Annotated in this window: 95 protein-coding genes, 1 tRNA gene and 1 pseudogene (1 of these 97 running past the window's edge); 32 read left to right on the top strand and 65 right to left on the bottom strand. The window is 73.9% G+C overall.

Annotation, left to right across the window (positions count from 1 at the left end; all coding sequences use genetic code 11):
• Positions 1-835 carry the 3' portion of an MFS transporter gene (locus ACPYN7_RS00745; RefSeq protein ID WP_424346403.1) on the top strand. The gene continues 551 nt to the left of window position 1, outside the view, so 835 of the gene's 1,386 nt are visible here — the last part of the coding sequence; its start codon lies off the left edge, out of view; its stop codon occupies positions 833-835.
• 111 nt (positions 836-946) lie between these two features.
• On the opposite strand, the gene menD is transcribed toward ACPYN7_RS00745, so the two are convergent.
• Entirely contained in the window at positions 947-2,722 is a 1,776-nt protein-coding gene (gene menD, locus ACPYN7_RS00740) for a 2-succinyl-5-enolpyruvyl-6-hydroxy-3-cyclohexene-1-carboxylic-acid synthase (protein WP_424346402.1), read from the bottom strand.
• 120 nt (positions 2,723-2,842) lie between these two features.
• Positions 2,843-5,041 carry a PhoX family protein gene (locus ACPYN7_RS00735; protein WP_424346401.1) on the bottom strand — a complete coding sequence of 733 codons (2,199 nt, stop codon included), beginning with the start codon at positions 5,039-5,041 and terminating at the stop codon, positions 2,843-2,845.
• A 444-nt stretch (positions 5,042-5,485) separates the two neighbouring features.
• Here ACPYN7_RS00735 and ACPYN7_RS00730 point away from each other — a divergent pair, with 444 nt between their 5' ends.
• Positions 5,486-5,890: a hypothetical protein gene (locus ACPYN7_RS00730; RefSeq protein ID WP_368824813.1), complete on the top strand. Its 405-nt coding sequence runs from the start codon at positions 5,486-5,488 to the stop codon at positions 5,888-5,890.
• On the opposite strand, the gene ACPYN7_RS00725 is transcribed toward ACPYN7_RS00730, so the two are convergent.
• Positions 5,881-6,888: an o-succinylbenzoate synthase gene (locus ACPYN7_RS00725; protein ID WP_424346400.1), complete on the bottom strand. Its 1,008-nt coding sequence runs from the start codon at positions 6,886-6,888 to the stop codon at positions 5,881-5,883. The genes ACPYN7_RS00730 and ACPYN7_RS00725 overlap by 10 nt on opposite strands.
• Positions 6,889-7,017: 129 nt before the next feature.
• Here ACPYN7_RS00725 and ACPYN7_RS00720 point away from each other — a divergent pair, with 129 nt between their 5' ends.
• Complete coding sequence (locus tag ACPYN7_RS00720; protein ID WP_424346399.1) at positions 7,018-7,866, top strand: phosphatase PAP2 family protein; 849 nt, start codon at positions 7,018-7,020, stop codon at positions 7,864-7,866.
• Here ACPYN7_RS00720 and ACPYN7_RS00715 read toward each other — a convergent pair.
• A complete protein-coding gene (locus ACPYN7_RS00715) occupies positions 7,799-8,692 on the bottom strand; it encodes an MBL fold metallo-hydrolase (protein ID WP_424346398.1) in 894 nt (297 codons plus the stop codon). The genes ACPYN7_RS00720 and ACPYN7_RS00715 overlap by 68 nt on opposite strands.
• Positions 8,693-8,732: 40 nt before the next feature.
• Here ACPYN7_RS00715 and gluQRS point away from each other — a divergent pair, with 40 nt between their 5' ends.
• Entirely contained in the window at positions 8,733-9,734 is a 1,002-nt protein-coding gene (gluQRS, locus tag ACPYN7_RS00710) for a tRNA glutamyl-Q(34) synthetase GluQRS (protein WP_424346397.1), read from the top strand.
• Here gluQRS and aceB read toward each other — a convergent pair.
• Positions 9,656-11,329 (bottom strand): malate synthase A, encoded by a 1,674-nt coding sequence (gene aceB / locus ACPYN7_RS00705; protein WP_424346458.1) that lies wholly within the window; start codon positions 11,327-11,329, stop codon positions 9,656-9,658. The genes gluQRS and aceB overlap by 79 nt on opposite strands.
• A gap of 138 nt (positions 11,330-11,467) precedes the next feature.
• Complete coding sequence (gene aceA, locus ACPYN7_RS00700) at positions 11,468-12,751, bottom strand: isocitrate lyase (RefSeq protein ID WP_058872445.1); 1,284 nt, start codon at positions 12,749-12,751, stop codon at positions 11,468-11,470.
• Between the two features lie 163 nt (positions 12,752-12,914).
• Between aceA and ACPYN7_RS00695 the strand changes: the two genes are divergently transcribed.
• The gene (locus ACPYN7_RS00695) at positions 12,915-14,396 is read left to right on the top strand and encodes a helix-turn-helix domain-containing protein (RefSeq protein WP_058872444.1); all 1,482 of its coding nucleotides are present in this window, start codon (positions 12,915-12,917) and stop codon (positions 14,394-14,396) included.
• Between the two features lie 152 nt (positions 14,397-14,548).
• The gene (putP, locus tag ACPYN7_RS00690) at positions 14,549-16,045 is read left to right on the top strand and encodes a sodium/proline symporter PutP (protein WP_424346396.1); all 1,497 of its coding nucleotides are present in this window, start codon (positions 14,549-14,551) and stop codon (positions 16,043-16,045) included.
• 102 nt (positions 16,046-16,147) lie between these two features.
• Here the strand turns inward: putP and ACPYN7_RS00685 are convergent, their stop codons facing one another.
• The 5 genes from ACPYN7_RS00685 to ACPYN7_RS00665 all read right to left on the bottom strand — a co-directional run bounded on the left by ACPYN7_RS00685 (position 16,148) and on the right by ACPYN7_RS00665 (position 24,040).
• Positions 16,148-17,116, bottom strand: a complete 969-nt coding sequence (locus ACPYN7_RS00685; RefSeq protein WP_058872442.1) for an L-lactate dehydrogenase — start codon at positions 17,114-17,116, stop codon at positions 16,148-16,150.
• A gap of 110 nt (positions 17,117-17,226) precedes the next feature.
• On the bottom strand, positions 17,227-19,275 hold the full coding sequence (locus ACPYN7_RS00680; protein ID WP_424346395.1) for a penicillin-binding transpeptidase domain-containing protein: 2,049 nt from the start codon (positions 19,273-19,275) through the stop codon (positions 17,227-17,229).
• Positions 19,276-19,444: 169 nt separating this feature from the next.
• Positions 19,445-20,407: an HpcH/HpaI aldolase/citrate lyase family protein gene (locus ACPYN7_RS00675; RefSeq protein WP_424346394.1), complete on the bottom strand. Its 963-nt coding sequence runs from the start codon at positions 20,405-20,407 to the stop codon at positions 19,445-19,447.
• Between the two features lie 282 nt (positions 20,408-20,689).
• The gene (locus ACPYN7_RS00670) at positions 20,690-23,152 is read right to left on the bottom strand and encodes an ATP-dependent RNA helicase (RefSeq protein WP_424346393.1); all 2,463 of its coding nucleotides are present in this window, start codon (positions 23,150-23,152) and stop codon (positions 20,690-20,692) included.
• Positions 23,153-23,230: 78 nt separating this feature from the next.
• Positions 23,231-24,040, bottom strand: coding sequence for an alpha/beta fold hydrolase (locus ACPYN7_RS00665; protein ID WP_424346392.1), 810 nt, complete (start codon positions 24,038-24,040; stop codon positions 23,231-23,233).
• A 100-nt stretch (positions 24,041-24,140) separates the two neighbouring features.
• Between ACPYN7_RS00665 and ACPYN7_RS00660 the strand changes: the two genes are divergently transcribed.
• From ACPYN7_RS00660 to ACPYN7_RS00650, 3 genes are all read left to right on the top strand, one after another.
• Positions 24,141-25,115: a 1,4-dihydroxy-2-naphthoyl-CoA synthase gene (locus tag ACPYN7_RS00660; RefSeq protein WP_058872438.1), complete on the top strand. Its 975-nt coding sequence runs from the start codon at positions 24,141-24,143 to the stop codon at positions 25,113-25,115.
• A gap of 70 nt (positions 25,116-25,185) precedes the next feature.
• Positions 25,186-26,349, top strand: coding sequence for an AMP-binding protein (locus ACPYN7_RS00655; RefSeq protein WP_424346391.1), 1,164 nt, complete (start codon positions 25,186-25,188; stop codon positions 26,347-26,349).
• A 137-nt stretch (positions 26,350-26,486) separates the two neighbouring features.
• On the top strand, positions 26,487-27,365 hold the full coding sequence (locus ACPYN7_RS00650; RefSeq protein WP_424346390.1) for a 1,4-dihydroxy-2-naphthoate polyprenyltransferase: 879 nt from the start codon (positions 26,487-26,489) through the stop codon (positions 27,363-27,365).
• Between the two features lie 28 nt (positions 27,366-27,393).
• Here ACPYN7_RS00650 and ACPYN7_RS00645 read toward each other — a convergent pair whose 3' ends face one another.
• Positions 27,394-27,681, bottom strand: coding sequence for a DUF4229 domain-containing protein (locus tag ACPYN7_RS00645; protein ID WP_058872435.1), 288 nt, complete (start codon positions 27,679-27,681; stop codon positions 27,394-27,396).
• A gap of 91 nt (positions 27,682-27,772) precedes the next feature.
• On the opposite strand from ACPYN7_RS00645, the gene ACPYN7_RS00640 reads away from it, so the two are divergent.
• Complete coding sequence (locus tag ACPYN7_RS00640) at positions 27,773-28,246, top strand: PLDc N-terminal domain-containing protein (RefSeq protein WP_424346389.1); 474 nt, start codon at positions 27,773-27,775, stop codon at positions 28,244-28,246.
• Positions 28,247-28,395: 149 nt separating this feature from the next.
• On the opposite strand, the gene ccsB is transcribed toward ACPYN7_RS00640, so the two are convergent.
• The 11 genes from ccsB to ACPYN7_RS00585 all read right to left on the bottom strand — a co-directional run bounded on the left by ccsB (position 28,396) and on the right by ACPYN7_RS00585 (position 38,390).
• The gene (gene ccsB, locus ACPYN7_RS00635; RefSeq protein ID WP_424346388.1) at positions 28,396-29,469 is read right to left on the bottom strand and encodes a c-type cytochrome biogenesis protein CcsB; all 1,074 of its coding nucleotides are present in this window, start codon (positions 29,467-29,469) and stop codon (positions 28,396-28,398) included.
• Between the two features lie 13 nt (positions 29,470-29,482).
• The gene (resB, locus tag ACPYN7_RS00630) at positions 29,483-31,348 is read right to left on the bottom strand and encodes a cytochrome c biogenesis protein ResB (RefSeq protein WP_424346387.1); all 1,866 of its coding nucleotides are present in this window, start codon (positions 31,346-31,348) and stop codon (positions 29,483-29,485) included.
• Positions 31,349-31,392: 44 nt separating this feature from the next.
• Positions 31,393-32,154: a cytochrome c biogenesis CcdA family protein gene (locus ACPYN7_RS00625; protein ID WP_058872432.1), complete on the bottom strand. Its 762-nt coding sequence runs from the start codon at positions 32,152-32,154 to the stop codon at positions 31,393-31,395.
• The gene (locus tag ACPYN7_RS00620) at positions 32,151-32,771 is read right to left on the bottom strand and encodes a TlpA family protein disulfide reductase (protein WP_424346386.1); all 621 of its coding nucleotides are present in this window, start codon (positions 32,769-32,771) and stop codon (positions 32,151-32,153) included. Before ACPYN7_RS00620 ends, ACPYN7_RS00625 begins: the two co-directional genes overlap by 4 nt.
• 54 nt (positions 32,772-32,825) lie before the next feature.
• Entirely contained in the window at positions 32,826-33,497 is a 672-nt protein-coding gene (locus tag ACPYN7_RS00615; protein WP_424346385.1) for a histidine phosphatase family protein, read from the bottom strand.
• Between the two features lie 49 nt (positions 33,498-33,546).
• Complete coding sequence (locus ACPYN7_RS00610; RefSeq protein WP_058872429.1) at positions 33,547-33,810, bottom strand: glutaredoxin family protein; 264 nt, start codon at positions 33,808-33,810, stop codon at positions 33,547-33,549.
• Between the two features lie 96 nt (positions 33,811-33,906).
• On the bottom strand, positions 33,907-34,005 hold the full coding sequence (locus ACPYN7_RS00605; protein ID WP_005504750.1) for a 30S ribosomal protein bS22: 99 nt from the start codon (positions 34,003-34,005) through the stop codon (positions 33,907-33,909).
• 164 nt (positions 34,006-34,169) lie between these two features.
• On the bottom strand, positions 34,170-34,991 hold the full coding sequence (locus ACPYN7_RS00600; RefSeq protein ID WP_424346384.1) for a FadR/GntR family transcriptional regulator: 822 nt from the start codon (positions 34,989-34,991) through the stop codon (positions 34,170-34,172).
• Positions 34,992-35,104: 113 nt separating this feature from the next.
• Entirely contained in the window at positions 35,105-36,445 is a 1,341-nt protein-coding gene (gene gdhA, locus ACPYN7_RS00595; RefSeq protein ID WP_058872427.1) for an NADP-specific glutamate dehydrogenase, read from the bottom strand.
• Positions 36,446-36,480: 35 nt separating this feature from the next.
• Positions 36,481-37,059: an ArsR/SmtB family transcription factor gene (locus ACPYN7_RS00590; RefSeq protein ID WP_424346383.1), complete on the bottom strand. Its 579-nt coding sequence runs from the start codon at positions 37,057-37,059 to the stop codon at positions 36,481-36,483.
• Positions 37,060-37,169: 110 nt separating this feature from the next.
• Complete coding sequence (locus tag ACPYN7_RS00585) at positions 37,170-38,390, bottom strand: acetoin utilization protein AcuC (protein ID WP_424346382.1); 1,221 nt, start codon at positions 38,388-38,390, stop codon at positions 37,170-37,172.
• 161 nt (positions 38,391-38,551) lie between these two features.
• Between ACPYN7_RS00585 and ACPYN7_RS00580 the strand changes: the two genes are divergently transcribed.
• Together ACPYN7_RS00580 and ACPYN7_RS00575 are read left to right on the top strand one after the other, a co-directional pair.
• Positions 38,552-39,964, top strand: coding sequence for a TrkH family potassium uptake protein (locus ACPYN7_RS00580; protein ID WP_424346381.1), 1,413 nt, complete (start codon positions 38,552-38,554; stop codon positions 39,962-39,964).
• A complete protein-coding gene (locus tag ACPYN7_RS00575; protein ID WP_017832491.1) occupies positions 39,957-40,625 on the top strand; it encodes a potassium channel family protein in 669 nt (222 codons plus the stop codon). The genes ACPYN7_RS00580 and ACPYN7_RS00575 overlap by 8 nt, the downstream gene beginning before the upstream one ends.
• A 24-nt stretch (positions 40,626-40,649) precedes the next feature.
• On the opposite strand, the gene proC is transcribed toward ACPYN7_RS00575, so the two are convergent.
• The 11 genes and pseudogenes from proC to ACPYN7_RS00520 all read right to left on the bottom strand — a co-directional run bounded on the left by proC (position 40,650) and on the right by ACPYN7_RS00520 (position 53,751).
• Positions 40,650-41,483: a pyrroline-5-carboxylate reductase gene (proC, locus tag ACPYN7_RS00570; RefSeq protein ID WP_424346380.1), complete on the bottom strand. Its 834-nt coding sequence runs from the start codon at positions 41,481-41,483 to the stop codon at positions 40,650-40,652.
• A 371-nt stretch (positions 41,484-41,854) separates the two neighbouring features.
• Positions 41,855-42,664: pseudogene (locus tag ACPYN7_RS00565) on the bottom strand (sugar phosphate isomerase/epimerase family protein); the annotation flags it as partial.
• The gene (locus ACPYN7_RS00560) at positions 42,661-43,638 is read right to left on the bottom strand and encodes a Ppx/GppA family phosphatase (RefSeq protein WP_424346379.1); all 978 of its coding nucleotides are present in this window, start codon (positions 43,636-43,638) and stop codon (positions 42,661-42,663) included. The pseudogene ACPYN7_RS00565 and the gene ACPYN7_RS00560, both read right to left, overlap by 4 nt.
• 48 nt (positions 43,639-43,686) lie before the next feature.
• Entirely contained in the window at positions 43,687-46,512 is a 2,826-nt protein-coding gene (gene topA, locus ACPYN7_RS00555) for a type I DNA topoisomerase (RefSeq protein ID WP_424346378.1), read from the bottom strand.
• Positions 46,513-46,734: 222 nt separating this feature from the next.
• Positions 46,735-47,172, bottom strand: coding sequence for a pyridoxamine 5'-phosphate oxidase family protein (locus ACPYN7_RS00550; protein WP_058872421.1), 438 nt, complete (start codon positions 47,170-47,172; stop codon positions 46,735-46,737).
• Between the two features lie 183 nt (positions 47,173-47,355).
• Positions 47,356-49,011 (bottom strand): DUF7059 domain-containing protein, encoded by a 1,656-nt coding sequence (locus tag ACPYN7_RS00545; RefSeq protein WP_424346377.1) that lies wholly within the window; start codon positions 49,009-49,011, stop codon positions 47,356-47,358.
• Positions 49,008-49,970 carry a rhodanese-related sulfurtransferase gene (locus ACPYN7_RS00540; RefSeq protein ID WP_424346376.1) on the bottom strand — a complete coding sequence of 321 codons (963 nt, stop codon included), beginning with the start codon at positions 49,968-49,970 and terminating at the stop codon, positions 49,008-49,010. The genes ACPYN7_RS00545 and ACPYN7_RS00540 overlap by 4 nt, the downstream gene beginning before the upstream one ends.
• A gap of 65 nt (positions 49,971-50,035) precedes the next feature.
• Complete coding sequence (locus ACPYN7_RS00535) at positions 50,036-50,488, bottom strand: pyridoxamine 5'-phosphate oxidase family protein (protein ID WP_231738225.1); 453 nt, start codon at positions 50,486-50,488, stop codon at positions 50,036-50,038.
• A gap of 76 nt (positions 50,489-50,564) precedes the next feature.
• Complete coding sequence (locus ACPYN7_RS00530) at positions 50,565-51,836, bottom strand: galactokinase (RefSeq protein WP_424346375.1); 1,272 nt, start codon at positions 51,834-51,836, stop codon at positions 50,565-50,567.
• Entirely contained in the window at positions 51,833-52,969 is a 1,137-nt protein-coding gene (galT, locus tag ACPYN7_RS00525) for a galactose-1-phosphate uridylyltransferase (protein ID WP_424346374.1), read from the bottom strand. Before galT ends, ACPYN7_RS00530 begins: the two co-directional genes overlap by 4 nt.
• On the bottom strand, positions 52,966-53,751 hold the full coding sequence (locus ACPYN7_RS00520) for a DeoR/GlpR family DNA-binding transcription regulator (protein ID WP_082696869.1): 786 nt from the start codon (positions 53,749-53,751) through the stop codon (positions 52,966-52,968). The genes galT and ACPYN7_RS00520 overlap by 4 nt, the downstream gene beginning before the upstream one ends.
• Before the next feature lie 194 nt (positions 53,752-53,945).
• Between ACPYN7_RS00520 and ACPYN7_RS00515 the strand changes: the two genes are divergently transcribed.
• The 9 genes from ACPYN7_RS00515 to ACPYN7_RS00475 all read left to right on the top strand — a co-directional run bounded on the left by ACPYN7_RS00515 (position 53,946) and on the right by ACPYN7_RS00475 (position 68,968).
• On the top strand, positions 53,946-56,189 hold the full coding sequence (locus tag ACPYN7_RS00515; RefSeq protein WP_424346373.1) for an alpha-galactosidase: 2,244 nt from the start codon (positions 53,946-53,948) through the stop codon (positions 56,187-56,189).
• 8 nt (positions 56,190-56,197) lie between these two features.
• The gene (locus tag ACPYN7_RS00510; protein WP_424346372.1) at positions 56,198-57,130 is read left to right on the top strand and encodes a carbohydrate ABC transporter permease; all 933 of its coding nucleotides are present in this window, start codon (positions 56,198-56,200) and stop codon (positions 57,128-57,130) included.
• Positions 57,131-57,145: 15 nt separating this feature from the next.
• Positions 57,146-58,141 carry a carbohydrate ABC transporter permease gene (locus ACPYN7_RS00505; protein ID WP_424346371.1) on the top strand — a complete coding sequence of 332 codons (996 nt, stop codon included), beginning with the start codon at positions 57,146-57,148 and terminating at the stop codon, positions 58,139-58,141.
• A 9-nt stretch (positions 58,142-58,150) separates the two neighbouring features.
• Positions 58,151-59,563, top strand: coding sequence for an ABC transporter substrate-binding protein (locus ACPYN7_RS00500; RefSeq protein WP_424346370.1), 1,413 nt, complete (start codon positions 58,151-58,153; stop codon positions 59,561-59,563).
• A gap of 112 nt (positions 59,564-59,675) precedes the next feature.
• Entirely contained in the window at positions 59,676-60,812 is a 1,137-nt protein-coding gene (locus tag ACPYN7_RS00495) for an ABC transporter ATP-binding protein (RefSeq protein WP_424346369.1), read from the top strand.
• 72 nt (positions 60,813-60,884) lie between these two features.
• Complete coding sequence (locus ACPYN7_RS00490) at positions 60,885-63,953, top strand: glycoside hydrolase family 2 TIM barrel-domain containing protein (RefSeq protein ID WP_424346368.1); 3,069 nt, start codon at positions 60,885-60,887, stop codon at positions 63,951-63,953.
• 442 nt (positions 63,954-64,395) lie between these two features.
• Positions 64,396-64,746: a hypothetical protein gene (locus ACPYN7_RS00485; protein ID WP_424346367.1), complete on the top strand. Its 351-nt coding sequence runs from the start codon at positions 64,396-64,398 to the stop codon at positions 64,744-64,746.
• Positions 64,743-66,542: a glycoside hydrolase family 13 protein gene (locus ACPYN7_RS00480; protein ID WP_424346366.1), complete on the top strand. Its 1,800-nt coding sequence runs from the start codon at positions 64,743-64,745 to the stop codon at positions 66,540-66,542. Before ACPYN7_RS00485 ends, ACPYN7_RS00480 begins: the two co-directional genes overlap by 4 nt.
• Before the next feature lie 47 nt (positions 66,543-66,589).
• Complete coding sequence (locus ACPYN7_RS00475) at positions 66,590-68,968, top strand: DEAD/DEAH box helicase (protein ID WP_424346457.1); 2,379 nt, start codon at positions 66,590-66,592, stop codon at positions 68,966-68,968.
• A 4-nt stretch (positions 68,969-68,972) separates the two neighbouring features.
• On the opposite strand, the gene ACPYN7_RS00470 is transcribed toward ACPYN7_RS00475, so the two are convergent.
• From ACPYN7_RS00470 to ssd, 7 genes are all read right to left on the bottom strand, one after another.
• Positions 68,973-69,398 carry an Rv3654c family TadE-like protein gene (locus ACPYN7_RS00470; protein WP_424346365.1) on the bottom strand — a complete coding sequence of 142 codons (426 nt, stop codon included), beginning with the start codon at positions 69,396-69,398 and terminating at the stop codon, positions 68,973-68,975.
• A gap of 22 nt (positions 69,399-69,420) precedes the next feature.
• Positions 69,421-69,822, bottom strand: coding sequence for a TadE family type IV pilus minor pilin (locus ACPYN7_RS00465; RefSeq protein ID WP_058872623.1), 402 nt, complete (start codon positions 69,820-69,822; stop codon positions 69,421-69,423).
• 252 nt (positions 69,823-70,074) lie between these two features.
• Complete coding sequence (locus ACPYN7_RS00460) at positions 70,075-70,374, bottom strand: DUF4244 domain-containing protein (RefSeq protein WP_082696864.1); 300 nt, start codon at positions 70,372-70,374, stop codon at positions 70,075-70,077.
• 278 nt (positions 70,375-70,652) lie between these two features.
• A complete protein-coding gene (locus tag ACPYN7_RS00455; protein ID WP_058872405.1) occupies positions 70,653-71,213 on the bottom strand; it encodes a type II secretion system F family protein in 561 nt (186 codons plus the stop codon).
• The gene (locus ACPYN7_RS00450) at positions 71,210-71,974 is read right to left on the bottom strand and encodes a type II secretion system F family protein (protein WP_058872404.1); all 765 of its coding nucleotides are present in this window, start codon (positions 71,972-71,974) and stop codon (positions 71,210-71,212) included. The genes ACPYN7_RS00455 and ACPYN7_RS00450 overlap by 4 nt, the downstream gene beginning before the upstream one ends.
• Positions 71,971-73,176, bottom strand: a complete 1,206-nt coding sequence (locus ACPYN7_RS00445) for a TadA family conjugal transfer-associated ATPase (protein WP_424346364.1) — start codon at positions 73,174-73,176, stop codon at positions 71,971-71,973. Before ACPYN7_RS00445 ends, ACPYN7_RS00450 begins: the two co-directional genes overlap by 4 nt.
• Positions 73,173-74,258, bottom strand: coding sequence for a septum site-determining protein Ssd (gene ssd, locus ACPYN7_RS00440; protein ID WP_058872402.1), 1,086 nt, complete (start codon positions 74,256-74,258; stop codon positions 73,173-73,175). The genes ACPYN7_RS00445 and ssd overlap by 4 nt, the downstream gene beginning before the upstream one ends.
• A gap of 144 nt (positions 74,259-74,402) precedes the next feature.
• Between ssd and ACPYN7_RS00435 the strand changes: the two genes are divergently transcribed.
• On the top strand, positions 74,403-76,151 hold the full coding sequence (locus ACPYN7_RS00435; RefSeq protein WP_058872401.1) for a bifunctional 3'-5' exonuclease/DNA polymerase: 1,749 nt from the start codon (positions 74,403-74,405) through the stop codon (positions 76,149-76,151).
• Positions 76,152-76,230: 79 nt separating this feature from the next.
• Here the strand turns inward: ACPYN7_RS00435 and ACPYN7_RS00430 are convergent, their stop codons facing one another.
• From ACPYN7_RS00430 to nth, 3 genes are all read right to left on the bottom strand, one after another.
• Positions 76,231-79,938 (bottom strand): helix-turn-helix domain-containing protein, encoded by a 3,708-nt coding sequence (locus tag ACPYN7_RS00430; protein WP_424346363.1) that lies wholly within the window; start codon positions 79,936-79,938, stop codon positions 76,231-76,233.
• Positions 79,939-80,046: 108 nt separating this feature from the next.
• Entirely contained in the window at positions 80,047-80,736 is a 690-nt protein-coding gene (locus tag ACPYN7_RS00425) for an NUDIX hydrolase (RefSeq protein ID WP_157571242.1), read from the bottom strand.
• 86 nt (positions 80,737-80,822) lie between these two features.
• Positions 80,823-81,698, bottom strand: a complete 876-nt coding sequence (nth, locus tag ACPYN7_RS00420; RefSeq protein ID WP_368824847.1) for an endonuclease III — start codon at positions 81,696-81,698, stop codon at positions 80,823-80,825.
• A 174-nt stretch (positions 81,699-81,872) separates the two neighbouring features.
• On the opposite strand from nth, the gene acs reads away from it, so the two are divergent.
• On the top strand, positions 81,873-83,822 hold the full coding sequence (gene acs / locus ACPYN7_RS00415) for an acetate--CoA ligase (protein ID WP_424346362.1): 1,950 nt from the start codon (positions 81,873-81,875) through the stop codon (positions 83,820-83,822).
• Positions 83,823-83,923: 101 nt separating this feature from the next.
• Complete coding sequence (gene aroQ, locus ACPYN7_RS00410; RefSeq protein WP_058872396.1) at positions 83,924-84,373, top strand: type II 3-dehydroquinate dehydratase; 450 nt, start codon at positions 83,924-83,926, stop codon at positions 84,371-84,373.
• 4 nt (positions 84,374-84,377) lie between these two features.
• Here aroQ and ACPYN7_RS00405 read toward each other — a convergent pair whose 3' ends face one another.
• On the bottom strand, positions 84,378-85,541 hold the full coding sequence (locus tag ACPYN7_RS00405; protein WP_058872395.1) for a MarP family serine protease: 1,164 nt from the start codon (positions 85,539-85,541) through the stop codon (positions 84,378-84,380).
• A gap of 254 nt (positions 85,542-85,795) precedes the next feature.
• Here ACPYN7_RS00405 and ACPYN7_RS00400 point away from each other — a divergent pair, with 254 nt between their 5' ends.
• Positions 85,796-86,473 carry a Crp/Fnr family transcriptional regulator gene (locus ACPYN7_RS00400; RefSeq protein ID WP_017832519.1) on the top strand — a complete coding sequence of 226 codons (678 nt, stop codon included), beginning with the start codon at positions 85,796-85,798 and terminating at the stop codon, positions 86,471-86,473.
• Between the two features lie 104 nt (positions 86,474-86,577).
• Here ACPYN7_RS00400 and ACPYN7_RS00395 read toward each other — a convergent pair whose 3' ends face one another.
• The 3 genes from ACPYN7_RS00395 to ACPYN7_RS00385 are packed head-to-tail and all read right to left on the bottom strand — an operon-like array spanning position 86,578 to position 88,209.
• Positions 86,578-87,504, bottom strand: coding sequence for an NUDIX hydrolase (locus ACPYN7_RS00395; protein ID WP_424346361.1), 927 nt, complete (start codon positions 87,502-87,504; stop codon positions 86,578-86,580).
• Positions 87,488-87,973, bottom strand: coding sequence for a RidA family protein (locus tag ACPYN7_RS00390; RefSeq protein ID WP_058872394.1), 486 nt, complete (start codon positions 87,971-87,973; stop codon positions 87,488-87,490). Before ACPYN7_RS00390 ends, ACPYN7_RS00395 begins: the two co-directional genes overlap by 17 nt.
• Before the next feature lie 41 nt (positions 87,974-88,014).
• Positions 88,015-88,209 (bottom strand): hypothetical protein, encoded by a 195-nt coding sequence (locus ACPYN7_RS00385; protein ID WP_031282517.1) that lies wholly within the window; start codon positions 88,207-88,209, stop codon positions 88,015-88,017.
• A gap of 91 nt (positions 88,210-88,300) precedes the next feature.
• Here ACPYN7_RS00385 and ACPYN7_RS00380 point away from each other — a divergent pair, with 91 nt between their 5' ends.
• A complete protein-coding gene (locus tag ACPYN7_RS00380; RefSeq protein ID WP_058872393.1) occupies positions 88,301-90,457 on the top strand; it encodes a transglycosylase domain-containing protein in 2,157 nt (718 codons plus the stop codon).
• Between the two features lie 14 nt (positions 90,458-90,471).
• Positions 90,472-91,395, top strand: a complete 924-nt coding sequence (locus ACPYN7_RS00375; RefSeq protein WP_058872392.1) for a metallophosphoesterase — start codon at positions 90,472-90,474, stop codon at positions 91,393-91,395.
• Here ACPYN7_RS00375 and ACPYN7_RS00370 read toward each other — a convergent pair.
• Positions 91,385-92,008 carry an RBBP9/YdeN family alpha/beta hydrolase gene (locus ACPYN7_RS00370; protein ID WP_424346360.1) on the bottom strand — a complete coding sequence of 208 codons (624 nt, stop codon included), beginning with the start codon at positions 92,006-92,008 and terminating at the stop codon, positions 91,385-91,387. The two genes, ACPYN7_RS00375 and ACPYN7_RS00370, sit on opposite strands and share 11 nt — an antisense overlap.
• Positions 92,005-92,163, bottom strand: a complete 159-nt coding sequence (locus ACPYN7_RS00365) for a hypothetical protein (protein WP_197412603.1) — start codon at positions 92,161-92,163, stop codon at positions 92,005-92,007. The genes ACPYN7_RS00370 and ACPYN7_RS00365 overlap by 4 nt, the downstream gene beginning before the upstream one ends.
• Positions 92,164-92,379: 216 nt before the next feature.
• Between ACPYN7_RS00365 and ACPYN7_RS00360 the strand changes: the two genes are divergently transcribed.
• The 4 genes from ACPYN7_RS00360 (at position 92,380) to ACPYN7_RS00345 (ending at position 97,268) form a co-directional block, all read left to right on the top strand.
• Positions 92,380-95,241, top strand: coding sequence for an FAD-binding and (Fe-S)-binding domain-containing protein (locus ACPYN7_RS00360; protein ID WP_424346359.1), 2,862 nt, complete (start codon positions 92,380-92,382; stop codon positions 95,239-95,241).
• A 67-nt stretch (positions 95,242-95,308) separates the two neighbouring features.
• The gene (locus tag ACPYN7_RS00355; RefSeq protein WP_058872389.1) at positions 95,309-95,782 is read left to right on the top strand and encodes a MarR family winged helix-turn-helix transcriptional regulator; all 474 of its coding nucleotides are present in this window, start codon (positions 95,309-95,311) and stop codon (positions 95,780-95,782) included.
• Between the two features lie 5 nt (positions 95,783-95,787).
• Entirely contained in the window at positions 95,788-96,210 is a 423-nt protein-coding gene (locus tag ACPYN7_RS00350) for an organic hydroperoxide resistance protein (protein WP_058872388.1), read from the top strand.
• A 50-nt stretch (positions 96,211-96,260) separates the two neighbouring features.
• A complete protein-coding gene (locus tag ACPYN7_RS00345) occupies positions 96,261-97,268 on the top strand; it encodes an NADP-dependent oxidoreductase (RefSeq protein ID WP_058872387.1) in 1,008 nt (335 codons plus the stop codon).
• 13 nt (positions 97,269-97,281) lie between these two features.
• On the opposite strand, the gene ACPYN7_RS00340 is transcribed toward ACPYN7_RS00345, so the two are convergent.
• The 7 genes from ACPYN7_RS00340 to ACPYN7_RS00310 form a co-directional block, all read right to left on the bottom strand.
• On the bottom strand, positions 97,282-97,992 hold the full coding sequence (locus ACPYN7_RS00340; protein ID WP_424346358.1) for an HAD family hydrolase: 711 nt from the start codon (positions 97,990-97,992) through the stop codon (positions 97,282-97,284).
• Positions 97,993-98,023: 31 nt separating this feature from the next.
• Positions 98,024-99,493 carry a PQQ-binding-like beta-propeller repeat protein gene (locus ACPYN7_RS00335; RefSeq protein ID WP_424346357.1) on the bottom strand — a complete coding sequence of 490 codons (1,470 nt, stop codon included), beginning with the start codon at positions 99,491-99,493 and terminating at the stop codon, positions 98,024-98,026.
• A gap of 73 nt (positions 99,494-99,566) precedes the next feature.
• Entirely contained in the window at positions 99,567-101,165 is a 1,599-nt protein-coding gene (locus ACPYN7_RS00330; RefSeq protein WP_424346356.1) for a M28 family peptidase, read from the bottom strand.
• A gap of 250 nt (positions 101,166-101,415) precedes the next feature.
• Positions 101,416-102,861 (bottom strand): M28 family peptidase, encoded by a 1,446-nt coding sequence (locus ACPYN7_RS00325; protein ID WP_424346355.1) that lies wholly within the window; start codon positions 102,859-102,861, stop codon positions 101,416-101,418.
• The gene (locus tag ACPYN7_RS00320) at positions 102,858-103,019 is read right to left on the bottom strand and encodes a hypothetical protein (protein WP_424346354.1); all 162 of its coding nucleotides are present in this window, start codon (positions 103,017-103,019) and stop codon (positions 102,858-102,860) included. Before ACPYN7_RS00320 ends, ACPYN7_RS00325 begins: the two co-directional genes overlap by 4 nt.
• Before the next feature lie 196 nt (positions 103,020-103,215).
• The gene (locus ACPYN7_RS00315; RefSeq protein WP_424346353.1) at positions 103,216-104,811 is read right to left on the bottom strand and encodes a M20/M25/M40 family metallo-hydrolase; all 1,596 of its coding nucleotides are present in this window, start codon (positions 104,809-104,811) and stop codon (positions 103,216-103,218) included.
• 157 nt (positions 104,812-104,968) lie between these two features.
• The gene (locus tag ACPYN7_RS00310) at positions 104,969-106,210 is read right to left on the bottom strand and encodes a M28 family peptidase (protein WP_424346352.1); all 1,242 of its coding nucleotides are present in this window, start codon (positions 106,208-106,210) and stop codon (positions 104,969-104,971) included.
• A 233-nt stretch (positions 106,211-106,443) separates the two neighbouring features.
• On the opposite strand from ACPYN7_RS00310, the gene ACPYN7_RS00305 reads away from it, so the two are divergent.
• A tRNA-Pro gene (locus tag ACPYN7_RS00305) sits at positions 106,444-106,520 on the top strand.
• Positions 106,521-107,175: 655 nt separating this feature from the next.
• Here ACPYN7_RS00305 and ACPYN7_RS00300 read toward each other — a convergent pair.
• The 8 genes from ACPYN7_RS00300 to ACPYN7_RS00265 form a co-directional block, all read right to left on the bottom strand.
• Positions 107,176-108,006 carry a type II secretion system F family protein gene (locus ACPYN7_RS00300; RefSeq protein ID WP_424346456.1) on the bottom strand — a complete coding sequence of 277 codons (831 nt, stop codon included), beginning with the start codon at positions 108,004-108,006 and terminating at the stop codon, positions 107,176-107,178.
• 82 nt (positions 108,007-108,088) lie between these two features.
• Positions 108,089-109,030 (bottom strand): type II secretion system F family protein, encoded by a 942-nt coding sequence (locus ACPYN7_RS00295; protein WP_424346351.1) that lies wholly within the window; start codon positions 109,028-109,030, stop codon positions 108,089-108,091.
• Complete coding sequence (locus tag ACPYN7_RS00290; RefSeq protein WP_424346350.1) at positions 109,027-110,481, bottom strand: CpaF family protein; 1,455 nt, start codon at positions 110,479-110,481, stop codon at positions 109,027-109,029. Before ACPYN7_RS00290 ends, ACPYN7_RS00295 begins: the two co-directional genes overlap by 4 nt.
• On the bottom strand, positions 110,478-111,689 hold the full coding sequence (locus ACPYN7_RS00285) for an AAA family ATPase (protein WP_424346349.1): 1,212 nt from the start codon (positions 111,687-111,689) through the stop codon (positions 110,478-110,480). Before ACPYN7_RS00285 ends, ACPYN7_RS00290 begins: the two co-directional genes overlap by 4 nt.
• Entirely contained in the window at positions 111,686-112,423 is a 738-nt protein-coding gene (cpaB, locus tag ACPYN7_RS00280; protein WP_424346348.1) for a Flp pilus assembly protein CpaB, read from the bottom strand. Before cpaB ends, ACPYN7_RS00285 begins: the two co-directional genes overlap by 4 nt.
• A 13-nt stretch (positions 112,424-112,436) precedes the next feature.
• On the bottom strand, positions 112,437-113,378 hold the full coding sequence (locus tag ACPYN7_RS00275) for a pilus assembly protein TadG-related protein (protein ID WP_424346347.1): 942 nt from the start codon (positions 113,376-113,378) through the stop codon (positions 112,437-112,439).
• Positions 113,379-113,389: 11 nt separating this feature from the next.
• Positions 113,390-113,740, bottom strand: a complete 351-nt coding sequence (locus tag ACPYN7_RS00270; RefSeq protein ID WP_424346346.1) for a TadE/TadG family type IV pilus assembly protein — start codon at positions 113,738-113,740, stop codon at positions 113,390-113,392.
• 115 nt (positions 113,741-113,855) lie between these two features.
• Positions 113,856-114,053: a Flp family type IVb pilin gene (locus ACPYN7_RS00265; protein ID WP_424346345.1), complete on the bottom strand. Its 198-nt coding sequence runs from the start codon at positions 114,051-114,053 to the stop codon at positions 113,856-113,858.
• Between the last annotated feature and the right edge of the window lie 180 nt (positions 114,054-114,233).

Below are 114,233 nucleotides of genomic sequence, written 5' to 3'. Positions count from 1 at the left end.
CGGCGCCCTCCCCCTCGTCCTGCTGGTCCCGCTCATGCTGTGGAAGCTCCCCGAGTCCCCGCGCTGGCTGCTGGCCCGCGGCCACACCGAGCGGGCCGAGGCCGTCGCCCTCCGGACCGGCGTCCCGCTGATCGAGGAGCAGGTCATCCGGAAGGTCGGCGCGGCACCGCGCCGGACCGGCTACGCGGCCGTGTTCTCCAAGCAGTTCGCCCTGGCCTCGATCCTGCTGGGCTTCATGTCCTTCTGCGGCCTGCTGCTCACCTACGGGCTCAACACCTGGCTCGCCGTCATCATGAACGGCTACGGGCACAGCCTCAGCCCGCTGTACTTCGTCCTGGTGCTCAACGGGTCCGCCCTGGTCGGCGGTCTCCTGGCCTCCCGCTTCGCGGACCGCACCGGTCCGCAGCGGATGATCGCCACCACGTTCGCCCTGGCCGCGGTGGCCCTGATCCTCATGACGTTCAGCTTCCCGCTGCCGCTGCTGCTCGTCTTCATCGGCGTGGCCGGCGTGGGCACCATCGGCACCCAGGTCCTGGTCTACGGGTTCCAGTCGAACTACTACACCACCAACGCCCGGGCCGCCGGCGTGGCCTTCTGCGCCAGCATGGGCCGGTTCGGCGGGATCTTCGGCCCGATCATCGGCGGCTGGCTCGCCGCGGCCGGCTTCGGCGGCCCCCAGGCGTTCTACGTCTTCGCCGGTGTCGCCCTGCTCGGTGCGGTCGTCACTCTCGTGGTGCCCCACCAGCGCAAGCTGGAGGAGGCCGAGCACCAGGTGGAGGAGCTCGTCGAGCACCACGTCCCCGCCGGGCACCAGTCGCCCACCGTCCGCGGCTGAGCCGTACCCCCGCCTCCGGGCCCCGTCCCCCTCCCCGGGGGACGGGGCCCGTCCGCGTCCCGGGTCCGGGACGCGCTCCTCCGGATTCGGCACCGGCCCGGCGCGAGCCCCTCAGCGCTCGCCGGCGGGCCGTGCGGCGGCCTGTGCGACGGCCTGCCCGGCGGCCTGCCCGGCGGCCTGCGCAATGGCCTGCGCGACGGCGGCGCGGATCCCGGCGTGCAGGTCCCGCAGGCCGCTCCGGTCCACCACGATCTCCAGGACCGATCGCCCGCGCACGGGCGCGGTGAGCGCCCGGTCGAGCTCGGCGAGGCTCTCCGCGCGCCGGTGGGCCACGCCGTAGCCGGCGCACAGGGCGTCGAGGCGGGCCTCGTGCGGGGTGCCGAAGAACCGCTCCACGACCGCCCGGTACTCCTCCTGCTCCCCCAGGGCCCCGTGCTCGAGGGTCGTGAAGATCCCTCCGCCGCCGTCGTTGACGACCACCAGCTGCAGGTCGGGCTCGCGCTCGCCCCGGCCCAGCAGCAGGGAGGAGACGTCGTGCAGGAACGTCAGGTCGCCCAGGAGGGTGCGGACCGGCCGGCCGGTGCCGAGGGCCGCGCCGGTGGCGGTGGCCACCGTCCCGTCGATCCCGGCGAGCCCGCGGTTGGCGAGCACGAGCGGGGACCCGGGGCCGGGCCGGGCGGCGAGGTCCAGGTCGCGCACCGGGTTGGAGGAGCCCGCCACCAGCACGGCCCCGTCCCGCCGGCAGGCCTCCCACACGGCGGCGGCCACGGCCGGGCCCGTGGCCGGAGTCCCGGCGGAGAGCAGCCGCACGACGGCCTCGTCCGCGGCAGCACCCGCCTGCCGCCAGGCGTCCGCCCAGCCGGGGGCGCCGCGGCCCGTGAAGGCCGCCGCCTCGGTCCAGCTCGTGAGCTCCCGCTCGCGGCGCCGCCCGGGCTCGAACCAGGCCACGGGCGCCGGCCGCACGGCCGCCGTGACGACGTCCTCCCGGGCGAGCAGGGCCCCGACCGGACGGGAGAGCGTGGGCCGGCCCACCAGCAGGACGCGCTCGATCCGCCGGCCCAGCGGGGAGTCCAGGAGCAGCCGGTAGGCCCCCACGGCGTGCGGGCCGCACCGCGCGTTCGACGACGGCTCCGCGAGCAGCGGCAGCCCGCACGCCGCGGCGAAGCGGGCCGCGGCGGGACCGGCGCCGTCCCCGGCGACCACCACGGAGCACGCCGTTCCCGCATCCGGCCGCGGCGCGCGGACGGGCCCGGCGGCCACGGCGGCCGGGCCCGGGTCCGGCCGGGCTCCCCTCCGGGAGGCCAGCCGGGCCGCCCGGGCGGCGAGCTCGGGGCCGTCCTCCGGCCCCGGGTGCAGCGGCTCGCGCAGGGCCACGTTGAGCTGGACCGGCCCCGTGGGCCGGGGTCCCTCCGGCCCGCGGCCGGCCAGGGCGTCGAGGACCCCCGCGAGACGGGCGGGCACGTCGTCCTCCGGGAGGAGGTCCACGGCGGCACGCACGTGGTCGCCGAAGATCCCCGGCTGGCGGGTGGTCTGGTTGGCACCGGTGCCCCGCAGCTCCGGCGGGCGGTCCGCGGAGAGCACCACGAGCGGCACCTCGGCGTGGTCGGCCTCCAGCACCGCGGGCAGCAGGTTGCCCACGGCCGTGCCGGAGGTGGTGAGCACCCCGGCGGGCCGGCCGGTGGCCCGGGCGATGCCGAGGGCGGTGAACGCCGCGCCCCGCTCGTCCACCCGCACGTGGACCTCGAGCGCCCCGGCGGCCTGGGCGGCCGCCGCGGCGTAGGCCAGCGGCGCGGACCGGGAGCCGGGGGCGACGACGAGGTGCCGCATCCCGGCGTCGACGAGCTCCTCCAGGACGGTGCGGGCGGTGTCGAGGGACGGTGTGGTCACAGGAGACCAGGGTAGTCCGGCCGGGCACCGCTCCCCGGCACGCCGCGGGGCGCACCGGGGAGCGGTGGGCCCCGCGGCGCCTCCGGAAGAACACCGGAGACAGGGCCCGGGAGGCAGGGCTCAGTAGGAGCGGGCCGCCGTCCTCGCCGCCGTCCTCGTCTCCGGGGTGGCCTTGCCCCGGTAGCCGCGGTAGCGGGGCCCGCGCTCGCCGTTCTTGCGGCGCTTGTGCTGGTTGCGGCCCCGGCCCGGCCCGTCGTGGATGGCACCGGGGAACTCGGGCTCCCCACCCCGGCCCACGGCGAAGACCTGGGCCACGGACGGCCGCGGCAGGGACCACTCGCCCTCGCCCTGGCGGGTCTCCACGACGTAGTCCGGGAAGTAGGAGCGGGGCTCCTCGAAGGAGCCGTCCTCCCCCGGGTGCTGGACGTTGACGTAGACCATCCGGTCGTCGTCGTGGACGACGGGACCGCAGGTCTCCGCGTCCTGGGGCACCGCCAGGAACTGCTCGACGTTGCCGCGCTCGCGTCCGGACAGGCCTACCTTGAACAGCCCGTCGTTGTAGCCGATGGTCCCGGGGGCGCCGTCGGTGGAGACCCACAGATTGCCCGCGGAGTCGAAGGCCAGGTTGTCCGGGCAGGAGATCGGGGACACCCGGTCCGCGGGGAACCCGGCGAAGTACGCCGAGGCGTTCTTCGAGGGGTCCCCGGCCACGATCAGCAGGTTCCAGTCGAACTCCAGCGCGGCGGCGGAGCCGTTCCGCTCCGTGAGCTCGAGCACGTGGCCGTCGCGGTTCTGGGTGCGCGGGTTGGCCTCGTCCGGGCCCGCCTTGCCCGGGGTGCCGCGGTCGGTGTTGTTGGTCAGCGCCACGTAGAGCTTGCCGGTGTGCGGGGAGGGCTCGACGTCCTCGGGGCGGTCCATCTTGGTGGCGCCGGCCCGGTCCGCGGCCAGGCGGGTGAACACCAGGACCTCCTCGGGGGACATGCCGTCCACGGCCGACTCCCCGTCCACGAGGAGCGGCAGCCACCGCCCGGAGCCGTCGAACGCGCCGTCGGAGGGCAGCCGCCCGGAGCCGTCGATCTCGGCCGCAGTGTCCCCGGTGAACTGCGCCACGTAGAGGCTGCCCTCGGAGAGCAGCGTCATGTTGTGGGCGCGGTCGCCCTCGACGTACTTCTGGGCCGAGACGAACTTGTAGAGGTAGTCGAAGCGCTCGTCGTCGCCGGAGTAGGCCACCACGGTCCCGTCCCCGGCCACGCGCACGTTGGCGCCCTCGTGCTTGAAGCGGCCCAGGGCCGTGTGCTTGACGGGGGTGGAGGCCGGGTCCTGCGGGTCGATCTCCACGACCCAGCCGAAGCGGTGGGGCTCGTTCTCGTAGCCCGGCAGGGTCGAGTCGAAGCGGGGGTCGACCTCGTGCCAGCGGCGGCTCGGGGCCTCGGCGGAGATCCCGTAGCGCTGCTGCTCGGGCGAGCCGTTGCCCTTGAAGTACTGGTTGAAGTTCTCCTCGCCGGACAGGACCGTGCCCCACGGGGTGGTGCCGCCGGCGCAGTTGTTGAGGGTGCCCAGCACCAGCTCCCCGGTGGGATCGGCCTGGGTCCTCAGCAGGTCGGAGCCCGCCGCGGGCCCGTCCACCCGGAAGGGGGTGCTCATCGTGATGCGCCGGTTCCGGGCGCCGCCGCGGACGTAGGACCAGGGCTTTCCCGCTCCGGCGCGGGTCAGGTCGACCACGGACATGCCGTGCGCGGCCAGGGCCACCCCGGCCACGCGCTGGAGGTCGTCCTGCTGCTCGGCCGGGAACATGAGGTTCTCGTTGGTGTACTCGTGGTTGCTCACGAGCACGGCCGTGCGCCCACCCCGGTCGCGGAGGATGTCGAGGTAGTCGCAGTTGTAGCCGAACTGGCGCGCCTGGGCCTCGGGCGTCTGCGCATAGGGGTCGAACTCGGGGGAGTCGGCGAACAGCGGGTCGCCCCAGCGGATGATCGGGGACCAGTCGAAGCCCTCGGGGACCGTGAGGTCGTCCACGGTGTTCGGCACGGGGGAGATCGGGGCGAAGGACAGCCCGGTGCGGCCGCGGCCGTGGGCCTGGGCGGCCTCGGGGACGGCCCCGGCGACGCCGACGGTCACGGCCGCTGCGGCGCCCAGGCCCAGAGCGGACCGGCGGGTCAGGGCGGCGCTCGCGATGTCGCGGAAATAGCCGTTGCCGGAGGTGTTGCACTCCGGGCCGGCGCAGGCGCTGCCGCACTTCAGCTGACAGGTGAGGGGGCTGCGCTTGCCACGGGTGTGGCCCAGCAGCGGGAGGAAGGTGCGCTTGGCGGTGTCGGTCATGGCTCCCCCAGGGAGGGTCGGGGCCGCGGGCGTCCGCGGCCGCAGATGTCGGATGCGAGTCCACTGCACCACCGCCGTGTGGGGCCCGGGGGGCGCCGAGGTGAAGCACACATTAACGGGCGGTGACCGGGCGGGGAGTGGAACGCGCCGCGCGGCTCCGGAGCCGCTCGCAGATGACGGCCGGCGGCGCTCGGCCCGCGGCGGGCCCCGGACGCCGAGCACCCGGGATCGGTGGGTGTTCACTCGAAGAAACATTGGGCCGGCCGATTCCGTCCCCGCGCCGGTTCTGGGATGCTCGTGCCGTCAGGCCGTCCCCATCCGTCCAGCGCCCCGGACCGTGACCGGGAACTCCGGAAGACCCCCCTCCTTCTGCCCCACCCGCCCACGGGCCGTGCCACCGTGGACGGACGCGGGCGGGCCGGACGCCGTCGAGGGAGGCGCGGAATGCACACGGAACCGGGGCCGGCACCGATCACCCCGCATGACCACTGGGAACCCGCTCACCGCCACGCGCACGGGCACCGGCGCGCGGCCGTGGACTGCCGGCACGTCCACCGCGCCTGGGACCTGCACCCGGGGGACTGCCTGCACGGGCGCGTCATCGCCTCCGTCCGCGGGGTGGTGGGCCTCGCCTGCAGTCCCGTGGCGGTCTTCTCCTTCACGGGCGACGACCCCGAGCACCCGGCCCAGACGCGGATCGGCGCCGCCCACCCCGACGTGGAGCTCGGCTGCGACGACGTCTGGCGCGCCGCCCGGGCGTGGGTCCGCCGCCACGGGCTGCGCGAGGGCGAGCCCGTGGACCTGGACCGGCTGCGGGCCGAGGTCCTGGGAGGCGCCGCTCAGCCCTGAGCCGCGACCAGGGCGTGCACCCGGCGCACCCGCTCCAGCCACCACCGGCGCCGGTCGGCGGGCACCGCGTGGCGCTCCAGCAGCGCGGGGTCCGGGACCGCGTCCCGCAGCTCGAGCATCCCGCCCACCGGCCGCAGCGGATCCCGCAGGACGTCCGCCCGCATGAGGGACACGGTCCCGAGCCCGCACGCGTACGGCAGCTCGGGCAGGGCGGCGGCGAGCGCGAGACCCGCCCGGATGCCCACCGAGGAGTCCAGGGCGGAGCTGACCACCGCGGGCAGCCCGGCCTGCGCGACCACCTCCAGGGCCCGGCGCACCCCGCCGAGCGGGGCCGCCTTGACCACGAGCAGGTCGGCGGCGCCCGCCCGGGCCACCGCCAGGGGATCGCTCTCCTTGCGCACGGACTCGTCCGCGGCCACCAGCACCGGCACGCCCCGGTCGGCGAGGCCCGCCCGGACGGCCGCGAGACCCTCGATCGTGGGCACCGGCTGCTCCGCGTACGCGAGCCCGTGCCGCCCCAGCCGCTCCAGGGCCTCGAGCGCCGTGGGCACGTCCCAGCCGCCGTTCGCGTCCACCCGCAGCTCCGCCTCCGGCAGCAGGGCCCGCACCGCCGCGACCCGGGCGTCGTCGTCCTCCGGGCCCTGGCCCCGCTCGGCGACCTTGACCTTGACCGCGCGCACACCGCCGCCGAAGCCGGCGAGAACGTCCGGGACCCGGACCGCCGGCACGGCGGGCACGGTCGCGTTGACGGGCACGTGCGTGCGCCGGGGCGCCGGGAAGCCGTGCCACGCGGCGTCGGCGGCGGCGCGCAGCCACGCGCCGGACTCGGCGTCGCCGTACTCCGGGAACGGGCCGAACTCCCCCCACCCCGCGGGGCCGCGCAGGAGCACCGTCTCGCGCACGTCGATGCCGCGGAAGCGCACGCGCATCGGGAGGGCGACGACGTGCGCGTCCGCGAGCAGGTCGTCGAGCGGGGGCAGGTCCGCGGCGGAGAGCATGCCCCCAGCCTAGGGGTCGCTTCTCAGCCTGCTCCGATGCGTGCGTGGAAGAATGAGGGTTCCGCGGGTGCCAGCACGGCCGTGGCCGTGCCGGCACCCGCACGCCCCGCCCCACCGCCCAGGAGCTCGATGACCACCACCACCCGTCGCCCCGTCCCCACCGTCCTGCAGGTCCTGGGCCACCTGTTCGGTGCCGCCGCCGCGTGGGCGGGGGCGGCCCTGGTCGGGGTCGTGGCCCTGACCACGGCGACCGGGCAGTGGCTCGACGAGCTGGCCCTGCGCCAGGCGAACCACGCCTTCCCGGACCTGTCCGACCGTGTCGGCCAGCTGCTCGACGCGGTCCCGTGGGCGGTGGGCGCGGTCTCGGCCCTGTGCCTCGCGGTCCTGGCCGTGCGCTCCCGGCGCCTCGCCCCGGCCGTGGTCGGGGCGGCGGTGGTCCTGCTCTCCAACCTGACGGTCCAGCTGCTCAAGCGGGTGCTGCTGGAGAAGCCCGACCTCGGGATCCAGGAGGCCGCCGTCAACTCCTTCCCGTCCGGGCACACGGCCGCCGCGGCCGCCGCCGTGGCGGTGGTGCTGCTCGCGGCGCCCGCCCCGTCCCGGCCGTTCGTCGCGCTCCTCGGGGCGGGCGCCATGACCGCGACCGGGGTGGCCACGCTGCTGAACGGCTGGCACCGGCCCTCGGACGTGGTGGCGTCGCTGCTGGTCGTGGCGGGCTGGGCGGCCCTGGGCGGCCTGGTGCTGCGGCTGACCGGGCCCGTGGAGCGCCCGGCGCCGGGCGGGGGCCTGACCGCCCTCCTGGCCGTCCTCGGCGCGGGGGCGATCCTCACCGGTCTGCTGCCGCTCTGGGCGGCCCTGCGCGTCCCGGGCGGCGGCTGGGCCGCGGTCGCGGCGTGCGCGGCGATCCTGGGCGTCAGTCTGCTGGCGGCTGCGGCACTGACAGCGCTGCAAGCTCCTCGGTCGCGGCGTCCTCGGCCCTGATCCGCTCGAGCCGGTCCAGCAGGATCCGCGCCGCCCCCGCGTTGTAGGGCAGGCGGAACATCGAGGCGGTCACGGGGCGCATCCCGTCGGGCTGCGCCGCCGCGGCCTCGCTCGCGTCCACCCGGTCGATCGCCGTGCGCATGAGCCGGGCCTGCTGGAGCACGTAGCCGCGCTCCACGGGGTTGCCGTGGCCCGGGACGAAGACCTGGTACCGGTCGAGGGCGGCCAGGTTCTCGAGGGCCGAGGCCCAGCCCCGCGGATAGGAGTCGTCGAAGCTGGGGTCGGCGCCCTGCTCCACGAGGTCCCCGGTGAACACGACGTCGTCGACGCCCACGCAGAGGTCGTTGTCGGTGTGGCCCGGCCCGAAGGAGAAGAGCACGGCCGCGCGCTCCCCCAGGTCCACCCGGGTGAGCGCGGGGCGCCGGCCCGTGCCCGGCAGGTGCCGGTTGGGCACGACGAGACGGGTGTCCGGTCCCTCGGCGGCGGCCATCTCGGGCTCGTGGATGCCCACGAACGAGCGCTGGAAGTCCCCGTGCGCCTCGATCGCCGCCGCGCAGCCGCGGTGGGCCCAGAAGTCCTCGGCCCCGGCGCGCTGGAACACGGCGTTGCCCAGGAAGTGGTCGTAGTGGGCGTGGGTGTTCACGACCGTCAGCGGCAGGCCCGTGAGCGAGCGGACGGCGCCCAGGATCTCCCGGGCCTGGCGCGGGCCCGCTCCCGTGTCGATCACGAGGGCGCGCCGGGTCCCGAGCACGACACCGGAGTTGAGCCTCCAGTTGTCCGTGCTCACGGCGAAGACGCCGTCGCGGATTTCGTTGATGCGCGCCACTCGACCAGGGTACCGACCGCCGCTGGCTATCCTGGCACCCATGACCACTTCCGCCTCGGACCGTGCGGTCGGAGGCGCCGGCCGCTATGCTCCGTCGCCCTCCGGGGACCTCCACCTCGGCAACCTCCGCACGGCGCTGCTCGCGTGGGCCCTCGCGCGCTCGACGGGCCGGCGCTTCGTCCTGCGCGTCGAGGACATCGACCGGGTGCGGCCGGGGTCGGCCGAGCGGCAGCTGGCGGACCTCGCCCGGCTCGGCCTCGACTGGGACGGCCCGCCGCTGCTGCAGTCCTCGCGGGAGGCCGAGCACCGGGCCGTGGTGGAGCGGCTCACCGCGGCGGGGCGCACCTACGAGTGCTTCTGCACCCGCCGGGAGATCCAGGCGGCCGCGAGCGCGCCGCACGGGGCGCCGGGCGCCTATCCGGGCACGTGCCGGGACCTCGGCGACGCCGAGCGGGCACGGCGCCGGCGGGAGCGGCCCCCCGCGGTGCGGCTGCGCGCGGACGTGCGCTCCCGCACGGTCGTGGACCGCTGGGCCGGGGCGTACACCGGGCTCGTCGACGACTTCGTGCTGCTGCGCAACGACGGCCGCCCCGCCTACAACCTCGCGGTGGTCCTGGACGACGCCCACCAGGGCGTGGACCAGGTGGTCCGGGGCGACGACCTGCTGCCCTCCACCCCCCGGCAGGCGTACCTGGCCTCGGTGCTCGGGCTGGACGAGCCGGAGTGGGTGCACGTCCCGCTCGTGCTCAACGCGCACGGGCAGCGCCTCGCCAAGCGCGACGGCGCCGTGACCCTCGCCGAGCTCGCGGCGGCGGGCCACGGCGCCGAGGAGGTGCTGGCCCGGATGGCCGCGTCGCTGCGCCTCCCGGGTCCGGTCCGGACGGCCCGGGACGTCCTCGCCGTCCTCGACGAGGACGTCCTGCCCCGGGAGCCCTGGGTCGGGGACCCGGCCCGGTGGACCGCTCAGGAGCGCGCGGACGCGGAGGCCTCGGCCTCCTCCGGGGCGTGCGGGTCCTCGGGCTCGGCCAGGAAGCGCTCGTAGGCGGGGGTGGTCAGGAACGCCGGGTAGTCGTCGCCCAGGGCCACTTCCTCGAAGATGGAGCGGGCGTCGTCGAACCGGTCGCCCTCGGCCCGCTCGATCCGCGCGAACTCCTCCTCCATCAGCTCCTGGACCCAGTCCCGGGTGATCTCCTCGCCCTCGTCGGTGATGGCCCGGGTGTTCACCCACTGCCAGATCTGCGAGCGGGAGATCTCAGCGGTCGCGGCGTCCTCCATGAGGTTGTGGATGCCCACCGCGCCGTTGCCGCGCAGCCACGCCTCGATGTAGCGGATCCCCACCTCGATGTTGTTGCGGATCCCCTCCTCGGTGATCTTCCCCTCGGCGGAGGCGATGTCGATGAGCGCCTTGTCGTCGGGCACCACGTCCTCGCGCAGCCGGTCCAGCTGGTTGGGCTTCTCGCCGAGCACCTCGTCGAAGACCTCGCGGCACACCGGCACCAGGTCCGGGTGGGCCACCCAGGACCCGTCGAAGCCGTCGTTCGCCTCACGGGTCTTGTCCGCCCGCACCTTCTCGATCGCGGTGCGGTTGACCTCCTCGTCCCGGCGCGAGGGGATGAACGCGGCCATCCCGCCGATGGCCATCGCCCCGCGGCGGTGGCAGGCCCGCACGAGCTGCTCGGTGTAGGCCCGCATGAACGGCTGCGTCATGGTCACGGCGTTGCGGTCCGGGAGGATGAAGCGGGGTCCGCGGGTCCGGAAGTTCTTGATGATCGAGAAGATGTAGTCCCAGCGCCCGGCGTTGAGCCCCGCGGCGTGCTCGCCGAGCTCGTACAGGATCTCCTCCATCTCGAAGGCCGCGGTGATCGTCTCGATGAGAACGGTGGCGCGGATGGTGCCGCGGTCCGCCCCGAGCATGGACTCCGCACGGCTGAAGATGTCGTGCCACAGCCGCGCCTCCTGGTGGGACTCGGTCTTGGGCAGGTAGAAGTACGGGCCCAGCCCGAGCTTCTTGAGCCGGCGGGCGTTGTGGAAGAAGTACAGGCCGAAGTCCACGATGGCGCCCGCGATGGGCTCGTCCCGCACGGACAGGTGCTTCTCCTCGAAGTGCCAGCCGCGGGGCCGCACCACGACGGTCGGGTTGGACCGGGCGTCCTTGTTCTTCAGCGTGTACTTCTTGCCGTCCGGGTTGGTGAACTCGATGGTCCCCTCGAGCGCGTCGATGAGGTTGAGCTGGTTGGTGACCACGTTGGTCCAGTGCGGGGTGTTGGCGTCCTCCATGTCCGCGAGCCACACCTTCGCCCCGGAGTTGAGGGCGTTGATGGTCATCTTGCGCTCGGTGGGGCCGGTGATCTCCACGCGGCGGTCCTCGAGCCCGGGCGGGGGCGGCGGCACGCGCCAGGAGTCGTCCTCGCGGATCCGCCGCGTCTCCGGCAGGAAGGCGGGGTCGGTGCCGCGGGCGATCGCCTTGCGCCGCTCCTCGCGCGCGGCCAGCAGCTCGCGGCGGCGGGGCTCGAACTCGCGGTGCAGGGCCGCCAGGAAGCCGAGCGCGTCGGGGGTGAGCACACTGTTCTGCCGGGGGACGTGGTGACCGGTCAGGGTCACGCCGTTGATCGTCACGGGATTGCTGGTCATGGTCATCATGGCTGGTTCCTCGCCTGAAGAGTGTCCTGGGGAAGATCGGGTGGGGCGGCTCCGGTGCGGACCGGAGCGGGTCGTCGTCGGATGCGGTGCGGCCGGGGACCCTGTCGGGCCCCCGGCCGGTCGCCGCCGCTCAGCTCAGAACTGGGCGGTCTCGGTGGAGCCGGCCAGCGCCGTGGTGGAGGACTCCGGGTTGAGGACGGTGGAGACCAGGTCGAAGTAGCCGGTGCCGACCTCGCGCTGGTGCCGGGTGGCGGTGTAGCCGCGCTCCTCGGCCGCAAACTCCCGCTCCTGCAGCTCCACGTAGGCCGTCATCTGGTTGCGGGCGTAGCCGTGGGCCAGGTCGAACATCGAGTAGTTCAGGGCGTGGAAGCCGGCCAGGGTGATGAACTGGAACTTGAAGCCCATCGCGCCCAGCTCCCGCTGGAACTTCGCGATCGTGGCGTCGTCCAGGTGCTTCTTCCAGTTGAAGGACGGCGAGCAGTTGTAGGCGAGCATCTGGTCGGGGTGCTCCGCGTGGATGCCCTCGGCGAACTTCTTGGCGAGCTCGAGGTCCGGGGTGCCGGTCTCCATCCACAGCAGGTCGGCGTACGGGGCGTACGCGTTGCCGCGGGCGATGCAGGCCTCGAGGCCGTTGCGGACCTTGTAGTAGCCCTCCGCGGTGCGCTCCCCGGTGACGAACGGCTTGTCGCGGTCGTCGACGTCCGAGGTGATCAGGGTGGCCGCCTCCGCGTCGGTGCGGGCGATGATCAGCGAGGGGACGTCGGCGACGTCGGCCGCGAGCCGGGCCGCGCTGAGGGTGCGGACGTGCTGCTGGGTGGGGATGAGCACCTTGCCGCCCAGGTGGCCGCACTTCTTCTCGGAGGCCAGCTGGTCCTCCCAGTGCACCCCGGCCGCGCCGGCGGCGATCATGGACTTCATGAGCTCGTAGGCGTTGAGCGGGCCGCCGAAGCCGGCCTCGGCGTCGGCCACGATCGGGACCAGCCAGTCCTCGACGGTCCTCGTGCCCTCGGAGTGCTCGATCTGGTCGGCGCGCATCAGCGCGTTGTTGATCCGCCGCACGACCGCCGGGACGGAGTTCGCGGGGTAGATCGACTGGTCGGGGTAGGTCTGGCCCGCGAGGTTCGCGTCGCCGGCGACCTGCCAGCCGGAGAGGTAGATGGCCTTGAGGCCGGCCTTCACCTGCTGGACCGCCTGGTTGCCGGTCAGGGCGCCGAGGGAGTTGACGAAGTCCTCGGTGTGCAGCTTCTCCCACAGCTGCTCGGCGCCGCGGCGGGCCAGGGTCATCTCCTCCTGCACCGTGCCGCGCAGGCGGACGACCTCCTCCGCCGTGTACTCGCGGGTGATCTGCGCCCAGCGGGGATCGGCGTCCCACTCCTGGCGGATCTCGTCGGCGGTCTTGGGGGCGTTGGGGTAGGACATGTCGGCTCCTCGTTGAGTGGTCCGTGGACGGGTGCTCGTCGGCTTGTGGGTCACCGGGAAGTTCGCTCTCCCGTGGTGACACATCCCACTTTGCCCCAGTTCGGACCGGGTGAACCCCACATTTCCTCGTGAACTTTCGTCGTTTTTCACATAGGGTGAAGAAATGACGACCAGCGCCTGGGGCTACGAGGAACCGACGTCGGCCGAGCAGTCCGGCACCACCGACCTGATCGGTCTCGGCCGGCGCATCCGGGCGCTGCGCAAGGACCGGGGGCTGACGCTCGCGGAGCTCGCGGACCGGGCCGGCACCGCCACGTCGCAGCTGTCCGTGATCGAGAACGGGCGGCGCGAGCCCCGGCTGAGCCTGCTGCAGCGCCTCGCCGAGGTCCTGGGCACGAGCGTGGACGCCCTGCTCGGGGCCGAGCCCGGGAACCGTCGCGAGGCGCTCGAGATCCAGCTCGAGCGCGCCCAGCGCTCCCCGTTCTACGAGCAGCTGGGGCTGCCGACCGTCCGCGTCAGCTCCGCCCTGTCCACCGAGGTGCTCGAGGCCCTCGTGGGCCTGCAGGAGCGGCTGGCGGAGGCCCTCGAGAAGAACTCGGCCACCCCGGAGGAGGCCCGCCGGGCCAACGTGCAGCTGCGCCGGCTCATGCGGGAGCAGGACAACTACTTCCCCGACCTGGAGCAGGCCGCCAAGGAGCTGCTGACGCTGGGCGGCTACTCATCGGGCCCCGTGTCCAACTCCGTGATCTCCGAGATGGTGGGCCGGCTCGGCTACAGCATCCACCACGTGACCGACCTGCCGCACTCGACGCGCTCGGTGACCGACCTGCTCAACCGGCGGATCTACCTCGTGCAGAGCCCGCGGGCGGACCACGACCCCCGCGCGGTGCTGCTCCAGGCCGTGGGCCACCAGGTGCTGGGCCACGAGCCCCCGAAGGACTACGCCGAGTTCCTCGCCCAGCGGGTGCAGAGCAACTACTTCGCGGCCGCGGTGATGCTGCCGGAGGACAAGACCGTCCCGTTCCTGCTCGAGGCCAAGCGGAACCGGGACCTGTTCCTGGAGGACCTCAAGGACCGCTTCGCCGTCTCGCACGAGACCGCGGGGCACCGCTTCACGAACCTGGCGACCCGCCACCTGGGCATCCGCACCCACTTCCACAAGGTGCACTCGTCCGGGGTGATCCACAAGGCCTACGAGAACAACGGCCTGGCGTTCCCCACGGACCACACCGGCGCGATCGAGGGCCAGATCTCGTGCCGCAAGTGGTCCGGGCGCACCGTGTTCGACCAGCCCAACCAGTTCACGGCGTTCGCCCAGTACACGGACACCCCCTCCGGCACGTACTGGTGCTCCACGCGCACGGAGCTCTCGGGCCAGGGCGCGTTCTCGATCGGCGTGGGCGTCGCCTTCACCGACGCCCGCTGGTTCCGCGGCCGCGACACCCCGCACCGCACCGTGTCGACGTGCCCCGACCCCTCGTGCTGCCGGCGTCCGCCCGAGGAGCTCAGCCGCGTGTGGGCGGGCCACGCCTGGCCCAACACCCGGGCGCACTCGCACGTGCTGGCCGCCCTCCCGGAGGGGGCCTTCCCGGGCGTCGACGAGCGCGAGGTCTACGAGTTCCTGCAGGCGCACGACGACGCCTGAGCGGGCCGCCCGCCGTGCCGGCGCCCCGGTGCCTATACCCGTAGTGGCTGGCCACTGCCTCGGAGCGGGCGTAAAGTCCTGTGGGACCTTTGTTCCACCCACCCCCCTGGACGCTGCGCTCCACCGGGCCGGCTCCGGGCGGAAAGGACACCATGACCCAAGAGATATCCCAGACGATCGCGATCGTCATCTATTTCGCCGCCATGATCGGCATCGGCCTCTACGCCAACAGCAGGACGAAGAACCTCGACGACTACATGCTCGGCGGGCGCAACCTCAAGCCGGGTGTCGCCGCGCTCAGCGCCGGCGCCTCCGACATGTCCGGCTGGCTGCTCCTGGGCCTGCCGGGCGCGGTCTTCCTCTCCGGCCTGGTCGAGGCGTGGATCGCGATCGGCCTGATCATCGGCGCGTGGGTCAACTGGAAGTTCATCGCGCCCCGGCTGCGCTCCTACACCGAGGTCTCGCACAACTCGATCACGATCCCGTCCTTCCTGGACAACCGGCTCAAGAGCGGGTCCCGGCTGCTGCGCATCGTCTCGGGTCTGATCATCCTGGTGTTCTTCACGTTCTACGTCTCCTCCGGCATGGTCGCCGGCGGGCTGTTCTTCCAGTCCTCCTTCGGCTCGACCTACCACGCCGGCCTGCTCCTGGTGGTGGGCGTGACCATCGCCTACACGCTCTTCGGCGGCTTCCTGGGCGCGACCTACACCGACGTGGCGCAGGGCATCCTGATGTTCATCGCCCTGATCATGGTCCCGGTCGTCGGCATCATCAACGTCGGCGGCTTCGGGCAGATGGCGGAGAACATCACCTCGGTGGACCCGGACGCCCTCTCGCTGGTGCGCGGCGCCACCGTGATCGGCGTCGTCTCGGCCCTGGCGTGGGGTCTCGGCTACTTCGGCCAGCCGCACATCATCGTGCGCTTCATGGCCATGCGCTCCCCCTCCGACGCCAAGACCGGCCGCCGGATCGGGCTGAGCTGGATGGTGCTGAGCGTCATCGGCGCGGTCGCCACCGCCCTGGTCGGGCTGGCCTACTACGGCAACCGCCCCGACGAGAGCCCGACCGACCCCGAGTCCGTGTTCCTGGACCTCGCGCAGGTCTTCTTCCACCCCGTCGTCGCGGGCTTCGTCCTGGCGGCCGTGCTCGCGGCGATCATGTCCACGGTCTCCTCCCAGCTCATCGTCTCCTCCTCCGCCCTGGTGGAGGACCTGTACAAGCTGACCGTCAAGGAGTCCCCGTCCGAGCGCAAGCAGGTGTGGATGGGCCGCGCGGGCGTGGCGGCCGTCGCCGTCGTGGCGACGTTCCTGGCCTGGGAGCAGAACAACACGATCCTCGGCCTCGTGGCCTTCGCGTGGGCCGGCTTCGGCGCCTCGTTCGGCCCGGTGGTGATCCTCTCCCTGTTCTGGCGCAAGCTCACGAACCTGGGCGCGATCACCGGCATGGTCCTGGGCGCGGTCACCGTGTTCGTGTGGACCGTGACCCCGTGGGCCGACCTCTACGAGATCATCCCCGGCTTCGTCGTGGGCCTCGTCTCCGCCGTGCTGGTCTCGAAGGCCACCTACCGGCGCGACGAGGAGGTCGAGCGCGAGTTCGACGACGCCGTGCGCCTCACCCACGCGGCGCAGGACGAGATGGCCAGCCGCTGACCTCTCGCAGCCCGCGCGCCGGGGCCCGTTCCGCACGCCGGAACGGGCCCCGGTGCCGTTCGCGGGCCGGTCTCCCGCCCCGGGCCCGCGGCGGCTCGCGGCTCAGTACCCGATCGAGGCCAGCGTGGCCCGGATCGCCTCGGCGGAGCGGTGCAGCATGGCCAGCTCCTGCTCGTCCATGGGCACGACCAGCCGCTCCACGACGCCCCGCCGGGCGACGACCGACGGCACGGACAGCGCGACCCCGCTGATCCCCCGGTAGTCGTCGAGGACCGTGGACACCGGCAGCACGGCGTGCTCGTCCCGCAGCACGGCCTCGGCCACGCGCGCCCCGGCCAGACCGATCGCGTAGTTGGTGGCGCCCTTGCCCTGGATCACCGTGTACGCCGCGTTGATGGTCCGGTGCGTGATTTCGTCCAGCCGGTCGTCGGTGAACGGCCTGCGCCCCTCGACCGTCCACTCGCGCAGCGGGATCTGCCCGATGTTCGCGTTCGACCACAGGGGGAACTCGGTGTCCCCGTGCTCGCCGACGATCGTGGCGTGCACGCTCGTGGTGGACACCCCGCCCTCCTCGGCCAGCAGCCACCGCAGCCGGGAGGTGTCCAGCACGGTCCCGGAGGACATCACCTGCTCCGGGGGCAGCCCGGTGAGCTTCTGCGCGATTACCGTGAGCACGTCGCACGGATTGGTCACCAGGACGTACACGGCCTCGGGCGCCTGCTCCACCAGGCGCGGCATCAGCCCCTCGAGGATCGCCGCGTTGGCGCCCGCCAGCTCCATCCGGGTCTGGCCGGGCCGCTGCTTGGCCCCGGCGGTCACGAAGACCACGTCCGAGCCGGCCAGCACGGCGACGTCGTCGGAGCCGGTCACCCGGGAGCTGGGGGTGAACATGGCCCCGTGGGCCAGGTCCAGGCCCTCGGCGCGGACCCGGTCCCCGGCGAGGTCGTAGAGGGCCACCTCCTGGGCGACCCCCTTGATGAGGGCCGCGTAGGCCAGGGACGAGCCGACGGACCCGGCGCCGACCACGCCGATCTTGGTCCTCGCGGGGGTGGTGGGCACGGTCTCGGGCACGGGGGCTCCTGACGGTCTCGGCGGTCCGCGGCGGCGGACGGTGTCCTCCCATCCTGGGCCAGCGGCGCCGGTCGCGGAAGGGGGACGCGGGTGCCGCGCCCCGGCGTCCCTCAGCCGGCGCGGGAGGCGGAGGCCGCCGCGGCCAGGAAGTCGCGCATGATGGGGCCGCCGGTGACCGAGCCCAGGTCCCCGTCCTCCACGAAGACCGCCACGGCGAGGTCCTCGTGCTCGGCGATCACCCAGGAGTGGGTCCGGGGCGGGTCCTCGTCGCCGAACTCGGCCGTGCCGGTCTTGCCGATCGCGGTGTCCGGCTCGAGCTCCTGGAGCACGCCCAGGTGCCCGGAGGAGACGACGGCCCGCATCATGGTGCGCAGCTGCTCCGCCTCCTCGGCGGTCAGGGGCTCCTGCGGGCCGGGTCCGGCGGCGGCCGTGCCGGTGGCGCCGGGGGCGCCGTCCTGGGGCAGGCCCTCCGTGCTGACCAGCCGGGGGGTGACGAGCTGCCCGGCGGCCACCGAGGCGGTGAGCCGGGCCATGCTCAGCGGGGACACGAGCGTGCGGCCCTGCCCGAACATCGCCGCGGCGTGCTGGGCGGGCGGTTCGTCCTGCGGGATCTCGCCCCAGAACGCGGGCACGGCCGCCTCGGCAGGCACGCCGATCCCGAGCGCGGCCGCGGCCTCGGCGAGGTCCGCCTGGCCGATCCGGTCGTGCTGGTCCACGAAGGTGGTGTTGCAGGAGTGGGCGAGGGCCTCGGTGAGGGTGATCGAGCCGGTGAACTCGGCCGGATAGGACTCGACGTTGTCGATCCGCACGCCCGCCGCGGTCGTGGACGGCGGGCACGGCACCTCCGTGCCGGGGGTGTCGCCCTCCCGGAGCATCCCCAGGGCCGTGACGACCTTGAAGGTGGAGCCGGGGGCGTACCGGCCCAGCAGCGCGGTGGAGTAGCCCTCGGAGCCCGGCCCGTTGGCCGAGGCGACGAGCTCGCCCGTGGAGGGCCGGACCGCCACGACCGCGGACGGGGACTCGATCCCGGCCAGCAGCTCCTCCGCGGTGGCCTGGAGCCCGCGGTCCAGGGTCACCGTGACCGGCTCCCCGGCCTGCGGCGGCACCTCGAACAGCGGCTCGCCGGCGGCCGGCCGCACGCCGTCGGCCCCGGACCCGGACTCCTCCGCGGGCCTCCCCCCGGTCTCCGTCACGATCTCCTCCACGACGACGCCGGGCCTGCCGCGCAGCCGCTCGTCGAAGCGCTCCTGGACTCCCCCGCGGCCGATCGCCGTCCCGGGGGCGAGCTCCCCGCCGGAGTCCGCCACGTCCTCGGCCGTCGCCTCGCCCACGCCGCCCAGGAGGTCGGCGGCGAAGCCGCGGGACGGGGCCAGCGGCATCTCGTCCTCGACCGCGAGCAGCCCCGGGACGGCCTCCAGCCGCCGGGCGTCCAGCTCCCGGAAGTCCTCCTCGCGCAGCGGCAGGGCCTCGACGAAGGCCTCGGGCCCGGCCTGCTCGACGGCCTCGGCGTAGGCGTCGGCGTCGAGGTCCACGACCTCGGCGAGCCGGCGCGCGGCCTCGCCGGGGTCCGCCCCCGCCAGCCGCGACCGGTCGATGCCGACCCGCCGGACGGGCCGCTCCGTCACCAGCGTCTCGCCGCCCGCCCCGAGGATGTCCCCGCGGTCCGCGTCCACCGTCCGGGCGCGCAGGGCCTCCCCCTCCTCCAGTCCCGGCCGCACCACGGCCGGGGACCACTCGGGGACCCACTCGCCGGACCCGCTGCGGACCAGCGGGAGGACGGAGTCGTAGGCCCAGTCCTGCTCCGCTCCCGGGAGGTCCCAGGACCAGGAGAGGGTGGCCTCGCGCCGCCCCTCCTCGCCCGTGTCCTCGACCGCGGCGACCTCGACGGCCGGGGCGGCCTCGCCGAGCCGGGCGACCGCCTGCTCGTACTGCTCCTGGGCGGAGGCGCCCTCGACGTCGCCGAAGGACAGCTCCGCGACGCTGCCCGCGCTCAGGGCCGCGGCGACCTGCTCGGCGGCCTCCCGGCCGTCGTCGGGGCCGAGCACCGAGCAGCCGGTCGCGAGGAGGACGGCGGAGAGGACGGCCGGGACCGCCGCGCCCGGCCGCCGGCGGAGGGGCCGGAACGCCGGGGGCTGCGGGGCGGGGCGTGGAGTCTGCACGCCCTCAATGTAGTCCGGCCCACCCGGGCGGCACAGGCCGGAAGGGTGCCGGGCACGGAAGAACCGGTGGGCGCCGTGTCTGCACGGTACCCACCGGTCCGTCGGACGCGGCGGGAGGGGGTGCGCTCCCGCGCGAGGCGGGGCCGGGTACCGGCCCCTCACCACCGGATCAGCAGTGGTACGTGTCGGTCGGCGCCTCGAAGTGGACGTCGTAGCCCTCGGGGATGCTCAGGCCGAAGGCGCCGGCCAGGCCCAGGATCTTCTTCGCGCGGGCGAGCCGGGGCAGGTCCGAGCCGTTGCGGATCTCCCCGCCGTCGGCGTCGAACTCCTGGAGGAACTCCGTGGCCCAGGACAGCTCGGACAGGGACGGGCTCAGGCCCTCGTTGACCGTGGCGGTCTGCTCGGGCATCAGGCACAGCTTGCCCGTCATGCCGAACTCCAGGGTCACGGACGTGGCCTCGGCCAGCTTGGGCCCGAGCGCCCCGACGGCGGGCCCGTCGATGGGCCCGGGCAGGTTGGCGGCCCGGGAGGCGATGGTGAACTGCGAGCGCGTGTAGGCCAGCGTCATGGGGTTCTCGCCGAATCCCGTGTCGCGCCGGAAGTCGCCCAGGCCGAAGCCGAGGCGGTACGTGGAGCGGGCGCCGGCGATGGCCTGCAGGTGCTGGACGCCGCGGGCCGTCTCGACGAGTGCGACGATCTTCGTGTCCTTGAGCAGCTCCGCGGTGCGGGTGACGTGCTCCGGGGACTCGACCATGGCCAGCATGACGCCGTCGAGGCCGCGGACCCCGGCGAGGGCCCGGAGGTCCTCCTCCCACCACTGGGTGCCGAAGCCGTTGACCCGCACCCACGCGTGGTGCTGCTCGCCGTTCTCGTCCCGGGCGTCCAGCCAGCTGATGACGTTGCGGCGGGCCCGCTCCTTGTCCTTGGGCGCCACGGAGTCCTCGATGTCCAGGACCACGACGTCGGCCGCGCTCGCCCGGGCCACCGCGAACCGCTCGGCCTGGGCGCCGTTGACGAGCAGCCAGGAGCGGGCGAGCTCCGGGCCGACCGCGGGGACGGCGGCCTGGGGAACCAGCGGCAGGGACGAGGTGGTCGGGGTCGTCGACGAGGTCTCGATCGAGGTGGCAGTCATGAGGGCGTACCCGTTCTCCGTGAGGTGCAGCGTGCTGCGGTGCAAGAGCGTGCCGGGGCATTCGTGCTGGGAGGGCTGGTGCTGCCCGGCGGAACCGTGACCGGTGCCGGGCCCGCGGGAACGATCGCGTCGCGGGGGTCCGGCCGGTGCGTGCCCCGGACCGGGGATCGCGAGGTGGGCGAGCCGGTCCGTGCGCGCTGGATCAACGCGCTCGGCAGGTGCGGTGACTCCACCGTAACGCAGATCACACGCGGACGCCACCCGCCGTGCGCGGGCCCGGGCTCAGGAGCGGCGCGCCGTGCGGGCGGTCGCGGGGGCGGCCCACGGGTCCTCGGGCCACGGGTGCTTCGGGTAGCGGCCGCGCATCTCGGCGCGCACCTGGGCGTAGGGGCCGGACCAGAACGAGGCGAGGTCGTCGGTCACGGCCAGGGGCCGGCCCGCGGGGTCGTCGGCGGCCGGGTAGTCGATCCGGACCCGGCTGCCGCTGGCCACGGCCAGCCGCTCGGGCGCGAGCTCGTCGAGGCGGGCGGCCTCCGGCCACGGGAGCAGCCGGCGCAGGGGCGCGGCGAGGTCCGCCCGGCCGCCGCCGGCGAGGCCGTCGAGCTCGGGGGCGAGCCACTCGTCGAGGCGGTCGAGCAGGGCGGCGTCGGCCACGTCCGGCCACGGCGGCCCGAGCCGGTGGTGGAGCAGCGCGAGCCGGCGCCGGAGCCGGTCGGCGCCGTCCGACCAGCCGAGCAGGCCGAGGCCCTGCTCGGCCAGGGCCTCGCGCACTGCCGCCCGCGCCGCGGCCGGGGCGGGCCGCACGGGGGTCGAGGACAGCTCGATGGCCCCGAGCGCGCGGACCCGGCGGGCGCTCGCCCGCCCGCCCTCGAACCGGGTGCGCACCTCGTCGGTGAGCAGGTGCTCGGCGCAGCGCTCGGCGAGGGGACGGTCGAGGGCCGCCGCGGCCCGCACCACCGCCCCGGTCCCGGCGGCGGCCTGTCCGGCCGCCCGGGTGACGTCGGCGACGGCCAGCCACTCCTGGCCGGCGAGGCGGCTGCCCGGGGCCAGCCCCGCGCGGGTCCCGGAGGCGAGCAGGTACGTGTCCCCCACCTTCCGGGCGACCCGCTCCGGCAGCGCCAGCGCCACCACGGCGCCGGTCACGAGCTCGGCCGGGACCTCTCCGGCCCCCGCCGGCGCCGCGGAGGGCGCCGCGTCCGTGGCCGTGCGCTCCAGCCGGCGGGCCTCCTCCGCCCAGCGGCGGGCGTCCGGGGCCCGTCCGGAGCGCAGCTCGGCCAGCAGCCGGGAGAGGTCCCCGCCGGGCGGGCGGTGGTCGTCCGAGACCATCGCGACGACCTCGGCCGCCGGCCGGGCGCCCACGGCGCGGGCGCCGTCGAGCAGGCCGCGGGCCAGGCGCGGGTCCACGGGCACGGCCGCGAGCAGCCGGCCGGTCGCGGTGGCCCGGCCGTCGTCGTCGAGGGCGCCGAGCCCCCGCAGCACCGCGAGGGCGTCGGCCAGGGCCGGTGCGGGCAGCGGGTCCGGCAGGGACAGGCCCCGTCCGCCGGGGGCGCCCCAGCAGGCCAGCAGCAGGGCGGCGCCGGTGAGGTCGGCGGCCGCGAGCTCGGGGGTCAGGTGGCGGGGCATCGCGGCCCAGGTGCGCTCGTCGTAGCAGCGCACGACCTCCCCGGGCCCGAGCCGGGCGGCGCGGCCCGCCCGCTGCTCCGCGGAGGCCCGGGAGGCCGCGACCGTGACCAGTCCCGTCATCCCGCGGCCGGCGTCCCGCCGCGGCTCCCGGGACAGCCCGGAGTCGACCACCAGGCGCACGCCCGGGACCGTCAGGGAGGACTCGGCGAGGGACGTGGAGACGACCAGGCGGGGCGGGTCGCCCGGGCTGCGCCCCGACGTCGCCCGGTCCTGCTCGGCGGCGCCCACCCGGCCGTGCAGCTCGAGCACCTCGGTCCCGCGGCAGGCCTCCCGCAGCCGCCGGGCCACCTGGGCGACCTCCCACGCCCCGGGGACGAACACGAGCGCGTCCGTGGCGCCGTCCCGGGCCAGGGCCTGCGCGTGGGCGTCGGCCGCCGTCCGGGCGACGTGGTCGAGGAACGGGCGGGTCACCCCGCGCTCGTCGGTGCGCCGGCCGGGGGCCGGGGCCCACCGGACCGTGAGCGGGTGCAGGGCGGCCGGGCAGTCGACCACCGGGGCCGGGGCGCCCTCGCCCAGCAGGCCGGCGAAGCGCGCGGCGTCGAGGGTCGCGGACATCGCGACGAGCACGAGGTCCTCGCGCAGCTGCCGGACCTCGGCCAGGAGGCCGACGAGCAGGTCGGACTCGAGACCGCGCTCGTGCACCTCGTCCAGGACCACGGCGTCCGTGCCGGGCAGCCCCGGATCCTGCAGCAGCCGGCGCAGGAGCACGCCGGGGGTGACGAACTCGACGAGCGTGCCGGGGCCGGTGCGCCGGTCGCCGCGCACCGTGTGGCCGACGAGCCCGCCCACCCGGGTGCCCGCCAGGTGCGCCAGCCGGCGCGCCGCCGAGCGCGCGGCGACCCGGCGGGGCTGGGTGACGACCACCCGGCCGGGCGCGGCCCCGGCGGCGCGCTCGTGCAGCAGGTCGGCGACCAGCGGGGGCACCAGGGTGGTCTTGCCGGTGCCGGGCGGGGCCTGCACCACGGCGGCACCGTGGGCGAGCGCCGCGCGCAGCTCGCCGAGCACCCCGGCGACCGGCAGGCCGGCGCCGATCCGGGCGAGGTCGAAGGGGACGGAGCTCATCCCCCCAGTTTCGCACCCCGGCCGGGCCCGCCGGCCCGGCGGCCGCCCGGGCCGGCGGGCCCGGCGCGGGCCGGCTGGTCAGTCCCCGGTGTGCGCCAGGAAACCGCGCAGCACCTCGGCGAACTTCTCCGGCGCCTGCGAGTGCACCCAGTGGCCGGCCTCGCGGATCGTCACCCGGTGCGCCCGGGGGAACAGGCCGCGCATGACCGGGGCGTGCTCGTCCCGGACGTAGTCCGAGCGCCCGCCGGCGATCCACAGCACGGGCCCCTCGTAGACGGCGTCCCCGGTGTCCGGGAAGCCGCCGATGGCGTCCAGGCTCGTCCGCAGCAGCTCGAGGTTGGGCTCCCAGGAGAAGCCGTCCTCGCCGCTGCGCAGGTTCTGCAGCAGGAAGCTGCGGGTGGTGTCCCACGGGATGGACTCTTTGAGGGCCTCGTCCGCGTCCGAGCGGCGCTCGAGGGCGCTCAGGTCCACGGCCGCGAGGCTGTCCAGCAGGTGCGCGAACTCGCCCTCGCCGCCCCCGGTCCGCGTGGGCGAGATGTCCACCACGACGAGCCGGGAGACGAGCTCCGGGTGCCGCAGCGCCAGCACCATGGCCACCTTGCCGCCGAGGGAGTGCCCGACGACGGCGACCGGGCCCGCCGCGGCGAAGTCGTCGCGCAGGGTCTCGGCCACGGAGTCCGCCATCTGCGCGTAGTCCACCCGGTCCGTCCACGCGGACCGGCCGTGGTTGGGCAGGTCCACCAGCAGGCTCCGGAAGTCCGGCCGGAGGTCCTTGGCGATCCGGGTGAAGTTCTTGCCCCGGCCGAACAGGCCGTGCAGGAAGACGACGGGCTCGCCGTCGTCCCCGACGGGGGTGGTGTGCAGAGTGCTCGTCCGGGTCTCAGCCATCCTCCGAGCTTAGCCAGGTCCCGGCGCCCGCGTCCCGCCCGTCGGCGGCGCTCACTCCGGCGCCCACCTCCGGGCGGGCGCCGCACGTAGACTCGGGGACGTGACTGACTCCACCCCCACCACCGGCAGCGACCTCCCCGAGCAGGTCTCGGAGCTCTTCGACCCCGCGCAGTGGCGGACGGTCGAGGGCTTCCGGGACCTGCAGGACCTCACCTACCACCGCGGCGTGGAGCGGGCCCCGGACGGCACGGTCGTCCGGGACCTCCCGTGGGTGCGGATCGCCTTCGACCGCCCCGAGGTGCGCAACGCCTTCCGCCCGGGCACGGTCGACGAGCTCTACCGCGCGCTCGACCACGCGCGGATGTCCTCCGACGTGGGCGCCGTGGTCCTCACCGGCAACGGGCCCTCCCCCCGGGACGGCGGCTGGGCCTTCTGCTCCGGCGGGGACCAGCGCATCCGCGGCCGGGACGGCTACCGCTACGCCGGGGGCGAGACCGCCGAGAGCATCGACCCGGCCCGCGCCGGGCGGCTGCACATCCTCGAGGTGCAGCGCCTGATCCGCACCATGCCCAAGGTGGTCATCGCCGCGGTCCCCGGCTGGGCCGCGGGCGGCGGGCACTCCCTGCACGTGGTCTGCGACCTCACGATCGCCTCCCGGGAGCACGGGCGGTTCAAGCAGACGGACGCGACCGTCGGCTCCTTCGACGCCGGCTACGGCTCCGCGCTGCTCGCCCGGCAGGTGGGGCAGAAGGCGGCCCGCGAGATCTTCTTCCTGGCCCGGGAGTACGACGCGCAGCGGATGCACGAGCTGGGCGCGGTCAACGAGGTCGTCCCGCACGCGGAGCTGGAGAACGCGGCGATCGACGCCGCCCGGGACGTGGCCGCCCAGTCCCCGCAGGCGATCCGGATGCTGAAGTTCGCGTTCAACCTCCCCGACGACGGGATGGTCGGCCAGCAGGTCTTCGCGGGCGAGGCGACCCGCCTGGCGTACATGACCGACGAGGCCGTCGAGGGCCGTGACGCGTTCCTGGGCAAGCGCGACCCGGACTGGTCCGGCTTCCCCTACTACTTCTAGGGCGCCCGCCGCCGGGCCACGACCCGTCCCCGGGTCACGGTCCGGCCGGCGGCGCGAGGAGGAGGCCGCGATGGCCGAGCTGATCGTCCCCGGCGACGCCGTGGTCCTCGACGGGCCCGTGCCCGGGGATCCCCTGCGGCTGCTGTCCCCGCTGACCCGGGCGCTGGCGCGCGAGGGCCCCGCCGTCGTCGTGCGCACCTCCGGGTCCACCGGCCGGGCCAAGCGCACGGTCCTCACCCGTGACGCGCTCGCGGCGTCCTCGATGGCCACCGCGGTGCGCACCGGCGGGGTGGGCCAGTGGCTGCTCGCCCTGCCCGTCCACTACGTGGCGGGCGTGCAGGTGCTCGTGCGCTCCCTCTACGCCGGGACGGACCCCGTGGTCCTCGACCCGGCGGCCCGCTTCACCCCCGAGGCCTTCGCCGCGGCGGCCGAGGAGCTGGACGACCCCGTGCGCTTCACCTCGCTCGTGCCCACCCAGCTGCAGCGGATCCTGGACCCGGCGTCCGGGGTGCGCAACGGGGACGCGGTCTCGGCGCTGAAGAGCTTCTCCGCGGTCCTGCTCGGCGGCTCGGCCGCTCCCCCGCGCCTGCTCGCGGCCGCCCGGGACGCCGACGTCCGGGTGGTCGCCACCTACGGGATGTCCGAGACGTGCGGGGGCTGCGTCTACGACGGCGTGCCCCTGGACGGCGTCTCCGTGCACGTCGGGACGGCGGGGGACGACGACGCCCCGGGCACAGGGTCCGTCCCCGGGCCCGGGCCGAGCCGGATCTGGCTCGGCGGGGACGTCGTGGCCGCCGGCTACGCCGGGGACCCCGAGCAGACCGCACGGCACTTCCGGGAGGCCGCCGGCACGCGCTGGTACCGCACGGACGACCTCGGCGAGCTCTCCCCCGACGGCGTGCTCACGGTGCACGGGCGGGTCGACGACGTCGTGAACACGGGCGGGGTCAAGGTCGCCGCGGGACTCGTGACCGCCGTGCTGGCCGAGCACCCCGCGGTGCGCCAGGCCATGGTCCTGGGCGTGCCCGACGCCGAGTGGGGGCAGGCGGTGGGGGCGGCGGTCGTCGCCGCTCCCGGCGCCGACCGGCGGCGGCTGCGTGCCGAGCTCGAGGAGGCGGTGCGCGCCCGGCACGGCGCCGCCGCGGTGCCCCGGCGCTGGGCCTGGCCGGAGGAGCTGCCCCTGCTGCCCACTGGCAAGCCGGACCGCGCGGCCGTGGCCGGGCTGCTCGGCTGAGCACCCGCTCCGGTCCGGATCCGGACCGGGGGCCGTGGCGGGGGCCGTGGCACAATGGTCCGCGGCCCCGGACCCCCGCCGCGGCCCGCATCCCGCATCCCGCATCCCGTGCGGGTCGTTCTCGACGGAGGTACCCCGTGGCCACGCCCGCACAGTGGATCGAGGGAGCCCGGCTCCGGACGCTGCCGATGGCCCTCGCCCCCGTGGTGGCCGGCTCCGCCGCGGCCCAGGCCCTGTTCTCCTTCGAGCCCGTCCGCGCGCTGCTCGCCCTGCTGGTGGCCCTCTTCCTGCAGATCGGCGTGAACTACGCCAACGACTACTCCGACGGCATCCGCGGCACCGACGACGTCCGCGTGGGCCCCCTGCGCCTGACCGGCTCCGGGGCCGCCGCGCCGGGGCAGGTGAAGGCCGCGGCGCTGCTGTGCTTCGGCCTCGCCGCGCTCGCCGGCGCGGTCCTGGTGGTGCTGAGCCGCCAGTGGTGGTTCATCCCCGTGGGCCTCTCGGCCGTGCTCGCCGCGTGGGGCTACACCGGGGGGCGGAGCCCGTACGGCTACCGCGGGCTCGGGGACCTGTTCGTGTTCGTCTACTTCGGGCTCGTGGCCGTGCTCGGCACCACGCTCACCCAGGCCGGCACCCTCAACCTCGAGGCGTTCGTCGCGGCCCTGTCCACCGGCCTGATCGCCACCGCCCTGCTGATGGCCAACAACATCCGGGACCTGCCCGGGGACCGGGAGGTCGGCAAGCGGACGCTGGCCGTGCGGCTGGGCGACCCGCTGGCACGGGTGGTGTTCACCGCGGAGATCGCCGTGGCGCTCGCGCTGGTGCTGTTCCTGGTGCCCTACAACCCGTGGATGCTCCTCGTGCTGCTGCTCGTGCCGGTGGCCTGGGCACCCGTGGCCACGGTGCTGCGGGTGCAGGACCGGCGCCGGCTCATCCCCGTGCTCCGGCAGTGCGGGGTGCTCAACGTGGGCTGGGCCGTGCTCTTCCTGCTGGCGGTGCTGCTGCGCCAGTGGTGAGGCCCCACCGGGGCTCCGCGGCCGGTGCTCAGACCTCGCGGCCGTCCTCGCGCAGCCGCCGGTCCACGTAGGCGTCCTCGACCTCCTGGTCCTCGAGCGCCACCCGGTTGCGGGGCCTCGGCGCCCGGGCGAACCACCGGTGGAACTCCTCCCCCGCGGCGGCGTGCAGGCGCGGGAAGAAGAGGTAGGAGACCGCGAACGAGATCGCCACCGCGGCGACCCCGGACAGGACCAGGCCCACGCCCAGCCACATGCTGACCAGGAAGACCAGCACGAGCAGCGCGAACCGCAGCAGGGAGTACTTCAGGAAGTTCACGCACCCAGTCTACCGGGGCCGCGCTGAAGAACTCCCGGGAACTCCCGGGGCGCTGAGCTGGCGTCCAGGCAACTCCCCTACGATTGTCGGCATGGGCAGAGCCATCCTCATCATCGGCGCCGCCGCACTGGCGGTGGGCGTCATCGTCTACTCCCTCATCGAGTGCGCCCGGACCGACAGCAGCGACATGCGCGGTCTCCGCAAGGGCGGCTGGATCGCGGTGATCCTCCTCCTCCCGCTCGTCGGCGCCCTCCTGTGGCTGTTCCTCGGGCGCCCCAAGGGCACCGCGGAGTCGTCGCGCCCCGTGCGCGGCAAGGGCCCCGACGACGACCCCCAGTTCCTGCGCAACCTCGAGGAGCGCCGACGGCAGCAGGAGAAGGCCGAGAAGCTCCGGCAGTGGGAGGAGGAGCTGCGGCGCAACGGCGGGCCGGGCGCGGACGGGGACACCGGCCCGGACGACGGTCCCGGCGGGCGCCCCGACGAGGGGCCCTCGGACGGCTCGTCCGCCGGCCGCTCCGACGGACCCACCGACGGCTCCCCCGGCAACCGGCCTCCGCACGGCTGATCCACCCGGCAGTACCAACCGGCGGTACCACCCGGCAGGGCCGCCCCGCAGTGGACCCGCCCCGACCACAACCCCTCCGACCACGACGAACGGCCCGCACCTTTCGGTGCGGGCCGTTCGTCCGTCGTCGCCCGGCGGGGCGGCCGGGATCAGACCCCGGAGTAGGAGTGCAGGCCGGGGAAGACCGTGTTGACCACGGTGAAGTTGAAGATGACGCAGAGGTAGCCGACGATCGAGAGCCAGGCCGAGCGGTTGCCGGTCCAGCCCCGCGTGGCGCGGGCGTGCATGTAGGCGGCGTAGACCACCCAGATCACGAAGGTCCAGACCTCCTTCGTGTCCCAGCCCCAGTAGCGTCCCCACGCCTGCTCGGCCCAGATCGCGCCGGCGGCGAGGGTGAAGGTCCAGAACGCGAACCCGACCGCGTTGAGCCGGAAGGACAGGTTCTCCAGCGCCTGGGAGGACGGGACCAGGCCGAGGAAGCCCGCGCCGGGCCCCTCGCCGGCCAGGATGGCCCGTTCCCGCCGCGCCTGCAGCAGTTGCAGGACGGCCATCGCGAACGTGATGGTGAAGATCCCGGAGGCGGCCACGGCGATGGACACGTGGATCACCAGCCACCAGGACTGCAGCGCGGGCTGCAGCGGCCCCACCGGGGTGGGGAAGCCGATGGTGGCCGCGCAGAGCATGATCACCACGAGCCCGGACACGAGGGAGCCCACGAAGCGCAGGTCCCGGGCCAGCAGGGACAGCAGGTACACGCCCGCGACGACCAGGGCGCCCGTGGTGCAGAACTCGTACATGTTGCCCCACGGCACCCGTCCGGCCGCGAACGCCCGGCTGAGCACGGCGGCGGTGTGCACCGCGAAGCCCAGGACCATGACGGCCACGGCCACGCGGGCGGCGGGGCGGCGCTCGCCGGTGTAGCGCATCTCCTCGTCCGCCACGTGCCCGGCCAGGGCCGAGCGGGCGCCCGTGCGGTAGCCGCGCCCGCGGTGGCCCGCGCCGTGGCCGGCCCGGGCGTCGGCGGGCTCCGAAGCCGCCTGCGAGGCCGCGGCGGAGGCGCCCGCCGCGGCGCCCACGAGCTCGTGCTCCCCGGCCCCGCGCAGGGCCCGGGAGTGGGACGCCACGTCCCACGCGAAGGCCACGAAGGCCACCAGATAGGTCAGGGCGGCCAGGAGCATGAACAGCTGGCTCCAGGCGCCCAGGGTCTCGTTGACGACGGTCATGCCGCCCATCCTCTCACTCGTGGCCGGACCGGGCGTCGGGCCCGGCCTCCGGCCGGCTGCCGGCCCGCACCGGGCGGCCGGCCGCCGTGGTCGTCGCCGTGGTCGTTGCCGTGGTCGTCGCCGGGGCCGATCCCGTGCTCGTTCCCGTGCTCGTGGTCGTGCTCGTCGTGCTCACCGCCGTGGCGGTCGCCGTGCCGTCCGTGTCCCGCACGCCGGCGTCCTGCCACTGCTCGGTCCACAGCCGGTCCAGCCGCTCGGCCTCGGCGCTCAGCCGGGGGTCCTCGCCGCGGGCCAGCAGCCCGTACTCCAGCACCGTGCAGGCCCGGCCGTCCCCGTCGACGCCCTCGGCCGCACGCACCCAGACGCGGCGGCGGGCGATGAACAGGGACATGAGCAGGCCGGCGAACGCGGCGACGAAGGAGACGAACGCGCCCGTCTTGCCGGGGTCGTAGTGGATGTCCAGGCCCACGTAGCGCTTGACGTCCAGGAACTCCACCGTGCCCTTGCCGTCGGGCAGCTCGTGCACGGGGTTCGCGGCGTCGAGCGTGATCGCGCCGTTCTCGCTGGTCATGGCGTTGAGCTCGGTGAGCGGCTCGACGTCGAGCACGTACACGTTCTGGGGCTCGCCGCTGTCCAGGCCGAGGTCGCCGTGGTAGGCGGAGAGGATCAGCCGGGGGTTGGCGAGGCCCGGGTCCACCGAGCGGGGCATCTCGCCGTCCCCGCCCACGGCGGTGGGCAGCAGCAGCCCCACGAAGCCGAGCTGGTCGGGGCTGGCGTCCGGGACCTTGAGCACGAGCGAGGACGTGTACACCCCGTCGGAGGGGACGGTCACCACGGGCCCCTCGAAGGCGACGTCCCCGTTGCCGTCGGTCACCCGGATCACCGGGGCGTAGCCGTTGCCCACGAGATAGCTCTTCACGCCGTCCACGTTCAGCGGCTGGTTCACCTTGAGCACCTCCTGCCGCGGCTCGGCGCCGGGCTCGTCCTGCACCGTGACCTCCGCGGTGAAGTCCAGGGGCGCCCCGTAGTTGCGCGGGTCGGTGGTGTCCCGGTTGAACACGGCCTCGAAGCTGTCGAGCCGCACCGAGAAGGGCTCGAGCCAGTCGGCGTCGTAGTTGGTGCCGGGGGTGAAGGAGTCGTAGCCGATGAGGGTGTTGACGAAGGACTCGCCCTCCACGACCACCCGCTGGCCCTTGTAGCCGAAGAGGGAGCCGACGGCCACGGACACCAGCACGCCCAGCAGGGCCAGGTGGAAGACGACGTTGCCGACCTCCTTCCACATCCCGCGCTCGGCGGCCACCGACGGGGCGGCGGACCCGGTGTCCCGCACCGCCACCCGGTAGCCCCGCCTCCTCAGCAGCCGGGCGGCGTCGGCGACGACGTCGTCCGGGGCCGGCGGCTCGGCGCCGTCGCGCCCGCCGAGGGCGAGGGAGCGGTGCTCGGGCAGCCGCTCGAGCCGCCGCGGGGTGCGCGGGGGCTCGGCCCGCCACGCCCGCCAGTGCTTGGCCGCGCGCGGTAGGACGCACCCCACGAGGGAGACGAACAGCAGGATGTAGATCGCGGAGAACCACGCCGAGGAGAAGACGTCGAACAGCTGCACCCGGTCCAGCCACTCCCCGAGCACGGGGTTGTTGTCGAGGTAGTCCTGGACCGCCGCCGGGTCCTGGATCCGCTGCGGGAAGATGGATCCCGGCACCGCGGCGACCGCCAGGAGCAGCAGCAGGAACAGGGCCGTGTTCATCTTGGTCAGCTGCGTCCAGGCCCACCGGGCCATGCCGAGGGGCCCGAGGGCCGGGAGCTCGACGTCCGGGCTCCGCGCCCCGGACGGATCCGGGGTCGAGGGGCCCGACGACGACGACGGGGGCGCTGTGGTGCTCATGCCGGCCTTTCTGCGGTCGGGACGGGGCCGGGGCTCGGAGGTGCTCAGATCGGCATCACCCAGTCGGTGACGAGCTCGGCCTGGACCCACGAGACGAACGCGGTCCAGGCTCCCGTGACCATGAGCAGGCCGACCAGCACGAGCAGGCCGCCCCCGGCGCGCTGGATGCCCAGGCGGTGCCGGCGGAAGACGCCCATGGCGCCCATGCCCCGGCGCAGGGCCATGGCCAGGACCAGGAACGGCACGCCCAGGCCCAGGCAGTAGGCGACCGTGAGGACGGCCGCCTTGCCGGTCGAGGCGCCGTCCACGTAGACGAGTGCCTGCACGGCCGCGAAGGTGGGGCCGATGCACGGCGCCCAGCCGAGGCCGAACGTCACGCCGAGCAGGGGGGCGCCCCAGAGCCCGGGCGGGGGGCGGCGCTCGATCTTGCGGTCCCGCTGGAAGAAGGAGAACCCGCCGAGGAACACGACGCCCATGAGCATCACGAGGGCGCCGAGGACCACGGTGATCCAGTTCTGCCCCAGGAACCAGGCGTAGGCGCCCAGCTGGGCCAGGAGCACGGACATCAGCAGGAACACGGCGGAGAAGCCGAGGACGAACAGCGTGATCCCCGCGAGCACGCGGCCGCGCCGCTGCTCCTGCAGGTCCGCGCCGGTCAGGCCGGTGACGTAGCCGAGGTAGCCGGGCACGAGGGGCAGCACGCACGGGGAGGCGAAGGAGACGAGACCGGCGAGCAGCGCCACGGGCAGCGCGACGAGGAGGGAGCCGTCGAGGACGATCTCGGCGAAGGGGTTGCCTGCCGTCATGCCGCCTCGGCCACCGTGTCCTCGAGGAGGGTCTCGAGCACGGAGCGGTCCGCGATGCCGAGGATGCGGGCGGCCACCCGCCCCTGGGCGTCGAGCACGAGGGTGGTGGGCACGGCCTGCGGCGGCACGTAGGCGCTCAGCGCCATGAGCACGCCCCCGTCCTTGTCCTCGAAGGAGGGGTACGGGATCTCGAAGGTGCGCTCGAACGCCCGGGCGGTGGCCTGCTCGTCGCGCAGGTTCACCCCGTAGAAGGCGGCCTGTCCCTCGAACCGCTCGGCGAGCTCGCGGAGGTCGGGGGCCTCGACCCGGCACGGGGCGCACCCTGCGTACCAGAAGTTCAGCAGGGCCGGCTTCCCGCGCAGGTCCTCGGCGGAGAGGGCCGTGCCGTCGAAGAGCGTGCCGGAGAACTGCACCGGCTCCCCCCGCTCGGCGGCCGGGTACTCGGAGACCGTGCCGTCCCCGGCGATGTAGCCCTTCTGGTCCCCCGAGTTCGCCTGCTGGGCCAGGGAGTCCTCCTCCGTGCACCCGGCGAGGGCGAGCCCGAGGACGCCGAGGCCCGCGAGCGAGAGCACGCGGCGGCGGGACGGGCGGGAGGAGGGCGAGGGGCGGGAGGTCACGGGCGGATCACCTGGTGCTCTGGACGGGACGGGGAGGGCGGCGGCGCCCGGTCATTATGAACCGGGAAGCTGGTTGACCCCTGGGTAGAGGGCGGCCGCGGGCTCGGTGTAGACCACCCGGGGCGGGCGGCCGGCGTCGAGGTCGTCGAAGACGAGCGACGTGATGGATGCGAGGTTGCACTGCCGCCGGCGGGGGTCGTGCGGCAGGGGACGTCCCTCGGCGGAGCGCCGGGTGAGCCAGATCGGCAGCTGGTGGGACACCAGCACGGCCTCGGCGCCGCTGCCGCCGCGCTCCACGGCGGTGCGCCCGGCGTCCAGCACGGCCTCCGCCATGCGCGCGACCTGCTGCCGGTAGGGCTCGCCCCAGGACGGGCGCAGGGGGTTGCGCAGGTGCGGCCAGTGCCGGGGCCTGAGCAGCTCGGGGACGTCCACGTGCAGGCCCTCGAAGTGGTTGTGGGCCTCGATGACGCGCTCGTCCGGGTGCACCGGCAGGCGCAGCTCCCGGGCCACGGGAGCGGCCGTCTCCCGCGCCCGCTGCAGCGGGGAGGAGACGAGGTGGACGATGTGCGAGCCGGTGTTCACGCGGCGGGCGAGCTCCGCGGCGGCGGCCTCCGCCATGCGCGCGCCCAGCTCCGTGAGGCCGTAGCTGGGCATCCTGCCGTAGACGATGCGGTCCGGGTTGAGGACCTGGCCGTGGCGCAGCAGATGGACCGTCGAGGAGGGCATGGCTCCCATGATCCCAGACCGGGCGCACCGGCCCCAAAACGGTGGCGGCTCAGCCGGCCAGGCGCTCGCGCAGCAGCCGGGCGAGGCGCCGCTCGTCGATCTGCCAGAAGTCGCGCGGGACGCCGTCGACGAGCACCACGGGGATCTCCTCGGCGTGCCGGCGGGCCAGTTCGGGGTCGGTGTCGACGTCGACCTCCGCCCAGCCCAGGCCCAGCGCGGAGGTGACCCGGCCCACGGACTCCCGGGCGGCCTCGCAGAGGTGGCACCCCGGGCGGGTGAGGAGGGTCACGGCGGGAGGCTGCGGAGGGGTCATGGGGCCATGCTACGACCCCGTCGGAGCGTCCCGGGAACGCACCGGGGCCGCCGTCCAGGAGTGGACGGCGGCCCCGGTGGCGCGCTCAGCGCAGGGTCACTTCTTGTTGCGGCGCTGGTGACGGGTCTTGCGGAGCAGCTTGCGGTGCTTCTTCTTGGACATCCGCTTGCGGCGCTTCTTGATCACTGAACCCATAGGATCCCTCGCATCTTCATGTCTCGGTGGTGGTCCCCGGGAGCTCCGCGCGACAGGCGGGAACCGGGGGTGCCGGCCTGCGGACGGTGACAGCCGGGCAAACGTTCACTGACACCCTACCGTCTCGGACGGAAATTGCTGCATTCGGCCCGGCCGCGGACGCCTCAGGCGCTGCGGGGCACCTGCGCGGGGCCGCCGCCGGGCTCGTCCGCGGTGGGCTCCCGCGGCTCCGCCGCGGCGCCGGGCGGGTTGAGCTCGGCGGGCGCGTCCGGCGCGGGGCCCGGGGTGCGCTGCTCCTGGTCGGGGTCCACCCCGGCCTCGCGGTACTGGTACTCGATGTGCTCGGCCACCAGCCGGGACGCGAGCCGGCGGTCGCCGGCCGCCACGGCGGAGTAGATGGCGTGGTGCTCCGCGCGCAGCCGCTCGGAGGTGGTGCTCCACAGGGGCACGTGGCCCACGAGGGCCATCGTGTACTCGTAGATCGAGTCCCGCAGGGAGGACATCAGGGCCGAGACCACCGAGTTGCCGGCGGTCTTGCACAGGGCGATGTGGAAGCTCACCTCGAGGTGGTGGAACTCCTTGAGGGACAGGTCGTCCCGGGCCATCTGCTCGAGCAGCGCCCGCAGCTCCGCCATGGCCGGGTGCTCCGGGTCCGAGCGCTCCAGGGCCCACGTCTCGAGCAGCACCCGGGTCTCCACGATGTCCCGCAGCGGGTAGTCCGAGGTGGCCATGTGCAGCTGCAGCGCGGGACCCGCGGAGGCCGCCGGCTCCCGCACCAGCATGGGCAGGATCGACTTGCGCGGGCCGTCGAAGAGCCGCACGATGCCCTGGGCCTCCAGGGTCTTGAGCGCCTCCCGCATGGTGCTGCGGGACACGCGGTGGATGGCCGCGAGGTCGCGGTCCGAGGGCAGTTGTTGGCCCAGCACGAGATGGCCGTCGAACAGCTCGTTCTCCAGCCACTGCAGGACCTGCCGATGCGTTGCCATAGTCTCCAGGGTAGGACCACCGCGGCCCTCCGTGGGGCGATCGCGGGTCCGGACGTGTCGGAAGTGCGGTCCGCGGCCGGTCCGGGCCCCGTGGGACCCGGACCGGCCGGGGCTCAGATGAGGCCCTGCGCCATCATGGCGCCGGCCACCTTGACGAAGCCTGCGATGTTCGCGCCGGCCACGTAGTTGCCGGGCATGCCGTAGTCCTCGGCGGTCTCGGCGCACGTGTCGTGGATCGACTTCATGATCTGGCCGAGCCGCTCCTCCGTGTACTCGAAGGTCCAGGAGTCGCGGGAGGCGTTCTGCTGCATCTCCAGCGCGGAGGTGGCCACACCGCCGGCGTTGGCCGCCTTGCCCGGGCCGAAGAGCACGTCCGCCTCCTGGAACAGCCGGGTGGCCTCGCCGGTGGTGGGCATGTTGGCGCCCTCCGCCACGGCGAGCACGCCGTGCTCGAGCAGCTTCTTGGCGTGGGAGCCGTCCAGCTCGTTCTGGGTGGCGCACGGCAGGGCCACGGTGCCGGGGACGTCCCACACGGAGCCCTTCCCGATGAACCGGGCGCGGCCGCCGCGGCGCTCGGCGTACTCGGAGATCCGGCCGCGCTCGACCTCCTTGACCTCCCGGAGCAGGTCCAGCTCGATGCCGTCCGGGTCCACCACGTAGCCGCTGGAGTCCGAGGCGGTGACCACGGTGGCGCCCAGCTGCTGCGCGCGGTGGATCGCGAAGGTCGCCACGTTGCCGGAGCCGGAGACCAGCACGGTCTGTCCGTCGAAGGACTTCCCGCGGGTCCGCAGCATCTCCTCGGCGAACATCACGGTGCCGTAGCCGGTGGCCTCGGTGCGCACCAGGGAACCGCCCCAGCTGAGGCCCTTGCCGGTGAGGACGCTGGACTCGTACCGGTTGGTGATGCGCTTGTACTGGCCGAACAGGTAGCCGATCTCGCGCCCGCCCACGCCGATGTCACCGGCGGGGACGTCGGTGTACTCGCCGATGTGGCGGTAGAGCTCGGTCATGAAGGACTGGCAGAAGCGCATGATCTCCGCGTCGGAGCGCCCGCTCGGGTCGAAGTCCGAGCCGCCCTTGCCGCCGCCGATGGGCATGCCCGTGAGGGCGTTCTTGAAGATCTGCTCGAAGCCCAGGAACTTCACGATGCCCAGGTACACGGACGGGTGGAAGCGCAGGCCGCCCTTGTAGGGCCCGAGCGCGGAGTTGAACTCCACGCGGAAACCGCGGTTGATGTGCACGCGGCCCTGGTCGTCGGTCCACGGGACGCGGAAGATGATCTGCCGCTCCGGCTCGCAGATCCGCTCGAGCACCGCGGCGTCGAGCAGTTCGGGGTGGCGCGCGACCACGGGCCCCAGGGAGTCGAAGACCTCGTCCACGGCCTGGTGGAACTCCACCTCTCCTGGATTGCGGGCGAGTACGGCCTGGCGGATCGGGTACAGGTCCTCGTGCATGGTGCTCCTCGTTCGGATCGGGTGGGCCGGACCGGTCACCGCCGCGGGTTCCTGGTGCGGCGGCGCAGGCCGGAGAGGCTGGACAGGATGTCCGCGGCGCGGGCCCCCGCCCCCTTGGTCGGGCGGGCGGGCCTGCCGTCGGACGGCTCCGGACCGCGCTCGACGGCCGGCTCCGTGCCGGCCACGGCGGCCGTCGCGGGAGCCGGCTCGGCGTCCGCGAAGCCGCTCCCGGGCGTCACCTCCGTGTCCCGCGCGGTCGTCCCGACCGCGTCGGCCCCCGTGGTCACGGCGACGACGGCGGCCACCGTGGCGTCGTCCGGGGCGCGCGTCGGCGCGGCCGCCTCGCGGGCCGCCCCGCCCACGACCTCGTGGACCCATGCGGTGACCTCGGCCAGCGGCTCCGGCTGCACGGCGTAGAGACGTCGCTGCCCCTGTGCCTCCATGGACACCATACCGGCCTCGCGCAGGATCTTCAGATGCTTGGAGACGGTGGGCTGGGACACTCCCAGCTCGTCCACGAGGTCCCCCACGGGTCGTTCGCCGTCCTTGAGCGCGGTGAGGATCCCTCGCCTGGTCTTGTCGGCGATCACCGCGAACACGTCGTTGTTGCCCATCCGAACACTGTAAACGGGATGCCGTGCGGCTCCCGGCACCGGCACGTCCGCGCCGCCGCGACCGCCGGCGCGGTCGCTCCCGCGCTCGCCGGGGCCCGCGGGCGAGGCGCTCAGTCGAACCACGGATCCAGCCCCCACTGGGGGAAGACCTCCTTGCGGGTCGCCATGATGGTCCGGTCCGTCTCGTCGTTCGGGTCGAAGCCCACCTCCCAGGAGCGCCACCACAGGTCCACCTCGTCGCCCATGACCCGCGGCGCGTCGGCGCCGTAGCGTTCGCGCACGTACTCGCGCCACGGCTGCGGCACCGCGGTGCGCACGTCGATCGGGTGGCCCGCGGCCACGCCGACCAGGTGCGTCCAGGACCGGGGCACCACGTCGTAGCAATTGTACCCGCCCCCGCCGGTGGCGATCCACCGGCCCTCGCACAGCTCGTGGGCCAGCCCGGCCACGGCCACGGCGGTCTGCCGCTGCGCGTCCACGCTGACCCGCAGGTGGGTGAGCTCGTCCGCGAAGTGGGAGTCGCAGCCGTGCTGGCTCACGATCACCTCGGGCCCGAACTGGCGCAGCAGGGGAGGGACCACGGCGTCGAAGGCGCGCAGCCACATCGAGTCGTCGGAGGCCGTGGGCATCGCCACGTTCACGGAGTGCCCCTCGGCCTCCCCGCGGCCGGTCTCGTTGGCGAAGCCCGTGCCCGGGAACAGGGTCAGGCCCGTCTCGTGCAGCGAGATGGTGAGGACGCGGGGGTCGCCGTAGAAGATCGACTGCGTCCCGTCGCCGTGGTGGCCGTCGACGTCCACGTAGGCCACCCGCCGGACCCCCTGGTCGAGCAGGTGCTGGACCGCCACGGCGCAGTCGTTGTAGATGCAGAAGCCGCTGGCCTTCTCGGCGTGGGCGTGGTGCATCCCGCCCCCGAAGTTCACGGCGTGCACCGCCTCCCCCGCGAGCACGGCCGCCGCCCCCTGGTAGGAGCCGCCCACGAGCCGGGCGCTCGCCTCGTGCACCCCCGGATAGGCGGGGGTGTCCTCGGTGCCGAGCCCGCACTCCGGGATCTCCACGGAGGGGTCGGCGCTGACGGCCCGGACCGAGTCCACGTAGTGCTGCGGGTGGACGAGGTTGAGGACCTCGTCCGGGGCCACCTCCGGCGCCTCCACGGTGACGTTGTCCCGCCGGTCGAGGCCGAACTCCTGGACCAGGCGGTAGGTGGCCTCGAGCCGCGACGGGTGCATCGGGTGGTGGTCGCCGAAGTTGTACTCGAGCAGGGCGGGGTCCCAGAACAGTCGGGTGGGGTACGGGGCGCCGGGCCCGGGTGTAGCAGGAGTCACACCGATCATTAGACCACCCGGGACGCCGGACGGGGTCCCGGGGCCCGCCCGCGCCCGCCTATGTGTCGACACGCCCGTGCGCGGCCGGCAGTGCGATACTGTCAGCGGTCGCGGCGGCCGTCGGGCCGCCCCGCCTCGCCCCGGCGGCCCGGACACCAGGAGGAGGACCCGTGAGCAACCTGCAGCGCGGTTCCTGGATCCGCCCGGAGGAGCGCGGCCGGTTCTGGCTGCTCACCTCGCTGCGCGACCTCGTGGACCGGATCGCGGCGTCCTCCCCGGCGAGGCTGGCGCTCATCGTCTTCGCCGTCGTGGTCGCCGCCTTCTCCCTGCTGCTGTGGCTGCCGGTCTCGGCCGCCCCCGGGATCGACACCTCGCTGGAGGACGCCGTGTTCACGGCGACGTCCGCCGTCACCGTGACGGGCCTGACCACGGTCCCCACCGGTGCGAACTGGTCCTTCTTCGGGCAGTTCGTCATCATGGTCGCGATGCAGATCGGCGGGCTGGGCACCCTGACGATGACGTCGATCCTGGCGCTCGCCGTGGGCCGCAAGCTCGGTCTCCGCTCGCGGCTGCTGACGCAGGAGGCGCTCAACATCGGGCGGCTCGGCGAGGTCGGCTCGCTCCTGCAGATCATCGTGCTGACGTCCGTGAGCATCGAGGCGGTGCTCGCCGCCGTCCTCACCGTCGGCTTCCTCGTCGAGGGCGAGCCGTTCCTCCTGGCCCTGTGGCAGGGCGTCTTCTACGCGATCTCGGCGTTCAACAACGGCGGCTTCGTGCCCAACGAGGCCGGCCTCGGGCCCTACACCACGGCGTGGCTGATCGTCGTGCCCATCGCCCTCGGGGTGTTCATCGGCTCCCTCGGCTTCCCCGTGGTCCTGGTGGTGCGGCAGGTCGGGCTGCGGTTCACCCGGTGGAACCTCAACACGAAGCTCACCGTGACGACCACGACGGCGCTGCTCGTGCTGGCCTGGATCATGTACACCGCGTTCGAGTGGTCCAACCCGGGGACGCTGCGGGACCTCCCCGTGGGCGAGAAGATCTTCAACGGGTTCTTCTCCTCGGTCAACATGCGCTCCGGGGGCTTCGCCCTCGTGGACACCAACAGCGAGCTGCCGCAGACCCTGCTGATGACGGACGCCATGATGTTCGCGGGCGGCGGCTCGGCGTCCACGGCCGGCGGCATCAAGGTCACCACGCTCGCCGTCCTGTTCCTCGCGGTCCTGGCCGAGGCCCGCGGCGACCGGTCCGTCATCGCGTTCTACCGCACCATCCCCGAGGAGGCGTTGCGGATCGCGATCTCGGTCACCATGATGGGGGCCACGATCGTGCTGGTGGCCTGCGGGATCCTGCTGGCCGTCTCGGACGCGCCGCTGGACCGGGTGCTCTTCGAGGTGATCTCGGCCTACGCCACGTGCGGGCTGAGCGTGGGACTGTCCGCGGAGCTGCCGCCGGAGGGCAAGTACGTGCTCGCGGCGACCATGTTCGTCGGGCGCATCGGCATCACCACCGTGGCCGCCGCCCTGGCGCTGCGCTCGCGCCGGCGCCTGTACAAGTACCCCGAGGAAAGGCCCATCATTGGCTGACCGTTCGTCCCACAGCGTCCCCGTGCTCGTGATCGGCCTCGGCCGCTTCGGCACGGCCACCGCGCTCCAGCTGGCCCGCCAGGGCCGGGAGGTCCTGGGCGTGGAGCGGGACGCCCAGCTCGTCCAGAAGCTCTCGGGGCAGCTCACGCACGTGGTCGAGGCCGAGGCCACCGACATCGACGCCCTGCGCCAGCTGGGGGCGGCCGAGTTCGACTCGGCCGTGGTGGGCGTCGGCACGTCCATCGAGTCGAGCGTGCTGATCACGGCGAACCTCGTGGACCTCGGCGTGAGCCGGATCTGGGCGAAGGCCATCACGCCCTCGCACGGCAAGATCCTCTCCCGCATCGGGGCGCACCACGTGATCTTCCCCGAGGCGGACGCGGGGCGGCGCACGGCGCACCTCGTCTCGGGCCGGCTGCTGGACTACATCGAGTTCGACGACGACTTCGCGATCGTCAAGATGTATCCGCCGCGGGAGGTGCAGGGCTTCACGCTGGGCGACTCCAACGTCCGCTCGAAGTACGGCGTGACCGTGGTGGGCGTGAAGTCCCCGGGTGAGGACTTCACCTACGCCCGCCCCGACACCAAGGTCACCTCGCGCGACCTGCTGATCGTCTCGGGGCACGTGGACCTGCTGGAGCGCTTCGCGGCCCGCCCCTGAGCCCGGGGTCCCCCCGGCGCCGGCTCAGTCGCTGAACTCGCGCGTGAGCTCCGCCGAGCGGTCCGCGGAGGCGCGGGCGGCGGAGGCGACGAGGTCCTCGAAGCCGTTCTCCTGGAAGGTCGTGATGGCCCGGTCCGTGGTGCCCTTGGGGCTGGTGACCGCCTTGCGCAGGGCCGCGGGGTCGGCCTCCGCGGGGCGCAGCAGCTCCCCGGCGCCGGAGACGGTCTCCTTCGCGAGGACCCGCGCCACGTCCGCCGACAGTCCCATCCGCTCCCCCGCGTGCTGCATGGCCTCCGCCAGCAGGAACACGTAGGCGGGCCCGGAGCCCGAGACCCCGGTCACGGCGTCCACCTGCTCCTCCGGGACCTCGACCACGGTGCCCACGGCCTCGAGCACCCGGCGCACGGCCTCCGTCTGCTCCGGGGCGGTGGCGCTGCCCGGGGTCACCGAGACGACCCCGCGGCCCACGCTGGAGGGCGTGTTCGGCATCGTGCGCACCACCGGCTGGCCGGCGGGGAGGGCGCGCTCCAGGGCGCCGACGGAGATCCCCGCGGCCACCGACGCCACGACCGTGCCGGGGCGCAGCGCGGGGGCGATCTCGCGGGCGAGCTCGAGGATGCCGACGGGCTTCACCCCGAGCAGCACGACGTCCGCCTCCTGCGCGGCCCGCCGGTTCGCCTCGGGGTCCTCCCCGGTGACGTAGGGCCGCACGCCCGTCTCGTCCTCGAGCCGGCGGGCGCTCTCCGCGGAGCGGACGGTGGCCCGGATCCGGTCGACGGGCACGCCGGAGGCCAGCACCCCCCGCAGGATGGAACCGTTCATGGAGCCGCAGCCCAGGAAGGCGAGCACAGGAGTCATGGTCGGTGAGGTCCTCTCATCGGTGGCAGTGGAACGGTGGAACGGGAACGGTCGGACGGGAACGGTCGGAGTGGAACGGTGGAACGGGAACGGTCGGACGGGAACGGTCGGAGTGGAACGGTGGCACGGGAGCGGTCGGGCGCGGGGCGGGCGGGGCGGTGGGCTCGGGCCGGCGGGCGCCCCGGGAGTCAGCCGTCGCCGACCCCGGTGGCCTCGGCGCTGTCGGCACCGGCAGGGCCCCCGGTGCCGCCCGAGCTCCCGGTGCCGCCGGGCTCAGCAGCGCCGCCGGGCTCAGCAGCGCCGCCGGGCTCAGCAGTGCTGCCGGGCTCGGCAGTGCTGCCGGGCTCGGCGGAGCTGTCGGCGTCGTCGGACAGGCTCGTGTGCCGGCGGGCGAACTCGAGGGACTCCGCGAGCCACTGGGTGCGCTCCTCGGGGCTCTTCGAGCGGCGGGTCGAGACCTCGACCCCGATGATGCCCTGCCACCGGGTGGAGGCGAGGTGCCGGAGGGACTCGGCGACGGGCTGGACGCCGTGGCCCGGGAGCAGGTGCTCGTCCGCCGTGGTCTCGCCCGAGCCGTCGGTCAGGTGCACGTGGCCGAGCCGGGGGCCCAGCTCCTGGATGGCGGCCAGGGAGTCCATCCGGGCGGTCGCGGCGTGCGAGAAGTCCCACGTCACCCAGTCGTAGTCCTGGCCCAGCGGGCTGTAGTGGGGGGCGTAGACCACGGTGTCGCGGCCGCGGACCCGCCAGGGGTACATGTTCTCCACGGAGATCTTCACGCCCGTGGCCTGGGAGACCACCCGCACGCCCTCCACGAAGTTCGCGGCGTACCGTCGCTGCCAGCGGAAGGGCGGGTGGACCACGACGACCTCCGCGCCCACCTGCTCGGTGAGGGCGGCGGCCATCTGGATCTTGGTCCACGACTTGCCCCACACCTGCTGGGTGAGCAGGAGGGTGGGCGCGTGGATGGTCGAGATGGGGAGCTGGTGGCGCTGCACGAGATCCTGCAGCTGGTGGGTGAGCTGGCTCATCCGCTCGTGCGTGACGAGCACCTCGACACTGTCGTAGCCCAGCTCCACGGCGGCCTCGAAGGTCTCCGGGACCCCGAGCGGGTAGAGGGAGCTGGTGGACAGCGCCACGTGGGGGCGGTACGGCTCCGCGGCGGGGCCCGGCTGCTCGCTCATGCCGCACCCACCAGGTGCCGGGGGTCCACGGTGCGGACGTCGGAGTGGCTGTTCAGCTGGTCCAGCCGGCGCAGGATCAGCCCCTCGCGCAGCGCCCACGGGCAGATCCGGATCGACTCGACGCCGTAGGCGTCCATGGCGGACTCGGCCACCACGGCCCCGGCGAGGATCTGGTGCGCCCGGGTGGGCGAGACCCCGGGCATCTCGGCGCGCTCGTCCGGGGTCATCGCCTCCATCCGGCGGGTCCACAGCCGCAGGTCCTCCAGGTGCAGGGTCCGCGGGACGTAGGGCCCCATGGCGTAGGGCGCGGCCCCGCAGATCCGGGCCAGGGAGCGGAAGGTCTTCGAGGTGCCGGCCACGCAGGTGGGCTCCCCCGCCGCCCGGACCTTCGCGACCGCGGGCTTGAGCTCCTGGCGCACGTGCTTGCGCAGCGCCTTCATCTCCTTGGGGGTCGCGAGGTCACCGGCGATGAACGTGCGGGTGAGACGCCCCGCGCCCAGCGGCACGGAGGTCGCCACGGTGGGCAGCGCGTTGTCGCCCAGGGCCATCTCGAAGGAGCCGCCCCCGATGTCGAGGTCCAGGACGGTCCCCGCGCCCCAGCCGAACCAGCGGCGCACCGCGAAGAACGTCACGGCCGCCTCCTGGTCCCCGGCCAGCTCCGTGAGGGTGACGCCGGAGCGGGACTGCACGTGGTCCAGCACCTCCGCCCCGTTGCCGGCCTCGCGGATCGCGGAGGTCGCGAACGCCAGGAAGTCCTCGGCCCGGTTGTCCACGGCGAAGTCCCGGGCCTCGATCACGAAGGCGGTGAGGGCGTCCCGGCCGGCGTCGGAGATGCGGCCGTCCGCGTCGAGGTACTGCACGAGCCGCAGGCCGAGCTTGTGGGACGCGTACGGCTCGGGCCGCGAGCCGGGGTAGACGTCGAGCAGGAGGAGGTGGACGGTGTTCGACCCCACGTCGAGGACTCCGAGACGCATGCCGTGGTGCTCCTTCGAGTTCCGTGTCCGCCCCGCGCGCGGGACGGCTCAGCCCTTGGACCCGGCGCGGGCGGGCTTGGCCGCCGCGGGCTTCTTGGCCGTGCTCTTCTTCGTGCCGGTCTTCGTCGTGCCCTTGGCCGAGGACCGCGCCGTCTTCTTCGGGGCGGGGCCCTGGGCGCGCTTCTCCGCGAGCAGCTGGCTCGCGCGCGCCGGGGTGATCTGCTCCACCGTCTCGCCGCGCGGAACCGTCACGTTGGTCTCCCCGTCGGTGATGTACGGACCGAAGCGACCGTCCTTGATCACCATGGGCCGCTCCGTGATCTGGTCGGTGCCCAGGTCCGCGAGCGGCGGCTTCGCGCTGCCGCGGCCGCGCTGCTTCGGCTGGGCGTAGATCTTCAGGGCCTCGTCGAGGGTGACCGTGAACAGCTGCTCCTCGGACTGCAGCGAGCGCGAGTCGCCGCCCTTCTTGAGGTATGGGCCGAACCGGCCGTTCTGCACCGTGATCTCGTTGCCCTCGGCGTCCGTGCCCAGCGTGCGCGGCAGGGACAGGATCTTGAGGGCGTCCTCGAGGGTCACGTCCTGCAGGGTCATCGTGGAGAGCAGGGACCCCGTGCGGGGCTTCTCCTTGACCGGCTTCTTCGGGGGCTTGGGCTTGCCGTTCTTGTAGTACTCGACGGGCTGGGCCGCGAGCTCCTCGGCGGTGGGCTCGGGGATCACCTCGGTGACGTAGGGCCCGTAGCGGCCGTCCTTGGCCACGATGGTGCGCCCGGTCACGGGGTCGCGGCCGAGTTCGCGGCCGTCGGCCTTGCCGGTCTCGATGAGCTCGCGGGCCTTGTCGGGCGTGAGCTCGTCGGGGGCGAGGTCCTCCGGCACGTTGGCCCGGACCGGGTCGGTGAGCTCCCCGGTCTCCGGGTCCAGGGTCCCGGCCACCTCGAGGTAGGGGCCGAACTTGCCGACCCGCAGGGTGATGTCCTCGGTCACGGGGATCGAGTTCACGGCGCGCGCGTCGATCTCGCCGAGGTCGTCGACGATGGGCTTGAGCCCGTTCTCGTGGCCCTGGGAGCCGAAGTAGAAGTCCTGCAGCCAGTCGGTGCTGTCCTCCTCGCCGCGGGCGATCCGGTCGAGGCCCTCCTCCATCTCCGCCGTGAAGTCGTAGTCCACGTAGTCGGAGAAGTGCTCCTCGAGCAGGCGCACCACGGAGAACGCGGTCCACGAGGGGATGAGCGCGGAGCCCCGCACCCGGACGTAGCCGCGGTCCATGATCGTCGAGATGACGGCCGCGTAGGTCGAGGGCCGGCCGATGCCGAGCTCGTCGAGGACCTTGACCAGGGACGCCTCGGTGTAGCGGGGCGGGGGCGAGGTGCGGTGCCCGTCCGCCTCGACGTCGGTGGCGTCCAGGCGGTCGCCCTCCGCCATCCGCGGGAGCCGCTTGTCCCCGTCCTTGCCGCCGTCCTTGTCGGTGGCGGGGTCCTCGTCCCGGCCCTCCTCGTAGGCGGCCAGGAAGCCGCGGAAGGTGATGACGGTGCCGGACGCGGAGAACTCGGCGTCCCGGCCGGTGGACGAGGTCGCCCCGAGCCGCACGGTCGCCGTCGAGCCCTTGGCGTCGGCCATCTGGGAGGCCACGGTGCGCTTCCAGATCAGCTCGTAGAGCCGGTAGGCGTCCGCGGAGAGCTCGCCGCGGACCTGGTTGGGGGTGCGGAAGGAGTCCCCGGCGGGGCGCACGGCCTCGTGCGCCTCCTGCGCGTTCTTCGACTTGGAGCTGTAGAGCCGCGGGGAGCCGGGCACGAAGTCCGCGCCGTAGAGCTCCGTGGCCTGGCGCCGGGCGGCCGTGACCGCCTGGTCCGACAGCGCCACGGAGTCGGTGCGCATGTAGGTGATGTAGCCGTTCTCGTACAGCTTCTGCGCCACCTGCATGGTGGTCCGGGACGTGAAGCGCAGCTTGCGCGCCGCCTCCTGCTGCAGCGTGGAGGTGGTGAACGGCGCGGCCGGGCGGCGGGTGTAGGGCTTGGTCTCCAGCGACCGGACCGTGAACGCCGCGTCCTCGAGGCCGGCGGCCAGCTCGCGGGCGGCCTGCTCGTCGAGGTGCGCGAGCTTGTCGACGGCGCCCTTGAGCACGCCGTCGTCGCCGAAGTCGCGGCCCCCGGCCACCCGCTTGCCGTCCACGGAGGAGAGCCGGGCGCTGAAGGCGGTGCCGGCGTCCTCGCCGTCGGTGCGGGCGAAGGTCCCGCTGAGGTCCCAGTAGTCGGCGGGCACGAAGGCCATGCGCTGCCGCTCCCGCTCCACCACCAGGCGCGTGGCCACGGACTGCACGCGCCCTGCGGACAGGCCGGAGGCGATCTTGCGCCACAGCACCGGGGAGATCTCGTAGCCGTAGAGCCGGTCCAGGATGCGCCGGGTCTCCTGCGCGTCGACCAGGTCCTGGTCGAGCTCGCGCAGCTCGCCGAAGGCCCGCTCGATGGCCTCGCGGGTGATCTCGGGGAAGGTGAGCCGGTAGACGGGGACCTTGGGCTTGAGCACCTCCAGGAGGTGCCACGCGATCGCCTCCCCCTCGCGGTCGCCGTCGGTGGCGAGGTAGAGGGCGTCGGCGTCCTTGAGCTTGCGCCGGAGCTCGGTGACCTTCTTCTTCTTGTCCGGGTTGACCACGTAGTACGGCTCGAAGCCGTGCTCCACGTCCACCGCGAACTTGCCGTAGGGCCCCTTCTTGAGCTCCGCCGGCAGCTCCGAGGGCTGCGGGAGATCACGGATGTGCCCCATCGAGGACTCGACCTCGTAGGCGTCGCCGAGGTACCCGGCGATGGTCTTGACCTTCGAGGGGGACTCCACGATGAGCAGGCTCTTGCCCGTTCCGGGGCTCTGGGTGGCCTTCGTTGGCACGGTACTCCTTGCTGCGCTCCGCGGTGCCGCGGGCCGCGGCGCTGCTGGACGTCGGGTCGAACGGGCGGGCGTCGGCCCGCCGTTGCGCTCCACCATAACGCCTCACCGCCGTCGGTCCCCGCCCGGTGGCCCGGCCGGGGGCCGCGGCGGCTCCCGGACCGGGCGCCCGGCCGCCCGGGGCCCGGACGGCTCCGATCGGCCGGGCCGCGGCCGGGGCCGCGCTCAGGAGGGGTAGCGCTCGGGCTCGGCGCCGATCGTGAACTCGCGGCCGGTGGCGGTCTCCACGTCGATGACCACGAAGTTGTACTTGAGCGTGGGCGCCCACGGCTTCAGCGGCAGCTCCTCCGCGGCGTCCACCTCGGCACGGGTCTCGAGCCGCCGGGCCCGCCCGTGCACCACCACGGAGCGCACGACGTCGTCCTCCGAGACCTCGTCGATCTCGAACGCCACCTGGTCGTTGACGATCAGGCTCGAGAGCTTGGAGCCCTGGGCGGTGCGGAAGTACAGCTTGTGCTGGTGCACCACGTAGTTCACGGGGAAGATGTCCACGAGTCCGGCCGCCTCGACGGCGAGCCGCCCGAACGGGTGCTTCTCGAGGAGCTGCCAGACGGCGTCCTTGTCGAGGGTCTTGATGGGGCTCAGGTTGTCTCCGATGCTCATGCCCCCATCCTTCCACCCCGGCGGCCGCGGCGCCGCCTGCTCATCCGCCCACAGCTCCTGCGCCCGCGAGGCCGCCCACAGCTCCCGTGCCCGCGACGCCGTCCACGGCCCCGACCGCCCCGGCACCGCCCGGGACGCCGCCGGGAACGGCCCGGCACGGCCGCTCACGCCGAAGACGGCCGCTCACGCCGGGGACGGCACCGGTTCCTGCGGCACGAGGAAGCCGTCGAGCACGAGGTGGCGGACCTCCTCGGTCAGCCGCTGCCGCTCCTCGCCGGCCCAGTCCAGCAGGGCGGCGAGCGCCCCGAGGATCTGCCGGGCGCTCAGCTCGCCGTCGCACGCCCCGGCGAAGCCGGCGGCCTCGCTCGAGAGCACCACGGTCCGGCGCAGCCCGGCCCCCTGCCGGAGCAGGATCACGCCGGGGTGCTCCGCGCCGGGACGCTGGTGGCGCTCCTCGGTGACGTCCTCGGGGGCCACGAGCCGGGCGTCGAGCCAGTCCTGCGGGTGCGCCGCGAGCCAGTCGGCCCGTTCCCACGCGGCGGCGAGCGCCGGGGCCAGCGGCTGCTGGACCGGGTGGGGGACGTGCTCGAAGCGGCGCAGCACGTCCCCGGGGCGGGTGCGCGCCGGGCGGCGGAGGCGGATCATCCCGAAGCCCACGGCCTCGACGCCGCGGGCGGCGAAGTCGTCGAGGTAGGCGCGGTAGGCGCGCTCGTAGTGCTCGAGGTCGCGGGACTCCGCCGCGTCCCGCAGCCACGTCTCGGCGTACTCCTCCGGGGTGGCCAGCTCCCGCTGGACGAACCACGCGTCCACCTCCTCGGGAACCCACTGCTCGGGCCGCAGCGCCCAGCGCTCGGCGGCCGGGCGGGCGTCCCCCGGCGGCGGGGCGAGCACCTCCCAGTTGCCGAGCAGGTGGGCCGTGGCCCCGGGGGCCATGACCGCGGGGAGCTCGCGCACGAGGTCGGCCACGATCCGGTCCCCGGGCAGGCCGCCGTCCCGGTAGGTGTAGCGGTCCTGCGGGGCCTCACCGGCGGGGCGCGGGGTGATCACGAACGGCGGGTTGGACACCACGAGGTCGAACTGCTCGCCGCGCACGGGCTCGAGCAGGGAGCCCGCCCGCAGGCTCACCCGGTCCTCCAGCCGGCCGGGGTCGATGCCGAGGGCCTCCGCGTTGAGCAGCAGGTTGAACCGGGTGAAGCCCAGCGCCCGGTCCGAGACGTCGGTCGCGGTGACGTGCCCCGCGTGCGCCAGGAGGTGGAACGCCTGGATGCCGCAGCCGGTCCCCAGGTCCAGCGCCCGGTCCACCCGGCGGCGGTCGGTGGTCTGGGCCAGCGTCAGGGACGCCTGCCCGATGCCCAGGACGTGGTCCCGGCGCAGCGCACCGGGCCGCTGGGACTCGCCCAGGTCGCTCGCGACGTAGAGCTCCGTCCCGTCGTCGGAGGCGTGGGGGCGCAGGTCCACGGTGGAGCGCAGCCCGCCCGCCGTCTCCTCGGCGAGGCCCAGGCCCAGGAGCTGCTCGGGGCGCACCGGGGCGGGCTCGAGCGTCTCCGCGGGGACGGTGCGCCCCAGCAGGAAGAGGGTGGTGATCCCGGCGAGGGCCCGGTCCGGGTGCCCGGGGGTGCGGAGGGCCGGCTCGAGCACCCGCAGGGCGGGCACCGCCTGGTCCCGCGCGAGCGCGTCCATGGCGGCCTCCCCCAGCAGCTCCGCCACGCGGTCGTGGGTGAAGCCCGTGCGGCGGAGGGCGTCGTGCAGGGCGGCCGGTGCCCGCGGGTCGTCCGAGACGGGCGTGCCCGGGACCCGGGAGAAGGCCGGGACCGCGGGGCCGGTGGCGTCCGGGCTCATGCGGCGCTCCCCGGGGCGGGCACGAGGCCCGGGGCGGGCAGGGAGGCGACCGGGGCGTCGTCGTCGGGCGCCGGGGCGGCCCCGCACCCCGCGGGGCAGGTGAGCTGCGGGTGCTCGGCCTGGCACGCGGGGCACGCGAGGACGAGGGCGCGGCAGGACGCGTCCGCGCAGTTGACGAAGCGGTTCGCGGGCCCGGCGCACCGGTCGCAGCGCCCGATCGTGACCGCGGCCGGGGTGAACGGCACGTGCATGCGCCGGTCGAAGACGTAGAGGGAGCCCTCCCACAGCCCCCGGTCCCCGCGCTCGCGCCCGTACGCGGCGATGCCGCCGTCGAGCTGGTAGACCTCCTCGAAGCCGCGCTCGCGCATCAGCGCGGAGAGCACCTCGCAGCGGATCCCGCCGGTGCAGTAGGTGACCACGGGCCGCGTTCTCAGGTGGTCGTACTTCCCGGAGTCCAGCTCGGCCACGAAGTCGCGGGTGTGCGCCACGTCCGGGACCACGGCCCCGCGGAAGCGCCCGATCCGCGCCTCGTGGGCGTTGCGGCCGTCGAAGAACACGACGTCCTCGCCCCGGCGGGCCACGAGCTCGTCCACCTCGGCGGGGGCCAGGCGGGTGCCGCCGCCCACGACGCCGTGCTCGTCGACCCGGAGCTCGCCCGGCGCGCCGAAGGACACGAGCTCGTCGCGGACCTTGACCGACAGCCGCGGGAAGTCCTCGGCCGAGCCGTCCGACCACGTGAACACCGTGTCCCGGAAGCCGGGATAGGAGCGGGTGGCCCGGGTGTACTGCTTGAGCGCCCCGACCTCACCGCCCACGGTGGCGTTGAGCCCGTGCGGGGACACGATGATCCGGCCGCGCAGGCCCAGGCCCGTGCACAGGGCGCGCTGCCAGAGCATCACGGCCGTGGGGTCGGGGAGCGGGGTGAAGACGTAGTGCAGGACGATCCGGTGCTGTGCCACGGGTCCAGGCTACAAGCGCGGCGGGGCCCCCGGCGCCGGGCCGGGCACCGGTCCGCGGTGCGGGGTCAGTGGCCCAGGTGGAACACGCGGCCGGTGACCTTCGTGGGGACCACCTCGACGTACTCGAGCTTGGTGGTCTCCAGCCACGGCCGCAGCGGCAGCTCGTCCACCCGGGCGGTCTCCTCCGGATCGGTCAGCTGGCGGGCGGTGCCGCGCACGATCACGGACCACGCCTCCCCGCCCTGCGCCTGGTCGACCTGCACGGCCACGTGCTCGTTGAGCACCAGGTGCAGCAGCTTGGTGCCCTTGGCCGTGCGGAAGTAGATCTTCCCGTCGTCGGCCACGAGGTTGATCGGGGTGATCTCGATCTCGTCGCCGTCCATGGTGGCGATCCGACCGAAGCGGGCGCTGTAGAGGTGCTCCCAGCACTGCTCCGGGGACAGCTCCGTGACCGGGGGCCGGTGCGCGCGGGCCTCCTTGTCGGGGTTGCGCCCGGAGATGTTCATGGGGTTGCTCATGCGGTCATTCTGGCACGCGGGCTCCACGGCGGTGACCCGTGTCCTGAACGTGACCGGCGGCCCCGGGCGGGGCCCGTCACCGCACCCGGCCGGCCCCCTCCCCCGGCACGACGGCGAAGACGTCCGGCGCCCGGCGGCCCGCCTCCGCGAAGGCCTCCGCGACCGCGCTGCGCACCCGGTCCGCCCGCTCCTCGGGCACGAGGGCGATCGCGGACCCGCCGAAGCCGCCGCCGGTCATCCGGGCGCCCAGGGCCCCCGCGGCGAGGGCGGTGTCCACGGCCAGGTCCAGTTCCGGGCAGGACACCTCGTAGTCGTCCCGCAGCGAGGCGTGGGAGGCGACCAGCAGCTCCCCGATGCCCCGGACGTCACCGGCCCGCAGCCGCTCGACGGTCTCCAGCACCCGGCGGTTCTCGCCGAGCACGTGCCGGACCCGGCGGGCGGTCTGCTCGTCGAGCGCGGTCAGCTCGGCCTGCTCCGGGACGTCGCGCAGGGAGGCCGCGCCGAGGGCGGCGGCCCCGCGCTCGCAGGCGGCGCGGCGGGCGGCGTAGCCGCCGTCGGCGTGGGAGTGGGCGACCCCCGTGTCCAGCACCAGCACCGTCAGCCCGTGCTCGGCCACCGGCAGCGGCACGAGCTCGGCCGCCTGGGTCCGGCAGTCCAGGAACAGCGCGGCTCCCGCCCGGCCCCGCAGCGAGGCCGACTGGTCCATGATCCCGGTCGGGGCGCCGACGAACTCGTTCTCCGCCCGCTGCGTCAGCCGCGCTATCTCGGGGCGGTCCAGACCCAGCCCCAGCAGGTCGTCCAGCGCCACGACGGTGGCGACCTCCACCGCGTGGGAGGAGGACAGGCCCGCGCCCACGGGGACGGTCGAGTCGAGCAGCAGCTCGAAGCCGGGGACCCGGACCCCGTCGAGGCCGGCGAGCACGTGCACGACCCCGGCCGGATAGGCTCCCCACCCGGGCACCGTCCCCGGGCGCAGCTCCGGGATCCGGAACCGCGCCCGGGACAGCCCGGAGCCGTCCGGGGCCCAGGTGGAGGCCAGGTCGACGACGTCGTGCCCGGCCGGCTCCCGTTCCTCGCCGTGCCCCGGTCCGGGCTCCTGCCCGTGCTCCGGCGCCGGCCCGGGATCGCGGCGCAGCCGGACGGCGACCATGGCGGAGCGGTCGATGGCAAACGGGAGCACGAAGCCGTCGTTGTAGTCGGTGTGCTCCCCGATGAGGTTCACCCGGCCCGGGGCCCGCCACACCCCGTCGGGGACGTGGCCGTACACCTCGGCGAAGCGCCGGGCGAGCTGCTCGGCCCGGACGGCGTCGTCGTGCGCGGGCGGCGGAGCGGTCTGTCGGCGGGTCATCGTGCGGCCTCCCTCAGGCGTGCGGCGGTCTGCTCGGCGGTGACGTCGTTGATGAACGCCCCCATGGCGGCCTCGGAGCCGGCGAGGAACTTCAGCTTGTCCTCGGCCCGGCGCGGGCTGGTGAGCTGCAGGTGCAGCCGGCCGGCCTCCCGGTCCGCCGCGTCCACGGGGGTCTGGTGCCAGGCGGCGATGTAGGGGGTCGGGGTCGTGTAGAGCCGGTCGACGCGCTGGACCAGGTCCTGGTACACCACTGCCAGCTCGTCCCGCTCGGGCCCGGTGAGCGCGGCGAGGTCCGGCACCTGCCGGTGCGGGACGAGGTGGACCTCCAGTGGCCAGCGCGCGGCATAGGGCACGAACGCGGAGAAGTGCTCGCCCTCGAGCACCACCCGGTCCCCGGAGGCGGTCTCGTCGGCCAGGACCTCCCCCATCAGCGCCCGTCCCGTGGCGGCCAGGTGGGCCCTCGAGCGGGCGGCCAGCCTGGCGGCGTGCGGAGCCGGATAGGGATAGGCGTAGATCTGCCCGTGCGGATGGTGCAGGGTCACGCCGATCTGCTCGCCGCGGTTCTCGAAGGGGAAGACGTGCCGGACGCCGGCCATGGCCGAGAGCGCCTCGGTGCGCTGGGCCCAGGCCTCCACCACGGTGCGCGCCCGCTCGAAGGGCAGGGACGCGAAGGAGCCCTGGTGCTCGGGGGTGAACACCACCACCTCGCAGCGCCCCACGGCCGGGGACGGGGCGCCCCACAGGGACCGCTCCCCCACCTGTTCCGGGTCCGGCAGTTCGGCCAGCTCCGGCCCCAGCGAGGGGAAGCGGTTCTCGAAGACGACGACGTCGAAGTCCTCCGCGGGGATCTCCGACTCCCGCCCGCCCGTGCTCGGGCACAGCGGGCACTGGTCGGCCGGGGGCAGATAGGTGCGCGCCTGGCGGTGGGCGGCCACGGCCACCCACTCCCCCGTCAGCCGGTCGAAGCGCACCTCGCCGCCACCGGACCGGGCGTCGAGGGGCCTGCGGTCCACGACGTGCTCCACGGGCGGGGTGCCGCGGTCGGAGAAGAACACGGCCTCCCGCCCGTCGGCGAGGTGGTGGGTGCGGTGCGCGAGGGTCCCGGCGCGTCCGGTGGGCAGGGGAAGTGTCATCGGACGGGCTCCAGTCGCAGGTCGGGGACGTGCTGGTTCAGGGTCTCGCGGTCCGCGGCGTCGAGGCCGTCGTCGGTCACGACGGTGTCGACCTCTTCGAGACCGGCGATGCGGTGCAGACCGGACAGGCCCCACTTGGTGGAGTCGGCCAGCACCACGCTGCGGTCGCAGCGCTCCAGGAAGAGGCGGTTGATCTCGGCCTCCATCATGTTCGGGGTGGTCAGCCCGTCGCGCACCGACAGCCCGTGCACGCCCAGGAAGCACAGGTCCACGTGCAGGGTGCGCAGGGCCGCGGTGGCCAGCGGGCCCACCAGGGCGTCCGAGGGGGTGCGGACGCCGCCGAGGAGGACCACGGTCTGGCCCGTGGCCGGCGCGTCCTGGAGCACGTCGGCGATGCGCGGGGAGTTCGTCACCACCGTGATCCCGGAGACGCGGCGCAGGGCGCGGGCCAGGGCGAAGGTGGTGGTCCCGGAGTTCAGCGAGACCGACATCCCGGGCTCCACCATGGCCTCGGCCGCGGCGGCGATCGCGGCCTTCTCCGGCAGCTGCAGCTCGGACTTGTGCGTGAAGCCCGGCTCGGCCGCGGAGGACCCCGCGGGCAGCTTCGCCCCGCCGTGCACCTTCTGCAGCTCCCCGTCCCGGGCCAGCCGGTCCAGGTCCCGGCGCACCGTCATGTCCGACACGCCCAGCTCGGCGACCAGGTCGGCGACCCGTACGGCGCCGGCCGCGCGGACGCGGTCGAGGATCTCCCGCCGCCGGCGGTCGGGAAGCATCTCGGTCATGGGTCCTCCTGGTTCGGCACAGGCCCGTCGAGGCCTCGGAATGGTGACTTGTCCCACAATACAAACATTTCGGTGTGTTTTTCAACAGGGTTGATGTTTGATTCTGTCGCTTCTACTATGACATGGAACACACCGATCGATCGCCTCGATCGAGTGCCCGCCCCCACCACCCCGATCAGCGACCAGGAGCCGACGTGACTGCTGTGACCCTCGAGCCGACCACCACCCTCGATCCGACCGGACCGTGCCGTGTCCACCTCCTGAGCGGGGGCGTATCGGTGCTGGTCGACCTCTCCGAGACCCTGCTGCCCTCGGTGGTGCACTGGGGCGCGGCGCTGCCCGGTCTCGACGCGGCCGAGGCCACCCTGCTCGTCGAGGCCGCCGTGCCCCACGGCACGGCCAACGGGCAGGACCTCCCGATGCGCCCCGACGTGCTGGGCAGCCGGCACACCGGCTGGAGCGGCCGGCCGGGACTCGTCGGGGACCGGGACGGCACCGGGTGGACCCCGCTCCTGCGGGTGACGGAGGCCTTCCTGGAGCCGGTGGACCCGCAGGAGGTCGCCACGGACGGGGCCCTGGTGAGCGTCGGCGCGGGCCGCCTGCACGTGGTGGCGGAGGACACCGGCGCGGGTCTGCGCGTGGTGATCGAGCTGGAACTGACGTCCTCGGGGCTGCTGCGGGCCCGCGCCACCCTGACGAACACCGCCGCCGGGTCCTACCGCGTCCATGAGCTCGGCCTGGTGCTCCCGGTGCCCGCCCACGCCCGGGAGGTCCTGGACTTCGCCGGGCACTGGGGCAAGGAGCGCGTGCCCCAGCGCCGGGAGCTCACCGTCGGCACGCACCTGCGGGAGGGACGCAAGGGACGCACCGGCGCCGACGCCGCCTACGTGCTGACCGCCGGGGAGCCCGGCTTCGGCTTCGCCGAGGGCGAGGTCTGGGGCCTGCACCTGGGCTTCTCCGGCAACCACCGCACGTGGGCGGAGCGGCTCTACGACGGTCACCAGGTCCTCGGCGCCTCCGAGCTGCTGCTGCCCGGAGAGGTGGTCCTGGCCCGGGGCGAGAGCTACACCACCCCCTGGCTGTACGGCGTGCACGGGCTGGGGCTGGACGAGCAGGCCGCACGCTTCCACGACTGGCTCCGGACCCGCCCCCAGCACCCGTCCCGGCCCCGGCCCGTGACGCTGAACGTGTGGGAGGCCGTCTACTTCGACCACCGCCTCGAGAAGCTGACCGCCCTGGCCGACCGCGCGGCCGCCGCCGGCGTGGAGCGGTACGTGCTCGACGACGGGTGGTTCGGCGCCCGCCGCGACGACAGCGCCGGGCTGGGCGACTGGGTGGTCTCCCCCGACGTGTGGCCGCAGGGCCTGTCCCCGCTGATCGACCACGTCACCGGCCTGGGCATGGAGTTCGGGCTGTGGTTCGAACCGGAGATGGTCAACCCCGACTCCGACGTGGCCCGCGCCCACCCCGAGTGGATCATGGGCCCGGGCGGTCGCCTGCCGACCGAGTCCCGCCGGCAGCAGGTGCTCGACCTGGGCATCCCGGAGGCGTACGCGCACGTGCGCGACCAGATGGTGGCTCTCCTGGCGGCGCACCCGATCGCCTACATCAAGTGGGACCACAACCGCGACCTGCTCGAGGCCGGCACCCACCCCGACGGACGCCCCGGGGTGCACGCCCAGACCCTGGCGACCTACCGGCTGATGGCCGAGCTGAAGGAGAGGTTCCCGGACCTGGAGATCGAGTCCTGCTCCTCCGGCGGCGCCCGCGTGGACCTCGGGGTCCTCGAGCACACCGACCGGGTGTGGACCTCCGACGACATCGATCCCTTCGAGCGCCAGCAGATGCACCGGTGGACCCAGCAGCTGATCCCGGCGGAGCTCATGGGCGCCCACATCGCCTCCGGCGCCTCGCACACCACCGGTCGCATGCACACCCTGCACTTCCGCGCCGGCACCGCCGTGTGGGGCCACCTGGGCATCGAGTGGGACCTCACCCAGGCCACCGAGCAGGAGACGTCCGAGCTGGCCGAGTGGGTCGCCTTCCACAAGGACCACCGCGGCCTGCTCCACTCGGGCAGGCTGGTGCGCCTGGACGCGTTCGACCCGGCCCTGCAGATCCACGGCGTCGTCGCCCCCGACCGCTCGGAAGCGCTGTTCGCCGTCGTCGCGGCCGCCCTGCCCGACGTCGAGCCGGTGGGCCGGTTCCGCCTGCGCGGCCTGGATCCGGACCGCCGCTACCGGGTCCGGGACGTCACCCCCGGAGCCGAGCCGCACGGGTTCCGCCGCCCGCCGTGGTGGCCCGGAGAGCAGGGCGCGGTCCTGTCCGGACGCGCGCTGCAGACGGTGGGCGTCCACGCGCCGTGGCTGGCCCCGGACACCCTGCGGATCCTCCGTCTCGAGGCCCTGTCCCCCGCCCCGCTCGCCACCCAGGATTGAGGCCACCCATGTCCACGACGACCCTCTCCCGCCGGCGCGGTGCGGCCGGCGCCCCCGGACGCCCACGACGGCGCGGACGACAGGACACCCGGATCGCCCTGGTGTTCATCGCCCCGGCCGCCCTCGGCTTCCTCGTCTTCCTCGCCTGGCCCACCGTGCGCGGCATCTGGCTGAGCTTCACCAGCTTCAACCTCCTCACCCCGTCCGAGTTCGTCGGCCTGGCCAACTACCGCCGTCTCGTGCAGGACCCCATCTTCTGGGACTCGCTGCTGGTCACGGTCCAGTACGTCCTGCTCAACATCGGCATCCAGACCGCGTTCGCCCTGCTCATCGCGCTGATGATGCACCACCTGACGCAGTCCACGTTCCTGCGCGGCGTGGTGCTCGCCCCGTACCTGGTGTCCAACGTGGTCGCGGCCATCGTGTGGCTGTGGATCCTCGACACCCAGTTCGGTGTGGCCAACCAGGTCATCTCGTGGGTGGGGCTGGACCGGATCGGCTTCCTCTCCGACGAGACCTGGGCGATCCCCACGATCGCGCTGATCAACGTCTGGCGGCACATGGGCTACACGGCCCTGCTGATCTTCGCCGGCCTCCAGACCCTGCCCCAGTCCGTCTACGAGGCGGCGCGGATCGACGGGGCGGGCGAGGTCCGCACCTTCTTCACCATCACCCTGCCCCTGCTGCGTCCGATCCTGGCGCTGGTGCTCATCATGACGGTGATCGGGTCCTTCCAGGTGTTCGACACCGTGGCCGTGACCACGGCCGGAGGACCCGCCAACGCCACCAACGTGCTCCAGCTCTACATCTACGACATGGCGTTCGGCCGCTTCCAGTTCGGCTACGCCTCGGCGATGTCCGTGGCCCTGCTCGTGGTCCTGGCCGTCATCACCTTCCTCCAGTTCCGTCTGACCCGCGCCGGGTCCACGGACCTGGCCTGACCCCGAGGAGTTCCGATGAACCCGACCCCTGCTCCCGCGCAGCCCGGAAGCGCTGCGCCCAGCCCCGCCGGCGCGGCAGCCCCGGTGGCCGCGGACCCCACGGACACCGGCCCCGCCCGCCCGGGCGCACCGCGCCGGCGGATCGCCCCCGGCAAGGTGCTCGCCTGGGCCTTCCTGATCGCCGTCGTCCTGGTGACGCTGTTCCCGTTCTACTGGATGCTGCGCACCGCGCTGTCCACGAACCCGGGGCTCCAGACCGACCCCTCCTCCTGGTTGCCGCCGGAGTTCACCTTCGGCGCCTTCGAACGCGTGCTGGGCCTGCAGTCCACCGAGGAGGCCCTGGCCGAGGGCGGATCCGGTACGGCGATGAACTTCTGGCGCTACCTGTTGAACTCCGTGGTGGTGGCCACGCTCATCACCGCAGGCCAGCTGCTGTTCTCGGCCATGGCCGCCTACGCCTTCTCCCGGCTGAAGTGGCCCGGGCGGGACAAGGTGTTCGGCCTGTTCCTGGCCGGGCTCATGGTGCCCGCCATCTTCACCCTGCTGCCCAACTTCGTGCTCATCAAGGAGCTGGGACTGGTGGACAACATGCTCGGCATCGCGCTGCCCACGATGTTCATGACCCCGTTCGCGGTGTTCTTCCTGCGGCAGTTCTTCATGAACGTCCCCGCCGAGATCGAGGAGGCCGCCCTGCTGGACGGCGTCTCCAAGGTCGGCGTGTTCTTCCGGGTGGTCCTGCCCATGTCGGCGGCGCCGATGGCGACACTGGGCATCCTCACCTACATGACCGCCTGGAACGACTACTTCTGGCCGCTGATGGTCTCCTACACGGACGCCTCCCGCGTGCTCACGGTGGCCCTGGGCGTCTTCCGGGCGCAGTCCCCGCAGACCGGCACCGACTGGGCGGGCCTGATGGCCGCCACCCTCATCGCCGCGCTGCCGATGATCCTGCTCTTCGCGGTCTTCGCCAAGCGCGTGGTCAACTCCATCGGCTTCAGCGGCATCAAGTAGGAGCTCACCATGACACGCAACCCCGCACTCTCCCACCGCCCCCGGCGCACGCCACGTGCCCGCGCGCGCCTGGCCCTGGCCGCGTCCGCCGCCCCGCTGCTCGCCCTCACCGGGTGCGGGGCGGGCGCCGACGCCGAGGCCACGGCCACCGGCGTCGTCGACTACTGGCTGTGGGACACCAACCAGCTGCCCGCCTACCAGAAGTGCGCCGAGATGTTCGAGGCCGAGCACCCCGACCAGGACGTGCGCATCACCCAGACCGGGTGGGACGACTACTGGACCAAGCTCACCGCCGGCTTCATCGCCGACACCGGCCCGGACGTGTTCACCAACCACGTGTCCAAGTACCCGCAGTTCGCCGAGCTCGAGGTCCTGGCCCCGCTGGACGAGCACCCGGCCACCGCGGCACTGGACCCCGAGGACTACCAGGACGGCCTCGTGGACCTGTGGACCGGACCGGACGGCCACCGGTACGGCGTGCCCAAGGACTGGGACACCGTCGCGGCCTTCTACAACGAGGAGCTGCTCGCCGAGGCGGGCCTGACCCCCGCGGACCTCGAGGGCTGGAGCTGGAACCCCGCGGACGGCGGCAGCTTCGAGGACCTCGTGGCACACCTGACCGTGGACGAGAACGGGGTCCGCGGCGACGAACCGGGCTTCGACAAGGACCACGTCGCCGTCTACGGCCTGGGCATCTCCGAGGCCGGCGGGAGCACCGCCGGCCAGGGACAGTGGTCGGCCTTCGCCGCCTCCAACGGCTGGCAGGTCACCGACGAGCCGCTGTGGGGCGACCACTACAACCTGGACGACCCCGCCCTGCACGAGACCCTCGACTGGTACTTCGGACTGACCGACAAGGGATACATGCCCCCGTACGGGCAGTTCAACGCCGCCGAGGGCGTCAACGCCCAGCTGGCCTCGGGATCGGCGGCCATGGTGCTGGACGGGGCCTGGATGATCAGCACCTACGCCGGCATCGACGACTTCCCCGTGGGGACCGCCCGCACCCCGGTGGGCCCCGACGGCACGGCCAGGACCATGCTGAACGGGCTGGCCGACTCGATCGTCAAGGACACCGACAACCCCGAGGGGGCGGCCCAGTGGGCGGCGTTCATGGGCTCGGCCCAGTGCCAGCAGGAGGTCGCCCGCGCCGGCGTGGTCTTCCCCTCCCGCCAGGACGCCACGCCCCTCGCCGCGGAGGCCTACCGGCAGATGGGCATCGACCCCGAGCCGTTCATCGCCCCGGTCGAAGAAGGCAACACCGTCTACTTCCCCGTCACCAAGTTCGGCGCGGACGTCTCGGCCCTGATGACCCCGGCCCTGGAGGACATCTACGCCAACCGGGTACCGGCCTCGACGCTCACCGAGATCAATGACGCCGTCAACGTCCTCTTCGAGACCGACGAGACCGAGGGCTCCTGACCCGGCCCGGGCCCCGAGGACACCCGTACCGGGGGCCCGGCACCATCCGGTGCCGCTCCACAGCCACCACCCGCAGCATCGCCTGCGGGAACTCCGAGAGGAAACACCCACCATGTCTTCTGTGCGCTACGCCAACGTGACCTGTCAGTACCCCGGGGCCGAACGGCCCTCGGTGACCGACCTGAACCTGGACATCGCCGACGGGGAGTTCCTCGTCCTGGTCGGACCCTCCGGGTGCGGCAAGTCCACCACCCTGCGGATGCTCGCCGGCCTCGAGGAGGTCACCGGCGGCAACATCTACATCGGCGACCGCGACGTCACCGACGTCCCCTCCCGGGACCGCGACATCGCCATGGTCTTCCAGAACTACGCCCTGTACCCGCACATGACCGTGGCCGAGAACATGGGCTTCGCCCTGAAGATCGCCAAGATCTCCCCCGAGGAGCGCCGCCGGCGGGTCGAGGAGGCCGCGAAGATCCTGGATCTGACCGACTACCTCGACCGCAAGCCCAAGGCCCTCTCCGGCGGGCAGCGCCAGCGGGTGGCCATGGGCCGGGCCATCGTGCGGTCCCCGCAGGTGTTCCTGATGGACGAGCCGCTGTCGAACCTCGACGCGAAGCTGCGCGTGCAGACCCGCACCCAGATCGCCTCGCTGACCCGCCGGCTCGGGGTCACCACCGTCTACGTGACCCACGACCAGGTCGAGGCGATGACGATGGGCGACCGGGTCGCGGTGCTCAAGGACGGGCTGCTGATGCAGGTCGACACCCCGCGCAGGCTGTACGACCGGCCGGCCACGGAGTTCGTGGCCGGGTTCATCGGCTCCCCGGCGATGAACCTCTTCCGCGTGCCCGTCACCGAGGCCGGGGCCCAGCTGGGCACGGTGCGGATCCCGTTGAGCCCCGCCCAGCGATCCGCCCTGAGAGGGTCCCAGGTCACGGTCGGGATCCGGCCCGAGGACCTCGCCCCGGCCGCGGAGGGCACGGGACTGCCGATCGTGGCCGACGTGGTCGAGGAGCTCGGCGCGGACGCCTTCGTCTACGGCCACCTCGCCCCGGTCACCGCCGCCAACACGATCGTGCCCGTGGACCCCACCACCGGGACGGCCGACGATCCCACCACCCACGAGTTCATCGTCCGTGTCGAGGGCCGGACCCCGCCGCGGGCCGGGACCACCATCTGGGTCGCCCCGGACCTGGCGCACGTGCACCTGTTCGACACCACCACCGGCAACCGCCTCCCCGACTGATCCGCAGGGCCCCGCAGCCCTGCCCCACCCCGCACAGCACGTCGTCCGACCCGACCCGGAGCACCGAGGCCCATGCACCCCTGCACCACCACCGGCAGCACCACCGACCCCCGAACCGACCCGTGGTGGTTCACCAGGCCCGACGGGTCCCTCGGGTCGCTGCCGCCGCGCGCGCATCTCACCTCCGACAGGCCCGAGCTCTCCCTCGCCGGGGAATGGGACTTCCGGTGGTTCCCCTCCGCGGCCGGCGCTCTCTCGGCGTGCCCCGATCCGACGGCGCCGGACGCCGTCTGGCCGGAGCGGGTTCCCGTGCCCGGCCACTGGGTGCTCGAGCACCTCGACGGCGACCGCCGGTTCGGCACCCCCTGGTACACCAATGTCCGGTATCCCTTCCCCGTGGACCCGCCCCACGTGCCGGACGCCAACCCGACGGCCGACCACCGCACGCGCTTCGTGCTCGACGATCTCACCGGCGGCGCGGGGAAGGACCTGCGCGCCGTGCTGCTGCGCTTCGAGGGCGTCGAGTCGGCCTTCCGGGTGTGGGTGAACGGACGGTGGGCCGGTCAGGCGATGGGCTCCCGGCTCACCCACGAGTTCGACATCACCGGCCTCGTCCGCTCGGGGGAGAACACCGTAGTGGTGCGGGTCCACCAGTTCAGCGCGGGCTCCTACCTCGAGGACCAGGACCAGTGGTGGCTGCCCGGGATCTTCCGCGACGTCCGCGTGCTCGGCGAGATGCACGGCGGGATCGACGACGTCCACCTCACCGCGGACCGGGACCCGGCCACGGGCGAGGGCGTCCTGGGCTGCCGGCTCACGGCCGCCGCGGACGCGTTCCCGGTGCGGGTGGTGATCCCGGAGCTCGGCCTCTCCGCCGCCGTGGACGGCCCCGGCCAGGTGGAGCTGCGCGTCGGGCCGGTGCGCGCCTGGACCGCCGAGGACCCGCACCTCTACGAGGTGCGCCTGCACGCCCGGGGGCAGGTCGTGACCCACCGGACCGGGTTCCGCCGCGTCGCGATCTCCGCCGACGGCGTCCTGCAGGTCGACGGCGCACCGGTGCGCTTCCGCGGGGTCAACCGGCACGAGTTCCACCCGCGCCGGGGCCGCGCCGTGGACGCCGCCCTCACCCGTGACGAGTATCGCCTCATGCAGGAGCACCACGTCAACGCGGTGCGCACCAGCCACTACCCGCCGGCGCACCACGCCCTGGAGCTCGCCGACGAGACGGGGCTGTGGCTCGTCCTCGAGGGCGACATCGAGACCCACGGCTTCGTGCAGCAGGGCTGGGAGCGCAATCCCTCTGACGATCCCGCGTGGCGGGACGTCTACCTCGACCGCACGGCCCGGATGTGGCACCGGGACAAGAACCACGCGAGCGTGGTGATGCTGTCCCTCGGCAACGAGGCCGGCACGGGCGCCAATCTGGCCGCTGCCGCGGACTGGCTGCGCCGGCACGACAGCCGTCCCGTCCACTACGAGGGCGACCACGACGCCGCGTACACCGACGTCTACTCCCGCATGTACCCGACGCCGCGCGAGACGCGCAGCATCGCCGCCGGCGATCGCGTGCCCTCCACGGACACCGCCGGTTCCGAGCGGATCTCCCGGATGCCGTTCGTGCTGTGCGAGTACGCCCACGCCATGGGCACGGGCCCCGGTGGTCTGGCCGAGTACGAGGACATCTTCCGCGCTCACCCCCGGTCCTGTGGCGGTTTCGTCTGGGAGTGGAAGGACCACGGCATCGCCACCGTCGCACCGGACGGCTCCCCGGTGCTCGCCTACGGCGGCGACTTCGGCGAGACCATCCACGACGGCAGCTTCGTGCTCGACGGGCTGTGCACCGCCGACGGCGCCCCCGGTCCCGGCCTGGTCGAGTACTCGGCGGTGATCGACCCGCTGCGCCTGGAGCTCGAGACCGGGCACGCGGTGGTCGGCAACGGGTACGACCACACCGTGCTCACCGGCCTCCGGCTGCGCTGGGCGCTGCGCACGGCCGAGCGGGAGGCGGTGCGCACGGGGACGACGGAGCTGGACGACCTCCCGCCCCGCGGGAGCCACCGGGTGGCCCTGCCCGAGTCACCGGGACCGGGCCAGCACCTCGAGGTGTCGGTGGAGGCCCACGGCCCCGCGGCCGGGCCACGGCGGCGCGACGCCCGGCTCGCCGGCCCGCCCGCCGTGCCCGTCGGAGCTCCGGGGCCCGCCGCGACGGCGCCCGACGCGGTCCGCGGCCCCGAGCTCTGCGTGTTCCGTGCTCCCACGGACAACGACGCCGGCACGATCGAGCCCACCCGGGAACTGTGGGCGGCCTCGCCGGCCGGGGACGCCACGGACTGGTACGCCTACACCGGCGCGGATCCGCGCGACACCACCAGCACACCGGGGATCGTGATCTCCACGGCGCGGCGCTGGCTCGACCACGGCCTGCACCGTCTCCAGCCCCGCACGCTGCCGCCCGTCCCCGGCGCACAGGCCGGCACGGTGCGCACGCTCTGGGCCGCGCCGGGCGCCGACCTGGCGGCCGCGCCGTTCGTGCTGACGCACCGCTGGAGCGGGACGGACGTCCCCGGCGCTCGGCGCCTGGAGCTGTCCTGGCAGCTGCCGGAACTGGACTTCCCGCTCGCGCGGGTGGGCTGCGTCCTGTCCCTGCCCGTGGATCCCGACGGGGACGTGGAGTTCGACGGCGACGGCCCGCAGGCCTCCTACCCCGACTCCTGTGCCGCCGCACGGTACGGCACGCACCGCCTCCCCGCGCGTGCTCTGACCGAGCCGGGTGCCCGCCCCCAGTCCTCGGGGAACAGGAGCGGTGCGCGGCGCCTCAGCATCCCCCTGCTGGACGGCACCCGTCTCGAGCTGCGGACGGTGCGGGCGGAGCTGGACGGCGCGCCCGCTCCCCGGGGCCTGCAGTGGACGCTCACGCCGTACCGGGACGTCGAACTCATGGCCGCGGGCCACCCGCACGAGCTGCCGGACACCGCCGGGCGCAGCTGGTTCCTGCATCTCGACGTCGGCCACCACGGTCTCGGCAGCCGCTCCTGCGGCGCCGACGTCTCCCCCGCGGCTCGGCTGCACGCCCGCAGCGCCCGCCTCGAGCTGCTCCTCGGGTTCGAGGCGGATGCCGGCCCGGGGGCGCCTCCGCCGTGAGCACGCCCCGGGGACGAGCCCGGCCGTCCGTGCTCATCCCCGGGGTGAGCCGGCAGACCTGGGCGTCGGAGGGCCCCTCCAGCTCCTCGATCCAGTCCACCCGCAACAGGTCGTCGCACACGGCGATGACAGTGGTGCGCACCGGGCCGGTGGCCTCGATGAGCTCCGTGACGGTGACGACCCCGGACTCGCGCATCACGTCCAGCACCGCGACGGTGTTGGTGCGGCGCAGCAGCTGCGGCGATGTTCCCGTACGACCCACGTGCACCTCTTGACCGTCTCGGACTGTGCTCCGCGCAACAGTCCAGACAGTGAATCGATGCTCTGCAGTTGTCGTCGGGGCGGTCAGAGCCACTCAAGCCCGTCGTCGTCGCCCGAGGAGAACCATGACCGAGACCCCCGGCGCTCCGCCGCCGTCCGCCCACCCGGCACCGGTGCAGCCGTGACGACCCTGCGCACCCGCCCGGTCGAGGAGGACGTCCCCGACGTGCTGACCCTCAACGCCAACGCGACCTTCGGCGAACTCACCCCGACCGGGATCGTCGCCGACTCCGCCGGCACCCCGGCGCTCGAGGACGTCGGGGTCACGCCCTTCCACGGCATGCTCGCCGATGCCTGGACGGCCCAGGCTCCGCCGGCGCCGCTCGTCCCGTACGTTGTCCCGGCCCGGTTCCAGACCGACTACACTGTCGCGTTCGCGTCCTACCTCATGGCGATGGCACCGCTGCTCGTGGTGTACGCCTTCGCCCAGCGGTGGGTCATCTCCGGCGTCACCCGAGGAGCAGTCGAATGAGCACCGATCACCAGCAGCAGGACATCACCGCCCAGCGGTCCGGAACCGGCAGCGGCGCCGGGGACGCCCCCGCGTGGTGGACCGACGCGGTCGTCTACCAGATCTACCCGCGGTCCTTCGCGGACTCCGACGGCGACGGCATCGGCGACCTCGGCGGCATCATCGCCCACCTGGACCACCTGCAGGACCTGGGCGTGGACGTCGTCTGGCTCTCCCCGATCTACTCCTCCCCGCAGGACGACAACGGCTACGACATCAGCGACTACCAGGACATCGACCCGGTCTTCGGCACCCTCGAGCAGTTCGACGAGCTGCTCGCCGCGGTGCACGCCCGCGGCATGAAACTGGTGATGGACCTCGTGGTCAACCACACCTCCGACGAGCACCCGTGGTTCGTCGAGTCCCGCTCCTCCCCGGACTCCCCCAAGCGGGACTGGTACTGGTGGCGCGCCCCCCGGAAGGGGATGGAGCCCGGCGCCCCGGGCGCCGAGCCCACGAACTGGCAGAGCTTCTTCTCCGGCTCGACCTGGGAGCTCGACGAGGCCTCGGGCGAGTACTACCTGCACCTGTTCTCCCGCAAGCAGCCGGACCTCAACTGGGAGAACCCCGAGGTGCGGGCGGCCGTGCACGCCATGATGCGCTGGTGGCTGGACCGCGGCGTGGACGGCTTCCGCATGGACGTGATCAACATGATCAGCAAGGACGTCGCCGAGGACGGTCACCTGCACGACGGGCCGCCGGTGGACGGGACGCCCTGGGGCGACGGCTCGGCGTCCTACCTCTGCGGTCCCCGGATCCACGAGTTCCTCCAGGAGATGCACCGCGAGGTCTTCGCCGGCCGGGACGCCGAGCTCATCACGGTGGGCGAGATGCCCGGGGTCACCGTGGAGCAGGCCCAGCTGTTCACCGACCCGGCACGGGCCGAGGTGGACATGGTCTTCCAGTTCGAGCACGTGGGCCTGGACCACGGCCCGGGGGGCAAGTTCGACCCGCACCCGCTGCGCCTGACGGACCTCAAGGCCTCGCTGGGCCGCTGGCAGGAGGGCCTGGAGGAGGTCGGCTGGAACTCCCTGTACTGGAACAACCACGACCAGCCCCGTGCGGTCTCCCGGTTCGGCGACGACGGCCCCGAGCACCGGGTGGCCTCGGCCACGTGCCTGGCCACGCTGCTGCACCTGCACCGCGGCACGCCCTACGTGTACCAGGGCGAGGAACTGGGCATGACCAACGCCCCGTTCGGGACGATCGAGGACTTCCGCGACATCGAGTCGGTCAACCACCACCGCCACGCCGTGGCCGCCGGGGCGGACCCGGAGACCGTGCTGGCCGGGCTGCGCTGGTCGAGCCGGGACAACGCCCGCACCCCGGTCCAGTGGACCGGCGGGGAGCACGCCGGGTTCACCACCGGCACCCCCTGGATCGCGGTCAACCCGAACCACCACGAGGTCAACGCCGAGGCCGCCCGGGCCGAGCCGGACTCGGTGTTCCACCACTACCGGCGCCTCATCGAGCTGCGGCACACCGAGCCCGTGGTCGCCCTGGGCGACTTCACCATGCTGCTGCCCCGCCACGAGCAGGTCTACGCCTTCACCCGGCGGCTCGACGACGTCGAGCTGCTGGTGCTCGCCAACGTCTCGGGCGAACCGGTCCGCGCCGATCTGCCCGCCGGCTGGGCCGGCGCCGAGCTGCTGATCGGCAACCGTCCCGGCGTCGTCGCCCCCGGCGAGGAGGGGCTGCTGCGGCCGTGGGAGGCCCGCGTGCACCGGCGGACCCGCGAGGCCGCGCGGCAGGCCTGAGGGGCCGGCCCGCCCCCGTGCGCCGCCGTCCCGGCGGCCCGCCCTCGATGGGCCCGCCGGGACGGCGGTGGCACAATGAACCGGTGCCGTCCTCCGACCACGACTCCCTGATCCCCCTGCTCGGCCGCGGCGACGCGCCGGAGCAGGTGCGCCACGTGCGGGAGCTCCCGGACCGGGACGCCGTGACCGCGCCGTGGCCCGAGCACCTCCACCCGGACGTGGTCGCGGCCTACGAACGGCTCGGCGTGCACGCACCGTACCTGCACCAGGTCCAGGCGGTCCTGGCCCCCCGGCACGTGGTGGTCGCCACGGGCACCGCCTCCGGGAAGTCCCTGGCCTACCAGGCGCCCGTGGCCGACGCCGTGCACCGCGGCCGGCTCGCGGCACTGGCCCATCCCGGCGTGCTCCACCACCTGGACGAGGCCACGGCCCTCTACCTCTCCCCCACCAAGGCCCTGGCCGCCGACCAGCTCAAGGGCCTGGACGCGCTGGGCCTGCCGACCCTGCGCGCCGCGACCTACGACGGCGACACGGACCCCGCGGAGCGCCGGTGGGTCCGGGACCACGCCGACGTGGTGCTGTGCAACCCGGACATGCTGCACTACGGCGTGCTGCCCAACCACGCGCGCTGGTCCCGGTTCTTCCGCCGCCTGAAGTACGTGGTGGTGGACGAGGCCCACTCGTACCGGGGCGTCTTCGGCTCGCACGTGGCCAACCTGATGCGGCGGCTGCGCCGGATCTGCCGTGCCTACGGGGCGGACCCGGTCTTCATCGGGGCGTCCGCGACCTCCTTCGAGCCGCACGCCTCCTTTGCCCGCCTCGTCGGCGTCCCGGAGGCCGAGGTGACGCCGGTGACCACGGACTTCTCCCCGCACGGGCCGGTCACCGTGGTGCTGTGGGAGCCGGAGCAGACGGACGGCGGTGGGGAGAACGACGCCCCGGTGCGCCGCACCGCCCTGGCCGAGACCGCCGACATGCTCACGGACCTGGTGCTGCACCAGGTCCGGACCATCGCGTTCATCAAGTCCCGCCGCGGCGCGGAGACGATCGCCCAGATCGCCCACCGCCAGCTGGAGGAGGTCGACCCCTCGCTGGCCCACCGGGTGGCGGCCTACCGCTCCGGGTTCCTCCCCGAGGAGCGGCGCGAGCTCGAGGAGGCGCTGCGCGACGGGCGGCTGCTCGGGGTCGCCAGCACGTCCGCCCTCGAGCTGGGCATCGACGTGGCCGGGCTGGACGCCGTGGTCGTGGCGGGGTGGCCCGGCACCCGGGCGTCCTTCTTCCAGCAGATCGGCCGCGCCGGCAGGGCCGGGCAGGAGGCTCTGGCCGCCTTCGTGGCCGGCGACGACCCCCTCGACACGTATCTCGTGAACCACCCGGAGGCGATCTTCGACGTGGACGTCGAGGCCACGGTCTTCGACCCCTCGAACCCCTACGTGCTGGCCCCGCACCTGTGCGCGGCCGCGGCCGAGCAGCCGCTGCGCGCCGAGGAGGTGGCCGGCTTCGGGCCCGCGGCCCCGGAGGTGCTCGGCTCCCTCGTGGCGAGCGGGCACCTGCGCCGCCGCCCGAACGGCTGGTACTGGACGCACCCGGAGTCCGCGGCGGGAATGGTCTCGCTGCGCTCGGACGGCGGCGGGCCGATCCGGATCATCGAGACGGACACCGGCGCGGTGCTCGGCACGATGGACGCCCCGCAGTCCCACTACCAGGCCCACCCGGGAGCCGTGTACGTGCACCAGGGCCGGACCTACATCGTGGACGAGCTGGACGAGGCGGGCTCGGTCGCCGCCGTGACGCGGGCGCACCCGGACTTCTACACCACCGCACGGGACGTCACGCAGGTGAGCGTGGTCGCCGAGGAGCGCTCGGAGCGCTGGGGGCCGGTGACCGTCCACTTCGGCCAGGTGCAGGTCACCACGAAGGTGGTCTCGTTCCAGCGCAAGGCCGTGGTCTCGAACGAGGTGCTGGGCGAGGAGCCCCTCGACCTCGGGGCCCGGGACCTGTTCACCAAGTCCGTGTGGTTCACCGTGCCGGGTCCCGTGCTGAGCGGCGCGGGGATCGAGGAGCCCGACGTGCCCGGGGCGCTGCACGCGGCCGAGCACGCCGCGATCGGCCTGCTCCCGCTCGTGGCCTCCTGCGACCGCTGGGACGTGGGCGGGCTCTCCACGGCCCTGCACGCCGACACGGAGCTGCCCACGGTCTTCGTCTACGACGGCCACCCCGGCGGCGCGGGCTTCGCGGAGCGCGGCTACGCCACGGCCGTGGCGTGGCTGCGCGCCACCCGGGAGGCGATCTCCTCGTGCGAGTGCGAGCACGGGTGCCCGTCCTGCGTGCAGTCGCCCAAGTGCGGGAACCGGAACAACCCCCTGGACAAGGCCGGCGCGGTGCGGCTGATCGACGCGGTGCTGCAGGACGCCCCCGGGATCTGAGTCCTCACGGAGGGCCGGTGGCCTCCGGCGGCCCCGCCCGGGACACGCCGCGGGCGGACCCGATCCGGGCGAGCGGCCCGTCGAGGGCCACGGTGGTGCGCACGTCGACGACGACGCGCCCCGGCTCCTCGAGCTTGCACTGCTCGAGCCGCGCCCCGTTCTCCCGGGCCACGCGCTCGGCGGTGCCGCACGGGTCGCCGGCCACGAGGCCCCGGGCGGTGTCGGCGGCGGCGAGCGCCGCGAGGTCGGCTGCCTTGCCGGCGCGGTGGGTCGCGATGCCCGCCTGCGCGAGCAGCAGCACGGTCAGCAGCAGCACGCCGAGCACCAGGGCGAGCGTCAGTGCGTGCACCGTGCCGCTCCCGAGGTCGCCGTCCCGGTCACGACCGCGGCGGCGCCCCTGCGGGCCCCGCGGCACCGGGCTTTCCGACATCGGGCACTCAGTCACCGTGCGCTCAGCCACCGTGTTCACCGGCGGCCCCGGCTCCCTCGGTCTCCGCGGCGGCGTCCGCGCGCAGCTCCCAGCCGCCCCAGGTCCCGAGGACGCCGGGGGCGGGGCCGGTGACGGTGACCGTCGCCGTCCCGGCGCTCCCGCCCAGCCGGACGGCGGCGTCCTCCCCGGCCACGCGCAGCGCCGTGGCGCGCACCACGGCGGCGCTCTCGCCGCGGGCGGCGGCCCGGGCCGAGGCCCGCGCCGCCTCCTCGTACCGGATCAGGGTCATCCCCGCCGCGGCGGCGGCCAGGAGCACGGCCAGGAGCAGCACGATCGCGGGCAGGAGGACGGCGGTCTCGGCGGTGACAGCGCCGCGGTCCGGTACTGCGGGCCGCGACCGGGACCCGGGGGAGCACCAGGGGATGGATCGGGAGCGGAGACGGGAGCGCGACCCGGGGAGAGCCCGGGTGCGGAGCCGAGGACGGGTCCCGGGACGGGACCGGGAACGACCCCGCGGGCGCGGACCGGCTGGACGGGAAGGGGGTCGGTCGGCGGTCATGGCGTTCTCCTCGGGCGGGACGGGGTGCGTGGTGGCGGGGGCCGGGCGGAACGGAAGAGGTCCGCCCGCAGGGACCGCGGCGCCGGGTGCGGCGCCGCGGCCCCTGCGGGCGGACGCTCAGACGCCGAGCGCCTTCTCGACGATCGCGGTCAGGAGCTCGCGCACCTGCCCGGAGGACAGCACCGCGGCCATGACGCCGCCGAAGGCCGCGGCGGCCAGCACGACCATGGCGTACTCCACGGTGGTCGCGCCGAGGTCCGCGTCCCCGGTCCGGGCGGGCGGGCGCGGCGGCGCCCCGGTGGTCCCGCGGACGGACGGCGCGGCGGGACGGGCCCCCGTGATGGTCCCCGGTGCGAGCCCCGAGAGGCTGCGGCGCCTCCGCGCGGACCGGGGCTGGGAGATCTGGAGCTGGGACATGACGTTCCTTTCGAGCAGGACGAACAGTGACGAGTAGGACGAACAGGACGAACAGGTGCTGGACGGGGTGTGCTGGAAGGTCCGCACCGGACGGTCCGCACGGGATGGCCCGCACGGGATGAGTGCGTGCGGCTGCGGGACGAGCAGTGCAGCACGGCGGTGCGGCACGGGAGACGCGGCGATGCCGGAGCGCTCCCGGAGGCCGCGCACGGCGTGGACCCGGTGCGGAGCGGGTCCGGTCCCCGCGGTCGGGGGCCCGCGGCTCCGGGCGCGGCGTGTCATCCGAACACCTCGGGGACGAGTCCCAGCACGACCGGCAGGACGCCCCAGCAGACGAAGGCCGGCAGGGAGCACAGACCCAGCGGCAGGACGAGCTGGACCGACAGCGACTCCGCGGCCCGCTCGGCGCGCCGGTAGGCCGCCCGCCGCACCTGGGCGGCCTGCGCGCGCAGGCTCCGGGCCGAGGGTGCCCCGGAGGTCGCGGTGAACGTGAGCGCCTCGCGGTAGTCGGCCAGGTGCGTGGGCAGCTCCCCCGCCGAGGCCCACGCCGTGTGCCACGGAAGCCCCAGCCGCAGCCGGGCGCCCACCCCCTCCAGGACGGTCCCGGTGGCGTCCCTCCGGCTCCCGCCCAGCACGGCCACGGCCTCCCCGAGGGGCAGGCCGGCGTCCAGCATGGCGGCGGTGAGCTCCACGAGGACGCCGGCGGAGACGTCCGTGCCGTGCGGCCGGCGGGCGGCCGGCCCGGACGTCCTCCGGAGCCGGGCGCGGGACGGGAGCACGGCCAGCACCGCGGCGGCCAGCAGGAGCAGTCCGGCGGCGGGTGCCGCGAGGGCGGTCATCGCGCCCCCACCGCCTCGGCGCGGCCGATCAGCGTGCGCGTCCACACCCGTCCGAGGCCCGTGAGCACCGCACCGCCGACGAGGGCGGCCAGCCCCCAGGGGGTGGTGAGGAGCGTGCGCAGCGGATCGACGCCCATGAGCATGCCCAGCCCGATCCCGAGCACCGGGAGCCACGTCAGGATCCGGACGGTGGAGCGGGGGCCGGCCAGGGCGGTGCCGCGTGCCGCCTCGGCGTCCAGCTCCGCCTCGAGGGCGTCGGCGAGGCCGCCGAGCAGCGCCGCGAGGGGCGCGCCGGTGCGCTCCGAGACCTCCCAGCACAGGCAGAGCTCGGCCGTGGTGGCGGCCGCCCGCCGCTCCAGCGGACGGTGGCCGAGCGCCGGGGCGGGCACCGCCGCCAGAGCGGTCGAGACGCCCAGCCCCAGCCGGGCGGCGGCCGCCACGGAGGCGCACAGCGTCCCGAGGTGCCGGCCGGTGCCCGTGCAAGAGCCCCCGTCCCCGGCGGGAGCCGCTCCGTCGAAGGCGGCCGCCGGGGAGCGGCCCGCCTGCAGCAGCGCCGCCAGCCGGCGCAGCAGCGCGACCCACTCGGCGGCCTCCGCCGCGGCGTCGCGCCGGAACCGGGCCCGCCACGGGACCGCGGGAATCGCGCCGGCGTGGGCCCGCGCGACCGACCGGACACGGTGGACCGGCCCGGCGAGCAGCGCCGCCGCGCCCCCGGCGAGGCACAGGCAGAGAGCCAGGGGGAGGACCGCGGCGGTGCTCACGGCCGCTGCCCCGCCGGTTCCTCGCCGCCGGCGGGCACACGCCCGAGCAGGGCGCACAGCCCGTCCCAGCCGGGACCGCGGCGCACCCGGTCGCGGTCCCGGACCGCCGCGGGCACCGTGACGAGGGCGTCGGCGCGGTCCTCGAGCAGGGACACCGCCCGCACCTCCCGGCGTCCTCCCGCGCGCGCCACGTGCACGACCAGGTCGAGGGCGCTCGCGGCCTGCAGCGTGACGGCCTCCCGGCTCATCCCGGCCAGGGCGCCGAGGGCCGCGAGCCGGGCGGGGACCGCCTCCGCGGAGTTGGCGTGCACGGTGCCCGCCCCGGCGTGGCCGGTGTTCAGGGCCGTGAACAGCTCGCGGACCTCGGCGCCCCGGCACTCCCCCACCACGAGCCGGTCCGGCCGCATCCGCAGGGCCTGCCGGACGAGCTCCGCCAGGTCGATGCCGCCCGCGCCCTCGGTGTTGGCGTGGCGTGCCTGCAGGCCGACCACGTGGGGGTGCTCGGGGCGCAGCTCGGCGGCGTCCTCGATGAGCACGATCCGCTCGTGCTCGGGGACGCAGGAGAGCAGGGCGTTGAGCACGGTCGTCTTCCCCGCCCCGGTGGCGCCGCTGACCAGGAAGCCGGCGCCCGCGCGCACGGCGCCCACCAGCAGCTCGGCGGTGCCGGGGTCGACGGTCCCCGCGGCCACGAGGTCCGGCAGGGACAGGGTCCGCGTGCTCCGGAAGCGGACGGAGAGCAGGGTCCCTCCCGTGGAGACGGGCGGGAGCACGGCGTGCACCCGGTAGCCGGCGGCCGTCTGGACGTCCGCGCACGGGTGGGCGGCGTCGAGCCGCCGTCCCGCGGCGGTGACGAGGCGCACGGCCAGGGCGCGCACCTCGGCGTCGGAGCCGAAGGGGGACGGGACGCGCCGCACCCCGGACTCGGTCTCGAGCCACACCTGGTCCGGCCCGTTGACGTAGACGTCGGTGAGCCCGCGGTGCGGCAGCAGCGGCTCGAGCGGGCCGAGACCGGTCAGCTCGGCGCGCACGGCCTGCACCGCGCGCAGGGTGCCGGCGGCCCCGAGCACCCTGCCGCCGGCGCGCACGGCCTCGGCGATGTCGGCGTCCGTGACCGGACCGGGGGCGGACAGCAGCCGGTCCCGCACGTCGTCCAGCAGGGCGGGCGGCAGCGCGGGCGGCCGGCAGGGGAGCGCGGCGCTCACCGGGGGACCCCGACGGTCTCGAGCAGGTGCGCCACGTCCCGGGCGAGCCGGCGGGAGCGGCCCGCCTCGAGCAGGCGGCCCGTCTCGGCGGCCTCGGGCACCGCGCCGGAGAAGCGCACGGAGCCCGCGACCGGCAGACCGGTCGTGGCGGCGGCGAGGGCGTCGTCGACGTCGGCGACGTCGAGCCCCGCCGGGACCAGACGGGCCGTGGCGCCCGTCAGGAGGCCCGCGGCCCACCGGGCGGCCAGCACGCCGCGCACCGTCCGGGGCGTCAGCACGAGGACCTCGTCGCACAGGGCCGCGGTGTCCGCCGTGCCCGGCCCCGCCCGTCCCAGGTCCACGACGACGAGGGCCGCCGCCCGGCGCAGCGCCTCGAGCACGGCGGCGTACGGCGCGGCGGCCCCGTCCGGCAGGGAGCGGTCCCAGGACAGCCAGCGCAGCTGCCCCGTCCGGGCCAGGGCCGGCCACAGCTGCTCGGCGTGCACGGTCCCGGCGATCCGGAGCAGGTCCGGCCAGCGCAGACCGTCCTGGTCCTCGAGCCCCAGCAGGACGTCGATGCCGCAGCCCGCACGGTCCCCGTCCACGAGGACGGCCGGCCGGTCCTCGTGCGCGGCCCGGTCGGCGAGCCAGCACGCCAGCGTGGAGGCGCCGGCCCCGCCCACGGCGCCGAGCACGCCCAGCACCCGTCCCGTGCCCGCGGGGCCGGCCGACCCGCCCGGGCCGGCCGTGAGCAGGTCCGCGAGCCACCCGGCGGCGTCCGGCAGCACGGCCACGGCGCAGCCGCCGAGCTCGGCCGCACGGTCCCAGACCCCCGGGTCCTCGGGCCGGCCCACGAGCACCGTGCCGGGCCGGACCCGGCCCCGCACGGCGTGGCGCACGTCCACGAGGTCGACATCCGCGGTCGTGCCCGGCGGCGGCGCGCCGGGCGGGTCGGCCAGCAGGTCGGCGCCGGCGGCGGCGCAGACGCGCTCGACCGTGGCGCGCAGCCCGGCGTCGTCGCTGACGAGCCGCACGGTGCGGGCACGGGCTCCGGGGGCGGGCAGCGGAGGGGCCGGGGCGGGGAGGTGGGCGGCGGTGCTCATGGCCCCACTGTCGGGGCGGCCGGGGCCGGACCGTCGGGGGCCGGGGCGCCGCTGTGGACGGCGCACCGGGTCCCCGCGGGCCCGGGGGCGTGTGCAGTCCGGGCACCGGCCTAGCGTGACGGACCCGTGCAGGACAATGGGCGGATGCACATCGTGGTGGGACCAGCGCAGGACGGCGGCGGCGGGCACCGGGTCCAGCCCCTGACGGGCGCCGGCGCCCCGGACGGCCCCGGGATCGACGTGCCCGCCGGGGAGCTGGCGGCGTTCGTCACCGGGCGCGAGGAGACCGCCCGGCGGGACGGGTCCACCCCGCCGCGCTGGACCTGGGAGCGCACGGGCGCGGTCTATCCGCAGCTGCTGGCCGCCGGCGCCCGGGTGGAGCGCTGCCACGACCTGCGGCTGTGCCAGGCGATCCTGGCCACGGCCGCCACCGCCCACGGGTCCGGCGCCGAGGGCCCGCTGCCCTACGAGCCGGTGCTCGCCCCGCTGCCCGCCGACGAGGCCCCCGGGCTGCTCCCGCCGCCGTCCCCCGCCGAGGACCAGTCCAGCCTCTTCGACCTTCCCCGGGCCACGGGCCCCGGCACGGCGGTGCTGGTCGAGGAGCTGCGCGCGCAGCTCACCGCGGTGGCGGGCGCCGTGGACCCGCGCCGGCTGACCCTGCTCCTGGCCGCGGAGTCCCAGGGCGCGCTGATCGCCGCGGAGATGCAGCACGCCGGGGTGCCCTGGCGGGAGGACGTGCACCGGGCCCTGCTGGAAGACGCGCTGGGCCCCGAGCCGGCGCCCGGGGAGCGGCCCCCGCGGATGGAGGCGACCGTGGCCCGGCTGCGGGAGGCGCTGCACGCCCCGGGGCTGAACCCGGACTCCCCGCAGGAGCTGCTCAAGGCCATGCGGGCGGCGGGGATCGACGTGACGAGCACCCGGCAGTGGGAGCTCGTGGAGTGGGCGCGGGCCGTGCCCGGCCTGGCCGCCCGGCGCCAGGAGCTGATCGAGCCGGTCCTGGAGCACAAGAAGCAGGCCAGGCTGCTCAGCGCCAACGGGTGGCACTGGCTGGCCACGTGGGTGCGGGACGGCCGCTTCCGCCCGGAGTACGTGGTGGGCGGGGTGGTCACGGGACGCTGGTCGGCCCGCGGCGGGGGCGCCCTGCAGATCCCGCACGTGGTGCGGGACGCCGTGCGGGCGGACCCGGGGCGCGTGCTCGTGGTGGCCGACGCCGCCCAGCTCGAGCCGCGCGTGCTGGCGGCGCTGGCCCACGACGACGCCCTGGCCGCCGCGTCCCGCGGCCGCGACCTCTACCAGGCCATCGCGGACCTCGGCGAGGAGCGGGGCTCGGAGCTGACCGAGCGCCCGCAGGCGAAGGTCGCGATGCTGGGCGCGATGTACGGGGCCACCACCGGCCAGTCGGGCCGGCTCATGCCGCACCTGGCCCGGATGTTCCCCCGCGCCGTGGACTACGTGGAGCGGGCGGCGCGCGTGGGCGAGACGGGCGGGCAGGTGTGCACGCACCTGGGCCGCTGGTCCCCCCGGCCGGGTCCGGAGTGGGACGCGGCGCAGCGGGACACCGCCACCGCGGAGGCCGAGCGGCGCGCCGGGGCGATGGCCCGCGGCCAGGGCCGGTTCACCCGCAACTTCGTGGTCCAGGGCACGGCGGCCGAGTGGGCCGTGTGCTGGATGGGCGCCATCCGCTCGGCGCTGGCGCGGGAGGGCGTCGACGCGGAGCTCGTGTTCTTCCTGCACGACGAGGTCGTGCTGCACTGCGCACGGGAGGACGCCGAGCGGGCCGCCGAGTTGGTCCGCGGCTGCGCCGAGCAGGCGGCCCGGCTGGTGTTCGGGCGGATCCCCGTGGAGTTCCCCGTCAGCGTGGCCGTGGTGGAGTCCTACGCGGACGCGAAGTGAGCCGCCCTCGGCAGAGGACCCAGCAGAAGGCCCAGCACGGGACTCGGCAGAGGGGTCCGCAGAGGACGCAGCACGGGACTCAGCACAGGTCCTGGTAGGGGGCGCCCGTCACGTGCCGGCGCCACTCGTCCTCGGTGATGGGGTCGCCCCGGTTGCTGCAGATCGCCTCGACCGCGTCCTCGGCGTCGACGAGCCAGCTGCGCACCACGCCGTCGTCGCCGGTGGCGACCAGACGGTCCCCGACGAAGCGCACGTCGTTCATCCGGTCGCCGGCGGCGGACAGGGCCGCGTGGACCGCCAGGTCCGCGGCGCCCACGGTCCACATCCACACGAACTTGTCGCCGGAGGCGCCGGCCAGCAGGGTGCCGTCCTCGGAGAAGTGCAGTCCCTTGACGGAGGACAGGGCGTCCGAGGTCTCCGCCACGGGCCGGGGGGCGGCGGGATCGGCGACGTCCCAGAGGCGCACCCGGCCGCCCTCGGTGCCCACGGCCAGCAGCTCCGCCACCGGGGAGAACGCGATCGAGGTGGCGACGGAGTCGAGGGCCAGCTCCGCGGTGCGCCGCGGCGCGGCGGGGTCGGTGACGTCCCAGAGCTCCACGCCGTTGGCGTCGTCGGCGGCGGCCAGGAGCGTGCCGTCCGCGTCGAAGCGGGCGGCCTCCGTGCCGCCGAGCGGAATGCTCGCCACCCGCCGGACGGGTCCCTCCGGGGCGCGGCGCAGGAGGGCGATCTCGGTGCCGACCTCGGACCACGCCGCGATCGTGCCGCCGTCCGTCGTGACGTCGGCGCCGGTGACGCCCGCGCCGATGGCGTCGGCCCGCTCCGGCGCCTGCGGGCGCCCGTCCTCCAGGGGCCACACGAGGACGTCCCCGTCCTCCGTGCCCCCGGCCACGAACGAGGCGTCCGGGGCCACGGCCCCGGCGTACCAGAGGGCCTCCCCGGCGGGGGCCTCCGGGGGCGGCAGCGGCCGGGGGGACTCCTCCGTGACGTCGAAGAGGGAGACGATGTCGGGGCCGATGCCGACGGCGCTCAGCACGGTGTGCTCCCGGTCCACGGAGAGCTGGTAGACGGGTTCGCCCCGCCGTTCGATGACGGGTCCCCGCCGGTCCCAGGCGCGCGTGGTGCCGTCCTGGGAGGTGGTGAGCACCCGGTCGCCCACGCGCAGGGCGCTGGTGACCCGGGCGGCGGTGGGGAAGGAGTCCACGCGCGCGAGGTCGGAGAGCCGGTGCACGTAGGCGCTCTGGTCGAAGCTGGCGGCCACGACGTGCTCCCCGTCCGGGGTGAGGGCGACGTCGCTGATCCAGCTGCCGAAGTCCGTGATGGTCCCGGAGCGGGAGACCTGCTCCCCCTCGACGTCGTAGAGCCGCAGCTCGCGGGCGCTCAGCCCCGCGGCGAGGCGCGCGCCGTCGTCGCCGAGGTCCAGCGCCCGGACGACCCGCCCGGTCGGGACCGGGTCGAGGCGCTGCGTGCGGCGGCCGTCCGTGGCGTACCGGACGATCTCCCCGGACGTCCCGCCCGCGTACACCGTGCCGTCGGGCGCCGCCGCGAGGGCCAGGACGTCGGCGTCCTCCCCCAGCTCCAGGGGCGGCAGCCGCACGGGGGCGCGGGGGTCGTCGAGGGACCAGCGCAGCACCTCGCCGCGGGCCCCGGCGAGCAGCTGCCGGCCGTCGGGCGAGAGGACGACCGCGTTGACCGGCGTCTCCGCGCCCACGGCGAGACCGCCCAGCCGGCGGGCCGGGCGGTCGGTGACGTCCCACAGGCTCACGTGCCCGCGCCCGCCCACCGCCGCGAGGACGCGGCCGTCCACCGCGCGGAGGTCCACGTCGCCGAGCCCGGGGGCGCCGTCGACCACGGCCAGGTCCTCCCGGTTCTCGTGCAGGCTGCTGCTGTCCCGCCACACGGACAGCCGGCCGTCCCCCGCGGCCCGGGCGACGACGGAGCCGTCGTCCAGCGCCGCGAGCCGGGACGCGCCGTCCGGGCCGAGCCACCGCTCCGGGGCGTTCACCGCGGTCGCGTCGATCAGGGCGGAGGTGCCCTCCCGGGTGGGGGCCATCCGGTAGGCCGCGAGGCTGAGCTGCGAGGCCAGGTTGGGCGACTCCCCGCGGATGCGTGAGGCCTCGAGCGCGGTCTGGCGGGAGAGCGCCTCGTCGCGGGCGGTCTCCGCGACGGTCTGGAAGCGCTCCGCCCGGAGGCCCAGGGCGCCCGCCACCACGGCCGCGCAGACGGCCAGCGCCAGCAGGACGAGGGCCACGTGGCCGCGCCGCTCGATCTCCCGGGCGCTGCGCTTCTGCCGCTCCAGGGCGTCCTCGTAGTGGCGTTCGCTCTCCTCCAGGTACTCGCGCTCGGCCGGGCTCAGCAGCGCCTGCTGGCGCGGGTCCCCGGTCCAGTCCCGGAAGGACGCGAGCTGGCCCAGCGGGATCAGCGCGAGCGGGTCCCGGTCGTTGGCCAGCCACATCTGCGTGGCGCGCTGCAGCTGCTGCCGGACGTAGAGGTCGCGGCGGCTGTCCTCGATCCAGCGGCTGAGCCGGGACCAGTGGTCCAGCAGGGACTCGTGGCTGAGCTGGATCTCGTCCCGGTCGATGGTCAGCAGCCGGGCGCGGGCGAAGTCCTCGACCACCGCCGCCCCGCCCTCCGGCAGCTCCTCCCGGAGCACCGGGGTGCGCACGACCGTGGCGGAGGTCCCGGTGCCGACCACGCGCACCAGCCGCAGGAACACCGCCCGGGCCACCTCCCGCTCCCGCGGGCCGAGCCGGGCGTGCACCTCCTCGGCGCGGCGCTCCACGGCCTCCGTGATGCCGCCCGCCGCGTGGTAGTCGGCCACCGTCAGCTCCCGGGAGCGGGCGTGCTCCCAGGTCCCGAGCATCGCCTGGGAGAGCAGCGGCAGCAGGCCCACGCCGACCTCCGTGCCGCGGGGGGCGACGTCCCGCAGGACCACCTCGACCAGGTCCGGGGAGACGCGGGCGCCGACCGCGGCCGCGGGGCCCACCACGATCTGCTCGAGCTCCTCCCGGGTCAGCGCGCCGAGCAGCACCGGCCGCTCCAGGGCGGCGCGCAGCTCGGCGTGCCGGCTGGCCGTGCCGAAGAAGTCCGCCCGCAGGCCGACCACGACCACCCGGTCCCGGCTCGCCGCGGCGAGCCGGTCCAGGAAGCGCCCGGGCTCCTCGTCGTCCCGGGCGCCCGTCCAGAGCTCCTCGAGCTGGTCGACGACGAGCAGGTCCGGTGCCGTCCCGACGGCCTCCGCGAGCCGGTGCACGGGGTCGAGGCCCGGGGTGGTGGCCACGGCGCTCCATCCGTGCAGGGGCCCGCCCGCGGCCCGCAGCCGGCCGAGCAGTCCCGCGCCCAGCAGCGAGGACTTGCCTGCCCCGGAGGCCCCGACCACGGCCAGGATGCGGGGCCCGTCCGCGTCGGCGAGCCGGGCCACCCGCTCGTCGAGCACGGCGATCTCCGCGGCGCGGCCGAAGAAGTGCGCCTCGTCCTCGGGACGGTAGGAGCGCAGGCCCACGTACGGGGTGGAGTCCGGCCGGACGGGGGTGCGGGAGCGGTTGACGTCCGCCCACCACAGCTCGGCCGGGCGCTCGTCGGTCAGCCCGAGGGCGTCCAGCAGGGCCGTGAACTCCCCGCGCAGGGCCGGTCCGGGCAGGTGCGCCCCGCTGAGCCAGCCCTGGATGGTGCTGGCGGGGACCCGGCACGAGGCCGCCAGGGCGCGCACCGACAGGCCGCGGCGGCGGCGGGCGGCGCTGAGCTGCTCGGCGAGCCGGGGCCGTTCGGCGCCGGGTCGGGGCGAGGCCACCGGGAGCCTCCTGGGGGGTCGTGGACACGGGGGACCCTGGCATCGTAAGGCGGCTTGCCGGCGCACCGGCAATGTTGCGCGCCGGGGGCGTCATGGGCCCGGGACGTGCTAGAGCGGGGCGGGCCGGACCCGGCCTGCGTCCCAGGGCACGGCCCAGCCGAGCGCCGTGAGCACCCGGTCCAGGAGCACTCCGGTGAACCCCCAGACGGTCACGGTGGACGCGGTGCCGGCCACGGGGACCGTGAAGGCGGGCGAGCGGTAGGTCTGCCGCCCGCGCGTCACGGTGGCGGAGTGCCGGTTGGCCGGGTCGATGAGGTCCAGCACGGGGACGCGGAACACCAGGGAGGACTCGGCGTGGTCCACGACGTCCACCGGCGAGGACTCCCGCCACCAGCCCAGCACCGGGGTGACGAGGTGGTTGGAGACGGGCAGCGGCACCGGGGCGAGGGCGCCGAGCACCTCCACGCCCCGCGGGTCCAGCCCGGTCTCCTCCTCGGCCTCGCGGACGGCGGCGCGCACGTGGGCGGCGCTGACCTCTCCCCCGGGCACGGACAGCACCTCGTGCAGGTCCCCGTCCTCGGGGTCCAGCCGGCCGCCCGGGAAGGCCACCTGGCCGGGGTGGGAGCGCAGCGTCGCGGCCCGCTGGACGAGCAGGACGTCGAGGTCCCGCCCCACCCCCTCCCCGTGCTCGGCGGCGCGCGAGGGCAGGTCGTCGAGCGCCCCGAAGAGGATCAGCACGGCCGAGCGGCGGTAGTTCTCGTCGATCCTGCCGATCCGCCACGGCTCGCGGTCCTCCATCTGCAGCAGCCGGCCGTTGCGGGCCACCCGCAGCAGGTCCTGGTAGGCGTCGCCCGTGCGCCGTCCTCCCCGCCCGTCGGTGCCGCTCACGAGCTCAGGGGCCAGCCGTCGGCCTGCAGCTCGGCCCGGGTCCGGCCGGCGAGGAACAGCTCCAGCAGCTCCTCCCGGCCCGGGGCGAACTCGTACTTGAGCAGCGCCGCCGCCTGGGCCGTGTCCGTGGGTCCCTCGCCGTAGGACGGGCAGAGGTCCGCGACGGGGCACACCCCGCACGCGGGCCGCCGGGAGTGGCAGATGCGCCGCCCGTGGTAGACGAGCCGCTGGGACAGGTCGGTCCAGTCGCGGGGCTCGAACAGCGCGGCGACGTCCCGCTCGACCTTGACCGGGTCCTCCTCCTCCGTCCAGCCGAAGCGGCGGGCCAGCCGGCCGAAGTGGGTGTCCACGGTGATCCCCGGGATCCCGAACGCGTTGCCGAGCACCACGTTGGCGGTCTTGCGGCCCACCCCGGGCAGGGTGACGAGGTCCTCCAGCCGCCCGGGCACCTCGCCGTCGTGGTCGTCCACGATCTTCTGCGCGAGCGTCCGGATCGCCCGGGTCTTGGCCCGGTAGAAGCCGAGCGGGCGGATGATCTCCTCGATCTCCGCCTCGTCCGCCTCGGCCAGCGCCCGCGGCGTGGGACAGGCGGCGAACAGCCGCGGCGTGGTCGCGTTCACGCGCACGTCCGTCGTCTGGGCGGAGAGCACCGTGGCCACGAGCAGCTCGTACGGGGAGCGGAAGTCCAGCTCGGCGACCGCGTACGGATACGCCTCGGCGAGCACCGCGTTGATCCGGCGGGCCCGCCGCTTGCGCGCCAGCGGGGACTCCGGCGCGCCGGTCCGGCGGCGCCGTGCGGCACCGGCGCGCGCCTTGGCGGGGTCCACGACGCGCAGGTGGGCGGGCGGACGGGGCACAGCGGGGAGGACCATGCCCCGATTCTAGGCGGGGCGCCCGGAGCGCTTCCGTGACTCGGCGCGGCGTGGCCTCTGTGGAACCGGGTGCACCGATCGTCTAGGGTGAAAACGACACTATGTGAGCTGTGACACGGACGTCCGGTGCCTCCGGGGGTCCGTGCGCGGTGTGCCACGAGAAGGGAAGACCACATGGCTTCGGAGACCACACCTGTCGAGACCAAGACCTTTGCCCCGAGCCCCGAGTTCGCGGCCCAGGCCAATGCCACCGCGGAGCTGTACCGGCAGGCGGAGGAGGAGGGTGTCGACTTCTGGGGCCGCCAGGCACGGGAGCTGCTGAGCTGGAACAAGGAGTTCACCGAGGTCCTCGACTGGACCAACCCCCCGTTCGCGAAGTGGTTCCAGGACGGCACCCTCAACGCGTGCTACAACGCCGTGGACCGCCACGTGGAGGCCGGCAACGGGGACCGGGTGGCCATCCATTTCGAGGGCGAGCCCGGCGACAGCCGCAGCTACACCTACGCCCAGCTCAAGGACGAGGTGTCGAAGGCCGCCAACGCCATGGAGAGCCTCGGCGTGACCAAGGGCGACCGCGTGGCCCTCTACCTGCCGATGATCGCCGAGGCCGTCATCGCGATGCTGGCCTGCGCCCGCATCGGCGCGATCCACTCCGTGGTCTTCGGCGGGTTCTCCGCGGACGCGCTGCTGTCCCGCGTCGAGGACGGCGAGGCGAAGCTCGTGGTCACCGCGGACGGGACCTTCCGCCGCGGCAAGCCCTCCATGCTCAAGCCGGCCGTGGACGACGCCCTGTCCCGCGGCGGCTCCACCGTGGAGCACGTGCTCGTGGTCCGCCGCAACGAGGCCGACATCGAGATGACCGAGGGCCGGGACGTGTGGTGGCACGAGGCCGTCGAGGCCGCCTCCGCGGAGCACACCCCGTCAGAGCAGGGCGCCGAGGACCCGCTGTTCGTCCTCTACACCTCGGGGACCACGGGCAAGCCCAAGGGCATCATGCACACCACGGGCGGCTACCTCACCCAGGGCGCGTTCACCCACAAGTACGTGTTCGACCTCAAGCCGGAGACGGACGTCTACTGGTGCACCGCCGACGTCGGGTGGGTCACCGGGCACTCCTACGTCGCCTACGCGCCCCTGGTCAACGGCTCCACCCAGGTGATCTACGAGGGCACCCCGGACTCCCCGCACCGCGGGCGCTTCTGGGAGATCGTGCAGAAGTACAAGGTGTCCATCATGTACACCTCCCCCACCGCGATCCGCACCATGATGAAGTGGGGCGAGGAGATCCCGGCGGAGTACGACCTCTCGTCCCTGCGGGTGCTCGGCACCGTGGGCGAGGCCATCAACCCCGAGGCGTGGACCTGGTTCCACCGGGTCATCGGCGGCGGCCGCTGCCCGATCGTCGACACGTGGTGGCAGACCGAGACCGGCGCCATCATGATCTCCCAGCTGCCGGGCGTGACGGTCGCCAAGCCGGGCTCCGCCCAGGTGCCGATGCCCGGCATCAAGGTCGACGTCGTGGACGACAACGGGCAGCCCGTGCCGAACGAGACCTCGGGCTTCCTCGTGCTGCGCGAGCCGTGGCCCGCGATGCTGCGCACCATCTGGGGCGACGACGACCGCTACGTGGACACCTACTGGTCCCGCTTCGGCGAGATGTACTTCGCCGGTGACGGCGCCAAGCGTGACGCCGACGGGGACGTGTGGATCCTCGGCCGTGTCGACGACGTCATGAACGTCTCCGGCCACCGCCTCTCCACCCCGGAGATCGAGTCCGCCCTGGTCTCCCACCCGTCCGTGGCGGAGGCCGCGGTGGTGGGCGCCACGGACGAGACCACCGGCCAGGCCGTGATCGCGTTCGTGATCCTCTCCGACCAGGCCGCGGCCGAGGACCGGGACAAGGCCGAGCTGTCCGAGGAGATGCGCGCCCACGTGGGCAAGGAGATCTCCCCGATCGCCAAGCCCAAGAAGGTGCTCATCGTCCCGGAGCTGCCCAAGACCCGGTCCGGGAAGATCATGCGCCGGCTGCTCAAGGACGTGGCCGAGGAGCGCGAGGTCGGCGACGTCTCGACCCTCGCGGACCAGACCGTGATGCAGCAGATCGTGGACTCGCTCTCCCGGTAGTCCCGCGCGCCCCGCTCCGCAGCGCCCCCTCGCCCCTGCCGCGCGAGGGGGCGCTGCGGCGCCCGGGGGCCGGCCCGGTGCCCGGATGAGAGGATGCGGGCATGACCAGCACGCGCAGACCGATCTACGTCCTCAACGGCCCCAACCTCAACCTGCTCGGCGTCCGGCGCCCGGAGGTGTACGGCACCACGACGCTCGCGGACATCGAGGAGGCCGTGCGCGCCCGGGCCGCCGCGGGCGGCTGGGGCGTGGCGTTCCACCAGTCCAACCACGAGGGCGTCCTGGTGGACCTGATCCAGGAGGCCCGGACCGAGGGCGCGGCGATCATCATCAACCCGGCGGCGTTCACCCACTACTCGATCGCGATCCACGACGCGCTCGAGGCCGCGGAGCTGCCGGTGGTGGAGGTGCACCTGTCCAACGTGCACCGGCGCGAGCCGTTCCGGCACACCTCCTACGTGTCGCTGCAGGCGGACGCGGTGATCGCCGGGGCGGGCGCCCTCGGCTACGAGCTGGCGGTCGAGCACCTGCTGCGGACCCTCGAGGGCTAGGTCCTCAGGCCGCGCAGGCGCCGGAGTCCACGGCCCGGGTGCTGCCGCCGGTGGCGTCGAGCGCCCCGCGCAGCTCGTCGAGGGTCAGGGCGTAGCCGACCTGCCCCTCGAGGGCCTTGGCGAAGACGACGCCGACGACCGTGCCGTCCTGCGCCACGAGCGGGCCGCCGGAGTTGCCCTGCTGGACCTGCCCGGCCAGCTGGATGATCTCCATGGTCCCGCCGGTGCCCTGCACGGGGGCGAGCGCGGTGCCCTGCACGGTGGCGGGCCCGGCCGCGAACGGCCCGCCCAGCGGGTAGCCCATGAACGCGACCACGTCCCCGGCCGCGGGGTCCTCCCCGAGCGCCAGGGCGCGCAGCGGCAGGGACGGCGCGGAGAGGACGGCCAGGTCGGTGGCCGGGTCGAAGTAAACAACGTCGGCGGAGTGCACCTGGCCGTCCCGGGTCTGCACCACCGGTTCGTCCACCCCGGCCACCACGTGAGCGTTGGTCACCACCTGCCCGGCGGCGGTCACGAAGCCCGAGCCCGTCTGGTTCTGCCGGCACTCGACCGCCATGCCGTAGACCTGCACCACGGACTGCCCGGCCTCCTGGAAGGCGGGCGTGCTGACGCTCTCGTCGGGGGCCTCCTCGGCGGGGAACAGCAGGGCGTCCAGCTGACGGATGCCGGTGGCTCCGCCCACGGCGTTGCGCGCCTCGGTCACCGCCTCGCGCACGGGCCCGGGGGTGTTCTCGTCGATGGTGCGCAGCACGGTGGAGGACGCCACCTGCTGGGACAGGGTCGGGACGCCCAGCTGGCCGACGAGCGAGCCGAGCAGCGAGAGCACGAGCGCGGCGACGGCGACGTCCAGGGCCGCCCCGGCGATCCGGTTGAGCGCCCCCAGGCGCATCCGCTCGGTCACGGCGGACAGGGCGCGGCCCAGCACCCCGCCCAGCATCTGGCCCACCACCAGGAGGACGATCACGGTGACGAGCACGGCCCCCACCCGGTACTGCGGCTCCACCTGCGCGCTGACCCACGGAGCGGCCGAGAACGCGGCCACGCCGCCGAGCACGAGCCCGGCCAGGGAGAACAGGGAGTTGAAGAAGCCGCGGCTGAACCCGTAGAAGAGGTAGCCCAGCAGCACCACGGCCAGCAGGACGTCGAGCAGGTTGAAGGACGGGGACATCGGGTTCCTCTGCGGGTTCTGTGGGGCCGGCGGCCGGGGAGCGAGCCACCAGCATAGGGAGCCCGGCTGTGAGATGCGTGAGGCGTTCCTGTCGCCGCACCCGGCCCGCCACGCCCGTCCTTGGGAATCGCGCGCCGGAGACACTACAGTGAACGTCAGGTACGTTAGGTCGCTCACACACTGGTGCGGGCGACTCCCGCTGACATCGGCCGCCGCGGGCCACGGCCCGGCGGCGGCACTTCTTGAGGAGAACCATGGATATCGACGTCCTCCGCCGCGCTCCCCTGTTCGCGTCCCTGGACGACCAGGCGTTCGCCGCCCTCACCGAGGAGCTCACCGAGGTCGACCTCTCGCGCGGCTCCACGCTGTTCCACGAGGGCGACCCGGGCGACCAGCTCTACTTCATCATCTCGGGGAAGATCAAGCTCGGCCGCACAGCCCCGGACGGCCGCGAGAGCCTCGTGGCGATCATGGGCCCGGGCGAGCTGTTCGGCGAGATGGCCCTGTTCGACCCGAGCCCTCGGTCCACGTCCGCGACCGCCGTGTCCGAGACGCGCCTGGCCGGGCTCAAGCACGAGAACCTCAAGAAGGTCATCGAGCGCTCCCCCGACGTCTCGGCGCAGCTGCTGCAGGCCCTGGCCCGCCGGCTGCGGCGCACCAACGAGAGCCTCGCCGACCTCGTCTTCTCCGACGTGCCCGGCCGCGTGGCCAAGGCGCTGCTGGACCTGGCCGACCGGTTCGGCCGGCCCGCCACGGACGGCATCCTCGTGGCGCACGAGCTGACCCAGGAGGAGCTGGCGCAGCTCGTCGGCGCGTCCCGCGAGACGGTGAACAAGGCGCTGGCCGAGTTCGTCCAGCGCGGCTGGATCCGGCTCGAGGCGCGCGCCGTGGTGATCCTGGACCTGCAGCGGCTCAAGCAGCGCAGCCGCTGAGCCCCGCCCCACGGCAGCGGCCCGGTCGCCCTCGCGGGTGACCGGGCCGCTGCCGTGCCCGGTCCGGGTCACGGCGGGCGGACCGGGGCGGCCGGGACGAGGCTTCAGGAGAGGTCGAGGCGCAGCACGGGCCGGCCCTCGTGCACCTCGAGCACCGGGTTGCGGGCCACCACGGCCCGCTTCTTGGCGAGGAAGGCGATCGCCGAGGAGCACTCGGCGACGGACTCGAGCATGCACTGGACGCCCGGCGAGGAGAGGTCGTCGATCGTGCGGCCCACGGTGTCCTGCCGCCCCACGAGGTCCCCGAGCCAGCTGCCCTGGGGGTCGGCCACGGCCTGGGCGGCGTCCACCCACCGGCCCCAGACGCCCTTGGACTCCAGCACGGTCGGGGCCTGCCCGTCGGGGACCACCGCGGTGAAGTAGTGGATGTCGTAGCGGCGGTGGGCGAAGTCGGAGGTGACCCAGTGCGCGAGGGGCTTGAGCAGGTCGGAGCGCAGCACCAGGCGGCGCCGTCCCAGCACCTGGGCGAGGGACACGTCCCCCACCGCGAGCGCCTCCCGGGAGCGCATCCACTCGGCGCCCTCCACCGACTCGACGGTGCTCATCGAGTCCGCCCCCGCGAGCAGCACGCCGGTCTCCTCGAAGGCCTTGCGGACCGCGGCGACCACGGCGCGCCGGGCCCGGCCGAGGTCGCCCTCCATGCCGAGCTTGCGCGCCCAGTCCGAGGGGCTGGGGCCCGCCCAGTCGAGGGGGTCGTCGTCGTGGGACTCGAGGGTGCCGCCGGGGAAGCCCACGGTGCCGAGCGGGGAGTTGCCCGGCCGGTAGGTGAGGTAGGTCTCCACGCCGTGCTCGCCGTCCCGCACGAACACCACGGCGGCGGCCGGCGAGGGGGCGCTGCCCGGGATGCCGGCGCCGCGCTCGAGCCACGCCTGCGCGGCCTCGCGCTGGCCCTCCGGGATCTCGAACCAGCGCACCACGGGCAGGCGCCCCGTCCGCGGGGACGGGACCGGCGGTTCAGCGGAACTCGGCAACGAGCTCCACCTCGACCGGCGCGTCGAGCGGCAGGACCGCCACGCCCACCGCGGAGCGGGCGTGCACCCCCGCGTCGCCGAAGATCCGGCCCAGCAGCTCCGAGGCGCCGTTGATCACGCCGGGCTGGCCGGTGAAGCCGGGGTCGGAGGCGACGAAGCCCACGACCTTGACGACCCGGACCACCCGGTCCAGGTCCCCGACGGCCTCCTTGACCGCGGCCACGGCGTTGAGGGCGGCGCGGGCCGCGAGCTCGTGGGCGTCCTCCGGGGAGACGGTGCCCGCCGCCCCGGACGCGGACACCTTGCCGGTGGCGGGCAGCTGCCCGTCCACGAAGGGCAGCTGGCCCGAGGTGTGCACCCACGAGCCGGTGACCACGGCGGGCACGTAGGCGGCCACGGGGGCCGCGACCGCCGGGAGCTCGAGGCCGAGCTCGGCGATGCGGGTTTCGACGGCGGAGCCGTTGCGCATGGAAGTCCTCCGGGGTTCTCGGGGGCGGCGGCGTCGGGCCGTCAGCCCTTGGGGCGCTTGAAGTAGGCGATGGGGTTGGTCTGGACGGGCGCGTTCACGTTGCCGGCCGGGACGTCGGCGGGGGTGGAGCCGGGCAGCACGGTGACGAGCTCCCACCCGTCGTCGCCCCAGTTGTCGAGGATCTGCTTGGTGGCGTGGATCATGAGCGGCACGGTGGCGTATTCCCAGGTAGTCATGGCCCCAGCGTAGCCACGAACGCCCGGACGCGCTCCGCCGTGACGGGCGGCACACAGGCCGCGGCCGGGTTCGCGCTTGTAGACTGTCCGAATGGCTTCCCGCAAGTACCCTGCCGCGCAGGCACCGTCGGCCCTGGGCAACGTCGTCGCGTTCATCGCCACGAGCATCGTTGCCGGCATCGTGGCCGCCGGTCTCCTGGTCCCCCCCGCAGCCGCCACGGGCCTCGCCGCGAACGCCTCCATCGGGTGGTTCAAGGACCTCCCGGCCCAGATGGAGGCGGGGCCGATGTCGCGCGCCTCCACCGTGGTGTCCCGGGACGGGACGGAGATCGCCACGTTCTACGCGCAGAACCGCACCCCCGTGAGCCTGGACGAGATCTCCCCGCACATGGAGGCCGCGATCCTCGCCATCGAGGACCGCGACTTCTACGAGCACGGCGGCGTGGACCTCGGCGGCATACTGCGCGCCCTGGGCAACAACATCATCCGCCCGGACGCCCGCCAGGGCGCGTCGACCATCACGCAGCAGTACGTGAACAACCTGCTCATCGACTCGCAGGTGCGGGCCGGTGAGGAGGCCACGACCATCGGCGCCGACAAGGGGTACACGGACAAGATCAAGGAGATCAAGCTCGCCCTGTCCATGGAGCAGGAGCTGAGCAAGGACCAGATCCTCGAGGGCTACCTCAACATGGTGCTCTTCGGCGGGCAGAACTACGGCGTGGAGGCGGCGGCCCAGTACTACTGGGGCATCCCCGCGTCCGAGCTGAGCATCGCCCAGTCCGCCGTGCTGGCCGGAATGGTGCAGTCCCCCAACTACTACGACCCCGCCGCGAACCCGGAGGCCGCCACGGAGCGGCGCAACATCGTGCTGGACACGATGCTCACCACCGGCGCGATCACCCCGGAGGAGCACGCGGCCGCGGCCGCCGAGCCGATCGAGGTGGACCTCAATCCCACGAACTCCGGGTGCACGGCCGCCGAGATCGCCCCCTACTTCTGCGACTACGTGGAGAACTCCATCCTCCAGGACTCGGCGTTCGGCGAGACCCCCGAGGAGCGGCTCAAGACCCTGCAGCTCGGCGGGCTCACCATCACCACCACGCTCGACATCGAGGCCCAGCGCGCGGCCCAGGAGGCGGTCAACGAGACCCAGCCCCGGGACGACAACCCGGACAACGTCTCCACCGCGCTCGTCTCCCTCGAGCCCTCCAACGGGGACATCGTGGCGATGGCGCAGAACACCTACTACTCCACGGCGGAGGGCGACTCCAACACCACGTACAACTTCAACGTGGACTCGTGGATGGGCGGGGCCGGCGGCTTCCAGGTCGGCTCGACGTACAAGCCGCTGACCTACGCCGCCTGGCTCGACGCCGGCAACGGCGCCGAGGACGAGATCGACGCCACCCGGACCAAGTGGCCCGCCGACCACCGGTGGGACGCGTCCTGCCTGGAGCGCGGCTACAAGATCGAGCCCGGCAACAACGGCGAGGGCTTCGAGATCCAGAACGCGGAGCCCGGCTACACCCGGGAGATGGAGGCCGACTTCGGCCTGTACAACTCGATCAACACCGCGATCTACGCGATGGCGGAGGACCTCGACCTGTGCGACATCGGCGAGATCTCCGAGTCGCTGGGCATCGTCAACGGCAAGAACGGCGAGCCCGTGGACACCACGGTCCTGGCGTCCCTGCTGGGCGGTTCCGTGGACATCTCCCCGATGACCATGGCCCGGGCCTACTCCGCGTTCGCCAACCGCGGCGAGATGTGCGAGCCGCGCGCCCTCGAGCGGGTCGTGGACTACACGGGCAAGGAGTACGACATCCCCGAGACGTCCTGCGAGCGCGTCATCAGCGAGGACGTGGCCGACGGCGTGAACTTCGCGCTCAACCAGACCCTGATCCGCGGCTCGGGCTGGCAGCGGGAGATCGGCCTGCCGGGCGCCTCCGCGGCCAAGACGGGCACCACGGACAACTCGACCCAGACCTGGATGGTGGGCTACACCCAGGGCCTGGCCACCGCGTCGTGGGTCGGCAACTACGAGTTCGGCTCCCGGTCCCTGAACGGGCTGTCCATCGGCGGCGAGCGCACCGAGGGCGACGACTGGGTGGACGGCTCCACCTACGCCGGCGGCCAGTGGCAGCGGTTCATGCGCGAGGTGGCGCGGGACTACGACACGGACAAGTTCGAGGAGCCCGACGACGACGTGCTCGAGGGCCGCAACGGCACCTCGGAGCCCGGCTGATCCCGGCAGCGTCGATGGATCCCGTGCACACCCCCCGGAGCACGCCCGCGCCCGCCCTGCGGACCGCCGCCGCCGTGACGGCCGCCGGTGCCGCCACGGCGGCGGGCCTCGGCGCGTGGGGCGTCGTCGTCGAGCGCCGCCGCTTCCAGCTGCGCACGGAGCGGCTCCGGCTGCTGCCCCAGGGCAGCGCGCCGCTGCGGATCCTGCACCTGTCCGACCTGCACGTGTGGCCGGGCCAGCGCGCGGTGCGCCGGTTCGTGCACTCGCTCGCGGACCTGGAGCCGGACCTCGTGGTGGACACCGGGGACAACCTCTCCCACCCCGGGGCCCTGCCGTGGCTGCTGGACGTCCTCGAGCCGCTGTTCCGCTTCCCCGGGGCCTACGTTCCCGGGTCCAACTGCTACTTCGCGCCGCGGCCCAAGAACCCGTTCCGCTACCTGTGGCGCGACACCTCCGGGGAGGGGCGGGACGAGGCGCCCCGGCTGCCCACCCAGGACATGCACGACGCGTTCGACGCCGCCGGCTGGACGCCGCTGATCAACCGCGCCGCGCGGATGGAGGTCGCGGGCCTGACCCTGGACCTCTCCGGGGTGGACGACCCGCACCTGGGCTACGACCGGCACCCCGGCTTCGGGGACCCCGCGACGGCGGACCTGCGCCTCGGGGTGGCGCACGCCCCCTACCTGCGGACCCTGGACCGCTTCGCCGCGGACGGCGCGCAGCTCGTGCTGGCGGGGCACACGCACGGCGGGCAGGTCTGCCTGCCGGGCGGGCGGGCGCTGGTCAGCAACTGCGACCTCGAGCCGGAGCGCTGCAAGGGGCTCATCACCCAGGGCGGGGTGCCGGTCAACGTCTCGGCGGGCCTGGGCACGTCCCGCTTCGCCCCGATCCGGCTGTTCTGCCCGCCGGAGGCCGTGCTGCTGACGCTCACGGACTGAGCGGGCCCCCGGTCTCCGCGCGCGCCGCGGCCCCGGGACCGCCGCGCGGCACCAGGGCGTCGAGCACGGCAGGCAGGCGGGTGACGCCGTCGGAGCCGCAGAAGTGCCCGGCCCCGGGCACCACCCGCACCGGGGCGCCGAGGCGCTCGGCGAGTGCCTCGGTGGCGGCCGCCGGCACGGTCGGGTCGTCGTCGGAGCGCAGCACCAGCCGGCGCCGGGCGTGCGCGCGCACCGCGGAGACGTCCACGTCCTCGGCGAGGAACCCGTCCAGCAGCGGCACGGACCCGAGCGGTCCCGTGAAGCCGGCCACGAGCACCAGCCCGCCCAGCTCCCAGGGCCGGGGCAGACCGGCGAGGTGGCGCAGGAGGGTGACGCAGCCGAGGCTGTGACCGACCAGGTGGGTGTGCCGGTCCGGTTCCCCCACCGCCCGCGCCACGGCGGCCAGCCACGCCCCGGCCTCCGGGAAGGACGGCTCCGGGAGCTCCACGACGTCCGTCCGCACGCCCTCGGCGGTCAGCCGGTCGCGCAGCCACGGGAACCAGTGCTGGTCGGGGGCGGCATCGTAGCCGTGCACCACCACGACCCTCCGGACGTCCGGCTCCGGGCGGTTCACCCGGAAATCTCGGGGACCGCCACGATGATCCGGTGGTTGGTCTCGTCGCACAGGTACATCTCGACCGTGCCCTCGGGGACGGGCCCGCCCTCGGGCCACTGGTCCTCGGGGATCTGGCGCAGGGGTCCGCCGCAGGAGGGGCAGATGGGGTCCATGGTGGTCTCCTCCGGGAGTCGGTTCCAGGGCACTGCGGCCCGTGGCCCGAGCTTCCCCCATATCGGCGCCGCCCACAATCCCCCCCGCTCCGGTCCGGGCGGGGGGCGTGGTCGCGGGCGGCTCCGCCGGGCGGGAGCCGCGCGCGGACCTGTGGTCCTACCATAAGATGTGGCACGGACCACACCGGCCGCCCCGACTCCCCGTCAGGAGACCCCATGACCGCCCCGAGCACCCGCCGCTCCCCCGACCCCGCCCCCGTTCCCGCGGAGCTGCTGGAGGAGCTCCGGAGCAGCTGCGGCCGCGACGCAGTGGTGACCTCGGAGCTCGAGCACCGCGCCCTGGCCCACGACGCCTCGCACTACCTGCTCCAGCCCGCCGCCGTGGTGCGCCCGCGCTCGGCCGCGGACATGGGCGCACTCTTCCGGACGGCGGCCCGCCATGGCCTGGGCCTGACCTTCCGCTCCGGCGGGACCTCACTGTCCGGGCAGTCCGTGACGGACCAGGTGCTGGTCGACGTCCGCCGGAACTTCCGGGAGATCGAGGTGCTGGACGGCGGCCGGCGGGTCCGCGTCCAGCCGGGGGCCACGGTCCGGCAGGTCAACGCCCGGCTGGCCCCGCACGGGCGCCGGCTGGGGCCGGACCCGGCGAGCGAGGCCGCGTGCACGATCGGCGGCGTGGTGGCCAACAACTCCTCGGGCATGGCGTGCGGGACCGAGGCGAACACGTACCGCACGCTCGAGTCCATGGTGTTCGTCCTGCCCTCCGGGACCCGGGTGGACACCGCGGACCCGGACGCCGACCGGCGGCTGCGGGAGCTCGAGCCCGGCCTGCACGAGGGCCTGCTGCGGCTGCGGGACCGGGTGCGCGGCAACCCCGGCTCGGTGCGCACGGTCCAGCGGCAGTTCTCGATGAAGAACACCATGGGCTACGGCCTCAACTCCTTCCTGGACCACGACGAGCCGGCGCGGATCCTCGAGCACCTGATGATCGGCAGCGAGGGCACCCTGGGCTTCGTGGCCGAGGCCGTCCTCCGCACGGTGGAGATCCTGCCGTTCGCCGCCACCGGGCTGCTGGTGTTCCCGGACCTCGCCGCGGCCACCCGGACCGTCCCCGCGCTGGTGGCGGCACGCTCCGCCACGGTCGAGCTGCTCGACGCCACGTCCCTGAAGGTCTCCCAGCGCACGGGCCTGGCCCCGGCGCAGATCCTCGACGTGGACGTCCAGGACCACGCGGCGCTGCTCGTCGAGTACCAGGGCCGCACGCGCGAGGAGGCGCGGGAGCTCTCCGCGGGCGCCGCGCAGCTGTTCCGCACCCTGGACCTCGCGGCGCCGCCCGCCCTGACGGACGACCGGTCCGCGCGGGCCGCGCTGTGGACCGTGCGCAAGGGCCTCTACACCACGGTGGCGGGGGCCCGGCCGAGCGGGTCGAACGCGCTGCTCGAGGACGTCGTCGTCCCCGTCGCGGAGCTCGGCGAGACGTGCGAGCAGCTCACGGAGCTCTTCGACGCCCACGGCTACCGGGACTCCGTGATCTTCGGGCACGCCAAGGACGGCAACGTGCACTTCATGCTCAACGAGCAGTTCGACCGCCCGGACCTGCTGGCCCGCTACGAGCGCTTCACCGAGGACATGGTGGCCCTGGTCCTCGACCACCACGGCTCGCTCAAGGCCGAGCACGGCACGGGGCGCAACATGGCGCCGTTCGTGCGCCGGCAGTACGGGGACGAGCTCTACGACGTCATGGTGGCGCTCAAGCGGCTCGTGGACCCGGGCGCGCTGCTGAACCCGGGCGTGCTGCTCAACGAGGACCCCGCGGTCTACGTGCAGGACCTCAAGACCGCCCCCACGGTGGAGCAGGAGGTGGACCGGTGCGTGGAGTGCGGCTACTGCGAGCCGGTCTGCCCCTCGAAGGACCTCACCCTCACGCCGCGGCAGCGCATCGTGGGCCGCCGGGAGATCGCGGCGGCCGAGGAGCGCGGGGACGCCGAGCTCGCCGCCCGGCTGCGCGCCGAGTACGACTACGAGGGCCTGCAGACGTGCGCGGTGGACGGGATGTGCGTGACGGCCTGCCCCGTGCTGATCAACACGGGCGACCTCGTGCGCCGGCTGCGCGCCGAGGACCACAGCCGGGTCGCGGACGCCGGCTGGGGCGCGGCGGCGAGGGCGTGGGGGGCGACGACGACGGGGGCGGGCCTCGGCCTGACCGCCGCCAAGGCCCTGCCCACCGTGCTGCCGGCCACCGCGACCGCCGCGGCCCGGGCCGTGCTGGGCGCCGAGCACGTGCCGCAGTACCAGGACGCACTGCCCGCCGGCGGCCCGCCCCGTCCGCGGCGGCAGGACCCGGCCGCGGAGGCCGTGTTCTTCCCGGCGTGCATCAACGCGATGTTCGGCACGGCCGCCCGGTCCGGGGACGGCGGGGCCCTGACCGCCTCCGAGGCGTTCCTCGCCCTGTGCGACCGCGCGGGAGTGCACGTGACGGTCCCCGAGGGCATCGGGAACCTGTGCTGCGGGACGCCGTGGAAGTCCAAGGGCCTGCCCACGGGGTACGCCACGATGTCGGAGCGGACGCTGGCGGGCCTGTGGGCCGCGACCCGCGAGGGCGAGCTGCCGGTCGTCTGCGACGCCGCGTCCTGCACCGAGGGCCTGGAGACCATGGCGGAGCTGGCGGCGGCGTCCAGCGAGTACCACGCGCTGCGGTTCGTGGACGCGGTGGAGTTCGTGGCGGACAGGGTGCTGGGGCGGCTGACCGTGAGCCGGCCGATCGGCTCGATGGCCCTGCACCCCACGTGCTCGAGCGTGCACCTGGGCGCCACCGGTGCCTTCGAGACCCTGGCCCGGGCGATCAGCGGCGACGTGGTGGTGCCGGCGGACTGGGGCTGCTGCGGCTACGCCGGGGACCGCGGCATGCTGCACCCCGAGCTCACGGCCTCGGCCACCGCCGCGGAGGCCCGTGAGGTGACCGGGCGCCGCTTCGACGCCTACGCGTCGCTCAACCGCACGTGCGAGCAGGGCCTGACGGAGGCCACCGGGCACCCGTACCGGCACGTGCTCGAGCACCTGGAGGAGGCGACCCGCTGACCGCCCCCTTCGATAGGTTGTGCACAACTGAGTTGTGCCCAACTGAAAGCTGTGCCACCATGAGGGCATGGACGCAGACCTCCGGCTCGACGCGCAGCTGTGCTTCGCGCTCTACGCCGCCTCCCGGGCCACGACCGCGGCCTACCGCGAGCCGCTGGCGGAGCTCGGCCTGACCTATCCGCAGTACCTCGCGCTGCTCGCGCTGTGGGAGGAGGACGGCCAGACCGTCTCGGCCCTCGGCTCCCGCCTGCGCCTGGACAGCGGCACCCTCTCCCCGCTGCTGAAGCGGATGGAGACCGGCGGCCTGCTCGAGCGCCGCCGGGGCCACGACGACGAACGGCGGGTCACCGTCCACCTCACCCCGGCCGGCCACCGGCTGCGCGAGCGCGCCCCGGCCGTGCAGCGGCGGGTCCTGGAGGCCTCGGGGCTGACCGCCGCCGAGATGACGACGCTGCGCGATCTGGCCCGCAGGATCGGCGCCCCCGCCGACGAGGACAGCACGACCACCACCCGTACCCACAGCACCGACATCCAGGAGTGACCAGCATGGACACCGTCTACACCGCCGAGGCCCTCGCCACCGGCTCCGGCCGCAACGGCCGCACCCGCACCACCGACGGCCGGATCGACCTGGGCCTGGCCGTCCCGCAGGAGATGGGCGGCTCCGGGGACGGCGCGAACCCCGAGCAGCTCTTCGCCGCCGGCTACGCGGCGTGCTTCCACTCCGCCCTGCAGATGGTGGCCCGGCAGGAGAAGGTCCGGCTCGGCGACTCCAGCGTCGGCGCCCGCGTGGGCATCGGCGGCAACGGCCAGGGCGGCTTCGGCCTCGAGGTCACCCTGGAGGTCGTGCTCCCCGACCTCGACCAGGACACCGCGCAGTCGCTGGCCGAGAGGGCCCACCAGGTGTGCCCGTACTCGAACGCCACCCGCGGCAACGTCGACGTCCGCGTGACCGTCGCCGAGGACTGATCCCCCGTCCCCCTTTCTTCCCCGCACCTCTCGTCCCCTCAGGAGAACCGATGACCCCGCCCACCAGCACCCGCCAGATCGTGCTCGCCTCCCGCCCCGACGGCGCCCCCGTGCCCGAGAACTTCCGGCTCGAGGAGGTCGCACTGCCCGAGCCCGGCCCCGGGCAGGTCGTGGTCGCCAACCGCTGGATGTCCGTGGACCCGTACATGCGCGGCCGGATGAACGACGTGAAGTCCTACGTCCCGCCGTTCCAGGTGGACCGCCCGCTCGACGGCGGCGCCGTGGGCGAGGTCGTCGCCTCGTCCGCCCCCGAGCTGCCCGTGGGCGCCACGGTGCTGCACGGGGCCGGGTGGCGCGAGCACGCGCTGCTCGACGCCGGCTCCGCCACCGTGGTGGACCCCGCGCTGGCCCCCGGTTCCGCCTACCTCGGGGTGCTCGGCATGCCGGGGCTCACGGCGTACGCCGGGCTCATGGCGGCCGCGCGGTTCCGGCCCGGGGACACGGTGTTCGTCTCCGGCGCCGCCGGGGCCGTCGGCTCGCTGGTCGGCCAGATCGCACGGCTCAGCGGGGCCGAGCGCGTGGTGGGCAGCGCCGGCTCGCCGGAGAAGGTCGCCCGCCTGCTGGAGCTCGGCTTCGACGCCGCCTTCGACTACCACGACGGCCCGGTCCTCCCCCAGCTGCGGCGCGCGGCGCCCGAGGGCATCGACGTGTACTTCGACAACGTGGGCGGCGAGCACCTGGAAGCCGCGATCTCCGCGCTGAACACCCACGGCCGGGTGTGCCTGTGCGGGGCGATCTCGCAGTACAACGCGACCGAGCCCCCGGCCGCGCCGCGCAACCTGGCGCTGGCGATCGGCAAGCAGCTGAGCCTGCAGGGCTTCCTGGTGAGCGGTCACCAGGACCTGGGCCCGGAGTTCCGCGAGAGGATGGCCGGCTGGCTGGCCGCCGGCGAGATCGTCTGGGACGAGACCGTCCGCGAGGGCCTCGACGACGCCCCGCAGGCGTTCATCGACCTGCTCGCCGGCGCCAACACCGGGAAGATGGTGGTCCGGCTCTGAGGCCGGCGCCGGCTCAGCCGTTGTCGGCGAGCCGGCCCAGGGGGCTGTTCTCGAAGTCGTCCAGCAGGGCCTGCGGGTCCGCGTAGACGGCCACGGCCCCGGCCTCGCGCAGCTCCGTCTCGCTGATCCCGCCGCTCGTCAGGCACACGGCGTCGAGGCCGAGCTGCCACGCGGACTCGACGTCCCAGCGGGCGTCCCCCACCACGATCGCGTCCTCGGGGCGCAGGTTCCCCGTCTCCAGCGCCGCGGCGAAGATGTCGGGGGCGGGCTTGCTCTGCTCGGCGTCGGTGGCGGTGGTGACCGCCGCGAGCAGGTCGTCGGAGCCGAGGGCCTCCCGCATGGCGGCGACCTCGGTGACGTTCGACGACGACGCCAGCACCACCACGAGGCCGGCGTCGGCGCAGCGGCGCAGCAGCTCCGCGGCGCCCCGGGTGGGCTTGAGCCCCGGCCAGTGCACGGAGAACAGGGCCCCGTGGGCGGCGCCGATGGCGTCGTCCTCGTCCCGGTCCCGGTCGGCGGGCAGCAGCTCGTCGATCAGCTGCTCCGAGCCCATGCCGATGAGCCGGTGGATGCGGTGCATGGGGACGTCGTGGCCGGCCTGGTTGAAGGCGTGCCACCAGGCGACGGTGTGCAGGTAGCTCGAGTCGATGAGGGTGCCGTCGACGTCGAACAGGACGCCGCGCCGTGCCGGCGCGGAGGGGTCGGGGGTCCGGGGAGCAGTCATGGCCCCACCCTTCCACCCGCCGGGCGGGTGATCAATCGGTCGCGGGGCCGCGGCGGCGGCGCACGAGGAGGACCGCCAGCGCACCGAGCAGGCCGACGGCGAGCAGACCCGCGACCGCCGGGCCGAGCGCTCCTCCGCCCACCGCGTCGGTGTCCGCCGCCGCGTCGTCCCCGGTGCCGGCCGCGGCGCCGTCGCCCGCCTCCGCCGTGCTGTCCGCGCCGGCGGCCGGGGTCTCCTCCGCGCCGGTGTCCCCGGTCAGCTCGGCGAGGTCCAGGGCGTGGACCCTGCCGTCCTGGCCGGGCACCAGCAGCACGTCGTCGACGACGACGGGCCCGGCGGGGGCCAGCGGCTCGTCGGAGAGTTGCCGGCTGCCCGCGAGCGCCCCCGTGCCGGTGTCGACGGCGCCGATCTCCCCCTGGGTGGTCGTGTACACCACGTGCCCGTCGACCACCACGGGCGGCGCCTTGACGGGCCCGGAGTCGTGGGACCACCGCTCCTCGCCCGTCTCGAGGTCCAGGGCGTAGAGCTTCTGGGCGGTGGGGCTGCCCACGTACACCACGCCGTCCGCGACCACCGGGGCCCCGGACTTGTTGTTGGGCACGAACGGGCCGTCGCCCAGGTGCACCTCCCAGAGCACCTCGCCGGTGTCGGCGGAGAGTCCGTGGGCCCAGTGCTCGAGCTGCTGCGCCGGCACGATGTCCCGGTGCGAGGTCGTGACCACGACGCCCTCGGAGACCGCCGGCGGGACGTCGTCGAGGCCCGACTGCACGTCCGGCATCGCGGTGGACCAGGTCAGCTCCCGGGCGTCCATGTCGTAGCCGATCACCTTCGGCCCGCCGTCGAACGCCCCGGCGTAGAGCATGCCCTCGGCGGCGGCCGGGGCGGACATGCTCATGACCGCCCCGACGTCCACCCGCTCGAGCCCCTCCCCCGTCGCGGCGTCGATCACGTGCAGGTGCCGGTCCCCGGTCGCGGCGTGGATCCGGCCGTCGTGCAGCACGGGGGTCGGCATGACGTGGCCGTCCACGGGATACGCCCACTTCTGCTCGCCCGTCCCGGCGTCCAGCGCGAGCACCCCGCCGGGGCCGTCGCCGCGCAGCCCGTCCCCGCGCTCCTGGCCGCGGTCCCCGTAGCCGACGTAGACGGTGCCCTCGGAGACGAGCATCTCGGAGTGGATCCAGTTCGGGGCCTGGGCCTGCCAGAGCTGCTCACCGGTCGCGAGGTCGAAGGCGTGCAGGGTGCCGCTGCCGTGGGTGCCCACGTAGAGCCGGTCCCCCACGACCACGGGCGTGGCACGGACCTCGTCGGGCAGCTCGAAGCCGTCCTCGGCGGGGACCGCCGAGCCGTCGGTCTCGATCACGGGGTTCTTCTCGGGGGTGAGCCGGTACTGCGTCCACTCCTGCGGGGAGTCCACCGGGGCCTCGGCCGCCGCGGCGGGGCCGGTGCCCGTCAGGAGGACGGCGCAGGTCAGCACGGCACAGGTGTTCCGGAGGGGAGTCATCCCTCCAGTGTGGAACGCCGGCCGCTCCCGACGACAGCGAAGTTGCGGAGGAAAACCACGGCGCGGGCCGCTCTCACTGCTCGTCCGGCACCGTGGCGGCGCTGTGCGGGCCGTCGCCCTGGTCCACGGTCGCGGGACCGAGCGGGAGCTGGGCCTCCCGCTGCTGCCCGGTCCCGTCCGTGCCGGTGAGCTCTCCGGTGGAGGCGGCGAAGCGCGTGATCACGGCGGCCGCCGCGTCGGTCATCTCGTCGAGTCCCCGGACGTCGACGTTGGCCAGGTCGTCGCACGCGCCGTGGTAGCAGAAGTCGTAGGCGACCCCGGCCCGGCCGCCGAAGAGCGCGGCCTGCTCCGCGGTCTTGATCCCCTCGGCGCCGGTGAAGAGCCCGCCGGAGGGAACGCCCTCGGCGATGAACGGCCCGTAGTCGCTGCGGCCGCTGAACTCGGTCTCGCCCGAGGCCAGGCCCACGGAGCCGAAGTGCTCGTGGAAGGCCGCCTCGATCGCGGCCGAGCCCTCCGGGGCGGTGACGGGTCCCTCGGGGCCCTGCACGGGCGGGAACGCGGAGTGGTCGCCGTCGTAGACGAAGCGCCCGTAGTTCGGGGAGCCGATCATGTCGAAGTTCAGGTACAGCGCGATGCTCTCCAGTGCGGCGGGATCGTTCGCCTTGAGGTCCGCGACGTAGTGCTCGGAGCCGCGCAGACCGAACTCCTCCGCGCCCCACCAGGCGAAGCGCACGCGGTTCGCGGTCTCCGTGTCCGCGAGCGCCTCGGCGACGGCCAGGATCCCCGCGGAGCCCGAGCCGTTGTCGTTGATCCCCGCGCCCTCGGGCACGCTGTCCAGGTGGGCGCCGACCATCACCGTGTTCCCGGGGTCGCCCGTGCTCGTCTCGGCGAGGACGTTGAAGGTGCGGCGGTTCTCGGAGACCGTCTGCGCCGTCACGGTCACCTCGGCCCCGCCCAGCAGGGTGGTCCCGGCGGCGTGGCTGAGCCCGACCACCGGCAGGGTCGTGGCACCGGGCTCCCCCAGCGTGCCGGCGACCACGCCCTCCTCCCCGGGCAGGCCCGTGTTGAAGATCAGCACGGCGGAGGCCCCGGCCGCCTGCGCGTTGGCGGCCTTCACGCCGAAGGTGCACGTGCCGCGCTGGAGCAGCGCGATGTTGCCCGCGGTGAAGCCGGCGAAGTCCTCGGTCTCGCAGCCGCTGGTGCTCGCCTCCCGGGCGCCGGTGGTGTCCACGGCCTGCACCGGGGCGGTCACCGTGCCGGAGCCGGAGTAGACCATCACGGCCGCCTCCTCGGCGGTCAGGGTGCGCGGGACACCGCCCGGCCCGGGCACGGCGACGGTCGTTGGGACGACCTCCTGGAAGAAGGGGAAGTCGAAGCCCTGCACGCGCGGCGCGTAGCCGGCGGCCCGCAGCCGGCCGACCACGTAGTCCACGCTGCCCCGGTGGCCGGGCGTGCCCGAGGCCCGGTTGCCGCTGTTGGCGTAGGCGACGGCCTGGAGCACCTCGAGGTGCTCCAGCACCTGCTCCGGCGGCACGTCCACGGCGGGCCCGGCGGCCGTGCCGGCGTCGTCGTCCGGTCCCGGAGGCGCCGCGACGGCGTTCGGCACCGCGAAGGCCAGGGTCCCGGCCAGGGCGGCGGCCACGGTCCAACGGCGGGGTGAGCGGTGCGGCATGGGTCCTCCCGGGGCCGGGGGCCGATCGGGGGCTCGACCGTGTCCGTCATCGGCTCCGCCGGACGGGTGGAGCGCTGCGCACAGGATCTCAGCTCCAGGTCAGAGGCACAATGGCCGGACCGTTTTTGGGAAAGGGAACGGCCCCGCCCCGGTCCCGGAGCACCGGGGCGGGGCCGTCAGGCGGTGGCCCCGTCGCGGCCGGGGACCCGGACCGGGCCGGCCGCACGGAAGCTTCTCACCTGCGATCTCCTCACTGCGCCGACCGCTCTTCGGCGGCGTTGCTGGGGCCGTGGCCCTGGTCCACCGTGGCGGCCGGGATCGGTCCCACGGCGGTGCGCAGCCGCTGCCCCTCCTCCTCGAGGTCCAGGGCGGAGTCGGCGAAGCGCCGGACCACGGCGGAGGCCGCCGCGGTCATCTCGTCCAGCGTCCGGAGATCGATGTTGCTGAGGTCGTCGCACGCCGCGTGGTAGCAGAAGTCGTAGCCGATGCCGGCCCGGCCGCCGAACAGTGCGGCCTGCTCCACGGTCTTGATCCCCTCGGCGCCGGTGAAGAGCCCGCCGGAGGGCACGCCGACCTCGATGAAGGGCCCGTAGTCGCTGCGGCCGCTGAACTCGGTCTCCCCCGAGGCGAGCCCCACGGAGCCGAAGTGCTCGTGGAAGGCCGCCTCGATCGCGGCGGAGCCCGCCGGGGCGGGCACCGACCCGTCCTCCGGGCCGAACGCCGAGGCGTCGCCGTCGTAGACGAAGCGGCCGTGGTTCGGGGAGCCGATCATGTCGAAGTTCAGGTACAGGGCCACCTTCTCCAGCGTCGCGGCGTCGTTGGCCTTGAGGTCCGTGACGTAGTGCCGGGACCCGAGCAGACCGAGCTCCTCGGCACCCCACCAGGCGAAGCGCACGGCGTTGGCGGTCTCCGTGCCCGCGAGCGCCTCGGCGACGGCCAGGATCCCCGCGGACCCGGAGGCGTTGTCGTTGATCCCCGGTCCCTCCGGGACGCTGTCCAGGTGGGCGCCCACCATGACCGTGCGCTCCGGGTTCCCCGTGCTCGTCTCGGCGAGGACGTTGAAGGTCTCCCGGCTCTCGGAGACGGTCCGGGTGCTCACCGTCACCTCGCCCCCGCCGAGCAGCGCCCTGCCGGCGGCGTGGCTGAGGCCGACCACGGGGATCGTCGCCGCCCCCGGTGCGCCGAGGGTCCCGGTGACCACGCCCTCCTCCCCGGGCAGGCCCGTGTTGAAGATCAGCACCGCGGCCGCACCGGCGGCCGCCGCGTGGGCGGCCTTCGTCCCGAAGGCGCACGTGCCCCGCTGGAGCAGCGCGATGTTCCCCGGCACGAAGTCGGCGAAGTCCCCGGCCTCGCACCCGCTGGTGCTCGCGGCAGGCTCTCCGGCGGTCCCCACGGCCTGCACCGTGGCGGTCACGGTGCCGGAGCCGGAGTAGGTCATGACCGCGACGTCCTCCGCGGGCAGCTGCCGGCCGCCCGCGCTGACCGTGGCCGGGCCGGTGGCCTGGAAGAAGGGGAACTCGAAACTCTGCACCCGCGGGGCGTAGCCGGCGGCCCGCAGCCGGCCGACCACGTAGTCCACGCTGCCCCGGTAGCCGGGCGTGCCCGAGGCCCGGTTGCCGCTGTTGGCGTTGGCGATGGCCTGGAACACCTCGAGGTGCTCCAGCACCTTGTCGGAGGGCACCTCTGCCGCGGTCACCGGGACCACTCCGCGGCGGTCGGTTCTGCGGCGGCGGCCACGTCGTCGTTCGTCGGGGCGCCGGCGATCGGGAGTCCGGCGCGCTCGGCGCCGGTGCTGAACAGCGTGCGGGCCGCTGCGGCGGCCACGGTCCGGTGGTGATGGGTGCGGTGGCGCATGGGATCTCCCTCGGCAGGGGCCGATCGGGGGCTCGACCCGGACAGCGGCTTCATCGAGCTGATGGAGCGATGTGCACAGAATCCCAGCTGCCGGTCGGCGGCACAACGACCGGACGGATTGTGGCGAACGGAACGGCCCCGCCCCCGGCGTGAACTGCCGGGGGCGGGGCCGTGGAGCATCCGTGCGCGGAGGCCGTCAGGCGGCCGCCTTGTCGTGGCCGTGGCCGTGGCCGTGGCCGCGACCGTGCTCGGAGTGCGGGCCGTGGCCGCGGTCGTTGCCCTTGGGGTGGCCGACGGCGCCCTTGCCCTTCTGCTTGTAGGGCTCGCCCTCGCCGTTGACGTCGTGCGTGGACATCGCGTACCGGAGGACGACGGCGGCGGCGGCGTCGGACATCTCCTCCATGCCCTGGAGGTCGACGTTCGTGATGTCGTCGCAGGCCGAGTGGTAGCAGGAGTCGTAGGCCACACCCGCCTGGCCGCCGAACAGCGCGGCCTGCTCCTCGGTCTTCACACCCTCGGCGCCCGTGAACAGACCGCCGGAGGGCACGCCGACCTCGATGAAGGGCCCGTAGTCGCTGCGGCCGCTGAACTCGGTGTCGCCCGAGGCCAGTCCCACGGAGGCGAAGTGCTCGTGGAACGCCGCCTCGATCGCACCGGAGCCCGCGGGGACGTTCGTGTCACCGGGGTCGAAGGTGGAGGCGTCGCCGTCGTAGACGAAGCGCCCGTAGTTCGGGGACCCGATCATGTCGAAGTTCAGGTACAGCGCGATGTCCTCGAGCGCGCCGGGATCGTTCGCCTGCAGATCGGCCACGTAGTGCTCGGCGCCCAGCAGGCCGAGCTCCTCCGCGCCCCACCAGGCGAAGCGGACGTTGTTCTCGGTCTTCGTCTTGGCCATGGCCTCCGCGATGGCGAGGATGCCCGCCGACCCGGTGCCGTTGTCGCTGATGCCGGCGCCCTCGAGCACGCCGTCCAGGTGCGCGCCGACCACCACCGTGTTCTCGGGGTCGCCCGTGCCGGTCTCGGCGAGGACGTTGTAGGTGGTGCGGGTCGCCGAGACGGTGTCCGTGGCGACCGTGACGTCCGTGGCGTCCAGCAGGTCCACGCCGGCCTGGTGGCTGAGCCCCACCGTCGGGAGGGTGGTCGCCTCCGGGGAGCCGAGGGTGCCGTTGAGGAGTCCCTCGCTGCCGGGCGCCCCGCTGTTGAAGATCAGCACGGCGCTCGCGCCGGCGGCCTCCGCGTTGGCAGCCTTGGCCGCGAAGGAGCAGGCGCCCCGCTGGATCAGGGCGACGTTGCCCGGCACGAAGTCCGCGAAGTCCGCGGCCTCGCAGCCGCTGGTCGAGGCGCCGGCGGTGCCGTCGGTGTCCACGGCCTGGACCGGAGCGGTGACCGATCCGGTGCCGGAGTAGGTCATCACGGCGACGTCCTCGGCGGCGAGCTGCGTGCCGTCCGCGCTGACCGTGGCCGGGCTGACCTCCTGGAAGTACGGGAAGGTGAACTCCTGGACCTCCGGGGTGTAGCCGGCCGCCTGCAGCTTCTGGACGACGTAGTCGACGCTGGCCTGGTAGCCGGAGGTGCCCGAGGCGCGGTTGCCGTCGTTGGCCTCCGCGATTGCTTGGAAGGCGCTCAGGTGCTGCACGAGCTTCTGCTGGGAGACGGCCTGGGTGATCTTGTGGGTGGCGTTGTTGTTGCTGTTGTCGCGGGTGGGGGCCGCGACGGCACTGGTCGCCGTGAGGGTCAGGGCGCCGGCCAGGGCGGCCGAGGTGATCCAGTGACTGGGCGTGCGGACGGGCATGGAACCTCCAGGTGAGCGGCGGCCGGGAGGTGACCCGACCGTGACGCGGTTCACAGTCATCGAGGGATGACTCGGATTTGCTTATGCTCACAAATGGGTTACTGGGCAGTCAATAACTTTTGTCCACTGATCGACCCACAGCTCAGACCACCCCGGCTCACCGCCGCACGCGGGCGCGGCGCCGCACGGCGACGGCCACCCCGCCGGCCACCGCGGCGACCACGCCCAAGCCCACGAGGGTTGTGAGCACCGGCCGGAGTTCCTCGAACGCGCTGCGGCGAGGCCACCCGTCCGGGGGACGCAGCGGCGCCCCGTCGTCGATCGTGGACGACGCGAAGCCCAGGACGACCGCGGCCGTGGCGTCGCTCATCTCCTCGAGGACCTGGAGGTCGACGTTGTCCATGTCGTCGCAGGCGGAGTGGTAGCAGGGGTCGTAGTCCGCGCCGGCCTCGCCGCCGTACCACTCCGCCTGCTGCCGCGTCTTCTCGCCCGAGTCGCCGGTGAAGAGCCCGCCCACGGGGATCCCGGCCTCGGCGAACACGAGGTGATCGCTCCCGTCGTCGAGCGGCACCTCCTCCGCGGCCATCGCCACGGACTCGAAGTAGCCCCTGAACGCCACCTCGATGGCCTCCGATCCGGCCGGGGCCTCGACGGAGTCGTCGTGCCGGCCGCCCCCGGACGTGTCGCCGTCGTAGACGAAGCGCCCGTAGTTCGGAGAGCCGATCATGTCGAGGTTCAGGTACAGCGCGATGTCGTCGAACGCCCCGGGGTCGTTGGCCCGGAGATCGGAGACGTAGTGGTCGGCGCCGTTGTAATCGACCTCCTCCGCACCCCACCAGGCGAAGCGCACCCTGTTCCGCGTGTCGGTGCCGGCCAGGGCCTCGGCGACGGCGAGGACGCCCGCGGCGCCGGAGCCGTTGTCGTTGAGTCCCGGGCTCTCCCGCACGCTGTCCAGGTGCGCTCCGAGCAGCACGGTGCCGGCCGGGTCCCCCGTGGCCGTGTCCGCCAGGACGTTGTACGTGACACGAGGGCCCGTGGCCGCGTCCCCGCCGTCCCCGTGGCCATGCTCGTCGTCGTGCTCCTCGTCGTACGGGACCGTGAAGACCTGCACCCGGGGATGGTAGCCGGCGGCCCGCAGCCGCTCGACGACGTGGTCGACACTCGCCCGGTAGCCGGCGGTGCCGACGGCGCGGTTGCCGCCGTGTGCGTCCGCGGCGTCCTGGAAGGCCCGCAAGTGGCCCTCCAGCTGCTCGGCGGTGACGGCCCGGGTGATCGCCTCCGTCGTGACGGTGCCGTCGCGCCCTGCCGGAAGGGCCGTGGCGGGACCACCCGCGATCAGCGAGAGAAGCACTACCAGCGCGGCCCGGACGAGCCCTGTGCTGGTCGCTCGTCGCTCCACGGACCCTCCCCCGGGACACGGCGCCGTGCCTGCTCGGACCGGACGTCCCCTGACGCCCTCCCGTGAACCGACGGTGCTCTGTGCTCAGGCAAGCACGGGCCGGCCCCCCGGTCAACGGTCCGCGGAAGGATCTCGTGCTCCGGTGCAACACGGCCGCGAGGCCTCGATTTCCCACGCGCGGGACGGGATGGCTATGATGAAGCAGTTGTTTCCGGTCGAGGCCGGACGCTTCACGGGATGTGGCGCAGCTTGGTAGCGCGCGTCGTTCGGGACGACGAGGTCGCAGGTTCAAATCCTGTCATCCCGACCATGTGATGTCTCAGCACATCGGTAAGGCCCGAACCCACGGATGTGGGTTCGGGCCTTTTGTCATGCCCGGGGGCCACACCTCCGCCTGTCCGTGCTCCGGGGCAGTGCAGGCTTCCGACGGAATGACGGAGACAGGAGTCGGTCCAGCAGCCCCTGTCCGCTACTGGCGCCGCCAGAGCCGTCGGCGTCCGGGACGCAGAACAGGAGCACACTCGTAGATTTCACCGTCGTCGCCCTGCATCCGAGCATTCAAGACGTCCGCGAGGCGCGTCACTCGAGCTGCTAGATCCTGGTCCGGAGGAAAAGGGGTGAGAGTGACTTGGCCTTCCCAAACGTGAGCCGAGATCCGGTCCACAACCGGCTCCCCTGGCATGGAACGCCCCAGCTGGAATGCGTCCGCACCGTCCGGACGGAGATCAAGGCCCACCTGGTGGCAGGCTGCGACCAGCTCCATCGAGGTGATCGGATGTGAAGGGGTTTCTGACCAGTCACTAGCTCTGGTGAGGTGCAGGTCATAGCTCATCAGCAAAGACCAGGTACGGCGCGGATGGGTGTCTTCGCAAGAACGCTGATTCGAGGAGGCTACTCATCCTAGGAACGACGGGCACTGACGACCCCGGAACACTTTAGGCCTGCCCGATTTTGTCGTGGCTGCATCAGAACTGCTCCATCACGCTCAGCACCACAGGGCCGAAGATGGCGATGAAGAGCACCGGGAGGATGAAAAGCATCAAGGGCATCAGCACCTGTACCGGGATCTTCATGGCCTGCTCCTCCGCCCGTTGCCGGCGCTTGAGCCGCATCTCATTGGCCTGCGTCCGAAGGACGGTACTGATGGAGATGCCGTAGGCGTCAGCCTGGACGACCGCCCGGGTGAAGCCTCGCAGGTCGGGGACGTTGGTCCGCTCCTCGAGAGCGCGGTACGCCTCCTTACGAGGCATTCCTACGCGCATGTCACCGAGCGTCCTCAGGAGTTCCTCGGCGAGCGGCCCCTTGCCGTTCTCTCCCGCCCGGGACATGGCGGACTCGAAGCCGAGTCCGGCCTCGACGGCGATCATCATCTGGTCCAACGTGTCGGGCAGTTCCAAGCCGATGGCCTTCTGGCGTTCGATACCGCGGCCGTAGAGGAGGAGGTCCGGCACGAAGTAGGCCACCGCCGTGATCACGATGACTAGGGCGAGCACCCTGCCGCTGGCGTTGCCGGCCAGAAGGAGCATGCCCAGTACCAGGCCGGCACCCGCCAACAGCGGTTTGGCGGCAATCAGTCGCGAGAGGGGCCACGCGGCCGGGCGTCCGGCGAGCGCATGCAGGCGGTCGAGCCGCGCGACACCTTTCGGCGTGGTCAGACGGTGCAGAGCGCCGAAGGACGGCCGCGCAGGTCCACCGACAGCGACGATCTCGGCGCTGAATCCGCGGGACAGATTGTCCCGTACCTGGCGCGCGGAGGCGCCTGCGGTGCTGAACAGGGCCCACAGGGCCAAGGCCATCGCTGCGCCGAAGACCACGGCGGCAAGAGTAAGTGTCAGAGGCACGAGTTGTCTCCCGGGACTGTGCTGGAACGAAGGCGGTTCAGAACTTGAAGCTGACGATCTTGCGCATCCACAGCCCACCGATCGTGAACATCACGGCAGACGCCACCAACATGCCCCATCCCAGAGGTTCGGTGAAGAGCGGGGCCATGTGCGCTGGATTGATCATCGCCAAGACTCCGGCCACTACGAGGGGCAAGGCCATCAGGATGTACGCCGACAGCTTGCCCTCGGCGCTGAGAGCCTTGACGTGCCGGCGAATCTGGTTCCGCTCTCGGATCGTGTGGCCCACTTGGTCAAGGACTTCCGCGAGGTCACCGCCCACCTCCCGGTGGATGCCGATCGCCTGGGACACCCAGTTGAAGTCCTCGTTGTTCATGCGCACCGAGGTCTCCTCCAGGGCGTCGTTGAGGTCCCTGCCGATGCGGGTGTGGTTCACCACCCGGGCCAGCTCGTCGGTGGTAGGCGCCTGCGCCTCTTTCGAGACAGCGTCGACGGCGCGCAGCAGGCTGTGCCCAGCGCGGAGGCTGCCGGCCAAGAGCTGCAGGGTGTCGTCGAGCTGATCGGCGAAGGCCCTCTGCCGCTTGCCGACCGCCGCGGCCAGAAAGACTTTTCCTCCGATCGGCGCCACCACGAGTGCCAGCAGAGCGAGAACGGGCCCCCCGATCAGGAAGCCCAGCAGCGCGGCAACCACTCCGGACATCCCGACGAGCACCAGGAAGTCCGCCGGTGACATGCGGATGCCTGCCCTGTCGAGAGCATCAGCGATCGACCGTGTCCACCCGTGCTTGTTGAGCGTGTCCGTGATGGCGCTGGTCGTGATGCCGGTGACACGGCTCAGGACGGAAGGGGGCGCCTCGTCCAGACGTGCCGGGCGCCGTCGTTCTTCCGGCAGTCGCGGAGTCGACGAGCGCAACGTGACGAACAGGACGAGCAGCAGCGCTCCCAGGAACATGGTGACGCCAGAGACAAGAGGCATCATCGTGGCCGTCCTTGCGCCGGCGTCTGCGGCATCTCGAAGACCCTGGGCGAGACGTGGATGCCCAGGTCCTCGAAGCGGTCCACGAACCGGGGACGCACCCCAGTGGGGATGGCTTTCCCGAGAAACCGGCCACTGGCGTCGACCCCTGCGCTGTAGTCGAACACGAACGCGTCCTGCAGGGTCACGATGTCGCCTTCCATGCCCTGGACTTCGGTGATGTGGGTGACGCGTCGGGTACCGTCGCGCAGTCGTGTCAGCTGGACGACGACGTCGATGGCCGAGGAGATCTGTTCTCGGACAGCCCGCAACGGCAGATCCATACCGGCCATGAGCACCAGCGTCTCGAGACGCGACACGACGTCGCGCGGCGAATTCGCGTGGATGGTGGACAAGGATCCGTCGTGACCGGTGTTCATGGCCTGCAGCATGTCGAGCGCTTCGCCACCGCGGCACTCGCCGATGACAATGCGATCGGGGCGCATGCGGAGGGAGTTCTTGACGAGATCGCGGATGGTGATCTCGCCCTTGCCCTCGATGTTGGCCGGGCGGCTCTCGAGGCGCACCACGTGCTCCTGCTGCAGCTGCAGCTCCACTGCGTCCTCGATGGTGATGATGCGTTCGTCGTGCGGGATGAACGACGACATCACGTTGAGCATCGTCGTCTTGCCCGTGCCGGTGCCGCCGGAGATGAGGATGTTGAGATGCGCCTTGACGCACGCGTTGAGCAGTTCGGCCATCTCGGGCGACATCGAGCCGAACCGCACGAGGTCGGCGACCTTGAGCGGGTCGGCCGCGAACTTGCGAATGGTGAGCGACGAACCGTTGACCGCCAGCGGAGGGATGACAGCGTTGACGCGGGAGCCGTCCTCCAGACGGGCGTCCACGAGCGGTGAGGACTCGTCGATGCGGCGCCCCACCTTCGAGACGATCTTCTCGATCACCTGACGCAGGTGCTCCTCGGACCTGAAACGGGCGTGGCTGAGGGTGACCCGGCCGCCCTGCTCGATGAAGATCTGGTCGGGACCGTTGACCATGATCTCCGTGACGGTGTCGTCGTCCAGGAAGCGCTGCAGCGGCCCGAATCCGAGGACATCGTCACTGATCTGCCGGACCAGTCGCTGCCGCTCCTCGCTGCTGAGCGGCACCTGCTCGGCGTCGACGATCTGGGTGAGCTCCTCTCGGGCATAGGCCTGCAGGGCCGCCTCGGTGAGTCCGGAATCGCTCAACCGGCTTCCGATCCGGTCGAAGAGGGCCTCGCCGACCCGCTCCTTCAGCCCAGCCAAGGCATCTGTCGCCGGTGTCGCCGAGACCGGAGCAGAAGGAGCCTCCACGACGAACGTGGACACGAAATCCTCGACCTCGGACTCTGTGGTGTCGGCCCCCTCGGCTGGATCGGCGACCGGCGGATTCTGGCCTCCTCGGGCCGCATCGAGCCGTTGCGAGAGCTTCACTGGAGCACCGCCCGTCGGTGCACGGCCTTGCGGGGTGTGGTGGAGCGAGCCGGATCGAAGCGGGCCACCAGCTGGTTGAGGGCCTTCGCGGCCTTGTCCCGCGAGGCCTCCTGCAGGATCGGCTCGCCCTTGTTGGTGGAGTAGGTCACCGCCTTGGACCGGGGCACCACCACGTCCACCGGTGTCCGGACAGTCGCCTCGATGTCCTGTACGCTCAGCCCGCTGGTGCGGTCGGCCATGTTGACCACGATGTGCCGGGAGCCGGGCAGCATCTGCAGTTCGGTGAGGACGTCGATCTCCTTGCGCAGCCCGCGCACTCCGGGCACGTCCATGCCGGAGATGAACACCACGTCGGTGGCCGCCTCCAGCGCTGCCAGGGTGTGCTCGCCCAGTCCCGGCGCCGTGTCGACGACGACGAACCGGAACTCGCTGGCCAGCTGGTCCAGCATGTGCCCGATCTGGTCGGCGTTGATGAGATCGGCCTCCGCCGGCGACTCCGGGGTACAGAGGGCGTAGATCGAGCTGTGATGGACGCTGAGGAAGGCCTTGAGCACCATGGTGTCCTGTGCTGCCGCACCCGTCACCGCGTCCGTGAGCGTGTGCTCGGGAGACAGATTGAGCACCGCGGCAACGTCCCCGAACTGCACGTCCAGGTCCACGAGGACCGTCGACATGGGGGCGAGCTTCCCGAGCCCGACCGCCAGGTTGGTGGCCACCGTCGTCTTGCCGACGCCGCCCTTCGGGGAGGTCACCGCGATCACCCGTCCGCCGAGGCGGGACGGTGCGGAATCCAGGGACGGATCGGGGATCAGACCGCGGCGCCGGCTGTCGGCCGCGTGGCAGGCCCGCTCGAGCAGTACGCGGATGACGTCGGCCTCCGCCTGGGGCTCGAGGATGTCCCGGACCCCCGCTCGCATCGCCGCCAGGGCGAGGGCAGGATCTGCCTCCGCGACGAGGACCAGGCTGATCTCGGGATGCTGGACGTCGAACACGGATGCGAGGCGGAGTGCGGCACCCGGGTCGACGCCGGGGCCCAGGAGCAGGACCGCCGGCAGCTCGCCGACCACCTTGCGCAGGAGTTCATCGGGGGTCTCGGGCAACTGGGGGTTGTAGACGGTCTGCACCGACCCCGGGATCCGGCCGGCGATGGCCGTCTGCACGCGCTGGTCGAAGGTCACGTCCGAGGTGACGAGTAGGAATCTGCTCATTTGAAGAAGTCCTCCATGCTGGCTCCATCGTCGTTCCATTTGGCGTCCACAGGCTGGTTCGACAACCAGATCCTGCCGAACTCCGCCGCGAAGACGGTCTTCTCGGCATCAGCCGCATCCTGGGCGAGCGTCACGAGCATGGCCCCTTCGGGAACGGGAGGTGCACCAGGGGCGCCTTCTTCCGCGTCGCTCGCCTCGGCGGCGACCGGCGCGCCCTGGATGCTGGTGACCAGGACCCGGTGGAAGACGAGCTCCGTAGCCGGCTTGTCCCCGGGACCCTCGTCGAAGGAGGCGAACACTCCCACGAAGTCGCCCGCTTTGATCTGACCGCCGACCACCCGATCGGCACTGACCTGGATGGTGACCTCTTGGAGCTCCTTGGGCACCGCCACACGGCCCGGCTCCTGGAGTGAGTTGAGGGTGACGAGCCGGCTACCCAGGAGCTGCTCACCGGGCCGGAGCTCGACGGCAGTGACGCGGCCCTCGAACTCGGCGAGGTCGGTGACGGCGTCCTCGGCGAGAGCGGAGACGGGCAGCGTCTGCTTGCGCAGGTGCTTGGTCAGCTCCTCGACGGGCATCTCGGCCCGCACCTCGTTCTCGACGACGAAGACTTCCTTGGTCTCCGTGCCCTCGAGGGCACGCGCGTCCGCAGCCCGGACATAGCCGGAGACGAGCACGGTGCCCACCAGGGCGAGGATCACAGCCAGGACGGCGGCGATGACACGTACTTTCACGGGGGCGCTCTTTCTACTCGGTCAGCGCGACGACGGTCACGCCCAGGTTGGGGCCACCGAGGGTGAAGTCACCGCTCAGGTCAGTGAACTCGATGAACTCGCCGATGAGTCCGTTGCAGGAGCCCACGCACTTGGCCCCCTCGATGCTGTTGTTGTTGAGGGAGTTTCCGGGGAACCTCCACCCGTGGATCTTGAAGGCGACCCATCCGGAGACGTGGTACGTGGCGCCGGATCCGGTGCCACTCGTGTCGTCGTACAACGGAAGGATCAGGGTCTGACCGACCAGCGAGGGTTCGAACACACCGGTGCACTCGCTGGGAATGTTGTTGCCCGGGTCGCTGAACGCGTTGTCGTCGATGTCCATGTGGGACTCGCACGCACCCGTGGAGCTGTCCAGCCACGAAAAGCCCCCGGGAAGCGTGGCTCCGGACGGACTGGTGCTGGTGCAGCTCGGCGTGCTCGACGTGCCGTGCGTCTGGATGACCTGCACACCGCCGTTGAGGTCGAAGACGCAGGGAGCGAAGGCGAGTGGCAGCATGGCGGGTCCTCCTGCAGGGCTCCCCCAGGATGCGGTCGACACCGCGGCCACGGTGGCTTCGTCGATGCCCAGAACGGGTGCGAAGCTCAAGGCCAGCGAGCCGGCCCCCGTGTTCCCGTCCAGGGTGGTGGCTCGCACGCGCACAGAGTTGGAGGTGGGAAAGACCGGCGCATCGACACTGGCTGCGCCGTCCTTGGCATTCTGGTCGGCAAGGCTCTTCGCGGTGGCCGTCGCATCGCCGCAGTTCCCGCCGGCGCAGTCCTGGGCGACAGCCAGTGCCGCCGCATCGGTACCGCTCTGAAGCTCCGCACGCTCCGCGTAGAGCGCGCCGACATCAATGACGAGGGCCGCGAAGCCGAGCAGGGCGACCAGGGCGACGGCCACGACGACCGAGACACCCCCGCGTTCCTCACCCATTTGATGGAGTCCTATCCGCCGCATTGCATGGCCGCCGTTCCGGTGAGATCGACACCCGGACCGAACCAGCCCGAGATGAAGGTGACGTTGTACTGGATGGTGACCGTCGCGGTCGCGCCGGCGGTGCAGTCCGAGGGAGAGATGGTGATCTGCCCGTCGGTGAGCGCGGGGTTCAGGGACGGCGCCGCAGTGATGGCGGCCGCGCGGGCTGCTGCAGGATCGTCCTGGACGGCCATCGTGCGGGCGGCTTCCCGGGCGGCGTGCGTGATGCTGATCTGGGCGTTGTACGCGCGGCCGAACTCGACGACGCCCAGGAGCACCGCTACAAGGATCGGCAGCAGCAGGGCGAACTCGACGGCCACAGCTCCTCGTGCGGAGCGTAATCGACTCATGGTCCCCTCTTCCGAGCCGTGACGTGCCGCGCGCCGCGGCATCCCCCGCTGGGGACGCCGCGGCGCGCGCTGGACGGTTGTCAGATCACGGAAGGGCGTCGACAACGTCCTGGAAAAGAGCCGCGATGGCAGGCCCCAGGACGATCAGGACCGCGATGATAGCCACGGCGATGAGCCCGATGAGCAGGCCGTACTCCACGGCGGCAGCGCCCTTCTCCTCGCCGGAGAGGCGGGCCTTGGCGTCACCGAAGAGGGTCTGGAGGGTGATGAAAAGAGGCAGCATGAGAAAGCTCCTAAGCAAAGCAGAGAAATGGTGGAGTGGGTCTTCAGCTGATTCCGACACTGCCTGCGAGAGGCTCCCCGTACCGGGCTACTGACCTGTAAACAGATTAGACTTTGCTCCAGCAAAGCCACAAACATTCAGACGCATGCACTTTGGGGGACGTCAAAAAGGGACGTAATG

The organism is Kocuria sp. CH-021, assembly GCF_049716185.1.
In the GTDB taxonomy this organism is placed as follows: Bacteria; Actinomycetota; Actinomycetes; order Actinomycetales; family Micrococcaceae; genus Kocuria; species Kocuria cellulosilytica.
The sequence above is the reverse complement of the archived record's forward strand: the minus strand, read 5'-3'. Positions and strand labels throughout refer to the sequence as shown.

Excerpts from the sequence above, each read along its gene's own strand:
- ACPYN7_RS00735 (WP_424346401.1), bottom strand. The coding sequence starts at position 5,041 with ATGACCGACACCGCCAAGCGCACCTTCCTCCCGCTGCTGGGCCACACC.
- ACPYN7_RS00730 (WP_368824813.1), top strand. The coding sequence starts at position 5,486 with ATGCACACGGAACCGGGGCCGGCACCGATCACCCCGCATGACCACTGG.
- ACPYN7_RS00725 (WP_424346400.1), bottom strand. The coding sequence starts at position 6,888 with ATGCTCTCCGCCGCGGACCTGCCCCCGCTCGACGACCTGCTCGCGGAC.
- ACPYN7_RS00720 (WP_424346399.1), top strand. The coding sequence starts at position 7,018 with ATGACCACCACCACCCGTCGCCCCGTCCCCACCGTCCTGCAGGTCCTG.
- gluQRS (WP_424346397.1), top strand. The coding sequence starts at position 8,733 with ATGACCACTTCCGCCTCGGACCGTGCGGTCGGAGGCGCCGGCCGCTAT.
- aceB (WP_424346458.1), bottom strand. The coding sequence starts at position 11,329 with ATGACCATGACCAGCAATCCCGTGACGATCAACGGCGTGACCCTGACC.
- aceA (WP_058872445.1), bottom strand. The coding sequence starts at position 12,751 with ATGTCCTACCCCAACGCCCCCAAGACCGCCGACGAGATCCGCCAGGAG.
- ACPYN7_RS00695 (WP_058872444.1), top strand. The coding sequence starts at position 12,915 with ATGACGACCAGCGCCTGGGGCTACGAGGAACCGACGTCGGCCGAGCAG.
- putP (WP_424346396.1), top strand. The coding sequence starts at position 14,549 with ATGACCCAAGAGATATCCCAGACGATCGCGATCGTCATCTATTTCGCC.
- ACPYN7_RS00675 (WP_424346394.1), bottom strand. The coding sequence starts at position 20,407 with ATGACTGCCACCTCGATCGAGACCTCGTCGACGACCCCGACCACCTCG.
- ACPYN7_RS00670 (WP_424346393.1), bottom strand. The coding sequence starts at position 23,152 with ATGAGCTCCGTCCCCTTCGACCTCGCCCGGATCGGCGCCGGCCTGCCG.
- ACPYN7_RS00665 (WP_424346392.1), bottom strand. The coding sequence starts at position 24,040 with ATGGCTGAGACCCGGACGAGCACTCTGCACACCACCCCCGTCGGGGAC.
- ACPYN7_RS00655 (WP_424346391.1), top strand. The coding sequence starts at position 25,186 with ATGGCCGAGCTGATCGTCCCCGGCGACGCCGTGGTCCTCGACGGGCCC.
- ACPYN7_RS00640 (WP_424346389.1), top strand. The coding sequence starts at position 27,773 with ATGGGCAGAGCCATCCTCATCATCGGCGCCGCCGCACTGGCGGTGGGC.
- ccsB (WP_424346388.1), bottom strand. The coding sequence starts at position 29,469 with ATGACCGTCGTCAACGAGACCCTGGGCGCCTGGAGCCAGCTGTTCATG.
- resB (WP_424346387.1), bottom strand. The coding sequence starts at position 31,348 with ATGAGCACCACAGCGCCCCCGTCGTCGTCGTCGGGCCCCTCGACCCCG.
- ACPYN7_RS00625 (WP_058872432.1), bottom strand. The coding sequence starts at position 32,154 with ATGACGGCAGGCAACCCCTTCGCCGAGATCGTCCTCGACGGCTCCCTC.
- ACPYN7_RS00615 (WP_424346385.1), bottom strand. The coding sequence starts at position 33,497 with ATGCCCTCCTCGACGGTCCATCTGCTGCGCCACGGCCAGGTCCTCAAC.
- ACPYN7_RS00610 (WP_058872429.1), bottom strand. The coding sequence starts at position 33,810 with ATGACCCCTCCGCAGCCTCCCGCCGTGACCCTCCTCACCCGCCCGGGG.
- ACPYN7_RS00605 (WP_005504750.1), bottom strand. The coding sequence starts at position 34,005 with ATGGGTTCAGTGATCAAGAAGCGCCGCAAGCGGATGTCCAAGAAGAAG.
- ACPYN7_RS00600 (WP_424346384.1), bottom strand. The coding sequence starts at position 34,991 with ATGGCAACGCATCGGCAGGTCCTGCAGTGGCTGGAGAACGAGCTGTTC.
- gdhA (WP_058872427.1), bottom strand. The coding sequence starts at position 36,445 with ATGCACGAGGACCTGTACCCGATCCGCCAGGCCGTACTCGCCCGCAAT.
- ACPYN7_RS00590 (WP_424346383.1), bottom strand. The coding sequence starts at position 37,059 with ATGGGCAACAACGACGTGTTCGCGGTGATCGCCGACAAGACCAGGCGA.
- ACPYN7_RS00585 (WP_424346382.1), bottom strand. The coding sequence starts at position 38,390 with ATGATCGGTGTGACTCCTGCTACACCCGGGCCCGGCGCCCCGTACCCC.
- proC (WP_424346380.1), bottom strand. The coding sequence starts at position 41,483 with ATGACTCCTGTGCTCGCCTTCCTGGGCTGCGGCTCCATGAACGGTTCC.
- ACPYN7_RS00560 (WP_424346379.1), bottom strand. The coding sequence starts at position 43,638 with ATGCGTCTCGGAGTCCTCGACGTGGGGTCGAACACCGTCCACCTCCTC.
- ACPYN7_RS00550 (WP_058872421.1), bottom strand. The coding sequence starts at position 47,172 with ATGAGCATCGGAGACAACCTGAGCCCCATCAAGACCCTCGACAAGGAC.
- ACPYN7_RS00545 (WP_424346377.1), bottom strand. The coding sequence starts at position 49,011 with ATGAGCCCGGACGCCACCGGCCCCGCGGTCCCGGCCTTCTCCCGGGTC.
- ACPYN7_RS00535 (WP_231738225.1), bottom strand. The coding sequence starts at position 50,488 with ATGAGCAACCCCATGAACATCTCCGGGCGCAACCCCGACAAGGAGGCC.
- ACPYN7_RS00530 (WP_424346375.1), bottom strand. The coding sequence starts at position 51,836 with ATGACCCGCCGACAGACCGCTCCGCCGCCCGCGCACGACGACGCCGTC.
- galT (WP_424346374.1), bottom strand. The coding sequence starts at position 52,969 with ATGACACTTCCCCTGCCCACCGGACGCGCCGGGACCCTCGCGCACCGC.
- ACPYN7_RS00520 (WP_082696869.1), bottom strand. The coding sequence starts at position 53,751 with ATGACCGAGATGCTTCCCGACCGCCGGCGGCGGGAGATCCTCGACCGC.
- ACPYN7_RS00510 (WP_424346372.1), top strand. The coding sequence starts at position 56,198 with ATGTCCACGACGACCCTCTCCCGCCGGCGCGGTGCGGCCGGCGCCCCC.
- ACPYN7_RS00505 (WP_424346371.1), top strand. The coding sequence starts at position 57,146 with ATGAACCCGACCCCTGCTCCCGCGCAGCCCGGAAGCGCTGCGCCCAGC.
- ACPYN7_RS00500 (WP_424346370.1), top strand. The coding sequence starts at position 58,151 with ATGACACGCAACCCCGCACTCTCCCACCGCCCCCGGCGCACGCCACGT.
- ACPYN7_RS00495 (WP_424346369.1), top strand. The coding sequence starts at position 59,676 with ATGTCTTCTGTGCGCTACGCCAACGTGACCTGTCAGTACCCCGGGGCC.
- ACPYN7_RS00490 (WP_424346368.1), top strand. The coding sequence starts at position 60,885 with ATGCACCCCTGCACCACCACCGGCAGCACCACCGACCCCCGAACCGAC.
- ACPYN7_RS00480 (WP_424346366.1), top strand. The coding sequence starts at position 64,743 with ATGAGCACCGATCACCAGCAGCAGGACATCACCGCCCAGCGGTCCGGA.
- ACPYN7_RS00475 (WP_424346457.1), top strand. The coding sequence starts at position 66,590 with ATGGGCCCGCCGGGACGGCGGTGGCACAATGAACCGGTGCCGTCCTCC.
- ACPYN7_RS00470 (WP_424346365.1), bottom strand. The coding sequence starts at position 69,398 with ATGTCGGAAAGCCCGGTGCCGCGGGGCCCGCAGGGGCGCCGCCGCGGT.
- ACPYN7_RS00460 (WP_082696864.1), bottom strand. The coding sequence starts at position 70,374 with ATGTCCCAGCTCCAGATCTCCCAGCCCCGGTCCGCGCGGAGGCGCCGC.
- ACPYN7_RS00455 (WP_058872405.1), bottom strand. The coding sequence starts at position 71,213 with ATGACCGCCCTCGCGGCACCCGCCGCCGGACTGCTCCTGCTGGCCGCC.
- ssd (WP_058872402.1), bottom strand. The coding sequence starts at position 74,258 with ATGAGCACCGCCGCCCACCTCCCCGCCCCGGCCCCTCCGCTGCCCGCC.
- ACPYN7_RS00435 (WP_058872401.1), top strand. The coding sequence starts at position 74,403 with ATGCACATCGTGGTGGGACCAGCGCAGGACGGCGGCGGCGGGCACCGG.
- ACPYN7_RS00425 (WP_157571242.1), bottom strand. The coding sequence starts at position 80,736 with ATGGAGGACCGCGAGCCGTGGCGGATCGGCAGGATCGACGAGAACTAC.
- nth (WP_368824847.1), bottom strand. The coding sequence starts at position 81,698 with ATGGTCCTCCCCGCTGTGCCCCGTCCGCCCGCCCACCTGCGCGTCGTG.
- acs (WP_424346362.1), top strand. The coding sequence starts at position 81,873 with ATGGCTTCGGAGACCACACCTGTCGAGACCAAGACCTTTGCCCCGAGC.
- aroQ (WP_058872396.1), top strand. The coding sequence starts at position 83,924 with ATGACCAGCACGCGCAGACCGATCTACGTCCTCAACGGCCCCAACCTC.
- ACPYN7_RS00405 (WP_058872395.1), bottom strand. The coding sequence starts at position 85,541 with ATGTCCCCGTCCTTCAACCTGCTCGACGTCCTGCTGGCCGTGGTGCTG.
- ACPYN7_RS00400 (WP_017832519.1), top strand. The coding sequence starts at position 85,796 with ATGGATATCGACGTCCTCCGCCGCGCTCCCCTGTTCGCGTCCCTGGAC.
- ACPYN7_RS00390 (WP_058872394.1), bottom strand. The coding sequence starts at position 87,973 with ATGCGCAACGGCTCCGCCGTCGAAACCCGCATCGCCGAGCTCGGCCTC.
- ACPYN7_RS00385 (WP_031282517.1), bottom strand. The coding sequence starts at position 88,209 with ATGACTACCTGGGAATACGCCACCGTGCCGCTCATGATCCACGCCACC.
- ACPYN7_RS00380 (WP_058872393.1), top strand. The coding sequence starts at position 88,301 with ATGGCTTCCCGCAAGTACCCTGCCGCGCAGGCACCGTCGGCCCTGGGC.
- ACPYN7_RS00375 (WP_058872392.1), top strand. The coding sequence starts at position 90,472 with ATGGATCCCGTGCACACCCCCCGGAGCACGCCCGCGCCCGCCCTGCGG.
- ACPYN7_RS00365 (WP_197412603.1), bottom strand. The coding sequence starts at position 92,163 with ATGGACCCCATCTGCCCCTCCTGCGGCGGACCCCTGCGCCAGATCCCC.
- ACPYN7_RS00360 (WP_424346359.1), top strand. The coding sequence starts at position 92,380 with ATGACCGCCCCGAGCACCCGCCGCTCCCCCGACCCCGCCCCCGTTCCC.
- ACPYN7_RS00355 (WP_058872389.1), top strand. The coding sequence starts at position 95,309 with ATGGACGCAGACCTCCGGCTCGACGCGCAGCTGTGCTTCGCGCTCTAC.
- ACPYN7_RS00350 (WP_058872388.1), top strand. The coding sequence starts at position 95,788 with ATGGACACCGTCTACACCGCCGAGGCCCTCGCCACCGGCTCCGGCCGC.
- ACPYN7_RS00345 (WP_058872387.1), top strand. The coding sequence starts at position 96,261 with ATGACCCCGCCCACCAGCACCCGCCAGATCGTGCTCGCCTCCCGCCCC.
- ACPYN7_RS00340 (WP_424346358.1), bottom strand. The coding sequence starts at position 97,992 with ATGACTGCTCCCCGGACCCCCGACCCCTCCGCGCCGGCACGGCGCGGC.
- ACPYN7_RS00335 (WP_424346357.1), bottom strand. The coding sequence starts at position 99,493 with ATGACTCCCCTCCGGAACACCTGTGCCGTGCTGACCTGCGCCGTCCTC.
- ACPYN7_RS00330 (WP_424346356.1), bottom strand. The coding sequence starts at position 101,165 with ATGCCGCACCGCTCACCCCGCCGTTGGACCGTGGCCGCCGCCCTGGCC.
- ACPYN7_RS00320 (WP_424346354.1), bottom strand. The coding sequence starts at position 103,019 with ATGCGCCACCGCACCCATCACCACCGGACCGTGGCCGCCGCAGCGGCC.
- ACPYN7_RS00315 (WP_424346353.1), bottom strand. The coding sequence starts at position 104,811 with ATGCCCGTCCGCACGCCCAGTCACTGGATCACCTCGGCCGCCCTGGCC.
- ACPYN7_RS00300 (WP_424346456.1), bottom strand. The coding sequence starts at position 108,006 with ATGGCCTTGGCCCTGTGGGCCCTGTTCAGCACCGCAGGCGCCTCCGCG.
- ACPYN7_RS00295 (WP_424346351.1), bottom strand. The coding sequence starts at position 109,030 with ATGATGCCTCTTGTCTCTGGCGTCACCATGTTCCTGGGAGCGCTGCTG.
- ACPYN7_RS00285 (WP_424346349.1), bottom strand. The coding sequence starts at position 111,689 with ATGAGCAGATTCCTACTCGTCACCTCGGACGTGACCTTCGACCAGCGC.
- ACPYN7_RS00275 (WP_424346347.1), bottom strand. The coding sequence starts at position 113,378 with ATGGGTGAGGAACGCGGGGGTGTCTCGGTCGTCGTGGCCGTCGCCCTG.
- ACPYN7_RS00265 (WP_424346345.1), bottom strand. The coding sequence starts at position 114,053 with ATGCTGCCTCTTTTCATCACCCTCCAGACCCTCTTCGGTGACGCCAAG.